Origin of the sequence: Chitinophaga dinghuensis, from assembly GCF_003259435.1 — a bacterium.
Lineage (GTDB): Bacteria > Bacteroidota > Bacteroidia > Chitinophagales > Chitinophagaceae > Chitinophaga > Chitinophaga dinghuensis.
The window spans coordinates 1-115,343 of the sequence record NZ_QLMA01000008.1 but is presented as its reverse complement, the minus strand read 5'-3'; the positions used below and the strand labels follow the sequence as shown (position 1 = coordinate 115,343).

The following is a 115,343-nucleotide window of genomic DNA, read 5'->3' as shown; positions in this document are numbered from 1 at the left end:
GTATGAATATCCTGCCAGTCCCGGCGGACTCGCTATGCAGGGAGAATTACTCTACCAGGGCCTCCTGGAAATGGGTGTGGATGTACATCCGGTACACCTGGAATCTTCTATGGAAAAAGAATGGTACTATCGCTGGTTTCAGCCAGATGTGGCAGTGGGCATCGGCTATTGGGGATATACGCCGAATCTGGTAGTGCACCCACAACAGTATGGAGTCCTGCCTGTTCCTTGGCTGGTAGCCGACGGATACATCGCCAACTATCAGGATGTGCTGAATGATCTGCCCCTCATCCTCGTCACCTCCCAATGGGTAAAGGAAATGTATATACGCGATGGCATCGACGGCGGTAAAATAGAAGTATTACCTGTAGGGTGCAATACTGATAAGTTCAAACCCATTCCCGCCGATCATCCGGAAGTAAAAGCGGTAAGAGAAGCGCTCGGAATTGAACCACATGAATTAATGATTTTAACTGCCGGAGGAGACGCTTGCTCCAAAGGGGCGCAGGAAGTCATGAAAGCATTGGCAGATATCGCTCCGGTATTGCCTCCCTGGAAATATGTGTGCAAAGTATGGCCACAAATGCGCACCTACAAACAAAATGAACTGGACATGCAACTGGCTACTCAGCTAGGCATTGAAGCAAATGTCAAATATGCCACCAGCATCATTTCCAGAAACTATATGCCGTACCTCCTCAATGCCTGCGATATCTATGCAGCCCCCGCCCGTATCGAAGGATTCGGTATGCTCCAGGTGGAAGCCGGCGCCTGCGAAAAACCGGTAATCGGACTCAATGCAATGGGCATGCTGGATACGCTGGTACATGGAAAAACAGCGCTGATGGCTGGCGTGGCGGAAAAAATTACGCTGAGCGAAGTGATGTTGGAAGATGCGGCTTCTCCAGGAGGGCACCGACTGGTGCAATTCGCCTCTCCACGTACAGTCGACTACCGCGCCAGCGTAGAAGATATCCGCGATGCCCTGGAACAACTCGTATTCAGCAAAGACTATCGGCATCAGCTGGGCGTGGCCGCCCGCCAACACGTTATCAAACATTTTAACTATCGCAGAGTGGCGGAAAAATTTGTGCAGATTATGGCAGACAGATTATCCATCCGATAAAAATCACCCGTCATGCAAACGATGAACCCATCTATCATTGCAAAGGCAAAAGCAGCTGCGCTGGAAGTACTCCTCTACAACGTTGATGGCCCATATGACCACCTGCCAAGAACAGCAGCCTGGGGCTATCCGGAACCCTATACCCGAGATCTCCTGATCTCTTTACTGGGCATCGGCGTCAGCGGAAATGAAGTACTGATGAATAGCATGCGGCGGGTACTGGAATCACTGGCAGAAAATCAATCCCCCCACGGACATATGCCCTCTCTCGTACATGAGCCGGCAGACCGCGGCTCCAGCGATTCTACACCACTTTTCCTGCTGGCTATAGGTATCTACCGACAACTAACCGGCCATAAAGATTTCCTGGCCGAAGCAGTTACAAAAGCCCTGACCTGGATGGAATATCAAAGCCCAACAGATGAATACCTGGTAGCCCAGCAACCTACCAGCGACTGGAGAGATGAACAATGGGTACTGGGATACGGACTCTTTGTAAACACCATTACGTATAGCTATCTCCGTATCCTCGGCCTCCACGATGGCGCCAACGGTATGCTGGACAATATGAAACAATTCACCATCACCAGCGATGTACACCACGCACACGTACACGAAGGATTGTCGCTGGAAAACAAACCCTACTACGCCCTCTGGTCCTATAAAGTCATGAGCAGCGAAAGATTCGACCTGCTAGGAAACAGTATCGCCATTCTCTGTGGCATTGCAGAACCCGACAGAGCAAAGGAAATGGTGGCCTGGATTGAAGGAGAATGCCAGGCGCTGAAAGAAAAAAACGACCTGGTATTAAACCTGCCCCCCAACTTCTTTCCATATATCCAGCCCGGTGATCTCGACTGGCATAAAAGATATGTACTGTTCAATATGCCGGGAGAATATCATAACGGCGGATTATGGCCTTTTGTCTGCGGATTCTATGTAGCCGCACTGGTAGCCGCCGAAGAATATGAACTGGCAGAAGCAAAACTCATGGAACTCACCAACCTGATATCGCTAGCTGTTCGCGATGATCTCGAATTTGGCTTCAATGAATGGGTGAAAGCACAGGATGGCAAACCAAAAGGGCAGGACTGGCAAACCTGGAGCGCCGCGATGTACTTGTATGCCGCCGCTTGTGTGGAACAAAGAAGTACGCCTTTTTTCGATGCCATGCGAGATGCAAGATGTAAAGAGATATGATGAAATATTATTGTAGAAAAAATATATTTTTACAACCAAATTAATGCTATGAAAAACAAAATTCTCTTTGTACTGAGTCTGTTATTCGGACTGATGTATATCAATGCAGGCCTCAATAAATTCTTTAACTACATGCCTACGCCAAAAGATCTGCCAGCTGATATGGTGAAAGACATGACCGCCTTCATGGTAATAAGCTGGCTGCTACCACTGGTAGGAGTCATTGAAATAATCGGAGGATTATTATTTATTTTCAGGAAGACACGCGCCCTCGGCGCCATCGTCATCCTTCCAATCATGGTGGGCGTTTTGCTGGTAAACCTAACTGTCTCGCCTTCCGGATTACCTCTTGCAGGTGCAATGTTCCTGATCAACCTCTGGGCCATCTACGACAACATGGAGAAATACCTGCCAATGATTAAATAACCACCAGGTATACACGTTATTTCAGCCTCAGGCAGTTACAACTGCCTGAGGCTGTTTTTTTGGAAAGATATTTGCATAGACAGGCCGTCAAAAAATATTTTTTCATATCATTGCGAAAATTTTAACACGGAACCTTAAGCAACGATAGGAAGTACCCAATTCCTATTAACCCAATTCTCAGCTCTATGATGAAGTTCTCACTAGTAAGCAGATCTCTGGCAGCATCCATGATATGCATGCTGGCATTCCAAAACGCAAATGCACAATTAGGCAATATCCTGAAAAAAGCGCAGGATAAACTGGAACAGAAAGCCAATGACGCTATCGATAAATCTGTATCCGGTACCAATAACACTACCACCGATGCCACCACCGCCACTACCGGCAAAAAACGAATCACTATGGGCACGGCATTCGATTATAAAGCGGGCGACTCTGTGATCTACGCCAGCGGCTTTGAAAAACTAAAAATCGGCGCTATGCCAACTACCTGGAAAACCAATGGTAGCGGGCAACTGGTGAAGTCCGGAGAAATTGAAGGTACCTGGCTGGAAATGCAGAATAATGCTACCTATAAACTGAACCAGAACTATAAACTGCCGGCCCACTTTACCATCGAATTCGATATCCTGACCAGCTGTGATAAAATTAATGATATCAGCCCCGTATTCTTTGGCTTCGCAGAAAACAACAGCGTATCCCAATGGAATGAAGGAGATATTGCACACACAGAACTACAGTTCTATAACAACAATAAAATCACCAGCTTCGCAAATCCGGTTGATAAATACATCACCACCGACTTCGACCTGACACGCTTCGCCAATGATAAACTGCATGTATCCATCTCCGTAGATAACGAGCAGATGCGTGTTTACCTGGACAAAACCAAAGTCCTGGATACCAAAATGTTCAAAGAAGGTGTACGTAAATACTTCTTTATCAGCGCACCGTTAGATACTAAAAACGATGCGAAAGTGTACGTCAGCAATATCGTCATTGCAAAATAATGCATACCCATATACGTCATTAAAAAGGTGGTATCCTAACGGCTACCACCTTTTTAATGCTTGTTATTCCGCTACAGCTTTGGCAATTGCCTCCTTCAACATATCATAACTAAAGGAGTTAAGATGCAGGTTATTAAAAACAATATCTCCTTTTTTATTGATCAGGATATACGTAGGGGCGCCAACTGCCTGTAACGCATTGGCAATGCCATAACTCTTCACAATATGTTGCCAGTTGCCAATATCATATTTTTGCACGGCCCGTTGAAACTTATCCCTATTATTATCCTGGTTAACGCCTATCACCACCAGCTGATCTGGACTGTATCCTGCAGTCATTTCCTTTATTTTGGGTAAGCCGGCAAGGCATCCCCCGCACCAGGTAGCCCAGAAATCAAGTAACACACATTTTCCCCTGAATCGTTCCCGCGTTAGCGTGTCGCCAGCCGTGGTAACCGCTGTAAAGGCGGGCGATGGATAAGGTTTTCCTGCATGCACAAGGCGGTTCAGTTGTGTAATATATTGCTGGGCTTCCGGACTTTCCTGGAAAGAGGCAGGGAAGGTTTGCTTGAAGTACGCCAGGTATTCCGCCGCATTCCCAGGGCCAACGTGGAAGTTGGTTCGAAAATACCAGAATGAAAAGTACTCATCTACATGTGCCCGCAGGAATTCCATTTCTTTAAGTCTCATTTTTCTGGAGGCTGCCTGCACCAGCTGTATTAAACTATCCGCCGGATGTTGCCGGTAAGCTGCGTACAAACGAGTGAATTCCTGGAATTCCTGATGGATATACGCCTCCTTTTCATACCATAATTGATTCCGGATAGAGCTGGCATGCTGTGTTTGAAACTGATAATGCCCCGGCGTACCTGCCAAACGAATCACCGCCGGCGTATCTGTCACCCAATACATATGAAGAGTGTCCTCACCGGGAAGGCTTAGCCAGATAGTACCATATCTGGCCACCAGCGTATCTTTTATCTGGATAACCATACTGTCCGCCCGGTACTTTCTGGCCAACAGATAGCCATTGTCATAACGTAAGTCCAACTGCTCTAAATTCACCCATTCCGGCAATTGGATAGTTACTGCCATATGATGTTGTGCCGTAATAGGGGAGACACGAATCAGGAAAAAGAATACACAGATAAATATACGGGTAATGAAGGGCTGCATATGTAGCATTTTGTAATAAATGGGATTTGCCACAGAAATATAAATAACAGCCGCCATGATTTAGTTCGGCCTCCCAAACGAATGGCGTTTATGCGCCATCGTTCTGTTACATTCCACGCCAACAAACCTAATAAAAGTGATACTGGCTTTACTTTTAGTCTGAAGTAGCAACAGGATACACGACTGTTAAAACTAATATAATAATGAGGGGAGCTACCCGGAAAATAATCAAGTAGGACTAGCCATAAATAAATCGGGCAGGAGAATCATTCTCCTGCCCGACAATATATTTTGTAGTTGCCTATTTAGTTGCTTTGGCGCTCCTTTTACGCTGGAGCCACTTCCTTACTGGTTCATCCACTAATACCAATGAAAGCCATCCCAGTGCAATCATCGCAATCACTCCAAGGGTAATCACTACAATGAGGGTATTCGTATCCGGTTTTTGCGTTTTCAGGTAGTTGACAAATATCCAGATGAACCCGAAATGCACCATGTACAACGGATAGGAGAGCCTTCCTAAGAAACGGCACAACGGAGCTAACCAGGATTTCAGCTGTGCCCCTGCTCCCAGGGATATCAGCAGCGGAAAATATATAATGGCTATACTGGCTTCCACCAGCCAGTTCTTAGGGAAGAATGGGATGAACAAGGCCGCACAGAGTAACAGGCCAATACCTGGAAATCCGAGTCGGTTAGGAATAATCAGTTTGTACCTGTAAATCACCATACCTGCCGAAAAGGAATAAAAAAGACGTGCGCCGCCATCCCAGAAGTTTTGTGCGCCCCAGCCACCACCGATACCACCGGCACGGAAAGCCACCCATCCCAGCAGGCCCGCAGCTACCACAGTAAGCGCCGCCAGTATCCGACGATCTAATCGCCATAAAATAACTCCATAAATAATATTCGCAATGTATTCCCAGAATAAGGACCATGCAGGGGCATTAAAGGAAAAGAGATTACCAAAACGCTCCGTAATGGCCGGATAGGGAATCATCAGCATCGTAGTCACAAATACCAATGCAATTTTGCCCGGACTGTAACCAGGAAGCAGTCCTACAAAAGGATCCCAGAGAAAAGTAACCAATCCCAATATAGCCCCGAATATCACCATCGGTTGCAGCCGGATCAACCTGGACACCAGGAATTCTTTTATGCTAACCCGTTGCATCCGCTCATCATAGGCGTATGCAATCACAAACCCGGAAAGCACAAAGAAGAAATCTACGGCCAGATAACCGTGACCGACAAAGTTCTTACTATAATCTGTTATCCACTCCTCCATAAAGTGAAATATCACCACCACGATGGCAGCAATACCCCGAAGGCCATCCAGAATTTCATAATGTTGTCTTGACTTTAGTTGAGGCGGCACTGTCGCCGCCGACGTTGGCATTGTTCCTGTTTCCATGTATGCTTTAGCTGTATCAGTATTTTGAGTCTGGGCTCAAGATAACAGCCTGCTTTGTAAAATGCAAGATTTTTAAGATGATCGGTAAATGGGGAGGATAACGCCTGATTTTTACCTGCAGCAATGCATAGAGGAGAGGTGCTGGGGCTCGGCATGGTCGGCTATTAGAGCGGGATATGCCTTTGATAAGCGATAAATCGCACAAAAAAGCGGGGCCGTTGAAAACAGCCCCGCTTCAGAAAGTCCTGCAAGATTAGTGATATAACGCCACTGCAGCATTTTTATCATTGGTAGAAAGTACGGTTGCACCGCTACCACATTGTCCGCCATTCATAATAGAGCTGGCATCAGTACCGCCAACGCCTGGAACATCCGTTGCAGTGGATTCACCAATCGCCTTCCAGTTAGTATGTCTGAAAGATACGTTGTGACCCATTTCATGACAGATCGTTCTGGCACGTTGTGCAAAGCTGTTACCGGCAATGTAAGCTTTGTTGATACGGATTAAACCGCCCGCAGCGCCCCCGCTAGGGAAAGTTCCCTGTCCGCATACGCCGCTACCCAGATTATAATCCTGGATCAATACATCATAAGTACCGCTGCTGACAACAGTCCAGTTAATAGTACAGCCCGGAATACTATTCCATTGGCTGATAGCGCTATTGATTTCACTGGTCATGGAAGTCATAGAGGCATCAATGTACAAACGGATGTTGGTCACTTTGCTGGCAGATACCACACTACCAGTGTAGTATTGCTCGGTGCCAACAGCGCCTGGCACCTGCATGTTCTTAGGGAAAATAATGTCTTCTTCCACGATGAACTCATTGGCATGTTCAACGATGGTGTGCGCAGGGAAACCAAGTCCGATAATGTAGTGATACACTTTTTTCGCAGGATCAGTGGTCTCTTCTTTCTGTGCAGATGGGTTGTCTACCGACTTTTTACAAGATGCAATGGCAATGGTCAACAGTACAGCCAGCATGAGGAACAGGTTCTTTTTCATGTGTGATTTTATGTTTAAGTGAAAGGAAAAAGCGCATGACGACAGATCTGTGCTACGGGCAATAACTACCAAACAATACGGGTCCATTATGATACGGGTCATATCATCTAATTGACAGCAATACATCAACACTATGTCTGTTACGACATATTAAATTGAATGGTGCTAATAGTCATTGAATACTACAAGTGCTCAAATAGGTCCTTAGTGCTCGTTCAGATTTTGGTTATTACAATTATACAAATATTTATCGAGTTGAAAAATATTTTTTCCATCCTCCCTGCGATCTTATTTCAGTATTAATTTTCTCTATTTTAAAGTTAGGATAACTGCCTACAACGCACAGATCCATAGACAAATTTAGGACATGGAATCCAGGATATTTATTGTTATCTTTATAGACAGTTTAGAATTGTCAGACACATTAGCGCGGGAGAGCTACCCGAAAGAATTGAAAAACCGGCTGAATACTATCTATGAATGCAGCTAAACAATTTCGGGCCCCAGTATGTTAAATGATGCTCACCAGTAGTTAACCGGTATTTTAATACTCCAAATGAGGTCACATCATGAATGAACACGAGTTATGGGAATCTTACAAATCCGGTGAAGTAAACGGATTGGAAGAACTTTACGGTAAATATTACCGTGCCCTTTCAAACTATGGGTACAAATTTACCCACGATCAATATTGTATCGAAGAAAGTATCCAGGATCTTTTCAGAAAATTGTGGCAGAACAGAAGATGGATGACACAGGCTACCGCTATCAAGGAATACCTGTATTCTTCCTTCAGACGTATCCTCCTTGGTAAGCTGGACTATACGCCCGAAAGATTCGCCAGCGATCAGGCTACCGAACATATTCCTTTTCATCTGCAACTCTCTGATGAACATCCGCTCTTCGAAGGGAAAAAACTAGAACACCGTAAGGAACGTGCACAAGCCATGTTAGGTACTTTAGCAAACAGACAAAGAGAAGCCATCTTCCTCCATTATTATGAAGGCCTTTCAGACGATTCCATCGCGCAAATCATGAATCTTCAGCACACTGGCGCATACAAACTGATTCATCGCACAATGGATCACCTCCGCACAAAATCTGGTAATTTTTCCCTGCTGGTACTGCTATATCTGTTAAAGCATACCTGATATCTTTGAGTAGATAAGGGGGAGACGCGGTTACTTTTCCATGGATCTTTTCACAGGAGGCGTGATAGCCAGATCCACATTATTCAGTGATTCAAATTTATTGGTCAGTACATTGATATTCCGAAGTAGAGAGTCTTCCCCATTTGATTGCCCTTTAGCATAAGCAATTAACTGATGACAGATTTTTACCAAAGCCCCCGTACGTGTAGCCGCCGCCGGAGATACGGTCTGCGCCCGCATAAAACCATATTTCTTCGTATATGCGGTAAAGAAATATTTCACGCCATCTAACCCAGGGTCCGCAGGCGCCCCCGTCTGACGCAAAGCCACATTAAACAACTGCTGTATACGAATCGCCAACTCCCGGTTTATCCGCCTGCTTACCATCATCGGCTGATCTACCACCACCCGCTGCTGCGACGCCGCATCAAAATACGCCACCCGGATATTAGACTTCAGTAAATAACCACTGGCATCCTCTTCCACTGATAAGGCATACTCCGGACTGAATGGAGGCACCACCACCACACGGGCAATTGGCCTGTCCGCAAACCGCCAGAGCAATTTCTGGTAAAGATTATTGTAGTAACTGTCAATCGCATTCTTGCCCGGATCAAAAGGATCCAGCCTGTCGGACGACTGTGCCGCCGCCTGCCTGGGAAGGTAACATACTATACCTGCAATCAACAGCAACAACTTTGCTGCTTGGGTAGTTAGTTTTAGCATGACAATCGTTCTTTCCTGTTTGGTTGAAACTTGCCTTGGGTAAAATTCATATAACTCTTCTTCACATGATATATCGAAACTCGCTTCAAATAAGCATTCCCTTATTTTCTCGAAACCCGATTATTTTTTGCATTCAACTTTCCGATCAGTTTCTCCAGATCTCGCAGTGAAATTGTATCAATCGTTTCACCACCGGAATAAATCCCTATAAGAGGCCTGTAAGTGCCGACTTGCCCGGTATTCATCACGCTGTTAGGTTCCATTCTCGGGGCATCATACACATAACCCAGAATAAATTCAAACCGTCCCAGCTTTTTGATCGTATCAGCCCTGGAAGGAAAGGCGTTTCCTGGCCGCATGACCTGATCAAATTCGTCTTTTAGCAAAGGATGCGTATGTATCGCCAATAATATGGAATCATTCCGCTCCCTTAACTGGTTCCTTACATCCGCTATCAAAGCCGCCGGTATATATTCATGATCGCCAGACAACACTGGAGAAATCCATCCGCCATGACCTACGGCAAAAAAATATTCCCGCTGCCCTTTATCACTTTCCTGATAAGCCTTACGAATACTGTCTATCAAGTCCATCCCCGGATCAACGAGGTAATAACCCTTCTCCAGACAGTGATCGCCATTTCTGCTATGTGTCAGTAATAAAATGTTGGTGTGCTGTTCTCCTGTTGTACGTTTGATCTCCGAGCCGTAAAGGTTGTAATATATCGTTCGGGCGCTGTCTGCTTCCAGACATGACTCACTGGAAAGACAAGCTAAAGATAAGCTTTCTTCATTATACAAATTAAACTCTTTTTTTGTTTGTTCGTTTGGGATCGCTAACGTGTTAATCTGATGCAAATCAATTGTTAATCTAGACACCTGCATCAGTACTATGACGGAAGCCCATAAGATTTTCCTGTTCATTACTTGAGGGTGCTGGCTTGGGGGTTACAAAATTGTATCTCGACAGGCATAGCCTGATTATCAATTTAATAAAAAAATCAGAATTCTGATGAACTAATGTTAGGAATGCAGATAGACCGCAGCGTGCTGCTGCCCGGAATGCAGCGACTATCCAGATATTAGTATGTTCAATCTCACGCCCATGACCCCAGTTAGTCTGCTCCCTATAATTCCTATACTTATCTTGATAGGATTGGTTGTATTGCCAGTAAGTCGACTGTTAGGAATACAGGCTCCCCAGGGTAAATATCGCACGATAGACGGACTAAGAGGCTACCTGGCCTTCTTTGTATTCCTGCATCATTCGGTGGTATGGTATTACTTCTTACACACTGGCAGCTGGAGCTTTCCGCCATCTGCACTATACCATCACCTGGGGCCGGGAAGCGTCTCCTTTTTCTTCATGATCACTGCATTCCTCTTTTTTTCCAAACTCATGGATGCCCGGGAAAAAGGTATAGATTGGAGTAAACTCTATATTTCCCGTTTCCTGCGTATTCTGCCGCTATATTTTTTCCTCCTGATCCTGTTGTTCCTGATTACTGGAATAGTAACAGGCTGGAAGTTAAATGAATCACCCAGCCAGCTGCTACGTCATATCTTTGGCTGGCTGCTGTTTATGGAGCCCAACCTGAATGGCGTTACACTCCGACTAGTAATAGCCGGTGTTATCTGGAGCCTTGCCTTTGAATGGCTGTTTTATTTCTCTTTACCATTCTGGGGCCTCCTGCTGTTCCGGCTGAAACCCTCCGCTATGGTGTTGCTCTTTGCCGCTGCAGGATTGGCATTGTTTGTATGGGTCATCTATAGCTTTTATCCCGTCATGGCATGGCAAAGAATGAGCGCCTTCATAGGAGGAATGCTCGCTGCGTATGTTGTTAAATTACCAGGTTTTAGGGAGACAGCCAGCCATTGGTCCACCACCATCTTCATCATTGGCTTGTTGTATATCGCTATATTTATTATTCCGCCTTTCAATTATCCCTTCTCCCTGCTGTGCTTTGGGGCCTGTTTCCTGGGCATAGCCGGCGGAAACACATTATTCGGATTACTAACGCTGAAAGCCTCCCGCTTACTGGGACAAATTTCCTACTCTATTTACCTGCTCCACGGATTGTTACTGTTCTCTACCTATAACTTCGTGATATCGTTCCGGGTAGTGCAGCAGTTGTCTCCCCAAAATTACTGGCTGATGATAACAGGTATCGCTGTGGTATTAATCATTATCTGTTGCATTACCTATCGCTTTATCGAGAAACCTTGCCTGGAAGCGGCAGATAATGCCACCAAAAGGATTAAACAAATTATTCCAACATGAAAGGATATTGCAGTGAGAATGAAGATATTGAGACTGAGCTTAAATTTCAGCCATGAGTCCTGTCAGTCCGCTTCCTATGCTCCTCATTCTCTTACTGGTATTGCTATGGGTGACGGTGGTGAGTCGTTTACTGCGACTGGAACCACAGGAAGGCCGCTTTAAGTCGATCGATGGCCTCCGCGGATACCTGGCCATTTACGTTTTTCTGTATCATTCTATTCTCTGGTATTTCTTTCTGCAAAAAGGTCAATGGATTTCCCCGCCGCCTTCTGTGATACATGCAAACCTGGGCGCCATCTGCATTTCCCTGTTTTTCATGATCACCGCTTTCCTGTTTTTTTCCAAACTGGTCAACGCCCGCACCAAACAAGTAGACTGGGTCAAATTATACATCTCCCGTATACTGCGTATATACCCTGTTTATACGCTGGTGGTGATCCTGATGCTGTTGGTAGTAGGCATGGTCACGAACTGGCGGCAGCAGGAATCTCCAGGGCAGCTATTGTTGCACAGTGGACAATGGCTGCTGTCGATTGCGGCCGATGTCAATGGCGTGAAAGGAACTAAACTGATTATAGCAGGCGTGGTATGGAGTCTGGCCTTTGAATGGCTGTACTATGCTGCATTACCCTTACTGGGATTAATAATGGGAGTGAAATCGCCCTGGTATATCTGGATGATGGCGCTTTTCTTCTTTGCTTTGTTTGTATGGATTATTTGGATCTGGTATCCTGCCAATGCACTCAATAAAGCCCTGGCATTTACAGGTGGTATGCTGCCTGCCTTCTTCGCCCGCAATCATCAAGTGCGTAAGATCGCCTCGCATTGGATGATTTCTGTGCTAATGACGGCCGTACTTGTACTGGCAGCATTGTATTCTCCCTATATCTATGCTCCGCTGACTTACTTTTGTGCTACTTTTATTTTCGTCTGCATTGCCTGCGGCAATACTTTCTTTGGTCTACTTACCTGGAAACCCTCTTGTTTGCTGGGGCAAATTGCCTTTTCACTTTATATTGTACATGGGCTAATATACTTCGTCGCTTTTATGCTGATCATGGGGATGCCTGCTGCAAAGGCGCAGCAACCGCTGGCGCACTGGCTGACCACCGGCATATGTAGTCTGGTATTGGTGACCATCTGCACGCTGTCTTATAAGTTTGTGGAGCGCCCTTGCGTGGCGGCATCAGAACGTATAACTGCCAGGGCTAAACGTTATCTGGAAGTGGAATAACGAGCCATATCTGCACTGGTTTTCGCTACTGTATCTTTAATCCATAGCAGACATGGATCTATCCATTGAGCAGTGGCTGTTTGGTTGTTGACGCCAAAACCATGTCCGCCAGTGGTGTAAAGAAATAACTTTACAGGAATATGATGTTGTTCCAGTGCGGCGGTGAAATACAGACTGTTGGCCACTTTCACTTCCCGGTCGTCCATGGCATGTACAATGAAAACGGGTGGGGTATTATCGCTGACCTGCAACTCGTTCGAGTATTCATGAATTTTTTCCGGGGTAATATCCGGACCAATCAAATTTTCACGGCTTCTCGTGTGGGTCAGACTGTCAGCGAAACTGATCACCGGATATACGAGCACCATAAAATCGGGACGCAGATTGGTATTCCGGGGATTGTCCACATAAGTTTTGTTGAAATGTGTACCGGCCGTTGAAGCGAGATGACCGCCCGCTGAAAAGCCCATGATTCCTACTTCATTCGGGTGAATCTTATATTCCGCTGCATGTTCCCGCACATATTGAATAGCCCGCTGGGCATCCATTACAGGTACTATTTCTTTATGGGTCATCAGATCGGTTCTGGGAAGCCGGTACCGCAACAGGAAGGCAGTAATACCAGCGGCAGCCAGCTTCTGCGCGGCAGGAATGCCTTCCACCACATCTGCTAGTCCACGATAGGAACCTCCTGAACAAACCACGACGGCAATACCAGTAGCCTTACCAGGAGCAGGTTCAAAAATAGTAAGGGTAGGCGTAATATTCTTAGGCCGGATAATAACCGTATCCTGACCTGTTATCCAACTTTGGCCGCGCAGGGTATCGAACAGAGAAGTGGGTGCAATAGCATTGGGTACTTTCCCCTGCTCATAAAGAGGGACAGACTGCTGCTGTGCTCTTACAACGATACCTGCAAATAATAACAACAGAATGCTGATGGCTTTCATAACAATTGTTTGTTTTCATAGTAAGACATCCAAACTCGCCTGATCGTACTAATTTACGGAGGTTTTTTTTCAGAACAATTGCAGGATGCAGGTCGTTATCCAAGAAAACCCACCCCTGCAATGAAAAAATTCTTCCTGGGAATCCTGTTATTACTGATAGTGCTGGCTGCTTTTATTGTAGTGCGGACAATGATGTATCCTTTCCCCAAGCCACCGGCTACGGGTGAAGAGCCGGAAACATATGCTATCAGCGATACCTCTTTGATGCGATTTGCAGGGGGCATTCGTATTCCTACCGTTTCCCATGCTGACTATGATCAGTTCAACTACGGGCCCATCGAAGCATTTGATACTTACCTCCGTAATCAATACCCTCGTGTTTATGCTGGTACGGAAAATTATACGGTCAACCAGTATGGGCTGGTTTTCCATTGGAAAGGCCGCAATGCGGCATTAAAGCCTGTTATCTTCCTTTCTCACTACGATGTGGTGCCTCCCGGAGAATATACGGGAACCGACAGCGGTCAGGTGACGTTCTCGCCTCATGATCCGGCAGCGCCACCTATTTCCGCTTATCCCGGAGCCTGGGAACGTTACCCTTTCAGTGGGGCAGTGGTAAATGGACGTATCTATGGCAGAGGAACCCTGGATATGAAAAGTATGCTGTTCGCCCTGATGGAGTCTGTCGATCATCTGATGGCGACCGGATTTGTGCCGGAAAGAGATATTTACCTGGCCTTTGGCTTCGATGAGGAAGTAGGAGGTACCCATGGCGCGTTGAAAATTGCCACGCATTTCAAAGAGAAAGGGATCTCCTTTGATGCCGTATATGACGAAGGCGGTATTGTTTCTGCTGCTGGCAGCTTGCCGGGTGTTCATGCGCCCATCGCCCTCATCGGCTGCGCAGAGAAAGGGTTCTGGTCTGCCACTGTACGGGTAAAAGGATTAGGCGGACATTCCTCTATGCCTCCTTTGCAAAGTGCTATCGGGAAGGCGGCCGTGATCATGCAACGATTGGAAAATGACCAGATGAAGCCGATGCTCATTCCGCTGATGCAGCAGTTTTTTGCCAATATCGGGGGAATGATGGACTTCAAAACACGTATGGCAATCGCCAATCCCTGGTTGTTTAAAGGGCTGCTCCTGAAAACCTTACAAGGAAATAATACCACCAATGCCCTGGTGCGTACCACCACCGCGCTGACCATGATGAAAGGCAGTGACGCCAGCAATGTGCTGTCGCCGGTAGTGGAGTTCACCGTGAACTTCCGGATCCTGCCCGGAAATACAGTAGAAGATGTAAAATTACACCTGGAACATGCCTGCAGAGGCTTCGACGTAGAAATAGTGAATGTAGGCGTTCCCAGAGAGGCTTCTCCTGTTTCCGGCACAGATGCGCAGGGATACCGCGTAATGGAACGTACCATCCGTCAGTATTTCCCCGGAGCGGTGATAACGCCTTATCTGACGATTGGAGGAACAGATGCCTACAAGTATACCACAGTAAGTGAGCATGTATACCGTTTCATGCCGGTGCTGATCAATAATTTTGAACAGCAATCCATTCATAACAATAACGAATATATCAGTATCAATAACTTCAGCAGAATGATACAGTATTTCCAATCAATGATGAAAGATTATGACAAGCAGTAACCGTGTCTCCCTTTATTCATCTTCATACTGGAGCGCTGGTTCTTTTTCCTGCTTACCATGTTTACGCATCCAGGTATAATAGAAAAACAGTCGGATGGTATGATTGTAGTCGTATTGATATCCGGAGGCTTTCTGCTGGGAAACAAACATATAGCCAAAATCATAAGACCAGCCACGGCCCATACTTTGACGTATACCGGCAAATGCCCTGAACTGATCAAAGGTATTATTAACGACCTGCTTGCCGAATTGCACGGCTACTTCATTCGCCACGGTTATCTGAGGGATAAAAGGATTCGCGCTCAGCGGAATGCCAATGCTGATCAGATAACGGAAACGGTTGGAGAAGGAGTAGTCTCCCGTAGACATATCATTACGCAATATTTCCCGCCAGCGCTGTTCACTACGAAATCTGTTTAACAGCGATACTTTCCCCACTTTGGAGGAATAGGCAATTTGCTCATACCAACGGTTTTCGTCGGCGAATGTTTTATAACCAGGCGTGCTGGGAGCTAGCCACAGATGCGCGTAACCGGTAATAAATGATAACTGCTCATTCAGCCAGTAGCCAACGCCTCCCCGCAAAAAGTAAAAACTGTTATCCGCTACGAAATTGTTTCTGCGTATATGTAAATCTCCTACAAATCCCCAATGGTCCGATACCCGAAAGGTACTGTTCAAACTTACCCATGTTTGTAACTGCGACTTGACTTCTTTTTGTTGCTGGGCAGCCACAAGAAAAGGAAACAGTAGCAAAAAAAAGAAAAAATACTTCATATACAACCATTGCCCTAAAGAGGCATCTGAAGATTACAATTGGAAGCCGCTTATGTTCAGATTATCGCCAGTCAACAATTAATATCTCCTATGAAGCTGCCAATTGATTATATTGATGGGATTACTAGTTTGCAACTGAATGTATCGTTATGCCCATGAAGTCTACTAAACTCATTATCCTGTTTTTTTGCCTGATAAAGCTGACACTCCACCTGATCGCTGATTGTAATACCGGTTATCAGTGGGACGAATTCCTGCATATTTCCGCTGGCAATCATCCTGCTGTCGGTTATATGGAGTTCCCGCCATTAATAGGTTTAATTGCCTGGATACAGAATCTCTTTCATTCGGATGCAGTTTGGGTACATCATATCATTCCACATATTGCCGGGCTGATTATCATGGTAACCGTTGCACAGACAACAATCGCATTGGGTGGAGGAAATAAAGCAGTCTTTCTCACTTTACTGGCTTTTCTCATTATGCCGGCAACAGCCAGAACAGAACAGCTACTGCAACCAGTGGTGTTGAGTCAGCTCTTTTGGGTGCTGAGCTTCTATCAGCTGCTGCGATACATGCAAACGCAACAGGAAAAATACCTGGTGCAATTACTCATTTTCGTGACATTGGGTTTCCTTTCCAAATATGATATGATGTTCTTTGCTGTCGGGTTGGTAGCATTGTTTACGACAGCCCCTCTACGCAAAGCAATGATGGAGCAGCGCTGGTGGCGATATGCGATCCTGTTCCTGCTGATAATGCTCCCTAATATTATCTGGCAATACCTCCATCACTGGCCGGTTTATCAGATGTTTCACCAGTTATCTATTACCCAGTTGGATGGATTGTCTTATGGTAAAATTATAGTGGGTATTATTCTGGGTTCGAATATCCATAACCTGGTGTTATTGCTCCCGGGTATCGTGTATATGTTTATCCGCAAACCGGAGCGTATATACTTTCCCGTGGGATTGTCTGTCCTGATATCCTTCCTGGTGTTGTTGCTGAATAAAGGAAAGTCCTACTACTTTTTCCCTATGGTGCTCACCATTCTGCCTTTTGGGGCGGTATTCCTGGAGGAGAAGGTGTTTAGTCGGTTAAAATGGATGCTCTGGCCAGTTACTGCGCTGCTAGTATTCGGCGCATGGATGATCCCCTTTGGTATGCCTGTACTTGATATGAACAACTACGTTAAGTACTATTACCCATTCCAGCAAAAAGAGGTACCCGGAACGAAGTATGCAATTCCATACGAAGAATACTATACTAAGGATATGGAGCGGGAAACCCTGCAAGCCTTAAAACAGGTGTATGATAGTCTGCCACAGGCGGAGAAAGCGACGGCAATGATTTGGGGGAAGCATTATAGTCAAACAGGATTGCTGGACCTCATGGGGGCCAAATACGGGCTGCCTGCGGGTTTTGGTTATCATGGCAGCTTTTATCTCTGGGCGCCGGAAAAAGGCCCGATGCCGCCCACTGTTATTGCAGTAGCTTATACAGATACGCCGATAGCATTCTTTACCCCTTTCTTTGAAAAAGTGGAAGTGGTAAAAGTAATACCTAATTACTATTCAGAATATGACGGAAGAATAAATCAGACCATTTATATCTGTCGGCAACCGAGATACGATTTCGCACAGATGAAGGAGAACTTCAAACATCGAATATTTGAATAATCCCTCTTCACCGCAATGGCAAAGAGGGATATAGGAAGAAGGTTAGAATGCGCCCAGTTCAGCCAGTACCGCGTAATAGGTACCCAGGTAATTGGAAGCAGTGACTACTTTGATGTATTGCGCGTTAACAGTACTGCTAAATGTGATGTATTGTTTGGAATTCACATTTGCCAGCGTGTAGCTGCCCATGGAGGTCCAGCTGCTGTTATCGGTGCTCACATAAATGGTGATGTCTTTCAATGAACCGTTGAGGTTGGAACGGTGCAGGAAAGATAATCCGGCAATAGATTTTTGTCCTGCCATATTCACCACCACCGTATGCGGATGCGTAGGCTGCACGCTTTTCCATTGCGTATGCCAAACGGTATTCTGATCGTTGTCCAGCAGGTTTACGGCTTGGCCGTCATTTTCCTGACTGTCTACATATGCAATACTCCAGGTGGATTTGTTCAGTTCATCTTTACTGCTGAAAGTGAGTACCGGCTCATTGTTCACGAAGTTATACGGATAAGAAAATTCTGTCGAAGAACCATTGGTATAAAGGAAACGAATACGCATGGCATACAATCCTGTTTTCTTTTGCAACTCATTTATTGGCATCGCTAATGTGATACTGTCGCCGGAAGGTGTGGCTACCCATGCAACGGCGTCGTAGTCGCTGCCTCCATCCGGGTCATTGTAAACAACTACTCTGTTTACAGATTGGGTGGCGCTGAATTTCACTTTCAGATTAATGTTTCCACCGCTGTAATCCGCTTTAATTACATTGATGGTGGTATTTCCGCCTCCATAGATGCCTGTGGCACTGCTGGTACGAAATACCTGTGAATTGTTAAGAATCGCCGCGCTGGCTGCTGTAAGGAAAGTGGGATTTTTACCATAAGTATAGTTCCCGCTGCCCATCAGTGCCGTACCTTTTGTAGCATCTGCCGCTTCGGATACTTTTTCATGGTTATGGGGGAGATTAAGGCCATGGCCCAGTTCATGCATCAGGCCGCCAATCCATTTGGTAGCGCGATTTCCCAGGGTGGTATTCTGCCCCAGGTAACTGGTGTCCATTTCTGCGTAATCCAGCGCAAAGCACCAGCGTCCGAGGCCATAGAAGGGCACGCCGCCAGGATCGCCGTCTGCTGCATAGGAACTGGCAGGCATGATCACCAAGGTGTGCTCACTGTTTTTGGCAGTAGGATTATTGGCAAAATAGGTATTCAATTCGCCAATTACCACATTGCCGCCGCCATCATAAGGGTAGGCGGATTTCCCTTGTGCGCCGCGAACAACGGTAATTTTCACTTTGCCGGAAGAATCAAAAGGCAGGCCGAACGAACGATCCCCATACCCCCAGTAACTCATCCATTTTCCATAAAACTGCTGGCCTTGCAAGAGAATACCGTTTAGTCGTTCCCGGTAGCGGGTAATAGTGTCGGCATCTGAGGGAACGAAGTAAATGATGTTCAGCTTATAGGCGCTGGGCGTGAGTGTCAGCATAGCGGATTTGCCGGCGGACAGCGGCTGCAATCCCTCGCTGATAGTGCGTTTACAAGCACCAAACAGTACAGAAGAGAGCATCAGAGCTCCTGCAATAAGTACATGGCGATTTCTAGTTTTCATTGTTCATATTTATGTGGTTAAACAAGACGTGGTTCGACAGACTTTGGTTTTCTCGCTACAGGATCGACAGGGCGCTTCAAATAAGATGATCTAATTTAACTAAATGGCGGCATTGTTCAAAATTTCGCGGAGGGATATACGAAAAAAAAGTGTCTCAAAAGTTGGGGCGCTTTTGAGACACTTTTTTGTTATTCATTCATAACAGTCAGTGCATCTGTAGGAGAGGCCAGGCTTAGCTGGTAAAAAGCTTCTGTGTTGGCAACCCTGATTTCGTAAATATCATTTGCCAAAGCAGTCATGAATTCTGAGGCTACCTGTGCTGCAGGGATACCTTTCTGGCCGCCTATTCCGGCAGAGAACTCCGTATTCACTAATGGAGGCATCAGTTCAAATACTTTAATTACAGATGGGGCCAGCGATAACCGAAGCGATTGTGTGTAAGAATGTAGCGCCGCTTTTGTAGCTGCATAAGAGGCCAACTTCTTGCCCGGAGCAAATGCGAAAATGCTGGATACATTGACAATAGCGGCTGCTTCCTGTTTTTCCAGGAGCGGAATCAATAATTCATTGAGCCGGATCACAGAGAGATAGTTCGTCAGCATTTCGTGACTGGCGCGGGAAAAGGTATCCGTGTCTGCCCGCAAATTATTTAACGATGCAGCGCCAGCGTTGTTGATGACCATGTTTAATTCCGGAAATTCTTCCTGTATCCAGGCTACGAGTCGATTCACATCCGCCTCATTAGTGATATCTCCATTGAACGTATGTACCCAGGGTAGTTCGGATAGAGCGTTTTCCAGTCTTGCTGCATTACGTCCGGTAATAATCACTGTATTGCCGGCATCCGCTAATGTTGCAGCCAGTTGAAATCCAATGCCAGCGCTGCCGCCAGTGATAAGTACTGTGTTCTGTGTCGTTTTCATTTGTATGATTTTTAGAGAGATGAATAGTTATCGTTAATGATCTTGTAATTGTTGCATGGCCATGGTGGGAGTGGCTTTGCGGCGTACCATCAGCAGCAGCGGCAAACAAATCAGGAAGAGGAATCCTACCATGGCGTAGGCATCCAGGTAGCTCAGAAGGTTAGACTGTTTGGTAACTCCATATTCCATCAGACCTATTGCCTGCTTGCGGGCATTGCCAATGGTAGCGCCATGTTGCAGGAAATATTGGGTATACTGCTGTAGCCGGTTGGATACCACCGGATTATCCGGATTCAGGTAATTCACCAGGTCGGATCGATGGGCCGCAGCACGACGAGCCGTATAGGTATTCACCATCGCAATGCCGAAAGAGCCGCCTAGTTGTCGCATCATATTATTCAGGGCGGCGCCCTGGGGAATATCTTTCGCTTCCAGCGTGGAAACCGCCAGCATGGTAAGTGGTACGGTGAGTAATGCGATACCCACTGCGCGATAAATCAGGTTATTGCTAATCAATGCGGCAGATACCTCCAAACTCATGCGTGACATGGTCCAGGAAAAATATATGAACAAGGCATAGCCCAGGATAATCATCACGATAGGGGAAAGTCCTCGCTGTAGCAACTTCCCTGATATAACTAAGGATAGCAAGGCAAAGAAGGAGCCCGGCAATAAGAGTAGTCCGGTTTCTACAGGCGTGAAGGAGAGTAGTCGCTGTGCAAATACAGGCGTCAGATACACAGAGGTAAACATGCCTATTCCCGTGATGAAAGTAAGTATCGCCGCTACCGTTAAGGTTCTGCTGCGGAATACTCTTAGATTAACCACGGGATCGGATACACGTAGTTCCCATATAACAAAGGCGATCAAACTAAGTATAGCCGTTACCGTGAATACAGTGATGTAAGTAGTGTCGAACCAGTCTTCCTCCTGACCTCGTTCCAGCACGGTTTGCAGCGTACTGACCCCAATGATCAGCAGTATTATTCCTAACCAGTCTGTTTTCTTTACTTCTGGTTTGATGGTCGCTTCCTGTAATAGTAAGAAACAGGATATGGTAACAATAATGCCTACGGGAATATTGATATAGAATATCCATGGCCAGGAGTAATGTTCTGTGATAAAACCGCCCAGGGTAGGGCCGATGGTAGGTCCGATGAATACGCCCAATCCGAAGAGGGCGCTGGCAATACCCTGCTTTTCCCGGGGGAATAATTCAAACATGATCGCCTGTGAAACGGAGAGAAGTGCGCCGCCTCCAAGTCCCTGCAAAAACCTGAAGAATACCAATACCCAAATATTCGATGCGTTGCCGCACATAAAAGAACAAACAGTAAACAGGATGACCGAACCGATGTAGTAATTCCTTCGTCCCAGGCTCCCGCTCAGAAAGCTGGACATAGGAATCACAATCACGTTGGCAATGGCATAGGAGGTCACTACCCAACTGGTGTCGGCAAGGGTGGCGCCGAGGTTTCCGCTCATGTGGGAGAGGGCCACATTCACAATGGAAATATCTATCAGTTCCATAATGGCGGCGGCTATGACCGTAACGATTAAAATCTGTCGCTTAACAGGATGCATATTTTTATATTTTAGACCGATCGGTCTCTTTTTTGAGAAAAAAATAAGCCGTTTCCGGCTTGGGTTTGGAAGTCATTATAAGGAGAACGACTCTATTTCTTCTTTTAGTAGTTTGGTAATAATTTTCATCTGACTGTTGTTGTCAAACATTTTGGAAATCAGCACGGCGCCTTCAAACATGGCAAACATCTTCACGGCAAAGGTTTGTGGATGCACGGTGTCGGCGAATTCCCCGGCGGCAATACCTGCGCTTACGATACGGGCTATACGGGCTTGTGAAAGTTTAATCGCATTGGCCACTTTCTCTTTCATCAACGGATCGGTATCATCTGCTTCTGTACCAAAATTTAACATAGGACATCCTCCCGCAACAGAAATGGGGCCTATGTCATTGTAATGATCCAGCAAGGCAAACAGCTTTTCCTTATGGGTAGCTTTGTCGGCCAGCCGACTCGTTATATTCGCGGTCAAACGCTCCATCAGGTAATCAAACACAGCGCGACATAAATCTTCCTTACTATCGAAATTGCCATAGATTCCTCCTTTGGCCAGTTTGGTAGCTGCCATCACATCACTGACACTGGTACCGGCCATTCCTTTTTTGTTAAAGAGGACGGCACTCTGCTCAATGATAAACTGTTTGGTTTTTTCTCCTTTCGTTTTCACAAGACAAAAATAAGACCGTTCGGTCTATATTTCCAAATTTATTTTTTCAGGGAGAGGGTATGGTGACTGATAGTAGTGGGAAACCGGGCTTTCACTTTATCCGGTACAACATCCCGGAAAGTGGTTGCCATCCCGGAAATACGGAGCGTTCCGGCAGGGTCCAGGTGAAGGAACGCAAACAGTGGGTCTTTGTAGTAATGGGCGCCTGAATCGGTGTAAACGTAGCTGGCGCTGTTCATGATAAAGTAGTGTACGCCATTGCGTTCTCCATAGCGATCGTCATGATCATGACCCATAAATACTGCTGTGACGGCATTATTGGCGCCGTTTTGTTTGGCCTGGAGGTTATGGGCATCGAATATTTGCAGGATATCAGCGGCATTGCCCAGCTCCGTGAACCAGTCGCTCAGAAATACCGGCTGATGCATAAACACAATACTGGGGGCTTTTGCCTGGGCGAGATCTGCTTTCAGCCATTCGAGCTGCGCTTCATCAGTAAAGCTGCGGAAAGGAGAGCTGAAAGGGGACCAGTTACTGTTGTTATAGTCGGTCAGCTTACCATCTGATTGCTTCAGAAAATTACGGTCCATCACAATAAAATGGTATCCTCCTGTATCAAAGGAATAGTAATTCTTTTCCATACCCCATAGTTTCATGATAGTGGCTTTATCGCATACGTCCATATCATGGTTTCCCAGTACATGGTATTTAGGGCCTTTAAAGCGGTTCCATTGTGCCATTATACCATCTGAACCAACTGGGCGGCAGAAGTCGCCGCACTGAAGAATAAAATCCGGCGATTCCCGCATCACGGCATCCATGAATACTTTCATCCTGGCATCTTCGTGCACGCCAAACTGCAGGTGATGCAGGTCTGTGATAAATCCAATTTTCAGCGGTTTCCGGCTGGCAGCCGGCGCGATGGAGAATACACGGGAACTGGCCAGTAGGCCGGCCCCGGAGAGGCTGATCTGGCGGAGGAAATTTCTGCGTTGCATGTTCACTGTAAGTTATACGGTAAGATAGGGAATTACTTTTTCATTTTTATGTGTATATCTTGCGGGCTGCAATAATTTATTCATGAGATATTGTCATTGGAGAATGTTACTGGGTAGCATTTCCCTATTTATCACCATCAATTGTTCGGTCATGGCGCAGGAGCAAAAAAGACCCTTGGAAGCATTAATCAATACCTCAGAGCCGGCATGGCCACTGCTGCAATCCAGGATAAAAAGTGCCAAGCATACCGTAGAAATACTCCCGGTAACAATGGAGAAGGCCCGAAAAACTTTGCTGGAGGTGCAGGTGACTACACGTTCTCCGATGGGGGCTATCATCTATAATACTGGCGGTTTGCTGGTGGACGGCGGTTGGATTAGAATTTTAGGATCTGGTGCTGCGAAGATGAAAAGAAGTTTACATACCTGGAACTGGAATAAAACCATCGGCGATCAGCAGGCAGGATATCTCATAGTAGCGGATGATGCGGTGGGTGGCTATTTTGCGATTAATGGCGGTGGATTGGGTACGGATATGGGCAAAGCCTATTATTTTGATCCGGCTACTTTGAAATGGGAGGCGCTGGAACTGACATACAGCCAGTTCCTGGAATTCTGCTTCAACGGAGATTTGGCTGGTTTTTACAAGGATCTCCGTTGGAAAAGCTGGGAGAAGGAGGTCGCCACTTTGGATGGGGACCATGTATATAACTTCTATCCGATGCTATGGAGCAAGGAGGGGAAGGATATTAATAAAAACTCCAGGAAAGCGGTACCCGCAGAAGAGCAGTATAGCTTTAATCTTCAGTTGATAAAGCAGTTGGGCTTGCATTAAGCATCTGCTGTAATATCGGTGTAGCCTATACGAAAATTAGTCTTTCGTTTTTGCTTTATTCAATTTCATCAGCAGGGTATAGGATATACTATTGCCTTGCTTGTTGGCCAGCAGGTATTCATATATCCAGGTGGCTCTTTCCTGTAAGGCGATATCCTGTTGAAGACTGGCCTTATATTGCATGGTGTCTGCGATGAGTTCCAGTACGTCTGGATGCACGGGGTGTTGTTGCAGGAGAGACGCGAGGCTATCCAACGGAGTAGTTTCCAATTGCTCCAAGGTGAGGCCGGGTTCCCGCAACAGCTCATTCAGGCGGATTTCCAGGTCTTCCAGGGCAGGAGGGTTGGAGCCTCCTGCCAGGCGGTTAAATGCTGCAAATGCTTCTGCTATCAATCGCTCGAAATAATCTTCTTTTCTATGTTGTATGGCCATGGCTGATGCGTTTAAGCTTGGATCTGTTGAGACAGTAAAGATAACTTATCCGGATCAACTACGCTGTTGATGCTTTGGATGGAATGGTCTGGTCCGAGTTCAAAAACCAGGCAGGAATATAATTTCCCATCCTTCGAAAAGAGCAATGCCGGTTGATGGTTAATCCAGTGAAATGCAGCGTCTGCATATTGCAGGTATTTGTCGAATACCAACGCCAGTACGCGTGCCACTTCGCTTGCGCCATGAGCGATCTTCGTTACTACATTTATTTTACCGCCGCCATCTACCATGAGCGCCACTTCAGCGGATAGCATTTTCTCCAGTCGCGCTACGTCCCCTCTCCGAATGGTATCCATGTAATCCATCAATAAGGATTTTGTATCGGCTTCCTGCGTTTTGGAACGAACGGCCGCTTCCGGCTTAAACAGCCTCGTTTTAGCCCTGCTGAGCAGTTTCCGGGAGTATTCCTCCGAAATAGATAATACCTCCGCAATATCCGAATGCGTGTAGTCAAAACTTTCTTTCAGAATGAATACGGCTCTTTCGATAGCTGGCAGTCTCTCCATCAATACCATCAGGGAATAAGAAAGTATATCCTTCAGGTATACATTCTTATCTGCAGTATCGTCTGTGGCTATAGGCTCCGGCAGCCACTCCGCAGGCTGCCGGCTTATTCTTTTATTCCTGTTTTTATAATTGATCGCCAGGTTAATCACACTTCTGATTAAATAGTTTTTCTCGTCCTGAATACCTGCTCTTTCACTGGTATAATATTTCGATAAAACTTCCTGTACCGTATCCCTGGCATCTTCTGCTGATCCCAAAATGTTATAGGCATATGGAAACAACAATTGATAATATTGCGTCATAACTATAATTACTGCTTTCAAAATTAACCTAAAGTTCCCACAACATAACCACCAGGAACCGTATGGAATGCCCGGTTTATCCTGTTCCATGTATTGATCATGGATATAGCCAGCGTCAGATCCGCGATCTGGGTTTTGGTATAATAATTCGTCAGGTTATCATAAGTGGCATCCTGCATATTCAAAGAGGTCAGTTCTTCTGCAAATGCCAGCGCAGCCCTTTCCGCTTCGCTATAATACGGACACTCTCTCCAGGCAGACAGCGAATATAAACGTTGCGGATTTTCTCCCCTATGCACTGCATCCTTAAAATGCATGTCCAGACAAAACGCACAACCATTCATCGTTGATACCCTGTAATTGAGCAGCTCCAACAGCAATGGATCAAGCCCTGATTGCCTGAGATAGCCACCGGTTTTGAAAAGACCGTCCATAAAACCTTTGTTCACTTCCTGAAAATTAATTCTCGCTTTCATATTAGTAGTATTTAGTAGTGATTTGTTACAGGAATAAGACCGCTTACAAAAAGAAAACGTGACAACTTCCGGAAGAAATTTTAAAGATTATTTTTTATGAAGTTTAAACAGTTTTAAATGAATGTGTTGTGTGAGCATAAATCGTCGATGAGAAATAAATCGGATTATTAATTTCTCACGATGTATATTAGAGAGACACGAGCAACCGAAATCTGAGTGCCCAATTCGCAGTGAACTTTAAGTGAACATTCCTCAAAGCATTCTATAAGCATATCTGTCTCAAAAACTAACATCAAAAATTACCATCCATGAAAATGAACATCCGGTTTATTTTTACCCTCTTGATGGCTGTTGGCCTCCTGTCCTGCAGTAAAAACCAGCAAGCATTACCTGCTGCCAACGGCGCTAAAGCAGAAACAGTACCAGCCGCCTCCAGCTACCTGGTACCCCTCGCTGGCAACGGTTTCGTTACCACCCTGCCTTCCGGCGCGCCAGAGGTAATAACCTCCAACGGCCTGGGCAACTGGACCAACGCCAACAGCGTTACCAGTACCTATTTCCGACTTGGCCTCACCGGTACCCTTACCATCGGCGTAAGAGTGAAAGTACCCTCTGGTACCAGCGTTATTAAAGTAACAGTGAACGGCACCTCTTTTAATCAGACCATAACGGGTACCGCCTATACGGATTATACAGTGGGTACAGTGAATGTTACCAGCACCGGCTATGTGAAAGTAGATCTGCAAGGTGTCAGCAAATCAGGCGGCTACTTCGGCGACGTATCCAATATCATTATCAGCGGCACCGCTACGGCCAATAATGTAGTATATGCCAACGATGCCTCCAATTATTACTGGTCCAGACGCGGTCCTTCCGTTCACCTCAATTACACCATTCCTTCCGGTACTACGGCAGAATGGTTCTACAACGAGGTGACCGTACCTTCCGGCCAGGATCAAATCGGCTCCTATTTTATGAGCAATGGTTTCAACGGCGGATATTTCGGTATTCAGGTAAACAGCGCTACGGAAAGACGCGTGCTCTTCTCCATCTGGGATCCATCCGTTGGAAAAACAACCCTGGTGCGTAAAGGAACCAACGTAGTGGATAATACTTTCGGCGGTGAAGGCACCGGCGGACAAAGCTACCTGGTGTTCAACTGGCAGGCAGGAACCACTTATAAGTTCCTTACCCACGTACTCCCCGATGGCGCCGGAGGAACAGATTTCTCTTCCTGGATTTATACGCCTGAAACCAGCTCCTGGCGCTTTATCGCTACCTGGAAACAACCGAACACCACCACCTATCTCGGCGGACTCTATTCCTTCCTGGAAAACTTCACGGATACAAATGGCTATCTCGGCAGAAGCGGCCAGTATAGCAATTCCTGGATTCGTTCCACTACCGGCGTATGGACAGAGCTGACCAGCGCCAAATTTACCGCCGACGCTACAGCTACCAACGATCAACGCCGCGACTACGCCGGCGGAGTAGATAGCAGTACCGGCAGATTCTTCCTGCAAAACGGAGGCTTCTTCTCTAACTACATTAATTACAATACTACATTTACCCGCACCGCCACTGGCGTTGCGCCAACTGTAGACCTTACCACATTACCCTGATTAACCAACCGACAGATACCTTATAGATAAAAAAAGAGCGCCATAACCGGCGCTCTTTTTTCTGTTATAATAATTTTAAATCCTTGGTAATCCGGTCTATATCTTCATTCCGGTTCGGCCCAATGGCACAACAGGTTTTGGTAGGAATTCCGCCAAACTCCGTTAGCCCGGAATCCGTGATCAGCGTGGCGTTTAGCCCATCTTCCACTGCCTGTTCGTATACGCGTACCAGTTCTTCCTCGGAATCCACACTCAGACATATTTTCGTAAAGCCCAAGGTCATCCACTCCTGTACCTCTTCCGGGTTCCGCAAAGGCGTATGTAATGTATGCCCTTCTACTGTAGCCTGCTTCGTAAGAAAAGCCATAGCGGCATGAGCTCCCTGTGCAATCATTTTACCTTTACGCATATTCAGATCCTTACGCATCACAATGACCTGCTTGATATTCCTGGACGACATATTCAATACTAATTTCCGCAAATTTAAGCAGAATCTCTATTTGGTAGCATGAGTGGAATCTGCCAGCCAGGATAAAGACTTATAAGCGGCATTATGTAATATGGTCAGGTGGTTTTCTGCCTCCAATGGCGTAAACCCAACCGTAATGCGATTATTGCCTGCCGCTTGTATTGTTTGATACAAATTCCGCGCATCCTCTTCCATGACCTTTCCTTCCTTGCCTACGCTAATGCATATACGCAATGGCTGCCCCTTGTAATTGCTGATAGCAGGCGTTACCTTTTTCAGTAATGATTCGTCATCCCACCAGAGACTTGGACTCACAATAACATAATTATTGAACATATCCGGGGTGCGGGTGAGTATCTCTGTAGCCAGGAGTCCGCCGAGCGACTGCCCCACTACGGTCCGTTGCGTACTCACTGCATAATGTTGCTTGATATAAGGAATCAGTTCCTGTTGCAGGAAGCTGATAAATGGCGCAGAACCTCCCGTGGTAGGATACGCCTTTTTATCCTTTGCATTGGTAGTAGGGAAGGTGAAATCATGCTTACGATCTTTATTACAAATCCCTACCACTATGCTGGCAGGCAACTGATTGGTCATAGTGAGGAATTGTACCAGTCCGCTGATATGATGAAAATCTTCCTGCATACCTCCATCCAGCAAATAAATCACTGGATAGCTGATGCTATCCGGCTGATAACCCGCCGGCAACCAGATATTGATGTCCCTGTCTTCCCGCAGAAAGGCGGAATGCAGGGTTACGATATTTCCAATTTGTAAAGGCTTCACAGTTTGTGCCTGGGAAAATATACTGCCACATAGCAAGACCGCCGATAATATAATTTTTCTCATATTTTATTTGTATTCCATTATTTGTGAAAGGTGATGTTCCATGTGTTCTACATAATCATCTACGATGTAAGCAAGGGTAAAAGGCTTGCCCTCGCCGCCAATACCGGTTCTCTCCAGCGCCGATTCGGGAATCTGTCGCAGCAGGGCCAGCAGAAACAAGTTATACTGCTTCCAGGTGGCGGCCAGTAAGGCGCCTTCCTGTTGGGCATGATAACTAAAGGTATTCCAGTCATTCTGCGCATAACGGATTACAGGCACATCCTCAAATTGTATCCTTACAAATCGCTGATGATTATTAGTGGCACTGTCTATCAGATGGCCAATTACCTGTTTTTTAGTCCATTTTCCAGGACCATAAGGGGTTTCCCATTCCGTCTCTGACCATTGTTCAAATGTGGATGGGAGGTGGCGTAAGAGCCATTCCAGTCGGTCTACAGCGGGTCTGTCCATATAATTGTTGGGTTAAATAATTTATCCGATAAATATAAGCCGTTTTTAGAATTGACATATGACAAAAATGTTATTCGTATCTTTACGTACAAACCATCCTGATAAAACCTGTTTATCATGAGAAAGTTAACTATCTTATTGGCGTTAATTCCCCTGTTTTGCCTTTTTTGTTTCAGCTGTCATACGAACACGCCGAACAGACATCCTACTTCTCCGCTGGATGTTGCAAAACTGATCTTTGGGCCCGACTCTGTGCCAGACATGTATCGTTACATGACCGGAGAGTATGACGGTACCCCTAACGGACAAGATCTGAAACATGCACACCTGCGGTTCCGCGTCCTGGACCAACAGGATTCTATGGCTTTGATTAATATGACTGTGATAGATTCCGCCGGAAGAGGAGAGGACTGGTACCTGCAAATGTTGAAAGACACTACCTGGAAATTGCAAACGGTCAGTTCTCTGGCGATGACAGGTATGATGCAGGTACAACTGGAAGAACTGGAACAAATGCCGCAAGGGTACCTCGATACGCTGATCACCGCAGCCCAGCAGGATAGGGAAGGTAATGCGCTGAAAATGCTTACCTCCATGGACGATTATCATTTTCTCATAGGAAACCTTCGCCTGGTACTAGCCTTGGATGATACTATTGTGCAACATTTTAAAGATAACAAGGCCGCTTTCGATACCCTGAAAAATGAAGCGTTGAAAGAAGTAACGGCCATGGGTACACATAGTTTGGAGTCGCCGGTGAAATTGATGAAGCAACAAGCCAATGCCGGGAAGGCTTTACTGATTGAAAATATTTATGCCGGCGAATGGGGCGATCCGCAATGCATCACTTTTGTGATCGGCGGTATGATGGACAACATGGTAGGATACCTGTATGTTCCTGATAAGTCACATCTGCCGGACCTGTACGATTCATCCCTGATAATGCTGCGCGATCTGGGCGATGGATGGTATATGTATAAGACTACATAACGTCTACCTAAACCCATCATTTTTAAAATCGAAACCAACATGGTTTCGATTTTTTTTTGTGCTTCTTTCTCCCATCAATACACTGTTTCCTAAAATTTAACGGGAGATAATTTGTTAATGATGAGGATAATTTGTCTTATTTAGTTAAATTATCGTACAAATTAGCAACGCCTTCTCTGGCTTCGTGGCACCCTCAATGCCCAAACTTTATTCTTTCTTTCCCTCAAACTGCCTGATTCAGGAGTGTGTAACTGTTTTCTCTTATTAATAACTGTTAAATCCTCATCTTATGTCAATCCTAATCCGTGGTTCCCCCATGGCCATGCTGTTCCCCGGTAGCAATAGCTCTATTCTTTTATTATTGATTCACTTAATTAAAAGCGCTAACTCTTATGGAAAATATCCTGAACCTTGAGTTCCCCACCGTATCTTTAATTAGTCCGTTTGCATCTCAGATTCAAGAACACACCACAGAATGGGCGAAACAATTTAGCTTGATCAACGACGACAAAACAAGGTTTTTTAACAAAGCCAAATTTGGATTTTATGCTGCCCGTGAATACCCTGAAGCCGGATATGACGACCTGTGTATCGTAGGCGATCTGATAGCCTGGCTCTTTACTGTAGATGATCAGTGCGACCGTGCATCCTCCAACAGCATGGAGGCGGCTGTACTAAAAGAAATGCTCAATGGATTTATCTCCATTATCCGCAAGGGCGGAATTACCTTTACTTCCTCACTACATCAGGTGTTGAATGAGAGTTTGCAGGATATTATGTTCAGATTTAAATCTGTCAGCACTCCTTATCTGTACCAGCAGTTCGGAGATTATATGGTCATGTATTTTGAAGAATGTTTATGGGAGATAGACATGCAAGTGAATGGATACGAGCCCTCTATTCGTGAATACCTGGAACAACGGCCTAAAACAGGCTTCTATATTATGTTCCCACTAATTAGCATTTTCAAAGGCGTTCAACTACCGGAAGACGTATATAACCATCCGGTGCTGAAAGAAATCGAACTATTACTCAATCTGACCGCAAATCTGGCGAATGATCTCCACTCTCTGGAAAGAGAAAAAGCCCTTAAGACAAAAGGTCTCAATCTTGTATTTATCTATCAGCGTGAATTACAGATCTCCCTCGATGACGCCATTACAGAAATCAGGGAACAGTATCACCGCAACCTGTCTACCATGGACGATTTACGCCTGCAATTTCCACACTGGAGCAGTACGGTAAACAGACAGTTGGAAGAATATATCGACGGATTGTATACGGTTATCAAAGCCTATTTTGACTGGGCTATTGTAGATACGGCCAGATATCAATCCTGATCCTCAGGTACAGGTGATTTTTTCGGGAGATGCAATTTCATGACATTATATAGTTCCCTGAATGATACGGGTTTCTTCAGATAGGCATTCGCTCCGGCCTTGATCATTATTTCAGATTCGTCAGCATTGTAATTATTGAAGGCATCTCCCGAAACTATTATTATCGGAATATCTGCCAGTCCGGGTATCTCCCTGATCTGCTCCAACATTTGCTTCCCATCCATTACCGGCATATGCGCGTCTGAAATGATAATATCTGGCCGCTCTGAAATAGTAGCATCCAGCCCTTCTTTACCATTGGCACAAACCACCGTACTGGCGCCGGTTCTGGATACAAATTTCTGCAGGATGTGTTGGTTCATTTCATTGTCGTCCACAATGACGGCGCGGATACCTGCAAACTCAGTAGGATTAACGCCCATAGATTCCACTTTCGAACGATTGATCTGACAACTTTCAAACGGAAGATGAAAAGTAAACACCGTGTCCTTGCCATCACAGGATACAATGATGCGTCCATTAAGGATTTCAATCAGGTGTTGGGTAAGATGTAGGCCGATGCCCGTTCCTTCCATGAAGTTGTTGCGCTCTGATTCAAAAGGCAGAAACATGGTCTTAATCTTATCCTGACTGACGGTCCCCTGATTTTGAATGCTAAAAGAGCCGCCATTGGCAGTAGGCGTCGCGGTGATTAATACGGCTGATTTGTCGGCCGCAAATTTCACAGCATTGGACAACAGATTATTAAAAATCTTCTTGAATATAATTTCATCACAAACTGCTCCGGCGGCAGGCAACTGGTAATCCAGGCGAATCGTGATGTTGCGCAGATTGGCAACATACTGATTCATGCGGATACACTGTTCCATACACTGCTGTAAATTCATTTTCTCTGCCTTGATCTCATAAAACTTCCCCGCTTCAATTTTTTTGAAGTCCAGCACATTGTCTATAATCTCTTTTGCCAGCAACCCGGAACCCAGCATATTCCGGATCTCCGGCGCTATTTCTTTCACCACGGGATCATTGGTGCGCTCCTGCATTTGAATATCCAACAACTGCGCCGCCCCGAAGATACTGTTCAATGGCGTCCGCAGTTCATGGAAGGTTTCCCGGAGAAAAGCGGCATTGGCCATCAATACGCTGTTAGATTGCCGTAAACTATGCAAGAGGATATCTATCTCCCGTACAAAAGCATAAATAACAAACAATATAAAAATCAACATTCCTCCCGTGGTACATAACCGCATAATAAATGCTGCCTGTGGCTCCAGGGGAATAGGTACCAGCCACCGGAAATAAGTATTGCATTGAATGATGGTAAGTAAAACGCCAATGGCCAGTAAGGAATACACCCTGATCCGCCTGTCTTTATACACCAGGAAAGAGCCGCAGGTGAGAAATATCAATAGGAAAGCGATAACTACTTCAATGGGAATCGCATTGCCTAACAAAGTAGTCCAGTAACCAGCAGCTATATAATGGATGGCGAACATGAGAAAATTAGCGCCATTGTATCGCTTGCGGGCATTACAGGCAATAACGCCCAACATGCCAAATCCTTCCAGTACCAGCGGCATCAAAATGTATAGGCTTTTTACCTGCGCATAAAATACGCCTCCCAGTAAGAATACCAGCGTACTTGTGAGAAAGGCCAGTATGTTAATGTATTGAATAGGGCGTCTTCCAGGTTGTTTTGCATCTACTACGCCAGCATTTCTGATCTTATTCAGAAATCTGAGAGCAGGGGAGAACAATTGCATAAAGATCTTTTTTGAGGGTTCCGTGTCGTTGCTTAAGAATTTTGCTCAATTTAATGACCTCTGAATCAGCAATCCTTTATCAGATGTTAATGATGTGGTAGTATATTGATGTATTCGGTTTGAAAAATGACTTTGGGTGTTAAAATATTGCCTATCGTATGTGCTTATCAAGTGATATACCGAATGTAAGACTTTTCATGCATAGGAATGGCCCTCACTTTTCCCTCCATTAAGCGTTGTGACCGCTTATAACATAAACGCTTGAATTAGCTGTAACAATTTATTACATTCGGCATCTTACAACTTTAAGCACCGCTTATGAAGAAATTTATATTTGGTTGTGCAGCTTTTCTACTGGCTGCCAATTCCTATGCCCAGGAGAATGCCCTATGGCTAAGGAATCCCTCCATATCCCCCGATGGAAATACCATAGCCTTTGGTTACAAGGGTGATATCTATCGCGTGGACGCGAAAGGCGGCGTAGCCGTTCCGCTCACCATCCATGAGGCACATGATATGATGCCTGTATGGAGCCACGATGGTAAATACATTGCTTTCGCCAGCGATCGCTATGGAAATTTCGATGTGTTTGTAATGCCGGCCACCGGCGGCACTCCAGTGCGACTGACCAACAACAGCGCGGCGGATTATCCGTACGATTTCAGCCCGGACAACAAACAAGTGCTGTTTGGTAGCGTAAGAAATGCGCCTGCGTCCAGTGCCCGTTTCCCTTACCGCGTATTCCGTAACCTGTACACCGTCCCTGTGACTGGCGGAAGATCAATCCTGCTGAGCGCAGCAGGTATGGATCAGGCAGTCTATAATAAAGATGGTAGCAAAATTATCTTCCAGGACCGTAAAGGTTACGAAGATCCTTTCCGTAAACACCATACCTCTTCTGTTACCCGCGATATCTGGGTAATGGACGTGGCAAAAGGTAGCTACGACAAAGTCTCCACCTACGAAGGGGAAGACCGCGAACCTGTTTTCGGTAACAACAATGATGTATACTACCTGAGCGAAAAAGGCGGTATCTCTCAGAACCTCTTCAAAAGCTCCCTGGCAGATAAATCCAAAATGGAGCAACTGACCAGCTTTACCAACCACCCGGTACGCAATCTCACTAAAGCTTCCGATAATACTTTCTGCTTCACCTATAACGGGGAAGTATACACGATGAAAGAAGGAGATAAACCACGTAAAGTGGCTGTCCAGATCTTCAACGACGGTAGGGAAGGTGTAGTGAAAAATGTTCCTGTTGCAGGAAACATCACCGAATTCGCTATGAGCCCTGATGGTAAAGAAATGGCTTTTGTAGCAAGAGGCGAAGTATATGTTACCAGCGTGGAAGGCAATATGACCAAACGCATTACCAATACGCCTCAACAGGAAAGAATGATAGAATGGTCTCCTGATGGCAAACGCCTGATTTACGCCGCTGAAAGAAACGGTAACTGGGATATCTACCAGACTACCCGCGTGCGTAAGGAAGAGTCCTTCTTCTTCAATGCTACCCTGCTGAAAGAAGAGCCGCTGATCGCTACTGCAGCCGAAGAATTTCAACCTAAATTCTCCCCTGATGGCAAAGAAGTAGCTTACGTAGAAAACCGTAACATTCTCAAAATATTCAACCTGGCCAGCGGTAAAAGCAGAACCATTATGCCAGAAGGCCATAACCATTCTTATTCAGATGGCGACTGGTCCTTCAACTGGAGCCCGGACAGCAAATGGATACTCATCGACGATGAAAGAAATGGCTTCTTCGGTAGCAATATGGCTGTAATGCCTGTTACCGGCAACGGTACGCCTTTCTATCCTGTTAACAGCGGATTCGGCGAAGGCAACGGTAAATGGGCTGCTGAAGGCAAACTCATGACCTGGACCAACGACCGCGAAGGACGCAAATCACTCGCTAAACAAGGTAGCCGCGAATCTGATGTCTACGGCGTTTTCCTGGATCAGGAAGCATATGATAAATTCAAATTGTCCAAAGATGAATTTGCATTGCTGAAAGAAGCCGGCGATACCAAATCAAAAGATACCAGCAAAACAAAAGGCGCTGACAGCGCTGCTGCTAAAAAAGCATTCCAGCCTGATTTCAACAACCTGGAAACACGCCGGGTACGCCTCACTATCAACTCCGCATCAATCGCTGACTACGTAGTAAATAAAGACGCCAGCAAAGTATTCTACATGGCTTCTTTTGAAAAAGGTTACGATCTGTGGGTAACAGAACCAAGAACCGGGGAAACCAAAATCCTCGCGAAAATGGGCGGTTCTCCAGGCAGCATTGAACTGAGCAAAGATGGTAATACCCTTTTTGTAAGTAACCGCGGTAGCGTGGTAAAAGTAGATGTAAACTCAGGTAAAGTAACACCTGTAGGCATCAGCACAGAAATGGCGCTCAACCAGGCGAAAGAAAGAGAATACATCTACTGGCACACATGGAAACAGGTAAAAGAGAAATTCTATGATCCTAAACTCCATGGCGTTGACTGGAAAATGTATGGCGATAACTACGCTCGTTTCCTCCCTTATATCAGCAATAACTACGACTTCCAGGAGTTGCTGAGCGAACTGCTGGGTGAACTGAATGCTTCCCATACTGGTGGCCGTTATAGCGCCTTCATTCCAAATGGCGACGTAACTGCTTCCCTTGGCCTGCTTTACGATGAAACTTCTAAAGCAGATGGTCTGAAAGTAGATGAGGTGATCAAAGGCGGTCCATTGGATAAAGCCGCTTCCAAACTGAGAAAAGGCGATATCATCGAAAAAATCGACGGCGTAGCTATTACCAGCGATATTGATTGGGCAGTATTGCTGAATCGTAAAACTGGTACCAATGTGCTGCTGAGCATCTACAATCCAGATAGCAAACAACGTTGGGACGAAACCGTTAAGCCTATCTCTGTAGGCGAAGAATCCGGCCTGATGTACAAACGCTGGGTTAGCAGAATGTCCGACATGGTGGATAAACTGTCTGGCGGAAAAGTAGGTTACGTACACGTAGAAGGTATGAATGATGGCGCTTTCCGCTCTGTATACGACGTGGTAATGGGTAAAAACAGAGGCAAAAAAGCCCTCATCGTGGATACCCGTTTTAACGGCGGCGGATGGTTGCACGATGATCTGATGCAGTTCCTGAGTGGTAAAAGGTACCTGGACTTCGCTCCACAGGGTAATCGCCTGGATGGTGGCGAGCCAATGGGTATCTGGCAGGGTCCTAGCTGCGTAGTAATGAGTGAAGGTAACTACAGCGATGCATTTATCTTCCCATATGTTTACAAACAAGGTAAAGTAGGTAAACTGATCGGTATGCCTGTTCCAGGTACTGGTACAGCGGTATGGTGGGAAACACAAATCGACCCAACTATCGTATTCGGTATTCCGATGATCGCTACCATCGGTAAGGAAAACCGCCCTACGGAAAACCTGCAGGTAGAACCAGATATCCGCGTGCCTTTAGCTTACGAGGAATTCCTCGCTGGTAAAGATGCACAGATGGAAGCTGCCGTGAAGGAAATGCTGAAAGAAGTGAAGTAATTTTTTTATATTACTATAGGGAGATGACCGCCTGTCTGGGCGGTCATCTTTTTTTTATATACCAGGTAAGAGAAGTGCAAACAAGGTCTGACTGAATAGTGAAAATAAAGCTTGAATTAGCTACGACAATTGATTAAATTCGATGTCTTAAAAATTTGAGCCCCGCTTATGAAGAAGCTATTGTTGGGTTGTGCAGCCTTTCTTCTGGCTGCCAATTCCTATGCCCAGGATCATGCCCTATGGCTGAGAAACCCTGCTATATCCCCTGATGGAAACACAATTGCATTTGGTTACAAAGGTGATATCTACCGCGTAGATGCAAAAGGCGGCATTGCCGTTCCACTCACCATCCATGAAGCACATGATATGATGCCGGTATGGAGCCATGATGGTAAACATATCGCATTCGCCAGCAATCGTTATGGCAACTTCGATGTGTTCGTAATGCCCGCCACTGGCGGGAACCCGCTGCGTCTCACTTACAACAGCACTGCGGATTATCCCTATGACTTCAGCCCGGATAACCAACAAGTACTGTTTGGTAGTGCGAGAAATGCGCCTGCTGCCAGTATCCGCTTTCCTTACTTTGAATTTCGTAACGCATATACTGTTCCTGTAACTGGCGGCAGACCTTTCCTTGTTAGCGCTGCCGGCATTGAGAATGCCGCTTATAATAAAGATGGCAGCAAAATTATTTTCCAGGATTATAAAGGACATGAAGATCCTTTCCGGAAACATCATACTTCTTCTATTACCCGCGACATCTGGATAATGGACATCGCAAAAGGGACCTATGAACAAATCTCTGCCTACGAAGGAGAAGACCGGGAACCAGTTTTCGGCAACAATAACGATGTATACTACCTGAGCGAAAAAGGCGGTATCTCTCAGAACCTCTTCAAAAGCTCGTTGTCAGATAAATCCAAAATGGAGCAACTGACCAGCTTTACCGGCCACCCGGTACGTTATCTCTCTAAATCATCCGGTAATACTTTTTGCTTCACCTATAACGGTGAAGTATACACGATGAAAGAAGGAGAGCAACCGCGGAAAGTGCCTGTTCAGATTTTGAATGATGGCCGCGAGAGTGTGGTGAAAAATATGCCGGTAACTGGTAACATCACTGAATTCGCCATGAGTCCGGATGGCAAGGAAATGGCCTTCATCGCCAGAGGGGAGGTATATGTTTCCAGTGTAAACGGTAATATGACCAAACGCATTACCAATACACCTCAACAGGAAAGAATGGTGGCATGGTCCCCGGACGGTAAACGCCTGATTTACGCGGCAGAAAGAAATGGTAACTGGGATATCTACCAGACTACCCGCCAGCGCAAAGAAGAGCCTTACTTCTTCAATGCTACCCTCCTGAAAGAAGAACCGCTGATCGCTACCGCAGCAGACGAATTCCAACCCAAATATTCCCCTGATGGTAAAGAAGTGGCCTACGTTGAAAACCGGAATATCCTTAAAGTATTCAACCTGGCCAGCGGCCAAAGCAGAACGCTGCTACCGGAAGGCCATAACCATTCATATTCGGATGGCGACTGGTTCTTCAACTGGAGCCCGGACAGCAAATGGATACTCGTGGATGATCAAAGGAATGCGAGCTTCGTTACCGTAGGATGGAGCAATATTGCTGTTTTACCGGCAGCAGGAAATGGATCTCCTTTCTATCCGGTTAACAGCGGTTTCGGTGAAACCAATGGTAAATGGTCCGCAGACGGCAAACTTATGACCTGGACCAACGACCGCGAAGGACGCAGATCCCTCGCCCAGGAAGGTAGCCGCGAAACCGATATCTATGGCGTTTTCCTGGACCAGGAAGCATACGATAAGTTCAAATTATCCAACAATGAATTCTCCCTGTTAAAAGGGGCCGTCAGCGCTGCTTCGAAAGATACCAGCATCACAAAAGATAGCGCCGGCCCTAAAAAAATATTCCAACCGGATTTCAACAACCTGGATACACGTCAAGTACGACTGACGATCCATTCCGCATCCATATCCGATTATGTGGTAAATAAAGACGCCAGTAAAGTATTCTACATGGCCGAGTTTGAAAATGGATATGACCTGTGGGCGACAACGACAAGAACCGGGGAAACCAGTATCCTGGCTAAATTAGGCGGTTCTCCAGGCAGTATGGAACTCAGCAATGATGGTAACAGCCTCTTTCTGTTTAACGATGGTAGCGTAGTAAAAGTGGATGTAAATTCCGGTAAAGTGACACCTGTCAACATCAACTCGGAAATGACGCTCAACCTCGCCAAAGAAAGAGAATACATCTATTGGCACACCTGGAAACTGATGAAAGAGACATTCTATGATCCCAACCTTCATGGGGTGGACTGGAAAATGTATGGCGATAACTACGCCCGTTTCCTGCCTTATATCAGCAATAACTATGACTTCCAGGAATTACTGAGCGAGCTTTTGGGAGAACTGAATGCTTCTCACACAGGTAGCCATTACACGCCCGTCATTCCAAACGCAGACGTAACTGCTTGCCTCGGCCTGCTCTACAATGAAACCTACCAGTCAGACGGACTAAAAGTAGACGAGGTGATCAAAGGAGGTCCACTGGATAAAGCCGCTTCCAAATTAAAAAAAGGCGATATCATTGAGAAAATCGATGGCGTAGCTGTTACAGGCAATATTGACTGGGCCATGTTGCTGAATCGTAAAACAGGCGCCAATGTGCTGTTGAGTATCTACAATCCTGCTACCAAACAACGTTGGGACGAAACCGTTAAGCCTGTCTCTGCAAGGGAGGAATCCCGCTTGCTGTTCAAACGTTGGGTGAATAACATGTCTGATATGGTAGATAAACTATCCGGCGGAAAAGTTGGCTACGTATATGTGAAAAGCATGGATGATGCTTCTTTCCGCTCCGTATATGATGCGGCAATGGGTAAACAAAGAGATAAAAAAGCCCTCATTGTAGATACCCGTTTCAATGGTGGCGGCATCCTACACGAAGAGCTGATGTTGTTCCTGACTGGCAAAAAGTACCTGACCTATGCGCCCCAGGGACATCGCCTGGAAGGAGGGGAGCCAGTAGGTATCTGGAAAGCCCCCAGCTGCGTATTAGTGAACGAGGCTAACTACAGTGATGCATTTATCTTTCCGTACGTCTATAAACAGGAGAAGGTAGGTAAATTGATTGGTATGCCGGTAGCAGGTACGGGCACTTGTGTATGGTGGGAACAGCAAATTGATCCTACTATTAAATTCGGTATCCCGTCCATCGCTACTATCGGTAAGGAAAACCGCCCTACAGAGAACTTGCCGCTGGAACCAGATATCCGGGTGCCATTGCGATATGAGGAATTCCTGGCAGGCAAAGATGCGCAAATAGAAGCTGCTGTGAAGGAAATGCTGAAAGAAGTGAAGTGATTTTTTTTATATTACTATAGGGAGATGACCGCCTGCCTGGGCGGTCATCTTTTTTTATATAATTTGGAGAGAGGCCCAGGCTATCAGTGCTGCAAAGGCCGTATTTAAAAAGTTAACCATGTCGTTGCCTAGCTGGTGCTTGCGCTCAAATGCCGCCCCCAGCAAAGAATCTGTCAGGTTTCCCAGCACGCCAGCCAGCCAGATCACCACTACTGCTCCGGAGAAACCTTGCAGTAACGCATATACGAAAGCAATCATTGCTGCGCCTGCCGCTCCAATCAATGTGCCTTCCAGGCTAATAACGCCATCCAGTCCCTTTTGATCTTCCTTAAAACTGAGCACATTATAAAAGCGCTTGCCATACACGGTCCCCAGTTCTGACGAAAGCGTATCCGCTGTGGCAGAGGAAAAACTGGCAGCTATCAGTACCAGGTAATGAATTGGAGCTGCTGGATATAATATTGCAGCTAATCCTAACAGTCCTGCTACTCCGCCATTGGCCAGTACCTGGGTGGCCTTTCTTCGCTCAGTATGTGGTTCCGTGCCACTAATGGCTGCCTTCACCTGCTTTTTATGACGGGTAGCCCAGGTGGCCAACCCAAAGAACATAGCGAGATAAAGTAATCCCTGCCAGCCTACGCCCAGCAAAATGCAAACAGACAGCAGTACGCCTGTTACTCCGGCAGCAGGGGTGAGCTTGGATTTCAGCACCGCTGCCACGGCGGCAGCTATGATAATCAGTGTTAGTGGCAGGATCAGGCCAGCGCCAGTGATTGAAAGGTCCATAATGGCGGCAAAAATAATGGCTTCCGGCAGTACAACAAAATTCCCGACAGTCAACTATAATGAGGTTCTGTTGTTATCTTTTTGTAACAACCGGGAGCATTGTTATTTAATGTTAAAAGCAGATTCCCGGCCTGATGTTTGGCGTTGATTGACTAACCCTGATGTATATCCTAATAAAGATAGGTTATGATACTGTCTAACTGGAACGAATATATTCGACATCCGCTGTTAAAGGCGGCAATTGTTTACCTCATAGTGCAACTCCCTGTTGCTGTTGTTGCCCAGAATGCCGTCCTGCCACAGGACTCCATTACTCCCGTTGTCTGGGATTTGCAGCAATGCCTGGATTATGCCATGAAGTATAATATTCAGCTGAATACGCTTCGCCTCACCAAACTCAGCTCAGAACAAAATTTAAGCTTGTCGAAGGCTGCTAAACTTCCCAATCTGACGGCTTCGCTCTCACAGAATGTCACCGGGGAGAAAGATATCACTAACGCCTATACGACGCCGGCCGCCGGAAGCTATTCCGTCAATTCTTCTGTCACCTTATATAATGGTGGCTACCTGAATAAAGATATCCAGCAAAAGAAACTCCTCGTCAATGTTGCCGGATTAAATGTGGATCAGCAGGCCAATAATATAGTCCTTACCATTACACAAGCCTACCTGAATATTCTCCTGGCAAAGGAAAATATTGTCTATATGAAAGATCTGGTATCCACAGGCCAGGCACAGGTAATACAGGCACAACAACAGTATGATGTAGGCTCGCTCGCATTAGTAGGACTAATAGAATTACAGGCGCAACTGGCGAATGATAGATACCTTCTGGTAACGGCACAGAATACACAACGTCAGAATATACTAAACCTGAAGCAAATCCTGCTACTACCTACCGGCAAGCCATTTGATATCGTGTCTCCCGATACGCTACTGGCAGCAGGACTCCTTACACCCGTAGAAGTTGCGCAGAAAGAAGCCCTGGACACCAGACCGGAAGTGAAAAGCAGCGATATGAGTGTCGATGTTTCAAAACTGGATCTGGCAAAAGCACGCACTGGTTATCTGCCGGTACTCACCGCAGGAGGAACCCTCGCCAGCAGTTATTTAACAGGTACAGGTATCGGGTATTTCAAACAGTTGGATAATAATTTCTACCAACAACTGGGCGTTACCCTGTCCATCCCCATCTTTACAAGAAGAGTAAATAAAACAAATGTAGAGCTGGCGAAACTGGAGGTACAGCAATCAGAACTTAATCTGCTGAATACAAAAACTACGCTGTCGCAGGAAGTAGAACAAGCCTACATCGGCGTATTGAATGCCCAAAGTCAGTATGACGCCGCCGCAGAACAATTTAAATATACCCAGGAAGCATATCGTATTTCTTCTGAAGAGCTAAAAATCGGATCGACCAACATCGTGGCCTTCCTTCAACAAAAGAACCTTTATATACAGGCATTACAGTCTTATATACAGGCGAAATACACCGCTGCCCTGAATATAAGAATATATGACTTCTACAGGGGAGTCCCTGTGAAATTATAAACGCATGAAGCTATGGGAAAATATAAACGACCGATAATTACAGTTGCTATCATCCTGGCATTGCTACTGCTGATCTGGTATTTCTTTTTCAGAAGTACGACCCCTCCGGTCACTTTTGTCACGGATCATCCGCAAATTGGACATATCGCCACCACTGTAACGGCAACAGGTACTATTGAGCCGGTAGATACGGTGGCTGTAGGTACGCAGGTTTCAGGCACGCTGAAGTATTTGTATGTGGACTTTAACTCCCAGGTTAAGAAAGGACAGATGCTCGCACAGCTGGATCAGGTACTGTTCATCGCTGCAGTGGATCAGAATAAAGGACAACTGGACATGGCAAAGAGCCAGCAGGTATATAATCAGGCCAACTTCGACCGACAGGCACAGTTATTCAGAGTAGGCGCAATTAGCCGGGCTGATTATGATAATGCGTTATATATGCTTAATTCGGCAAAAGCGAATGTAGCAGCCAATGTTGCGCAGCTGGCGTCTTCCCAGAAAAATCTCGCACTCACCAATATTATTTCTCCTATCGATGGTGTGGTACTCAACAGAAATGTAAGTATAGGACAGACAGTGGCGGCCAGTTTCAGTACGCCCACACTGTTTGTAATCGCGAAGGATATTACCAAAATGCAGGTCCAGACCAGCGTAGATGAAGCGGATATCGGAAATGTACGGGATAGTCAGCGCGTTACCTTCACAGTAGATGCCTATCTCAATGATGTGTTTTCAGGAAAAGTACAGGAGATAAGGTTACAGCCCACCGTATCATCCAATGTGGTTACCTACAATACCATCATCAATGCGGCCAATGAAAATATGAAGCTGAAACCCGGCATGACCGCTAATGTTACCATTTACACCGCTGAAAAAGACAGTGCATTACTGATACCAGTAAGGGCATTGAAATTCCGCCCTGATTCCGCTGCATTGGCCAAAAACTACAAAGTGATTCCTGCGGTAAAAAAATATAAGGCCGCTCCGAAAGATACCAACGTAATCCATTCCGATCATAAGATGAAAGAAGGGGACGTCAGTTATGTATGGGTGCTGCGGGGTACTACATTGCAACAGTTGCGCATACGGACAGGCCTAAACGACAATACGCACGTGGAGGTTCTACAGGGACTTTCCATGGATGATAATGTGATAACGGGTATGGATGGTACAGGCGGCGTGACCTCAACGGCACAAGGCGGCGCAAACAGTCCTTTCCTCCCTAAATTCGGACGAAGACGATGAGTAAAAAAATTCTTGAAATAGATAACATTCGCCGGGAGTTTCATATGGGAACAGAAACGGTGCGGGCGCTGAAAGGAGTTTCCTTTACAGTCAACGCCGGCGAATTTGTAACCATCATGGGCAGCAGCGGTAGTGGGAAAACAACCCTGCTGAATTTGCTGGGATGCCTGGACAGGCCCACCGCCGGCGATTATCTGCTGGATGGCACCAACGTAGGAAAACTCACCCGCAATGAGTTGGCAAAAGTACGCAACCTTAAAATTGGTTTTGTTTTCCAGGCATACAACCTGCTGCCACGCACATCGGCATTGGAAAATGTGGAACTGCCCTTGTTTTATAATAAGAACATCACCACACATCAACGCCGGGAAAAAGCGATACGCGCTCTGGAGGCAGTGCGACTGAGCGATAGGCTGGATCATACGCCCAGCCAGCTTTCCGGAGGTCAACAACAAAGAGTGGCGATCGCTCGTGCATTGGTGAATGAACCGGTGATGATTTTGGCAGACGAGGCTACGGGTAACCTCGATACCCGCACATCCTATGAAATCATGGCTTTGATGCAGGAGCTGAATCAACAAGGAAAAACCATCGTCTTCGTGACACATGAACCTGATATCGCGGCTTTCAGTAATCGCACTATCATGCTCCGCGATGGAAAAGTACAACGGGATGCCATCAACGAAAACGTCCGTTCTGCTAAAGATGCCCTTGCTTCTTTACCAGCGGCGGATGACTATTAATGCATGAAACATGAGTATATTCAACCTGATACGACTGGCGCTGCTGGCGCTTCAACGCAATAAACTGCGCGCCTTCCTGACCATGCTCGGGATTATCATCGGCGTGGCCGCCGTGATAGCCATGGTGGCCATAGGGCAGGGCTCCAAGGAAAGTATTCAGACACAACTCGGTAATATGGGTTCCAATATGGTGACCATTCTACCCAGTAGTAATGTGGCAGGTGGCGCAAGAATGGACGCTTCCACCATTCAAACCCTCACCTTACCGGATGTTATTGCTTTACAAAAACAGGCGACACTACTCACCGCGGTATCGCCTGTGTCTTCCATAAAAGGACAGGCCATTTTTGGCCCGTTCAACTGGCCGACCACGTTGCAGGGCGGAAATACAGACTACTTCGATATACGAAAACTGAGTGTGGCAGATGGTATCGCCTATTCTGAATCAGATGTGGCCTCTGCCGCGAAAGTTTGCCTGCTGGGAAAAACAGTGGTAGATAATTTGTTCCCCAGTGGAGAAAGTCCTATCGGAAAAGTTATTCGTTTTAATACCATTCCGCTACAGGTGATTGGTACCCTTGTTCCCAAAGGAGTGAGCTCCTTCGGTCAGGATCAGGATGATATTATTGTGGCGCCGTATACTACTATTCAGAAACGTATGTTGGCCACGATTTATCTCCAGAATATCATTGCTTCCGCTGTTAGCGAAGAACAATCTGATGCTGCCGTAGATCAGGTGACAAGTATCTTACGGGAAACGCATCGCCTACGCCAGGGAGATGATAATAACTTCACTGTGAGAACGATGGCAGAACTGATTAAAACACTCAGTTCCACCACCAGTTTACTCACTATATTACTGACAGCCATAGCCGGGATCTCCCTCATCATCGGAGGTATCGGTATTATGAATATCATGTACGTTTCTGTTACAGAACGTACGAGGGAAATAGGTTTGCGCATGTCCATCGGTGCAAGAGGCATCGATATCCTGCTGCAATTCCTCGTAGAAGCCATTATTATCAGCATTACAGGCGGCGTAATTGGCGTCATCCTGGGTGTTTCAGCGTCTACTATCATCACTTTGACGTTAGGATGGCCGACTTTAGTATCCCGCAGTTCTATAATTCTATCCTTTATGGTTTGTGCGCTTACCGGCGTTTTCTTTGGATACTATCCGGCATTAAAGGCCAGCAGACTTGATCCTATAGAGGCGTTGCGCTATGAATAGCGGTTATTTTCTTGCCGTAAAATTCCATCTGAGACCAGTACTGAGATAGTAATTGGTAGCCAGTCGGTGATTAGGTTTTTCACTGAAGATATCTGATAATTTTTTATCAGAGAACGTAACGCCTGCCGCCAATGTACTACCACCGGCGATTACAAAATCAGCATGCTTTCCCAGATGCCAGGTGTTTTCCAGTCCTGCTGTGATTTCAGAATAACCCATCAGGCGTTTGTCGTTCGGTGAGTTGGTAACATCATAAGCAGATCCCCGCATACGAATAGCGAGTGCTAAATCCGTGTATTTATTGAGGTTGGTAGACACGGATATTTTTTCCGGGAAGTTAACATCTATGCTAAACTTGCCGTCAGTTTTCCATTGGCAGAAGAAAGCAGGCATGATCATCGGAGTACCGAAAGCGTTGGTGAGCACACCTCCGAGGCCATAAGCAAAATGACGGTTATGTTGTTTGATGAAGATTACGCCACCTTGTAAGAAGATGTCTTTGCTGGTAATTTCTTCCATATCTGTACCCAGCGAAGCGGCTGCTATGGCCATCATACTCCATCTGTTACGCATGCTACGCATATATTTCAATGCGATAGTCGTTTCCAGTAATTCTTTTGGAAATATAGTTTTAGTATAGTCTTTATTGTCGAGCGTGGTATAGCTGCCGGTTACGCCCATGCTCCAGGAGCGCATTTTGCCGGTAGCCGTATCAATTCGGCTGGCCAGCATAAAGGCGGCGCCGAAGTTATAACGGCGCTGACTGGTAGTAGATGACGTTTTTACACTGTCTTCTGGTCGGATATAATGTGAAGCTGGCAAATAATCTGCACTGATACCAATGCCTGGTCCGTTGAGAGAAGTGGCGCCCAGCTGAGCTACAGCCTGATTGGCAGCGCCTAATAAAAGCAACAAAGGGAGTTTCTTAATCATGTCTAACGTTGTAGATTTAGAGATTGACACGAACCCATCCCTGGTACCCCTACGCCGCTGTAAATTATTTTTTGAAAAGCGTGATTTAAACAATTGTAAAGAATGCGTGTTAAATTCCTACAAAATCTGACCCTGCAAAATCCTTGATATGAGATATATTTTACCCCTGTTGCTGATATGCCTGGTACATACGGTATATGCGCAGGTTAGTGATGATGATCTGAAAACGATTCACCGTATTTTCGGTAAAGAGAAGAGAGCGATTGTGGCGGAATACATGGATTTTAGAAACAATACGAATGATCCTTTCTGGTCGTTGTATGATCAGTATGAAGATAACCGGAAGTCGCTGAGCAGAGAGCGGTTGGATATTCTACAGGATTACACCCGCCTGTATGCCACAATGGATGATGAATCAGCTACTTCTCTGGCAAAGAGAACGCTGGCAAATGATGTGGAGTATGATAGGTTCTATCAGCGGTACTTTAAGAAATTCTCGAAGATATTAGGCGGGAAGAGTGCTGCTAAATTCATACAGCTTGAATTATATTTCCAGAATGCGATAAAAACTTCTATCCTAAATTCGATACCCTTTATTGGCGAGTTGGAGAAAAATCGCGATACGTTTCAGCCCAAACATGGGGGCTAATCGCTGACCGCATGAAATAAAAAAGTCTGCACTTCATCGATAGTGCAGACTTTTTTATTACCAATACTATTAGTAGTTATTGTTTCATCGGTAAATTCACCATCCAGCTGACACCGAATTTATCGACCAGCATACCGAATGCTTCTGCCCAGAAAGTAGGCCCGAGTGGCATAGTTACATTGCCACCTTCTGCGAGTCCATTGAAGATTTGGGTAGCTTCCTCTTTCGTTTCCGGCGCTACTGTTACTGCGAAGTTATTGCCGAAAGTAGTGTTATCAAATTTCTTTGGAATGTCGCTACCCATCAGGATGGTATTGCCGATTGGCAGAGATACGTGCATAATTTTATCTTTCTCATCTGGATCGCAGGGATGGTCAGGAGGCATTTCACTGAAGCGGGAGAGGAAGGCAAATTCGCCGCCGAATACTTTTTTATAGTGGTTGAATGCCTCTTCACAATTGCCCTTGTAGTTCAGATAAGGATTTACGCTTGCCATATGATTTTGTTTTTATGGTGGATAATTACAACACAAAGATAACTGCAATTTTATTGCAGTAAGGAGGTGAAATCAGACAAAAAGAGGGGCAAATAAGACATTATAAATCCTCGCGGGTGAGGGCATGGAAAAAGTTCTGTAGCTGATGTACATGGACCAGTGGACGGCCATATGGAATCATTCCTGAAGGGCTTTCTGCCATCGGCTGAAAGCACTCATTTCTGACGCATATATGGATACTGTTTAGTCTGTTATACTTCAAAGAATAGATAGCAGGATCTTCATTATGGGCAGGATCGCCGGCTATGAAACCGAAACTCTCCAGCCAGTTAATATCCAGTGTAATTGGGTTCGCTTTCTGACAGGGAATTTTGCTGAGCGGAAGACCTGTATTATAGATATAGCCCTGCCATACGCCTTCCACAGTGAAGATCGTTTCTTGCATATTACGGTCGTAATATGCCACCAGGTTGCCTGTTCGTATATCTGTTTCTTCAATCACGGGGTTATACCTTTGCTGCAAATATAAATAACAAGCCATTAAATTTATATTGCAGTGGAATATGATTATAACTTTACAATTAGACGCGGCTGCACAACAATATTTCAACGCATTGCGCGCTGCTCATTTTCCGGCGCATGCCAATTACCTGGATGCGCATCTCACATTATTCTATAAACTCCCCGATACGATTCCTGTTATTGATATTGATTTGCAAAACTTTGCGATGCGCACCCCTATGGAGCTACAGGTAACCGGCCTGTTTCACTTCGGGCAGGGAGTAGCGTATACCCTGCAATCCACGGAACTGACAGCCATGCATACTGATATGCAGCAACGCTGGGAACCCTGGCTGATCAGGCAGGATAAGCAGCCATTACATCCACATATTACCATTCAGAATAAAGTTACTGCACATAAGGCTGCCTTGTTATATGAGTCCCTGATGGAATCATTTACCCCATTTACCGTACAGGCGTTGGGGTTACATACCTGGCGTTACCTGAAGGGGCCCTGGAAACCGCTGACTTACTACCCCTTTGGGGTGGTTTAAATAGATGTTGTCCCGTCTTTCGCAATTGGCCTTAAAATATTGCTTATCTTAGGTTATTGTCATGATCGGCCCCCTTTATGGATAAATTTATTGATTACATTCGCAACTACACTGAACATCCCGTCTCTTCACAGGAAAAAGACCTGCTGCAACAGGCATTTCGTCCAAAGAAATTGCGCAAACGCCAATATCTTCTTCAGGAAGGAGACGTCTGCAGGCATCTTTCCCTCATTACGAAAGGCGCGATGCGCCAGTATTCTGTGGATGATAAAGGAGGGGAGCATACGGTGCAGTTTGGTATTGAAAACTGGTGGATGTCCGACAGAGAAAGTTTTGAACTGGGATCGCCTTCCAGGTATAATATAGATGCCTGGGAAGATACAGAACTAATTCAGATCGGATATGAAGATTGGTGGCGCCTGCGCAGCGAAATTCCTGCTATGCGCATCCTCACTGCCGAAATGGATAAACGACATGCGGTGGCCTCACAGAAACGCATACACGCCGCTATTACCCTCACTGCAGAAGAAAGGTACCTGGAAATGATGAAATCTCAACCCGCATTCATCCAGCGCTTTCCACAAAATATGATCGCCTCCTATCTGGGTATATCCCCTGAAACCCTTAGCCGTATTAGAAAACAGGCTTTCCTACGTGGCGACTGACATCTCCCCCTTGATAAAAATCAACGCATAGCTTGATAAATGTCAACCTGCTTTTTTGCCTATTATCATTTTTAGGTTGCTGGTAGTAATTGAACTTTGAAGCATACAATACCAATCTAAAATTGATTGTATGCGAGAAGTGAATACCCGCACCATCCTGATGATACACGGCGCTTTCGTTTGTGCTGCCATGTGGGATAACTGGAAACAGTATTTCGAAAACCACGGTTACAAAGTGGTAGCGCCGCCATGGCCTCATAAAACTGCGCCCGCAGTGGATCTGAGGAGGCGTCATCCGGATCATCTGATCGCTTCGCTCCAACTCCAGGATCTGGTACAGTATTACAGCGATATCGCCAGCGTATTGCCTGAGATACCAGTAATCATGGGACATTCCATAGGAGGGCTTGTAACACAACTATTATTGCAGAAAAATGTGGGCGCCGCTGGCATCGCCATTCACCCCACACCGCCTCCCGGTGTGTATACGCTGAAATCAATGCTACTGAATGCGAGATACAGGCCACTGGAGTACTACATGTCTCCCCAGAATCCTTATCTCATGACCTTCCCCGAATGGCAACGTACTATTACTAACGGGATGGAAGAAAGTGAACAGTTATGGACCTACGAAAAATATGCAGTACCAGAATCATTGCGGATTTTAAGAGATGGGTCCGGTAGTATGGCCAGGATTGATTTCTCCCGGCCACATGTGCCACTACTGCTGATGGCAGGCAGTGAAGATCGTGTCACACCAGCTTCTTTGGTATTTTCTAACTACAAAAAATATAGACAAAACGGGTATGTGACGCAATTCAGGGAGGCTCCCGGCCGCAATCATTTTGTATTGGGACAGCCTACCTGGGAAGAAGATGCGGCCTATGTACTCCAATGGATCAGAACTTACTAACTATGGAAACTACAGCATTCCTCGATCTAACCCTGTTCAATTGGGAAAGCCAGGTAAAACGGATGACCATGACTTTCGACAGCTTCACAGATGAAGAATTGTATTTGCAGGTAGCGCCTCAGCGGAACCGCGTTATTTACATCCTCGGACATATAACGGCAGTACATGATATGCTGTTGCCATTACTGGGGCTGGGAGAACGCATGTATCCGGAACTGGATGCCTATTTCATCACCCATCCGGATGATCCGGAGAAAGAACTGCCTGCTCCCGCCAAACTGAGAGCTTGTTGGAAGGATGTAAATGCTACGGTATTACAGCATTTCCGCACGTTGCCGCCTGCTGCATGGCTGCAAAAACATACCATGGTTACACAGGAAGAATTCGAAAAAGAGCCGCACCGTAACCGGTATAATGTCTTGCTGTCGAGATTGACGCATATATCTTACCACCTGGGACAGCTGGTATTGGTCAATCGCTGATTAGCTGGCAATAGCAGGCATTTCACGGCTCACATAGCCGATAAATTTCCAGATTTCCAACACTTCGTTCGCATTCACCCGGAAAGGCTTAAACGCCGGATTAAGGGAGTGCAGACGCAGTGTACCGTCGTGTTTCATAGTGTTGTCCACCATCTTGAAGAGAATATCATCTTCCTCTTTCAAAATCACAACACATGGCATATCCTGTTTAATCAGACTCCAGTCGTCCACATATTGCGCAATAACGTGACTGCCATCGGGAATAGGTAACATACTGTCACCGCTCACCGGAAACATACGAATGGTTTTTTCGCGTGGAAGTCCTGGTAACGTGAATTTAGGCAGATTAGCAATAAATTCAGGATCATTGAAACCGCGGCGATAGCCGGCCTGGGCTTTCACCGGAACAAACTCCATATTCTCCTCATTGTCCGTATTCACAGTAATAGGAAGCACACGTATATGCCTGCCCGTTATATCCAGGGAAGACGTGGTTTCCATTTCGTACAGTTGCTCGGCAGTAAGATCGGAGAGAGATGTTTTAATCAGATGATCGATGGTAATATTGAAATAGGTAGAAATCCGTACCTGATCTTCCATGCGAGGATTCTTTGTTTTCCCGCTTTCCTGTGCTGCCAGTCGTCCTTTCTTGATACCGGTGGCATCTGATAACTGTTGCTGCGTTAAGTTTTTCCTTTTCCTTAAGAACCTGAGATTTCCTGCCCAGTGAAATAAAGACTGATCCATTTCGTTTTAGTAAGCTGTTGAGTTAGTAAGTTGGGTATGGGCAAATGTAATGACAATTATCCTATAATCTCTACCACGCGCCCTATCTGGCCATCTTCCAGGCGCACTTTAATACCACGGGAGTGATAGGCAGCAGAAGTCAGCAGATCCTTTACGATGCCGTAGGTCTTTTTTCCGCTGCGTTGATCTTTCTTCAGGATGATGGCCACTTCCAGGCCAGGGAAAACATCTTTTCTGTATTGTCCGTCCATATTATTGATTCTCTGCGACAAAGGTAGGCTTTTCAGCGCCCAATTCTTTACATTTGCGCCTATTATGAACAACAGTGGTCATCGGTACTTCATTATACACAAGCCTTATAACATGGTTTCCCAGTTTATCAGTCCTCATAACGTGCGCCTGCTTGGGGATCTGGACTTCGATTTTCCGGAAGGAACGCATGCCATTGGTCGACTGGACAATGAATCAGAAGGGTTGTTAATCCTCACCACGAACAAGAAAGTCACCAAACTGCTGTTTGAAAGCGCCATTCCGCATAAACGGACCTATGTAGTGAAAGCCAAGTATTATGTCACAGAAGAAGAGGTACAGCGGCTCCGCGATGGCGTTGATTTACCGGTAGGCGTACATGAAGTGTATACTACCAGACCCTGTGAAGTAAGGATCGTGCCGCAGCCGGAAGGACTGGAACAACGACCGGGCGATTATAACAACAATCCGCATACCTGGCTGGAACTCACGCTAACAGAAGGGAAATACCACCAGGTGCGTAAAATGCTGGGAGCTATCCATCACCGCTGCCAGCGCCTGATCCGTACCTCTATTGAATCGCTGGAACTGGGAGACCTGAAATCCGGTGCAGTAAAGGAAATCCCGGAAGAGGAATTCTTCGCCCAACTGGGTATTACAGATTACCAGTAAGCGCTATCTTCGTATTATGAGTATTCACCAAGCCATCCGTCTTTCTGACCTGACTACCAGTATCAGGAAAACCCTGCAACAAGCATTCGCAGGGCAAACCTACTGGGTAAAGGCAGATGTGACCAGCTATGCCTGGTATGGGCAAAAGGGAGTACATTATTTCGACCTGGTAGAAAAAGAGGAGCAGGGCGCAGGCATTATTGCACGCGTATCCGCAGTGGCCTGGGGGAGTGGAGCCCAGCAAATACGGGCTTTTGAGCTGATAACCGGCCAACAGTTCCGTAATAATATCCATGTGTTGGTATTGGTGTCCGTTTCCTATCATCAGGTACATGGACTGCAGGTGAATGTGCTGGATGTAGATATCAATTACACTATCGGGCAGCTGGAACAGCAGAAGCAGCAAGTATTACAGCGTTTACTCCAGGAAAACCCGGATGCCATCCGGATGGAAGGAGAACGATATATCACCCGCAATCAGGAACTGCCTTTATCGGCGGTTATTCAGCAGATCGCAGTGGTCACCTCCGGTAACAGCGCGGGGTACCAGGACTTCCATCATACGCTTGTCAATAATAGTTTCGGATATACATTTACGTTAGACACGTACTTCACTGTGGTGCAGGGAGAAGCCAATGCAGAGTTGGTACAACAGCGAATGGTGGAGGTTTTCAGCGCCGCTAAAACCTATGATGCCGTAGTGATTATCCGGGGCGGCGGCGCGCAAACGGACTTTCTGTTATTTGATAGTTATCAGCTAGGTAGAGTAGTAGCGCGGTTTCCCATCCCTGTGATAACAGGCATAGGACATCAGAAAAATGAGACCGTCGCCGATATGATGGCACATACCGCTACAAAAACGCCAACAAAAGCAGCCGAGTTTATCATTGCCCATAACCGGCAATATGAAGATCAGATCCTGCAAATGCAGCAACAGATCCTAATTCGCAGCCAACAGCTGATTGCAGCAGATAATAAAGCTCTCAATATATTACAGAATAGTATTGCGCATAATGTAAGATCCATTCTGGAAAGGAATAAAGAAGAGCTGTTGCATGCGCGACATAGCATAGCTGCCGGCGCCCAGCAGGTGATACAGGATCAGAAACAACAAATGCAGTATTTTGCAGGGGGACTAGCATCCAGGCCCAGAGCGATTCTACAACATGAAGAAAGTAAATTGCAACAGCAACAATTACTGTTCCGTATGTTGGACCCTGAAAGTATTATTCGAAGAGGCTTTGCACTGATATATAACGGAGATGGGCTGTTAAAGCGGGCAGCAGATGCTACTCCCGGCGAGGATATCACCATCCGCATGCAGGATGCAGACCTTCGGGCTATTGTACAATCTAAAATCAATAAAGATGAGTGAAGCACTGACATATGAAAATGCTTATCGGGAGCTACAGGAAATAGCAGAGGAAATAGAGATGGAAACCGTTTCCGTAGATCTGTTGGCGGAGAAAGTAAAACGGGCAGCCCTCCTCATTAGTTTCTGCCAGCAAAAGCTGCGTGCTACTGAAACAGAAGTAAATAATATCATCCGGCAGATGGATACTGGAAAATAGATCCTTTCAAATCATGGTAGCAAGTACTATTTTTGCGCCACGATTATTATGAAACACAGGATTAAACGAGGTATTCGTGTAGCCCGGTATGTCATGTACCGCGAAACCTTAATAGACAAACAAAATATTATCTGGTCATTTATTGGCGCATTTACCGGTATTGCTGTAGTAGGATTGCTTAGTCATTTTTATCTGCCCGTAAAAGATAATCTCTTTCTCATTGGATCTTTCGGCGCTTCTGCCGTTCTAATTTATGGTCATACGCAAAGTCCGCTGGCACAGCCCCGCAACCTGGTAGGAGGACATATCCTTAGCGCCATAGTGGGCGTTACGATAAGGTTTCTCATTCCCTGGCCGGAATGGGAATGGCTGGCCTGTGCGCTGGCTGTCGCCCTGGCACTTATTGTCATGCAAATGACGAAAACAGTGCATCCTCCCGGTGGCGCTACAGCATTGCTGGCCATTGCCGGATCGCCGGCTATACGAAAACTGGGTTACTGGTATATACTGAGCCCGGTAGGCAGCGGAGTGGCTATCATGCTGCTGATCGCAGTGATAGTCAACAACATGACCTCCATCCGTGAGTATCCCGCCAATAAACGTTGGTGGTAGTACCGCAAAATTATACAGGAAATTAGCCTGATTATACCATTTTGAAGCGAAGCAGGGGATTCATCTTTGTGTCATCAAAAACAACTGACATGAATACCACTGTTTATTTGCTTTTACGATTTGCCATCGCCGCCAGTATGCTCGGGCATGGACTCGTACGCCTTCCCAAGCTGAACGGATTTAGTGCCTGGATGGTGCAATCATTTGAGAAATCCATGCTTCCGCATGCGCTGGTACTGCCTTTCAGCTATGTGCTTCCTATTGCGGAATTTATCATCGGTCTGCTTTTATTGGTAGGATTAGGCACCAGGATCGCTCTCATTGCAGGGGGAATCGTAATGGCTACGCTGATTTTTGGAAGTGCCCTTATCGAAAGCTGGGACTATATCACCGGCCAACTGGTACATGCCGCTTTCTTCGCTATACTGCTGCAATATATTAACAGCAACTCCTACTCCCTGGATAAAGTATTCAATAAGTAAATCTTCGTTTCAGTATCCTGAAACCAGCCCCCGGATAATTTCTTCCGGGGGCTTTTTTGTTCCACAATCATTTACCAGCCTTCTTGATATCTTTCGTGTGATTTGTAGTTACTAAACTTTCAGAATGTTTTGAAAATTCGGAAATGTTGTATAGCTTTGTTTCATCAAACAGCAACACCATGAATCTCCTGGCCTACATCATATATCTGCTGATCACCTGGGTGATTACTGTACAGGTAGGATGGTTGTTCTACCGCAACGGAAGAGTGTTTATCCTACATGCCATGCATGGAGATGTGGCGAGTACAGATGCGATCAACAGGATCTTACTGATTGGATATTACTTGTTGAATATAGGATATGCCACCATGATGATTAGTACCTGGGCGCCCTTGCACAGCTGGAAGGAAGTGATAGACAGCGTATCGCGGATGACGGGTTTTATCATGCTGACACTGGGCATTATACACTGTTTCAACATGCTGGTGATTTATTTCTTAGGAAAGAAAAACTTTCATCTCCACCTATAAAATTACAACTATATGCACACCACCTTCAACTACATTGCCTACCTGATTTACCTGCCAGTGGTGATATTAGTCACCTGGAGAGTAGCCTACACCCTGTTCAAAAACAGTAAAGTGTTTATGATGGATATCTTCCATGGCAAAAGCGACATTGCGCTATCTACCAATAAATTATTTGAAACGGGCTTTTACTTGCTGAACCTGGGTTTTGCCTTCTGGATCATGCAGATCGCGACGATTGGAAGTCAGCAGGAATTGCTGGAAAAACTCAGCGCTAAGATCGGCGGATTCTTTATTTACCTGGGTGTAATGGTCTTTTTTAACCTGTATTTATTTTTCAGGGGAAGGCGGGTTTCTAATAACAAAGGACGGTTGGCCCCTGTTCCGGACCCGCTTTTTCCTAAAGCCTAAAGCCTGGCCTCATTCTAAAGCTTGAATATTGAAGTGTAAGGTGGTAAGTCCCGCTGGCATAATAGCTGGCGGGCTTACCTTTTTAAGAAACTTTACATGTAGAAGTGTATTTTCTACGCTCATCACATTTTTTGACATCTTTCATAAATAAATCTTTTCTTAGCACCCGTGCTGAAGGAACCGAAGCTGTAGCAACAGACGCTGTAAATTTTATCTGGAACAATGAAAGGAAAATTAATGATGGCCACCTGCATGGCGCTCGCTATGGCAGGTAAGGCACAACAACTGCCTTCCGAATTACAAACGCCGGAAGTCGTGTCCGTAAACAGGATGCCGATGCGCGCATCTTCGTTTGCTTTTGAGAGCCAACCCCTGGCACAACAGGGTGCAAAGGAAAAATCAGCCTGGTTTATTTCCCTGAATGGTCCCTGGAAATTCAACTGGGTACAAGATCCGCGCAAACGCCCTACAGACTTCTATCTACCTGATTATAACGACAGTGGATGGGATACGTTTAAGGTGCCTGCCAACTGGGAAGTGAATGGCTATGGCCTTCCTATTTATGTCAATCATCCATATGAATTCACCGGACACGCCAAGAAGGGCGCTGCCTTGAATCCTCCGTTTGATATTCCGGAAGATAATAACCCGGTGGGTTCTTATCGCCGTAAATTTCTCCTGCCAGAGAATTGGAAAGGTCGGCAGGTATTTATTCACCTGGGCGCTGTGAAATCCGCTTTCTATATCTGGATTAACGGTAAGAAAGTGGGATATAGTGAAGACAGCAAGCTGTCGGCCGAATTTGATATCACAAAATATTTACAACCGGGAGAGAATCTGGTGGCGCTGCAGGTATATCGTTGGAGCGATGGCTCTTACCTCGAATGTCAGGATATGTGGCGTATTTCCGGAATAGAAAGAGAAGTATATCTCTATTCTACGCCTAAACTGGATGTAAGAGATTTCAAAGTTTCTTCTTCGCTGGACCCAAGCTATACCAATGGTTTATTCAAACTGGATCTGGAAGTCAGCAATTACCGTATTGATCAGCGTACCAATCACAGTAAGCCAGATACATTTGCCGTGAGTATTGATCTGGTGGATGCTGCCGGAAAATCCGTTTACAAAGATGAAACTACCGGCATACAGCGTGTGCTGGGTAATTATAAATCGAATGTAGCTTTCAGTAAAGAGATTCCGCAGGTGAAAACCTGGTCGGCAGAGACACCATATCTCTACACCCTCTACATTACGCTGAAAGATAAGACAGGAAACATCATCGAAGTAATCCCTCAGCGGGTAGGCTTCCGTTCTATTGAGCTGAAAGACCGCAACTTCCTCGTAAACGGCAAACGTGTTTTCCTGAAGGGTGTCAACAGGCATGAACACAATGCCACACAAGGACATACCCTTACCCATGATGACATGCGCAAGGATATGGAGATGATGAAAAAACTGAACGTAAACGCAGTACGTCATTCACACTATCCTCCGGACCCATACTGGATGCAGCTTTGCGATGAGTATGGCCTATATGTAATTGATGAGGCTAATATTGAATCGCATGGTCGTTACTACGATCTTGGCTATACGCTGGCGAATGATAAGCAATGGCGTATGCCTCACCTGGAGCGTGTTTACAGGATGTATGAACGGGATAAAAACCATCCTGCCGTTATTACCTGGTCATTGGGAAATGAGGCTGGTAACGGATGTAACTTCTATGAAGCATATGATTACCTGAAAGCCCATGATACTCGTCCGGTGCAATATGAGCGTGCCGAACACGATTATAACACCGATATCATTGTACCGCAATATCCTAGTCCAAATGGACTGATCCGCTACTCGCAGCATAATCCCGACCGTCCGATGATTATGAGCGAATATGCGCATATCATGGGTAACAGCTTAGGTAACTTCCAGGAATATTGGTCGGCCATAGAGAATAATCCTTACCTCCAGGGCGGATTCATTTGGGAATGGATTGATCAGGGAATTGACACCGTGAAAAATGGTAAGCGTATACTGGCGTATGGCGGCGACTTCCCGCTGAGCGGCCCTGTAAACGAAACCTTCAGTGATAATAACTTCTGTGTGAAAGGCGTGGTGACTGCGCATCGCGGTCTGACGCCAATGGCGATTGAAGTGAAGAAAGTATATCAACACATTAAAACTACGGTAAAGGATAAACGAATTATTGTACGTAACGGTTACTTCTTCCGTGATCTCTCCAATTATCAGTTGAACTGGGAATTAGCGGAAGATGGTAAAATAGTAGAACGCGGCACTATCCGTGATCTGAAGATCGCACCGCAGGATTCGTTGACATTTGATATTACCTCTAAAACAAAAATCGCTGACAGTAAAGAATACTTCCTGAATGTGCGTTATACGCTGAAACAGGAGGAGCCTTTCCTGCCTGCCGGTTATGAAATGGCGGCAGAGCAATTCGCCTGGAATCAGCCTGTACGCAATGCTGTGCCAGAAACGACTGCAGGTAAATTGGGCATGCAGAAAACCGGAGATAACCTTCAGGTGAAAGGCGGTAATTTTGAGCTGAATTTTGATATGAAGAAAGGGATACTGGTATCCTACATCTTAAACGGAGACGCAGTTATTCAAAATGGTCCTCAGCCGGCTTTCTGGCGCGCTCCAACAGATAATGATATCGGCGCTAATTATAACCATTCCCTCCGCAACTGGAGAGATGCTTATGAAAAGGCCATTATCACTGCCACCAATGAGGTAGAGAATGGATCAGTTGTAGTAGTAACCTTTAAAGCTTCTTTACTGAACGGGGATGCCGTATCTGAGCAGACCTTCAAAATCTACCCAGATGGAACAGTGAATGTAAACAACAGCTTTGATGGCTTGAAAGGCGATCATAAAATGTTGCTGCGTTATGGTACGGATCTGCAACTCGCTAAGCAATATGATCAGATCAGCTGGTATGGCCGCGGCCCATGGGAAAACTACTGGGACAGGAAAACGGCTTCCCTCATAGGCTTGTACAATGGCGATGTAGCGGGACAATATTTCCCATATGCGCGTCCGCAGGAATCCGGTAACAAATCAGATGTCCGCTGGGTTACAATGACCAACAAAAAAGGAAAAGGTATCCGCATAGAATCGAATACAGTATTCTGTTTCTCGGCATTGCCTTATAGTCTGGATGACCTGGACCCAGAAGCAGATAAAAAGCAGTATCACAGTGGCGAACTGGTAGCAAAGGACCGCATCTATATGCATGTGGATCTGTTGCAATCGGGCGTACAGGGTATTGATAGCTGGGGCTCGCAGCCGCTGGAGCAATATCGTATTCCGTTTGCAAAGCAGCGTTACAGCTTTACAATCAGACCAATAAAATAATTTTGTGGCAAGCAAATAGGAAAGGGGCTGTCTCGTGAGAGACGGCCTTTTTTTTCGCGCGGATTTTTTTCACGCAGAGCAGCAAAGGGGCAAAGCAGCAAAGTAGCAAAAGATTGTGTTTGCTGGTTGTTTCTCGCAAAGGGCGCAAAGAGGCAAAGCAGCAAAAGATTATGTTTTGTTGTATGTTAAGCCCGCAAAGGCCCTTTTGGGTACTTGCTCTTTATTGGAGAAATTATATAAATAAGGTGAGTTAGTAGTTTAGTCCTTTGCGGGCTTTTTTTAAGCAACAAAACATAATCCTTTGCCCCTTTGCGCCCTTTGCGAGAAAAAACGACAAAACGTAATCATTGCTGCTTTGCTGCCTTGCTGCTCTGCGAGAAAAAACCAGCGCCGCAGGCGCCCGCCCGCATGAATTCTGCGTATCTTTGTAGCCTTGTATTCATGGAGAATAGTAATCCAATCGTTCGCAGAAAGATCATTCATATTGATATGGATGCTTTTTATGCCTCTGTAGAGCAGCGGGACAACCCGTTGTACAGAGGGAAGGCGATTGCTGTGGGCGGAAGTCCTGAAGGGAGAGGAGGCGTAGTGGCTACGGCGAGCTATGAAGCGAGGAAGTTTGGGGTTCGCTCTGCTATGCCCAGCAAACGTGCCCTGCAAATGTGTCCGCATTTGATTTTTGTGCGTCCTCGTTTTGATGTGTATAAAGATGTGAGCCGAAAGATTCGTGAAATTTTCTCCCGTTATACCGATCTGATTGAGCCTTTATCATTGGATGAAGCCTACCTGGATGTTACGGAAGACAAGCTGGGAATTGGTTCTGCCATTGAGATAGCGCAGCAGATCAAGCAGGCAATACGGGATGAACTTCATCTGACTGCATCTGCCGGAGTATCTACGAGTAAGTTTGTGGCCAAAGTGGCGTCCGATCTGCAGAAACCGGATGGACTGACCTTCATAGGACCATCCGCCATAGAAGGGTTTATGGAGCAGTTGCCAGTAGAGAAATTCCATGGCGTAGGCAGAGTGACAGCAGAGAAGATGAAGAAAATGGGACTGTTTACAGGCGCTGATTTGAAGAAGCTCACGGAACAACAGCTGATACAATATTTCGGGAAGGTAGGTTCTTTTTATTATCGTATTGTTCGCGGGATAGATGACAGGGCTGTACAGCCGCATCGCGAAACCAAATCTGCCGGCGCGGAAGATACGTTCCCGCATGATTTGACAGACATTGCGGAGATGCATGCAGAGTTGGCAAAGATTGCAGAAACAGTAACGAAACGTTTGGAGAGACACCAGCTAAAAGGGCGGACAGTGACCTTAAAAATAAAGTACAGCGATTTCCGTCAGATTACAAGGAACCAGTCCTTTCCTTATCCCATCAATGATTATCAAACGATATTAGATACTGCCAAACACTTGCTGGCAGGAACATCTCCTGGGGAACAGCCTATCCGGTTGTTAGGAATAACTTTATCGAATTTTGGGGAGACGACAGTGCCACTGGGCAAAGAAGGGCCATCGCCACAACTATCACTATTCAATTTTGAGGAGGAATAAAACAACAGCGCCCATCCGTGGAGGAGCGCTGCAGTATTAATTATTTTGCATACCTCGGCAGCACTAATTTGCGAACAACTGTGTGCGCAATCAGCGACAATACAAACGCCAGTACTACCAGCAGTATTGATTTCATCGGCGTATCAAATAAATCCACTACAGGGGATACCTGTTTGCCGGCAAACAGAATGGTAAGCAGGCAGGCAAAGCCTCCGGCAATCCACAAAGTAATGTGAGACCAGAGATACTGTGTCTTTTTCATACCATTTTTACCAAATGCAGTAAATAAAAGTAATACATGTGCGACGAAAAACAGCAGGCACAGTGTAGTCAGGGTCATTAACATATTCGGTTCTTTTAAGGTTAGGATGCTTGGTTGTACTCTCAAAATACTAATTCCCCGCGATTTTCCAAATAGATTCTTTTATAATCCCGATCCGCTTTTTTCCCATATTTGCGCAATATGCTCCGCTACCATATGTAGCCGGTAATAGTATTTTTCGAAGATTTCTTCTAACATCAGATGGCGGTTGTGTAAGAATGCATTCAGCGATATATAAATGAATTCTTCAAAGGTGGTGTCGGCCTCTACTTTGATAATGCAGTTAGGCACAGGTTCCATGGTAGTGGCATATTGCGTGGTAAGCAATACATCCTCCACAGTGCTCACCAGGTATTTGTACAGATGAGGCGCTTTTGCAAAAGGAGAATAATGAATGGCGGTAAAACCATCTTCATCATATACATGTTTATCTACTTTTTCAGATAGCAGGAAATGCACAATATCCGGGTTGGGATTATACCTTACCGCAAGGAGTAACGGTGTCTCCTTACTTTCCAACTCAAAATTAAAATGGATATTATGTTGAATGAGAATCATTAGTACATCAGCAATGGTATTCAACCGGTGTTGCCGGAAGAGATACGCTACCGCAAACAGATAATCCGGATTGTCGACCTGTAGACTGGCGCCTTTCGCCAGCGCGTATTCCACGGCAATAGGTTTGTTGGCGCCCACTGCACAAAATACAATGGGAATCATGTCTTCCTTTTTGTAATGGATATCTGCGCCACCATTGGCAATCAGTAATTCGGCAGCTTCTATGAATATATCCTGGTATTCCAGCAACTCGCATAGTAGCATGGAGTTTTCAGTAGGCGTATAGGAAGTAATGTTATAGCTGATATAGGTAATGATCTCATCAGGATCTTGGCTGGTTCTTATTTTACGTTTTAACTCCTGAAGAGGTATTTTCTGCATAGACCGTGTTAAGGTGAATCTTTTTACGGGATTGCGGATGAAATATATGCGCAATTTAACTAATTTGTTTTAAGTCTTGCAGTATTTAGGCAGAAATCATTTTTTTAGCAGGATTTTTGCGAAATTTAGTAGAGACATCGTGATGATGTTCCCCATAAAAATTCCTAACATGAAACGATTGATTCTGCATGTAATGTTGTCTGGCGTTCTGCTGACCGCAGCAACAATGCAATTGTCTGCACAGAAGAAGGAAGCCAGAGCGGAAAAAGAAGCCGCCAAACAGGCCCAGGTAGCAGGCTGGGTAGAAAGTCAGCAATACATTTATATACCACAGACAGCTATTCCCATGGGGGGGCGAGTAGTACAGTTGACGCCGGATTTTTCCCTGGATGTAACAAAAGATTCGATCCTCAGTTATCTTCCGTACTACGGTCGTGCCTATACGGCGCCAATAGATCCTACTAAAAACTCCATGAATTTCAAGTCGAAAGACTTCACTTATGAGAAAACAGAAAGGAAGAAAGGCGGTTGGGATATCACCATCAAACCGAAAGATAACAGCGATATCCAATCCATTAATTTATCGATCGGTCCGGATGGTTATGGCTCATTGCAGGTAACCAGTTATAATCGCCAGCCAATTAATTTTAATGGGTTTATCCAGGATAACAAGGATAAGAAATCGAAGAAGAAAAAGTAATATACAAGGTCTATTTCGCAAAAGTAAATACTGGAAAAGCGTATCACTAAAGCAGCTAAAGTATATGGCATCTTCACACAAAATCACCACATTATTCCTGGATATTGGCGGCGTATTGCTGACCAACGGGTGGGACAGAAAATCCCGCAAACTGGCCATGGAAAAGTTTCAGCTGGATCCCGTTGAAACGGAAGAGCGGCATCACCTGACGTTTGATACTTATGAAGAGGGGAAGTTAACGTTGGATGAATACCTGGGGAGAGTTGTTTTTTATACCGACAGAACCTTCACCAAGGCGGCGTTTCGGGAGTTTATGTTTGCGCAGTCTTCTGCCTATCCGGAGATGTTGGAATTGATACGGGTGCTGAAAAGTAAGTATCATTTGAAGGTGGCCATTGTAAATAATGAAGGCCGGGAGTTGAATACGCATCGTATTCATCAGTTTGGAATAGGTAATATTGCGGATTTTTTTATATCCAGTTGTTTTGTTCATTTTAGAAAACCGGATGCAGATATTTACAGGATTGCTTTGGATATAGCACAGGTGAAGCCGGAAGAAGTGATTTATATAGAAGACCGCAGCATGTTTGTAGATGTAGCGCGAGGATTAGGGTTGAATAGTATTTGCCATGTTAGTTATGGAGATACGGTTCAGCAGCTGGCAGCATATGGACTTACGATATAATGCTTTCGTCTGTCGTTCCGGCCGATAGGGCAGGGGCGATGAATAAGATTAAAAAAGGCAATGACGTTTGGTACGTCATTGCCTTTTTTATATGGCTACTTTTTATGGAATTATTTATTGGCTGGAGCACTTACGCTGTTTGCCACTACCGATAAGGGTAGTCCTATCATAATGATGAGGATAAGGGTACCTACGCTGATGCCGAAGGCGGTATAGGGTACCATTTTAACATGGGAGATAGGTAATACCAGGAGGTTCATGACGATCCATATAAATATACCATAGATAATGGCAATCAGGAAGGTATTGCGGATACCTTTCCGAATGAGTGGATAGAGCATGAAGAAGAGGGTAGTGAATATAAATGCAATGGCATAATGGAAGATGACACCCCACCAGGGCATCATGGGTTGTCCGTTATAGGCGGCAGGGCCGAAGATGGCACTGGCGATATATAGGAGGACATCTGTAAATGGCCGGCCACTGCGTTTTACGAAAATGGCGCAGGAGGTAAACAGATCCAGGGAGCCTACCAGTAAAGCGGAAAGGGCGATTACGCCGGAGCTGAATTTGTTGTATTGACGAGTCGTGTTCATTGTGGGATTAGATTTTGTGACAAGGGAGACATTGGGAAAAATTGGTATACAATCTACCGAATTTCTGTTAAAGAAAATAGTCCAGATTCGAGATGACGGGTAGGCCACTGAAATATGGAGTGCATTGAATGGGGTAGAGGTGGGGGATCATTAAATATGAAAAAAAATGCTGTTGGGATAAAATATATCGCTCTTAACTCCGTCTTCTTGTTAAGAAATAGTGAAGTGAGAAATCGTGTCTGTATAAAAATATTAAATAATAGTTCTTTATATATTGTAAAAATAAAAATTTAAACAAACGATTAATTAAGTGATTGTTTAAATCAAACGTTTGTTTAATTTTGCCTTGTCAAATCAAACAAATAAGTAAGGAACATGGAAGGATACAGTGAGAAACAGCTCGGGATCATATTAGTTGCTGAGCGGCTGTTTGCCGATAAGGGCTTTCATGGCACATCGGTAAGGGACATTGCCCAGGAGGCAGATGTAAACATTGCCATGATCTCCTATTATTTTGGTTCTAAAGAGAAATTATTGGAGGCCGTATTCAGATACAGAATGACTGCGTCCCGTGTTTTTATACAGGAGCTGGTAGATAATGACACCATGGGGCCGTTGGAGAAAATTTATTCCCTGGTAGATCGGTTCACCAACAAAATGTTGAATGAACAGCACTTTCAGTGCCTCATGAACAGGGAACAAATGAATAGTGAACCTAGTCCGGTAAAAGACCTGATTTGGGAGCTCAAAACGGAAATGATGGGATTAATGGTGCCTATTGTAACCCGGGCTCAGGAGCAGGGCATTTTTTATAAGGATGTGGACATTGTGTTATTGATGTCAACGCTCTTTGGTACCCTTCACCAGGTAGTTCCGGCAAAATCTTATATCAGATCAGATCCAGAATTCGCAAATCTTCCTGATGATGAGTTCGTAGAATATCTTAAAATCAGGGTGAGTGCTCATTTAAAAAAATTGTTTAAAGCAATCCTTACACATGAATTCTAAAAGCATATACGCACGATTATATGCGCTTTCAACGGGAATCCTGCTGTCGCTCGTATTCCAGGCAGCATCAGCTCAGCAGAGTAACACAACGAAGCAGCTGTCTTTAAGTGAAGCCATATCGCTGAGTATTCAAAACAGCAAACAGCTCAAGGTTAGCCAGGCGAAGATAGATGAGGCGAATGCGAAGATGAAGGAAGCAAATGAGCGCCAATTGCCAGACCTCAGTGTCAGCGGCGCTTACATGCGTCTGACACAGCCTAACATTGACCTCAAATTTGGTAGCAGCGGCTCCGGATCAGGAGGAGGCGAAGCGCCTAAGGTAAACAGCGCGGCCTATGGTATGGCGAATCTATCTATCCCGGTATTTGCCGGTATGATGATCCAGAATGGTAAACAGGCGGCCAAATACCTGGCAACAGCTTCCAAACTGGATGCAGAAAAGGATAAGGAAGATGTGATGCAAAACACCATCGCAGCCTATTCCAACCTGTACAAGGCACAACAGAGTGTGTTCCTGATGCAGGAAAATCTGAAACAGTCTGCACAACGCGTGAAAGACTTCACCAATCTGGAAAAAAATGGTCTGCTCGCCCGAAACGACCTTTTAAAAGCAGAACTCCAGCAATCCAATTATGAACTCCTGCTGATGGATGCGCAAAACAGCCTGAAAGTAGCGAATCTGAATATGAACATCATGCTTGGGCTGCCTGACAATACTCAACTGGAAGTGGATTCTACCATTTTCAAGGATGTAAAAGCTACAGACGCCCGCGGTTATGGCGAGTTTGAACAACTGGCATATCAGAACAGAAAGGATGCACAATCGCTCCAGGCCCATGAAGGCGCCGCCAATGCGAATGTGAAAATGGTAAAAGGAGAGATGTACCCGCAACTGGCACTCACCGGTGGTTATGTAGCTGCTTACATCCCGAATTTCATCACCATTACAAATGCAGTAACTGCTGGTGTGGGACTGAAATACAATGTTCATTCTCTCTGGAAAAACAAAACCAAAGTAGCGGAAGCTAATGCCCAACTGGCACAGGTTCGCGCAAGTGAATCCAAAGTAAATGACGCTATTCACATGGATGTTTTCCAGTCATACGAAAATTATCTGCTGAGCTATAAAAAGATGGATACTTACATCAAGGCCATTGAACAATCAGAAGAAAATTATCGCATCACTAAGAACAAGCATGCAAATGCGCTGGCAACTACAACAGATCTGCTGGATGCGGACGTTGCCAATCTCCAGGCTCACCTCAATTACGCCTTTGCAAAAGCGGATGCACTGGTAGCCTACAACAAACTGCTCCAGGCAGCTGGTATCCTGGACCAAACCGTAACTAAATAATCACACACAAACTTATAAGCTGTGGAAACGCAAACTAAAGCTTCTAATAATACTAATAATACAACCATGCAGGAAACATCCGCGCCCAAAAAGCGCAGTAAAGGCTTCGTAATCGTTCTGGCAGCGCTGGTAATCGGTGGTGGGGCATTCGGTATCACCAAATATGTTCATGGTCTGCACCACGAAGAAACAGACAACGCTCAGATCGATGCCAACGTGAGCCCGGTGATCCCTAGAGTTTCCGGTTATGTGAAAGAGGTTCGCGTGAAAGATAACCAGATGGTGAAGAAAGGCGATACCCTGGTTATCCTGGACGACCGCGATCTGGCCCTGAAAGTACAATCCGCGCAGGCTGCACTGCTCACCGCAGAAGCGAATAAAAATGCGGCACAAGCCAGCACACAGGCTGCTGCTGCAGGTATCTCTACCGCTGAAGCACAGATTGGTACTATCGACGCTCAAATCGAAGCTGCGAAAGTAAACGTTTGGAGAGCTAATCAGGACTACGATCGTTACGCAAACCTGATCAAAGATCATTCTATTACGCAACAACAATACGAACAAGCACTGGCTGCCAAACAATCCGCTGAGCGTCAGCTGGATGTACTGCAACGCCAGAAAACGGCTGCTGCCCGTCAGACGAACGTAGTTTCTTCTCAGAGCACTGCTACTTCCAAACAAATCAGCCTGGCCGATGCCGCTATCAAACAACGCGAAACAGATGTGGCAGATGCACAGCTGATCCAGAGCTACTCCGTTATCCTGGCTCCTGAAGATGGCGTACTGTCAAAAATCTACGTACAGCCAGGTCAGTATGTAAATGCTGGTCAGTCTCTCTTCAGCGTAGTATTAAGTACTACTCCTTGGGTAGTGGCTAACTTCAAAGAAACGCAGCTGAACAAAATGAAACTGGGTCAGAAAGTAAGCGTGAAAGTGGATGCATTCCCTGGTAAAGAACTGGAAGCGAAAATCACTTCTTTCGCACCTGCTACCGGCGCTAAATTCGCCCTGCTGCCTCCAGATAACGCTTCTGGTAACTTCGTTAAAGTAGTACAACGTCTGCCGGTGAAAATCGAATTCACTAACCCAAACGACGAAGCTGTACAAAAACTCCGCCCAGGTATGAACGTACTGGTGGATGTACATCTGGACTAATATTTCTGATGAAAGTGCAATGACCCGGAATTAATAATTAATGGGAACCATGAACCATGCAACAGGCGGAAACCATTAGCAAATTTTAAGATTCATCAAACGGCCATGCTCCAGCATTAGTTATTAGTTCCTGGTCATGCTGCTTTCATTACCCTCTATATAATAAAGTACTACATGCTGCAACAAGAATCATTGATTGAATACGGCTCGCGCAGGGTGATCATCACGATCACCGCTATTTTCTGTGCGTTGCTGGAAATCGTCGATACCACGATCGTGAATGTGGCATTGAATGATATGCGTGGTAATATGGGGGCAACCATGAGTGAAATCGGATGGGTGATTACGGCTTACGCTATCGGTAACGTAATCATCGTTCCAATGACCAGCTGGTTGTCTCAGCAATTTGGCCGCCGTAACTATTTCGCGGCTTCCATCATCATATTCACTGTCTCTTCCTTCCTTTGTGGTAACGCAACGGCCATGTGGGAACTCGTTTTGTTCCGTTTCATCCAGGGGCTTGGCGGTGGTGCACTGCTGGTTACGTCCCAAACCATTATTACTGAAAGCTACCCGCCAGAAAAACGCGGTACTGCACAGGCGATCTATGGTTTAGGTGTTATCATCGGTCCTACACTCGGTCCTCCATTAGGTGGTTTTATTACGGACAACTATTCCTGGCCATATATCTTCTATATTAACATACCCATTGGCGTTATAGCTACCTTACTGACCCTTCAGTTTGTACGCAGCCCGAAATATGCAGAGAAAAAATCCATCAACGAAATCGACTTCCTCGGTATCGGTTTGCTGGCTGTCTGCGTAGGTTCCCTGCAGTATGTGCTGGAACGTGGTCAGGAAGACGACTGGTTCAATGACCCGGCTATTACCGCTCTGGCAACGTCCAGTGTACTCGCACTGTTCTTCTTCATCTGGCGTGAGCTGACCTATAAGAACCCGATTGTGGAACTGAGGGTATTGAAGAACGGAAACCTGAGAGTAGGTACTATTCTCTCGTTTATCCTCGGCTTTGGTTTGTATGGATCTACTTTCATCATTCCATTGTATACGCAGGGACTCCTGGGTTGGACAGCCACACAATCCGGTATGCTCATGGTGCCGGCGGCATTAACCACCGCATTCATGATGCCTATCATCGGTAAGATGCTGGAAAAAGGCATACCGCAGCAATATCTTGTGGCGGCTGGTATGTTCCTCTTCTTTGTGTACAGCTTCTGGGGATATAAAATTATTACCCCTGCAGATACAGGCTCAGACTCCTTCTTCTGGATGCTGATTGTACGTGGGGTAGGTATGGGTCTGCTCTTCATTCCGATTACCACACTGGCACTTTCTTCTCTGAAAGGACAGCAGATCGGACAGGGCGCCGCCTTCACCGGTATGATGCGGCAGTTGGGCGGTTCCTTTGGGGTGGCATTGATCACTACTTTCATGACCCGTCGTACGCAAATGCACCGCAACGACCTGGTACCATACCTGGATACCAATAACCCGGATGTGGTAAATCGTATCAATGGGATGACTGCCAACTTCATGTCTAAAGGATATGACCCGAAAGCGGCAAAAGCAATGGCTTATCAGCTGATGGACTTCAGCGTTACCAAACAGGCCTCCGTTCAGTCTTACATGGACGTATTCCTGTACCTGGGTCTGATGTTCCTGCTCTGTATTCCATTTGTACTAATGGTAAAAGCCAAAAAACAGCAAGGAAAACTGGATGCAAGTGCCATGCACTAAGCAGACAGTTCACTATAAAAATATTGTTGCAATAACAGTGTAACAGTTGTAGGTTTAGGTAAATAAGCCCCGATCTTCATCGGGGCTTTATTATTTTCAGATGGGAATACCTGCTTTCTTGTAGAGGAAACTTAATAACCAGGCGGGGCCTATCAGCAGGAACTGTAAATCCTTGAAGAAAGAAGGCTTGGCCCCTTCAATATTATGCCCAATGAATTGCCCTATCCAGGCAAGCACAAAAATGATGACGGATAGTATCCAGGGCGTAACGCCAAAATTCTCCAGGATACGCCAGATCCACAGACATAAGACGCAGAAAATAAGCATACCTGCACTCAGACTGGGAGATAATCTCACATAATATAACAAGACCAGCGCCAACGCTATATGGGCTACGGTCAGATGTAATCCGCCTACATCATAAGGCAACCGTATGTTGTAAAGCAAACCGACGATACTGAAAAAGATAGCTGGCACGCATATCCAGTGAATGGTCTTATTGACCGGGTTACGGTGGCTGGCGCCATATTCATCCAGCCAGGATTGTACTGTTCTCATGAATGTCTGGTTATTTGTTCCTATTAATTTACAAAAAAATGCCCGGCTCTGAAAAGGAGAGCCGGGCATTTTACTATTTAATTTGGATCGTTTTCATGCCTTCATGTCCATAAAAGACGGGGAAGTACATCAGCTCGGCCCTGGCGGGATTCAACTGGAAGTTGCCACTGTATCTGGGCATCAGTTCTATGTTGAAGATATGCTCGCCTTTACGTAGCTGCTGGCAGAAAATACTCACCTTATGATAGAAGTATTCCCTGTGTACTTCCGGCCCCCAGTAGGATTGTGTTTTGCGGTTGTATGAACATCCTGCCGGAATAGGTACTTCTATCATCACATATTCTGCATCGGCAGTCACGTTTACATTTACGCGTAGTGTAACCGGTTCGCCGCCCTTGAGGAAACGAACGGTATCTCCTTTTTGCTCAAACCAGGAGCGTAGTTGAAATGCTCCATCCTTCACAACTGGTTGTGGATTATGATGTTGCTGCCACGCATTAAAGTAGATGGTTCTGCCTCCAGACCTATTTACAGCAAGGGCGGTATTGCCAGGGAATTCCCCTTTATAAGGGAAGCTAGTGATATCATTGTTATTGATGCGCAGTTTGGGCGCAGCCGTTTCGTTTTCACGGGCTACATCATCCCAGATTGTTTCCAGGATGGAGGCCGACTCATACGTATTACGCCAGCAGCGCACGCCACGTTGTTCGAGAATCCATGCACGGGTACTCCGCAGCAAAGCTTCATGGCCGCCTTCTGCCTTCAGAATGCGATATGCCCGCAACGTTACCTCCATGCGACTACCGAGTAGCAACTGACCCTCGTCTCCCCAGAACGTATTCCCTAACATCGTATGTTGTACATGCGTAGTCAGGAAACTGGTGTTTACTTTCATTCCCGCACGCTGCTTGAGTTCCATCAGTTGCAGCAACTGATAATGCTTCAATTTTGGAAGGGAAATTGTATCCAGGTAAGGAACCAGGTTAAAGGAGGAGTCGATGTCTTTATACATCTCCAATACATATAACTTCCGGTCGAAATCATTGTTATACTTATCGGTACGTGGCACTACCAGGCGCATGATATCTTTGCTATAGGAAGTACTGTAGAAGTTTGCTGCCGTGGCCATCTTAAGTGCTTTCAGTACATGGGCGGTAATCCATTCCACACTTGGTGAACCAGGCCACCAACCCCATAATCCATCGTCGTTTCTGTTCTTATCCAGCAATGCTACCAGCCTGGTGATATCCTCATCATAGTTGAATGCGGAATCCAGTCGTGCTGCCCATTTTTTCTGCAACAACATACCAATCAGTTTGGAGGCAGTTTGTTCGTTACAGAGGTATTCATATTTTCTCAGATGCTGTACCTCTTCTAGTAATACCGGCATGGCAGAAGAGCTGGCAAAGACATGTAACTTGCTCGTATCGTCGGATGCAGGGATGGTAAAGGTAGTATCGCCTCTCAGCAGGAAGAATTGTCCGGTCGTTTCCATTGTACCAGCGGGCATTACAGGAATGGCTTTGTATTCTCCGTCATCCATGGTAAGGCGGTTCGTTATCTGGAAAGTGGCACGTAAACTATCGGTGACCGGAACTAATACCGGCGTAACTTCTATATGGGAGTTACTCAGCTGGATATCGCCATCTTTGATTAGTTGTTTATTGATGAGCAGACTGCGGTTCAGGGCAATGCTGTCTCCCTTATAATTCATCACTTTGGTCAATACGCCGAGCGTATCTCCGGCGATCGCGAACTGAGGAAGGGCCAGACTACCACTCAGGGTGCGGAAAGCTTTGGTAACGGTAGTGGCGCTGCCTGACATTTTGTTGTCGGTCATTGCGAGCGCATATGTCTTCCAACTGGTCAAATCATCCGGGTATACCACTTCAAAGCTGGCTTCTCCTTTTTCGTTGGTGCGTAGACGTGGTTGCCAGAAAGCGTCGTCACGGAAGTTCTGACGCAGTGTGATTTTCCTTATGTCTTCCGTACCATCGGCGGCGAATTTCTTTTTACCGATTACTTTCTTACCGTTGGATGAAATGACCACAGCGCCATCAGCAGCGCGGGCGCCATAAATAGCGGAAGCTTTGTCTTGCTCCAATACCACAATGTTGGCGATGGCGTCAGGGTCCAGGTCTTCCAGTTTGCCGGTATATGGGACGCCATCAATGATGATGAGTGGATGATTGTCGGCCCCCAGAGAACTTGCGCCGCGAATAACAATACCTGGAGCCGTACCTGATAAGCTGAATGTTTTCACTTCTATGGTTGATACGCTATAACTCAGGTTAGCCTTCTTCTGTACGCCATAGCCTACCACCACTACTTCCGATAAACCCTGGTTCATTTCGTCCATGATAACCGTATAGGTGTTAGCGTTAGTGATGGCTACTTGTTGCGTTTGATACCCAATAAAGCTAAATACCAGTCTGCCCGTAGGGGTAGCAGCCATCTTAAACCATCCGTTGGCATCTGTCACGGCGCCATTCTGAGCCCCCAGTATATGGACTGTCACGCCCGGTAATGGCGTTCCTTTTGGGTCTGTGACTTTGCCCTGAAGCGTTCGCGTTAATTTATTTTTTGATAACAAGACATCGGACGGGGATGTATAATTGTTATGAACTGCTACAGGTTTAAAGACAGGTATATGCAGGAAAGGCGCGCCGTTACTCTTTTCTATGATGGAGTAGTCCAGTAAGACGCGCATTTTCCGAATGCTGTCCGTTTCCGGATTGATGGGTAAAGAGTTGAAGTTATACACGCTTTTACAACCTGGTCGTACTTCCAGATTTTCCAGTCTTGCAAAGCCACTGTCGCGCATCAGGATCAGTACATGATATAGACCGGGGTTAGTACCAAAAATGGTTTCCAGCTTGCTGTCGCCGAGTGTAATCCAAAGCGAATCGCCGGCTTTGTAAACAAATATCTGGCGGATACTATCACGGAAGGATTGATTCAAATGCAGCATCAAATTGCTTATGCCTCCTTCAGCACGATTGATAGATGTTTTCTCCAGTTGAATATTATATAGGCTGTCGATATCCTTGGGCTGTCGTACCATATCGGTCAACGGAGGGTACATTAGTTCTGATTGCAGTTTTTCCCGGAAGTATCGGTTGCTGATATGTGCTTCTTTTTGTTTGATGAGTCCATCCGCAATAATGAACAGATTATTCGGTTCCGGCTGGAACCATTGATTAACGGAACCTTTGGCATAGTAATGGGAATAGGAGTTGGAAATAGGCCCGATAATTTCGGTATTACGTAAGCCCTTATCTCCAGTAATCCACCATGCCTTGTTATTGTTATACAGATATTGTGGGTTAGTCCTTCCTCTGGATTCCAGTAATATTAGTTTATTATCTAGCAGGGATTTCTCGCTGACAGAAAAGGTATCTTCTTTGGGCGTGATTTGCACGCCTGCAGAAGGTTGATCTATATTGATACTGATAAAAGTCTTTTTGCCTAAAGGTGTAAAAACGGAATCTACGAATACTTCTTCGTTTGCGGTACGTATCCGTACGGTGTGTCGGCGGGGCGTTACCTGGAAGCTGTAATCTTCTTTGGTGGTCGTCCCATTGATATACACGAGGTTCTCGTCTATCCATACCAGGTGTGGAATTTGAGGAACGCCGTTTTTCACTGCAAAAGGGGCCAGTTGTGTAACATTGTTTAACGATGGCTCAAAGTTATACAGCACTTTATCTGGGTGAAAGAAGCGGAAGAAGGGCATTGTGTCTATTCCCAGCATACTTTTCCATCTGCTCCAGTTTAAGGAATTTTTTTCCTGATATTCTAAATTCTCCGGAGAAATGTATCCACGCTTTATTTTACGGTATTTGGCTTTGCTGCTACCAAGGTATGGAACGTTGGGGTCCGCACTATTGAACTTGGAAGTATAGGCGTATGCTGTTACATCTGCGTCTTTTACCGGTCTGTCTTTAGCGTCTTTTACCTGCACAGTGAGGGTTGCTTTTCCGCCTGGTTGAACAATCTCAGGGGCATTGATGGCTACCGACAGGTTATTAGGCGTGTAAAAGGCATAATTGGTTGATTTAAATGTTTTACCACCGTATATATATTGGGACTGAATTGTGTAATGGCAATTCCTTAACGCATTGGCGGCCCAACGAAGGCTGGTTCCATAACCTTTATACACTTGTTTGTTGCCTGCATAAATCTGGTACCATACCGGAATCCGCGCTGGATTGAACATACTTACAAACACGGAATCTTTTACCAGTTGCGCATTGAAACTGAGACCTGATTCTTTGGTATCTATTTCAAAGTATTCCAGATCGTCTTCCGTTTCGGCTTCATAGCTAGCCACATAGGGATTTATCAGAACTTTGGCAGGTAATTGAATCTGCATAGCCCCAATGCTATCTTCGTCCGCATCGTAGAGCGTTACCTTTGCTGGCATGGGAACAGATTTACCATTACTTTCAAAAGTAATCTGGAGCGAATCTGCCATTTTTTCTATGCGAATAAAACGATTGTTTTTGCTGTGATTCAATGAAAGAGAGGCTGTCTTACTATCATTACTGGAAGATCTTAAATAGCATTGTACCGTGAAAGCAATATCTGCTGAAGGAAAGATGCTGTCGGGTAGCGTCAGCACAGTTTCGCCAACGGGCTCCAGGGGGACTTCAGTAAAATAGAGTTGGGAAGGAATGAAATTGGCGCCAATTTGATAGTTAGAGGAGGAATTCGTAGTAACCTCAACGGATACACGTCCATCCAGGATTGGCAAATCATTTTCATCCGTTGCTTTCATGAATATTTTTACAGGGGTACCCGTATAATATTTTTCATCATCACTGCGGATTTTGAAAGTCAGTTGCCCCAATTCATAAGCCTCATATCGGAATGATTTATTGATATCTGCTTTATAATCTTTGTTTTGTGGTGAAGCAAGTGAAAGGGTGTAATTATAGTCCAGCTTCATATTCAGGCTATCATTCTGACGAAATGCGAATTCGTAAGCGCCCGGGCGATACGGGGATAGCTGTTTTAGTACAGTATCCACGTGGTTTCCTTGCAGGCGCAAGTCCAGCGTTTGATTCAGCGGATTATTGTCGTTGTCCAGTACAAAAGCCTTCATACGGATCGTATCTCCCGGTTTAAATTTCGGTTTATTAAACACCATATATCCTCTGTAATACTGCTGGGGCTTCGCGGAATGTTTGAACCTGAAAAAACGTTTCAGTTGTTTATATTTTCTACTGAAGTAAGAAGATGTAGTATTTGGGCGATACCGGTCATGTTTAAGTTTAGCATAGAAGTAATTGGTTACTCCCTTGTATTGCACGGTGATAATGCCACCTTTATGAGTGCCTTTCAGGATATATAGATGCGCTCCGGCGTTGTAAGGTATTATTTTGTTGTTAAAGGAGACACGTGCCTCGCTTACCAGTTGCAGGTCCTTGTCAGTAAAGGAGAGGAGCAGATCATGCTGGTTCTCCAGCAGATGCATGTCCACATTATGAACTGGTCTGAAGCGATAGACCATTTTAGCACTTTCGCCATGAACAGTGAGGTAGTTGCCAGGAGGGGTATTGGAAGGCATATCGCCTGGAGTACTCCAGGAGGTAACGAAGGTATGCAGCAGTTCATCACTAAGTGTATAATCAAGCGCCATCGGCGGATCATCATCGTCATTATAGCCTTCTCTGAAATCGGCGTTCATCAGGGAGGCGCGGAATATTTTCAGCGCCTCTGCATCAGTAATGCGGAACAGCGCGACGGTTTGCCCGGTTCTCTTGCTGTTAGACAGTTGCAATTGTGCATAGGTATTGCCAGACAGGAACAAGAATAATAGGATAAAAGTCAGCCTTAGGTTCATAGACAAGGGAGTTGGATGCAAACATAAAATACTTTTTTTTAGCCAGAAATAATTAATGAGCGGGTTAAATCGTATATGGGTGGCAGTTAGATGGGGCGTTGAAAAGTTAATGAACTTTCCAAGTAGGAGGAGAATACGCCCAGACGGAGGCTGGTAATAGTTTTTTGGGGAAGAAATGGGCTCCCTGGAATCCGGGGAGCCCATTCACTTTTTCCTATTGGATGCGGATAGATTTCATTCCTTCATGTCCGTAAAACACCGGGAAGTACATCAGCTCTGCTCTTGCAGGATTTAGCTGGTAAGTACCGGTATATCGTGGCATTAGTTCCACCTGGAAATTAACCATGCCCTTGTTAAGATGTTGACAGAAAATAGTTACCTTCTCATAGTTATATTCCCTGTAGTCTTCATAATAGCCCTGGCGCTTGCTGTGGTAGGAGCAGCCGGCAGGAATAGGTACTTCTATCATTACAAAATCGGCCTCTCCTTTCACCTCTACACTTACCTGTAATGTAGCTGGTTCGCCGGCTTTAAGATAACCGCTGTGGTTTTCCTGGGAGAAGAAGGTACGGATTCTAAATGCATCGTCTTTGCGGACAGGTTCTGCATTGAAATGTTGCTGCCAGGAATTGAAGTAAACAGTTCTGTTGCCTGATTTGCGGACAGATACCGCGGTATTGCCTGGCAGAGCGGCAGCATAAGGAAAATCGGTGATCTCCCTGTTATTAATCGTCAGCACAGGCGCCGCAGTTTCATTTTCGCGGGTGACGTCGTCCCAGATGGTTTCCAATATGGAGGCCGACTCATACGTATTTCTCCAGGAGTGGGTGCCTCTTTGCTCCAATATCCATGTTCGGGTACTACGCAGCAAATCGTCATGACCGCCTTCTGCTTTCAGTATCCGGTATACTTGTAAGGTAGTCTGGAGTCGGTTCCCTATCAGGAAAATGCCATCATCGCCCCAGTAGGTATTACCCAGCATGGTTTTCTGAACGGCTTTGGTAATGAAACCGGTATTCACCGGCATACCGCTACGTTGTTGTAATCGGATTACCTGCAGCCATTGGTAACTGGTTAATTTGGCATTATTAAAAGTATCCATATAGGGACGGATGTTCATAGCCGGATTAATGTCCAGGAGTGTTTCCAGCATAGACAATCTGTTAGGGAGATCTTCTGGTATATGGGGCACAATCAGTCGCAGTACTTCAGGAGAGTATGATTTCGTTTTAAAGCCTTGCTGCGATGCCATATTCAATGCTTTTACGACATGCGCAGTAATCCAGTAGGTCGTTTGGTTTCCAGGCCACCAACCCCAGAGGCCAGCATCATTCTTCCCTTTTTCCAGGTGATCCATCAATTTTCGAATCATATCGTCATGCTTGAATGGAGTGTTCATTGCACGTGCCCATTTCCGCTTCAGCAACAGTGCCACGAGTTTGGATGCTGTTTGCTCATTACAGAGATATTTGTAGTTAATGAGATATTCTACTTCTTCCAGCAAGATGGGCATTGCAGTGGTACTGGCATATAGATGCAGTGCGCTGGTATCGCCGGAAGCGGGAATGTCTATACTCGTATCTCCTCTGAGCAAGAGGAACTTTCCGCTGGTCTCCATGGTACCTACCGGTAATACCGGAATGGCTTTGTATTCCCCATCATTCATATTCATATGGTTGGAGATCAGGAACGTAGCGCGTAAACTATCCGTATTTGTTACCAGCACAGGTGTGGTGGCAATGTTGGTAGTGGTCAGACTCACTTCTCCATCCAGCAATGACTGATCATTTACTTTGAGTTGACGGAGCAGATGAATGCTATCCGCGGCATAGTTGGTAATTTTCGTTAAAACACCCAATGTATCTCCAGCCAGTACAAATTTTGGTAGGGCGAGTTTTGCAGAAAGAGAGCGGAAGGCTTTGGTGGTAGCGGTGGTTCTGCCCGACAGTTTATTATCAGTCATGACCAGTGCATTGGTTTTCCAGCTGGTGATGTCGTCCGGGTAGGTAACGTCAAAGCTGGCCTCGCCATTTTCGTTGGTGCGTAGGCGTGGTTGCCAGAATGCGTCGTCCCGGAAATTTTGTCGCAGTCTGATTTTTTGCCCGGGTACCTCCTCTTCTGATTTACCATCGGATGATTTTTTGCCGGTGGTAGTAATCAGAATAACACCGTCCACACCATTAACGCCGTACAAAGCAGTAGCGCGATCTCCAGTAATGACATTAATATCTGCAATAGTGTTGGGGTCCAGGTCGGAGATGGAGCCATTATAGGGAGCTCCATCCACAAAGAGGAGAGGGGCATTCCCCAGGCCATTTAAATTTTGTGTTGACTTTAATCCACCTATGGCCACCTTGTCATTTGGTGCAGCCAGATTTCCGCCTCTTCTTGATGAGGAGGAAGATGCAGAACCAGTTGTCCTTGCTTCTCTCCTGGTTGCATATCCTGTTACTAACACTTCCGATAAAGTGGCCGTATATGGTTTTAAGGTAACATCTAATGTCTGCAAACCTGGAACAGGCAATGCTTTAGGCTGATAACCTAGCATGGTGAAAATGATAGTACAGGAGTCTGGAACCGGAAGCTTGTATTCACCATTCCCATCGGTAATGGCGCCACGGCTGGTACCCAGGAGATAAACTGTTACGCCTGCTAGGCCTGCTTTCTTTTCATCTGTTACTTTTCCAGTTAAAGTGTGGGTGTTGGAACGAGAAGCCTTAGGGAAAAAGTCGGTATAAGCCGTTCTATCAAGATATGATCTGCTGTAAGTAGTGGGAGTACTAGGCTCGTAGGGAGGATACTCAATAAAGGCACTCGCCTTTGTTCCATCCATAATGGCTTCATTCAGTCTGGTTCGCAGGTGGCTAATGGTATCTGTTTCCGCTAATACTTTCGGAGAAATATAATGATAGATACTCTGATAGCCATCTATTACTTTGAGACTGTCAAAGGCCACATAGCCTGTATTTTTCATAAGTACCACCACTTTATACAGCCCTTCATAGGAGTTGGGAACCGCTTCCATTATAGGGTCGCATAGGGTAATCCAATAAGGGTCCTTATGTTTGTAAATAAATATTTGCCGGATACTATCCCGGAAAGAGTTGTTAAACAAGAGCGTAAGATGGGAGGTATAGCCATACATTTTATGGGAGACCGACATATTCTCCAAATTGTTGAGGAGGGCTTTTTCCAGTTGATCGTAAGTCATCACTGTATCCTTTAAGGGAGGTGATGACAGGTCTTTAGCCAGCCGTTTGCTGAAGTAATCCCTACTGATATGCGCTTCCGTTTCTCTTACGAGGCCATTTTTGATCTCATGAAAGTAATTCGCCGCAGGTACAAATGACTGATGGATTTGTTTGCCAGAATGATAATAATACTCTTGGTAGTAATGTACATTTTTATAACCCGAATAATCGCTGAGATATTGACCGGAAAAAGGACCGATGAGGTCATTGCCATTGATAGCTGCTTTAAAAGGCAATGCATAACTGGTAGAAGCCCCGTAGATGTATCGCAGATAGTTATTATCGCTGGATAATAAAATCAGGTTGCTGTCTATTTGTTTCTTTTCCTTAGTGGTAAAAGTTCCTGGCTTGGAGAGGATACGGACGCCCGGAGAAGGTTTGTCTGCCGGCAGGCAAATAAACGTTTTCTTGCCCTCCGGAATATATACAGAGTCCACTATTACTTCTTCTGAGGCCGTGCGGATACGTATAGTATGATGGCCCGGATGTATCGGGAAGGAATAGTCATCTGTAGTGGTGGTACCGTAAACATATCGCAGGTCTTCATCTATCCACATCATGTGGGGTATCTGCGGCGTTCCTTTTTTAACAACGAAAGGCGCCACCTGTGTGATATCCAGGTCAACGGGCTCGAAATTATAAATCAGCCCTTCCGGATGGAAAAAACGGAAGTAAGGCAAGGTATCTAGTCCCAATATACTTTTCCATCTGGCCCAGTTCAGATTGCCTTCTACGGAAAATGCGCCGGGATTATTGGCTATGTAGCTGGAACCGACTCTTCTGATACGAGCCGTTGCCGCGCCATAATAGGGTATCTTGGGGTCCTCGGTTTTAAACTTAGAGGTATATGCAAATGCAGTGACATCCGCATCCTTTACGGGTTTGTTTTGGTAGTCGCGTACATTGACTGTCAGATGGGCTTTCCCTCCTGGCTGAATGATGCCCGGCGCCTGGATACTTACCTGTAGCAGTCGAGGAATGTCGTACGCATAGGAGACATTCTTACGTGCCACGCCGCCATAAATATATTGTGTTCTTACCGTGTAATGTTTATGGCGAAATGCCTTTGCCGTCCAGTAAATCTCCTGGCCATATCCTCTGTGGACGAGTTTATTGCCTGCATATACCTGGAACCATACTGGTATTTTAGATGGATTAGAGATGCTTACAAATACTGAATCCTGGCTGCGTTCGGCGGAAACATTGATAGCGGCATCGCTTGACTTCAGCTCATAGCTACCGGTTGTTTCTCCGGCTTTCACTTCATAGCCGGCTACATACGGACTGACAGGAATCTTTCCGGGCAGGCGCAATGTCATTTGACTTATGCTGTCGTGACGGGAATTACGAGCAGTAACTGTGGCTGACAGGAACTGGTTTCCCGTTTTCTTCATAATTAATTTCCAGGAAGTCGCCCTTTTTTTCGAACCGGATAGCAGCAGCTTCCCATTTATAATTAAGATGAAGGGTCTCATTCCGGTTGTCGTTACTGGAAGACTTTAGTACGCAATTTACACGGAGGGAGAGATCTGCTTTAGGGAAAATACTGTCGGGTAACGTCAGTATGGTTTCTCCTGTCGGCTCCAGCTGCAGGGTTGTTTCCCAAAGTTTAGAAGGTATAAAGGTGGCGCCGGGAGCATAGTTCTCGGAACGATCAATGATAACGTCAACGGATACACGACCGTCTAACACGGGAAGATCATTTTCATCGGTCGCCTTCAGAAATATTTTAATAGGTGTTCCTCGTTGATAGGTTGTTTTTTCGCTACGGATTTTAAAGATCAGTTCACTTAGTTCATACGCCTCGTAGTGGAAGTCTTTCGAGATCACTGGAAGTGGGCTCCTGTTTTTGCTCCGTGGCTTTTTAAGGCATAGGCTGTAGTCTTTATCCAGCTTCATTTTTAAGCCTTCGTTCTGTAGAAAACTGAACTCATAGGCGCCAGGTCGGTAGGGCGTAAGTTTGACCAGCATAGTATCAAATTGATCATTGTTGAACCATGCATATTTGGTGAGATGTAACTCAAGCGGGATGTTGATCGGATTTCCTTTAAGGTCAGTGATAAAAGCCTTCATTCGGATGGAGTCGCCAGGCTTGAATTTAGGTTTGTTGAATACCATGAATCCTGTCACTTTGCTCTCCATCTCCTCATCGTCATCATCATGCGGACGTCTGTAACGATGGTGTTGGAACCGTAAGAAGGAGCGGAGTTTCAGATAGCGGTATTTCAGTTGGCTCATCCGCTTTATTTTACGTTCTTTCGCATAGAAGTAATTGGCTACGCCATTACTTTTAATAGTAATAATATCGTCTTTGTGTCCGCCTTTCAGGATATAATAGTGGTTGTCGGGATCGAAGCGTAGTTTTTTATTGCCTAACCAAATACTGGCATTGGTCACCATTTGATCTTTATTATCCAGAACGGAAATAATCAGGTCATTTTGGTTATCCAGGATATGCATGCGTACGTTCTGTACGGGAGCATAAGTATATACCAGATGGTTATTCCTGGCGTAGACAGTAACGTAATTCCCTGCGGGAACATCCGCAGGCATTTCTTCATTTTGCTTCCAGGACCTGATAAAAGTGTGGAGGAGGCCATCGTTTACCTGAAATTCAGGAGCAGCAGTATTCTCCCGCTGGTAATAGTTTTGCTGTGAATAGGCAGTTTGGATAAGTGCGTCACGAAACAATTTACGCGCTTCCTGGTCGGTGATGCGAAAGAGGCCGACAGTTTCGCTGGTATTGGAACTGGTGGACAGCGATAGTTGGGCCTGGGTATGGCATGCCCATAGTAACAGGATAAAGGATAAAAGTTTTTTCATAGGCTGGTAACTGGGTTGGCGTTAATGTAGTGTATTTGCGGGAATCTACCATATCAAAAATAGAAGATTTCGTATATGGGTAGCCGTTATCTGTTATTTCAATAGTTTTTGCTAACTTTCCAAGTGTGTTTGTAAAACCTGATAGACTTTCACTTAAAGTAGATTATTATGCAAAAAATCGGATTTATTGGACTGGGAAACCTGGGGTTTCCTATAGCGGCTAATTTATTGAAGGCAGGGCATCAGTTGAAGGTGTATAATCGTACCCGTGAGAAGGCGAAGCCATTGGAGAAGCTGGGCGCAATTTTGGTAGACAGTCCTGCAGATGCTGCTGAAAAAGGCGGCATTGTGTGCACGCTTGTATCGGATGATGCTGCTGTCAGAGAGATTGCGAATGAGCAGTTCCTGCAGGCGCTTGGTCAGGGAGGTATTCATGTATCTATGAGTACGATATCTCCAGATACTGCGAATGAACTGGCATCCGGGCATAAGCAGTACGGAGTGCACTACGTGGCTGCTCCTGTATTTGCGAGGCCAGAGGCTGCGGAGGCAAAGGTGGGAAATGCAGTGATCAGTGGAGACGCAGCTCCAAAAGAACGCATCAGGTTCTTATTGGAAGATGGGTTTGCAAAGAATATTTTTGATGTAGGTCCAAAGGCAGGCAGTGCCAATGTACTCAAACTAATAGGCAACTTTATGATTGCCAGTTCTATGGAGTTGATGGCTGAATCCTTTGTGCTGGCGGAGAAAAACGGACTGGATGTAAAAGCGGCCTATGAAATGCTGACCACTACCTTGTTTACGGGTCCTGTTTTTCGCAATTATGGGGCTATGATTTTAAACAGGGAATTCGTAGGTAACCCAGCCTTCAAAGCGTCCCTGGGATTAAAGGATATAGACCTGGTCCTGGAAACTGCCCGCAGATCTTATACGCCCATGCCTATGGCAAATTTGGTGCATCAGCGATTGCTGACCGTACTCAGTAAAGGGAGAAGAGATGCCGATTGGGTAGCGCTGGCCACCGGCGCCATCAATGATGCAGGATTGAAATAATCATCCTGCTACCTTAATCGGAACTTCCTGCTCCTGCGGCATATGATCTAATCCCCAGGCAGACATGACCTCCAGAATGGGTTCCATAGAAAGTCCTAATGGAGTCAATTCATATTCTACACGTGGCGGCACTTCCGGGTAAATGAGGCGTTGTATCAGTCCGTCGTTTTCCATTTCGCGCAATTGCAATACCAGTACGCGTTCGGAAATTCCGTTGATGGACTTCTTTAATTCCGTATAACGCATCTTCCCGTCGAGGAGCCGCCATATGATCACAGGCTTCCACCTGTTACCGATAAGAGATAGCGTGAATACGGTACCACAGTCGCCTTTCAGCTGGCGCGCATTTATCGAATTGGTGGAGTTTTCTTTTTTCATACCTAAAACGCTGGTCCATGTAAAAGTAGGATTTTTTTAAGTACAGATAATAGGCGAAGGCCCCGCAATCCCGGTTGTAGAAAAATCTAACAGAAGAAAAAAAATATATTATATTTGTCCTCATCGCTAAAACGATTTAGCGATTAACCTGCATTTTTTAACATATGAAAAATTCCATGGCTGTAGGAGTGGATATAGGAGGGTCGCATATAACAGCGGCATTGGTAGATCTGGAAGACAGATCAATTATAGAAGGCACATGGCATCGGGAACGTATCAATGGAAAAGGAACTGTTGAAGAAATTATCGATGCATGGACAGCTGTTATCAAAGAAGTGGCAGCAGGATTAGAAGGAGAGAATATTGTAATCGGTATAGGGATGCCCGGCCCATTCAACTATGAAGATGGCATCAGCCTGATGCAAAACCAGGAAAAATTCGATGCGCTATATGGCCTGAATGTGAAAGAACTGCTGGCAGCTCGTTTGCATACATCACCCAAAAATATCCAGTTTATCAACGATGCCGGATGCTTCCTGCAAGGAGAAGGCTTCAGTGGCGCCGCCCGCGACTTTAAAAGCGCGATAGGCCTCACCCTGGGAACAGGACTGGGCTCTGCTACCTTCGATGGTCACCTGGCCAAAGATGCAGACCGCTGGTGCACCCCATTTAAAGCCAGCATCGCAGAAGATTATATTTCTACCCGTTGGTTTATTAAACGCTATGCGGAAATCACCGGCAGAACAGTGAAAGATGTGAAAGCATTAACGGAACTGATGGGGGAAGATACCCGCATCGCCGGAATATTTGAGGAGTTCGGAACCAACCTGGGCGAATTCCTTGTACCATTTATTCAGCAGGAAAGACCAGAAGTAGTAGTGTTGGGCGGTAATATCGCCAATGCAGCCGCACTGTTTACCCCTGCAGTCAACAACGTCCTTGATTCAAATAATATACACGTCCCATTGCGCGTAGCCATGCTGGGTGAATCAGCTGCCGTTATCGGCGCTGCCAGCGTATGGTATGGCGAAATCGTCAATGCGTAAACAGCATTAACGTCTCAACAACTATGTTTCAATAACGCCCGGCATCTGCCGGGCGTTAATTTTTTAGCGCCACCATTCATCACAATTATACAGCAATTACGCTGCTCTCCTTATATATTACAACTACAAATAGTGACCATGCGCGCTTTGATCTATTATCCAGTGAACACCTGATTGGCGAGCTATCACTTTATTGTACTGTATGCCCAATAATCCATCTGCTCAATTAAATTCCTTATGACTAAACAGAACAGTAATTCCAGGCGCTCCTTTATCCGGAATTCCCTTGGCGCACTGGCTGCTTTCACCATTGTTCCCCGCCATGTGCTTGGCCGCGGATTCATCGCGCCCAGCGATCAACTGACCAAAGCCGTGATTGGCGTTGGCGGCATGGGCCGCGGACATTTTGGCTACGCCGGTACCCGCGTAGTGGCCATCTGCGATGTGGATAGAGGCCACCTCCAAATGGCCATGGATCAGCTGAAAGATAAATCCGTAAAAACGTTTACGGATTACCGTGAGGTCATCACCCTGCCGGAAGTAGATATCGTACATATCGCGACGCCACCCCATTGGCACGGTATCATCGCGGCAGATGCCGCCCGCGCAGGCAAAGATATCTGGTGCGAAAAACCGATGACAGCCACTATCGGCGAAGGTAAACGCCTGGTGGAAGCCGTTCAGCAACATGGCCGCATCTTCCGCCTCAATACCTGGTTCCGTTTTGAAGATAACTTCTACGGCATGGGCACTACCGTTAAACCCATCAAAAAACTGGTGGAAAGCGGAATGCTGGGATGGCCGCTGAAAGTAACAGTGAGCAAACACACGGGGTTCGACTGGAAATTCTATTGGGTAGGTAAAACCAATCTGACGGAACTCCCCGTACCTGCAACATTAGACTACGACATGTGGCTGGGACCTGCGCCCTATAAGCCTTATAACCCACATCGGGTACACCAGACCTTCCGCGGTTACTGGGATTATGATGGAGGCGGACTCGGAGATATGGGACAACATTACCTGGACCCTATCCAGTACTTCCTCGGAAAAGATAATACCAGTCCGGTGAAAGTAGAAGTGGATGCGCCACAGCAACACCCCGACGCAGTTGGCACCTGGCGTAGAATTATCTATACCTACGCAGATGGTTGCCAAATCATACTGGACGGAGAAGGAAAGGATTCGCAAGCGGCTTACATCGAAGGACCTAACGGAAAATTATATCCTGGCTTCAGATCCACCATCCCTGACCTGGAAAAGAAACTGGCAGCATTCCCCGATCCGGTGCCACAACAAACCGATTTCGTAGAGGCAGTGAAACTGCGCCGCAAATTCGCGCTGAACGAAGAGAACGGGCACCGTTCCTGTACGCTGGTGAATATGGGAAAGATTGCGTTGCAACTCAACCGCAGTCTGGAATTCGATCCGGTGAAACAGGAGTTTATCAATGATGCGGGCGCCAATAGCCTGATTTTTCACCCCATGCGTGGGCCATGGACTATTTAATCAGACCAACGATGAAAAAAGTTACTTCCATAATAACGGCGTTGCTGGTCAGCAGTTGCCTGTATGCACAATCAGGCCCCGATCAGCGAACAGCTACTACCAAAATTGCGGATATCCTTGCCCGTTTCCCTGCAAATGGCCAGGCAGAACTGCAAAAGTATTGCAGTGAGATAGAAGCCTTAGGAGCAGATGGCATCTCCCAAATGACAGATATGCTGGTAGGCCCCAGAAAAGGAGATAATACAAAAACAGAGTATGCCCTGGCAGGCTATGCTTTTTATGTTACAGGGAAAGGATTAGAAACACAGCGGCAGACGGCTGCCCGTGCATTTACAACTGCATTAACGCATGCTGATGCTACTGAAACCAAAGCTTTCATTATCCGTCAACTGCAAACCTTAGCAGACCCTGTTGCCATTCCTGTATTACAACCATTGTTAGCCGATCAGCAACTGGCAGATCCTGCTGCCCGTGCACTGGTGAAAATCAATACAACGGAAAGTAAACAGGCACTCCTCCAGGCGCTGGCTACTTCAAAAGAATTAATACAACAGACGCTGGTGCAGGCTTTGGGAGACGCGAACTACTCGCCTGCAAATGCTGCCATCATGAAACTGGCTGCTACGGGAAGTCCCGATTTGCAAAAAGTAGCCCACTATGCATTGTCAAGAATAGCAGATCCGGCAGCAGGTACTGTGCTGAAAGCAGCTGCTGTCCGTGCCGGCTGGAACTACGACCATACCAATGCTACTGCGTCTTACCTGACCTGGCTTTCACAGCTCTCCGATAAAAAACAAGCGGCTACGCTGGCAACAGCCATACTGAATGATACCAAAACGCCAGCGCGCGAAAATGCCTATATCGCTGCACTGCAATTATTGGCAGATAATAAAGGGGAGACAGCCTTCCCTCAATTCCTCGCTGCTACCGCAGATCCCCGCGCTCGTGTAAAAGATGCCGGATGGAAATTGATCGGCAGGTATGCAAACGATCTGCAAGCGCCACAACAAGCCCTGGTGCTGAAACAGCTGAAGGCTGCAGATAACAATACAAAAGCCGCCGCCCTGCGTATTTTGGCAGATAAGAAAGTGCAATTCGCATTACCTGCGGCTACCGAAATGCTACAGGATAAGAACCCCGCTGTGAAAGCGGCCGCCGCAGATGCTGCTGGTCGTATAGGCGGCGCTGTTAGTCTCCCTGGCCTTATGGGCGCCCTGAATACCACAGATGCTACCACTGTATCGACTATACGTAATACGCTGCTGTTGCTACCCGGCGCAGCAACTACAAATGCCCTGGCATCCGTTTATCCTGGATTGACGAATGCTGGTAAAACGGCTGCTATAACAGTAATGGCAGAACGTCGGGATGTGAAATACAGTCCCTTCGCCCTGGATGCTGTCAACAGTTCAGACGTAGAGCTTCACAAAGCTGGACTAGATGCGCTGCGCTTCATGGCTACCGCAAAAGATATTCCCACACTGATGCAGTTGTTGAATAACGTTGCCGGTGAGGATGAAATCAAGGCGGTACAACAAGGCATTATCAGTGCTGGTATCGGCGCGGGCGACTTACAGCAATATATGCAACAGGCAGGACCTGATAAACAATCCCGTTACCTGGGAATATTGGCAGGTATTGGCAGTAAAGACGCGGTTCAGCAAACGGTAAATGCGTTTAATAACGGTAATGAGCAAACGAAATCAGCGGCTGTTACGGCCTTGACAGAATGGTCCAACGCCAATGCTGCACCTGCTTTGCTGGAAATTGCCCGCAACAAATCCCTGCCTGCCTACCAGGAACAGGCTCAACTGGGCTACCTCGTCATCGCCACTAAAAGTCAGCAACCCGCTGATCAGAAAGTACTGATGGTACGTAATATACTGGACCTGTCTCCTGGCGCGACAGTAAAACTGAAAGCCTTACAGGTACTGGATAAATCAAAATCCTACAATGGCTTACTGCTGGCCTCTCGCTATCTGGACGATCCCGCTACCGCTGCGGATGCAGCATTAGTGAGCATGAATATTGCACTGGCAGATAAATCCCTCGCCGGCCCGGAAGTGAAAGCTATCCTTGAGAAAGCAGCCGCTGGATTGAAAGGTGGAGATGCCGATTATCAACGTCAGTCTATTCGCAAATATCTGGCAGAAATGCCTGTTGGAGAGGGTTTTGTGCCGATGTTCAATGGAAAGGATCTCAGTGGCTGGAAAGGCCTCGTGGAAAATCCGTTGAAGCGTTCCAAGATGAATGATAAAACCCTCAAAGCTGCACAGAACAAAGCAGATGAAATCATGCGTAAAGGCTGGTCTGTGAAAGATGGCATGCTGGTGTTTAATGGAGAAGGAGATAACCTCTGCACAGAAAAGAAATTCGGAGATTTCGAAATGTTGGTAGACTGGAAGATCACCAGCAAGGGGGATGCAGGCATCTATTTGCGCGGTTCCCCACAGGTACAGATCTGGGATACCTCCCGTGTAGATGTAGGCGCACAGGTAGGTTCCGGCGGTTTATACAACAACCAGACCCATGAAAGTAAGCCGCTGAAACTGGCAGACAACGCCATCGGCGAATGGAACCATTTCCGTATCATCATGAAAGGCGACAGAGTGACCGTCTATCTGAACGGACAACTGGTGACCAATAATACTATCCTGGAAAACTACTGGGATCGCGGACTACCTATCTTCCCCGAAGAACAGTTAGAATTACAGGCACACGGCACCAATGTAACTTACCGCGAATTATACATCCGCGAAATTCCGCGTCCACAGCCCTCTGTACTGAGCGAAGAGGAACAAAAAGCGGGATATAAACTACTGTTCGACGGTACCAATATGCATGCATGGACAGGTAATACCACCGATTATGTAATGGAAGATGGCAACATGGTCATTTATCCTAAAATGGGTGGTCACGGCAACCTATATACGAAAGACGAATACAAAAACTTTTCTTTCCGCTTTGAATTTCAACTGACACCCGGCGCCAACAATGGCGTAGGTATCCGCGCGCCACTGGAAGGAGATGCCGCGTATAATGGCATGGAAATTCAAATTCTGGACAATGATGCAGACATCTATAAAAAGCTGCACGAATACCAGTATCATGGTTCCGTATATGGCGTAATCCCTGCCAAACGCGGCTTCCTGAAGCCAGTAGGAGAGTGGAACCAGGAAGAGATCATTGCCAACGGAACCCGCATCAAGGTCATCCTGAATGGAGAAGTGATTTTGGATGGCGATATCGCCGATGCCAGAGATCATGGAACTTTAGATCATAAAGAACATCCAGGGTTAAAGAATGAAACCGGACATATCGGATTCCTGGGACATGGAGATGTGGTGCGGTTCCGGAATATAAGAGTGAAGACGTTATAATTTTTATGCTCGCAAAGCAGCAAAGCAGCAATGGATATTATTATCTTGGTGCTATTTTGTTGATAGCACTGATTATGTAATGATGTTATTTAAGCACCCAAAAAAGTGGACTCAAATAAACAACAAAATTTCATCCTTTGCTGCTTTGCCTCTTTGCTGCTTTGCGTGAAATACATCCGCTGAAAGGCGCCGAAGGCGCCACATTCCTTATGAAGCAGTTTCCGGATGCTGATGATTAGCGGCAGGGTCCTGTTGGAATATGCGTGACAGCATCTTGTATAACTCCGGATGTTTCTCTTGCAGCAAATCCGGACGTTCGAAGAAATATTCTGATATCACGGCAAAGAATTCGCCTTCATTGGTAGCGCCGTAAGGATTGATATCTGTATGGCCGGCGTCCATCTGCTGAATGGTTTGATGTACTAGCTTTAACCATGGAATACTGTAGCTGTGTTCAATCAGTGCCCGTGGTACGCCATCCACAAAGCCATCCGTTTTATCCAGCAGATGTACAAATTCATGAATCGCCGTATTACTCTTATCAGTAGTATTGGAGAAGCCTTCGTGCAATGCAGTTCGGGAAAGCATCATCTGGCCGTTTAAAGGACCGCTGCCTACCATCCCCATAATATTTCTCCGATTTCCTTCATACTGGTAGCTTTCATTGAATGTATCCGGATAGACAATCACATTGCTCAGATTAAAATACTCCCAGTCTTTAAACCCGAAAATGGGGATAATAGCGCTGGCAGCCACAAGTACGCGATCGAGTGGTTCTAAGGTAATACCTACCCCTTCGATGGTAGTACGCTTAAGGAAACGTGTTACTTTTTCACGGAATCGCTGTTTGTCCACCTCATCCAGTTGCTGATAGTATCTTACATGCTGTTGCAGTAATGCATCATAGCTATCCGGCACATTGCCGTGTAATACGCGGCGTCGGATGAAAACATTCCTGATATAGAGAAATAATATCAGTCCCATCATAATCAGTCCAAACAATACCATCTTACAGTCTCCTTATTTATTCTTTTTATTTTCTGAGTGATTTAAATTCTGACCCGGGCTTCCATTTAGGGAACGTGGTCTCATTGCTCAATGTATAACCAATATCAAACAACAGCCGTGTGTCTTCCACCATACCATCTAATATCCAGGTGTTGGGATCAAACTCATCTTTGGGTGAGTGATAACGTTCACGGTTATACGTTGCTATCTGCTCTGCAGCCCAACCTGGTTCATGGCCGATGGCATCTGTACCCGGACCTATATACAGGCCTGGAATGCCCTTCTTTGCAAAGTTAAAGTGATCTGAACGAAAGAACCAGCCACCTTCCGGATGATTATCCGGAGCCGTTACCCTGCCTTGTTTGGCAGCGGCGCGGGCTGCATATTCGTCCAGCTCTGATTGTCCTAATCCATAAATGGTGATATCGCGGGTACGTCCGAAATAGTTCATCACATCCAGGTTGATATCTGCTACTGTTTTAGCAGGAGCAAATACCGGGTGAGACGCGTAGTATTCTGACCCAAGCAGTCCTTGTTCTTCGCCGGTTACTGCCAGGAATAACACAGAACGTTCCGGCTTCTGTTTCAACTTTGAAAAGGCAGTAGCCAGTTCAATAACTCCTGCCGTACCACTGGCGTCATCTACCGCGCCATTGTAAATGGAATCTCCCTTTATCGCTTCTCCTATACCAAAATGATCCCAGTGAGCGGAATATACCACCGCTTCCTGCGGCCGTTTTGTACCCGGCAGAATTCCCAATACGTTATGAGAAGTTGATTTTTTGATGGTATTATTAATCACCATGGATGTTTGGAGATGCAGGTCTACCGGCTTGAAACCTTTCTTTTTAGCCTGGTTCATGATATCCGGGGAGATACCGGCCAGCGCAAACATTTTGCGGGCGGATTCCTGAGATATCCAGCCTTCCAGGATGGTGCGCGACATATTATTATCCGGCGTCTGTAAATATAGTTTGGAATTGGACCAACTGCTGCGCACTACTTTCCAGGGATAGCTGGCAGCGGCAGTTTCATGAATAATGATACAGCCGGCGGCTCCCTGACGGGCAGCTTCTTCAAACTTATATGTCCACCGACCGTAGTAGGTCATGGTTTTCCCTTTGAAGAGCGTGCTGTCTGCAAAGCCCGGGTCATTCACCAATACTACTACCGTTTTGCCTTTCACATTCAATCCCGCATAGTCGTTCCAGTTATATTCCGGCGCTACAATGCCATAACCGGCAAATACCAGTTCGGAATTTTTTAGCTGTACCTGGTTTTGTACACGCCTGGTTGCAGCTACAAAATCTTCCAGGTATTGGAGGGAAATACTATCATTTTTCCCTTTGATCACCAGCTGGTCGGCCGGTCTGGAAGCGATATTGACCATAGGCACTTCCTGGAAATAGCTGTTGCCGTTACCGGGTTTCAGTCCCAGTTCCTTGAATTGTGCCGCAATATATTGTATGGCGCTGTCTTCCCCGCGGGTGAATGGTCTGCGGCCTTCGAAGGCATCTGAAGCCAGTTTACTGATATGTTTGGTAAAACCGGCAGCATTAATGGCCTGGGCAGCCTGGTTTTCTTGCGCTGAGGCAGAAAGTTGGCCAATGGTAGCTGCCAGCAGTAGCAGTGGTAGTGTTCTCAAAGCAAAATATTTGGTCAAAAATTAGTTGAGTTCGGCAAGATTTCCAAATCGGGTGTGTGACTTATATTTGTTGTCATGCAGATAAATATCGCAAAAAAAGCTGCGGCCGACAAAGCCGCCACTTTTATAGAACCCGGAATGACGGTGGGACTGGGAACAGGCAGCACCGCGTATTATGTCATTATGCGGATAGGAGAGATGGTGAAAGAAGGTCTGGAGATACGGGCCGTCGCCACTTCCGTGGAATCGGAGCAACTGGCGAAGGCGCAGGGTATTACTATAGTGCCTTTTGCAGCAATCTCCGGTATAGACATCGATATTGATGGCGCCGATGAAACAGATATACAGTTGCGGCTCATCAAAGGAGGAGGCGGGGCCTTACTTCGCGAGAAGATCATAGCGGCGGCTGCTGGTCGTATGATCGTGATTGCGGATGAAAGTAAACTGGTGTCGCAATTAGGGAAATTTCCTTTACCGGTAGAAATTATTCCTTTTGCCCATGAGCTAACCATGCATCAGTTGGAGAAGCTGAAAGTGGCGCCGGTCTTGAGAACCCGCGAGGGACAATTATTTATCACGGACAATGGCAATTACATTGCAGATTGTCATATCGGGGAGATTGCTGCTCCGGAAAAGCTGCATGCACAGTTGAACGATATTCCGGGAGTGGTGGAGAATGGGCTGTTTATAGGCCTCGCCAGCACCCTGATAATAGGAACGGATGCCGGCGAAGTACGTATTTATGGGCGTCAGGACTGAGTATCCTTATCCAGCCAGGATGTTTTTCGGGTATCTTTTGAAAACACGTATACCATTAAGGAAATGAAAATGCATGCGGTTACATACCAATAGTAACCGGATTCAATTCCTTGTTTTTTGAAGTATAGTGCCAATGGCTCTGCGGTTCCGCCGAAAATCGCCACGGTGATCGCGTAGGGGAAACCCACTCCGAGCGCACGTATCTCCGCAGGAAACAATTCTGCTTTCACCACTGCATTAATAGAGGTATAACCAGTTACAATCAGCAGCGCTGCTAGTATCAGCCAGAAGGCTTCCCAGGCGGAGGTCGCGTGACTGAGTGCCGTCAGAATAGGGACGGTGAAAAGCGTACCTGCAATCCCAAAGGCAGTAAGGATAGGCTTTCTGCCAATTTTGTCAGATAAGAGTCCCGCTAAAGGCTGTATACAGGCGTAGATCAGCATGAGGCAGAAAGTGAGGGTGGTAGCGCTTTCAATACTCATCTTAACGGTGTTGACGAGGAATTTCTGCATGTAGGTGGTATAGGTATAGAACGCAACTGTACCTCCAAGAGTAAGTCCAGCTACCGTAAGCACCGCTTTGGGATGTTTGGTAAACAGCGCGCGTACAGAGCCCTGTTCTTTAGATTTTTGTTCTTTATCAAAGGAGGTCGACTCCTGCATGCCTCTGCGTAGATACAATACTGTAACTGCCAGCAATGCCCCTATGAAGAAAGGAATACGCCATCCCCATGTGTGGAGGTCTTCGGGGCTTAGAAATACTTTTTGTAATAATATCTGTACGCCAAGGGCCAGTAACTGGCCGCCAATCAGCGTTACATATTGAAAGCTGGAATAGAAGCCTCTGCGATTGGAGGTGGCTACTTCACTCAGATAGGTGGCGGAAGTGCCATATTCTCCGCCTACACTGAGTCCCTGGAGCAATCGGGCTAATGTTAGGCAAACTGGCGCCAGCACACCTATCTGGGCAAATGAAGGCGTACAGCAGATCAGGAGAGAGCCGAAAGACATGAGCAATACGGAGAGTGTCATGGCGGTTTTACGCCCTTGCCTGTCGGCAATACGGCCAAATAACCAGCCGCCGATGGGACGCATAAGGAAGCCTACTGCAAAGATGGCTGCCGTATTAAGGAGCTGAGCCGTGTAGCTACCTTTAGGAAAGAAGACAGGCGCAAAGTACAGGGAAAAGGTAGAGTAGATGTACCAATCGTACCATTCTACCATGTTTCCGGCAGAGCCGGTGAGTATGGCTTTAATGCGCCAGGAATCAGGATGCTTCATATATTCTGCTAAAATATATTTAAAAGCGCATAAAAAATTGGGTTAAATACGGTATGTTAAAAAAGAAAAAAATTAGGATAGTATTTAGATATGACCTATCTTCGTCAGGCTTCTTAAGAATATTGTATTTCAATTCTGTTCGTAATCTTCACTTTTTACATACAGCTTTCTTACTTTTTTCTTGTAGGTGCACAGCGAGCCGGCTGTAACATGGCGAGAATATATTAACTTTTAAAAATTTATTAAATGCAAACAGGTGTTGTAAAATTTTTTAATGAAACTAAAGGTTTTGGCTTCATTAAAATCGAAGGTACGAATCAAGAAATCTTTGTTCACGTATCTGGTATTAAAGAAAGCATCGGCGAGAATGACCGCGTAGTATTCGACGTGGAAGAAGGCAGAAAAGGTCCGAACGCTGTTAACGTAAGATTAGCATAACATTATTTCAGATAATAGTTTTGTCACTTAAGAAAAAGACCTGCTGAAAAGCGGGTCTTTTTTTATGCCCATAAATGTAGGCGGGTAGTATGTTTGAGCCGTTATTCGAAAATGCGGGCGAAATGATTTTCCAGGTGATTACGCATGGCATTGCGGAGCATTTCTGCAGATCCGTTTTCAATGATTTCCACGAGTCCTCTGTGGGAAACGAACTTTTTGGTTTTAGGCATTTTCTTTAGGAGGCCGCTGCGGTGTACATAATCAAATACAGGCAAGAGCATTTGCTGGAAGCGTTTGAGTACCTGGTTGCCGCTGATTTCATATAATTTGCCATGGAATTTAATTTCCTGTTCAATCTGGAACAGGTGCTGATCTGCAATGGCCGGTTCATGGGCCACGATGGCTTTCAGATCTTCAATATCCTTGGGAGTAACCCTTTCCATGATAAAGTCTGCCATACCTATTTCGAGGGCAAGACGCATCTCAAAAATCTCTCTGAGCGTGTTTTTATCCATGATTTCAGGATAAAGACTTTTCTCCAAAAGTCCTGTCAGATCAGGATTGGTGAGCACAGCCCCTCTCTTCTTCTTTGTTTCTATCAGTCCCAATGTCTTCAGCCTGGTGAGGGCTTCTCTGACTACTGTTCTGCTCACACCCAGTAAATCCGCCAGTTCCAGCTCTTTCGGGATAGAATCTCCCACTTTGAAATCCTTGCTGATAAGAAGGTCTATCAGCTTACGTTCCACTTTGTCTACCAACGAGCTGGTATCAATCGTTTGCAGACTTTTCGATACTTCCAGGGCACTCATATAATGTCGTACTTAATTATTTTGATAAAACGGCGATGATGGCTTGTTTTTACACAGCTTCATCAAATTTATAAAGGTTTTCGGAATATAAAAAAGTAAAAAATACTTGGTTAATTAAAATTGTTTCCTACTTTTATTGTGCATTATGTAATACATAATACAATTTCTGAAGCCTAAATGTCCGTTATGAAACGTTTTTTAATCAACCAGAAAAAAGGGCTGTTTTTACTGATCGGCCTATGCTATGCCACCGTTTCCCTGGCTCAGTCACGCAAAATCACGGGCCACATCATCGCCCGCGAAGATCAGTCGCCACTCATTGGCGCCACCGTTAGCGTGAAAGGTACCAGCAGAGGTACACAGGTACAACCAGACGGTTCTTACTCTCTACTCGTCAATCCCGGCGAGATCATCGTAATCCGGTATACTGGCTATCTCCCGCAGGAAATTACCGTAGGGGAAAAAGCAGAGATCAACGCCAGACTGGAACAAGATGTACAGAAAATGAATGAAGTAGTGGTAGTGGGTTACGGTACACAATCCCGCCGCAGCGTTACCACTTCTATTGCCAAACTAGACAAGGAAGTACTGGCCAACGCTCCCAGAGCCAACGTGGGAAGCGCCCTCCAGGGAACAGTGTCCGGCCTCCAGGTGGTAAATGCCACCGGCCAGCCAGGCGCCACGCCAGTGATCATCCTCCGCGGCGGCGCTTCTATTAATAGTCCCGGTAGTCCGCTCGTACTGGTAGATGGCGTTATCCGTTCCTATGCCGACGTACCCGCGGAAGATATCGCCAGCGTGGAACTGCTCAAAGATGCCGCCGCTACTGCGATCTATGGAGCGCGCGCCAACAACGGTGTGATCATCATCACTACCAAACAAGGTAAATCCGGCGTGGCACAAGTATCCTATAAGTTTACCGGCGGCTACAACAAAGCCCGCGAAGGATACAAATACATGGGGGCGAAAGATTATATCTACTATACCCGCCTCGGCTATCTCAACGCCGGCCGTACGCTCAGCCAGGTGAATACTTCCCGCGGTATGGGCCTGTCTACCAATCCTGCCGACCTGGCATCGTTTGATATCCGCCAGTATAACGCCTCTACGGCGAATCTCCTTACCAAAGGCTGGGATACTGTAGGCGATCCTTATGGCGGTACCATCATCTTTAAAGATCATGGTGGCGAAATCGAAAACCTCGTTTTCCGTAACACCTATACGCAAGACCATTACATCAATGTTACTGGTGGAAACGATAAAGGAAAATACTTCGCGAGCTTCGACTACTACAAAGAAGATGGGGTAATCGTTGGTTCGGGATACAAACGTTTTTCCGGAGATGTGAACGGCTCCTATAAAGTGAAACCCAACCTGGAAGTGGGTACAGGCGTAACAATGTCTACTGCTTCTCAATTGGGCGTACTGGCAGGCGAAGTCAATTCGCTCTACCGCAGTCTCGCTATCTGGCCAACTTTCAATCCATGGCTGGATTCCGCTAAAACAATGCCTAATCCAGGCAACAGCGCTTCCGACGGAAATCCGCTCTACTGGCTGCAGAAAACGAAACGCAGTGCGGAAGTGAATCGCATCTCCGCCAATGCTTTTGTTAAATGGGATCTGTTACCAGGACTTTATTTCCGCGGTACCGCAAATATGTATCTCTTCGAAAATCTGAATCAATCTTTCCAACAGGCTACGCAAACGTATGCGAATATTTTTGCAAATCCGCCCTCATTCAGCAATACGAAAAGAGAGTCCATCACCGGCTTCAGTCGCGATTTCCAGCAACAATATAATGGTATCCTGAACTATACGAAAACCTTTGCAGACAAACATGATCTGTCTGTTATGCTGGGTACGGAATATTTCGGCGTTAAATCACTGGGATTGCAGGTAGACGGCCTCAACGCGCCAACGGATGATATTCCTACCGCCAACGCCTCTACGACGTTTAATCCAACTACGTCTTCCACTAATCTGAATAATAATTATACGACGCAGTCCCAATACCGTATTATCTCTACATTTGGCCGACTCGCATACAACTACGATCAGCGCTACTTATTGACAATGGTGTTCCGTCAGGATGCAGTGTCGAGTCTGGCGAAAGCTAACCGCTCCGGCTTTTTCCCTGGCATGTCTTTGGGCTGGAATCTCCACAACGAAGCATTCTATAAAAATGCCAACATCAGTCATATCATCAGTACTGTTAAACCGCGCGTAAGCTATGGCGTAAACGGGAATGTGGCAGGTTTAGGTAGATACGATGTACAAGGGGTTTACAGTCTCCAAACAAATTACAACGGGCTCGCAGGATTCCTGAATACCGCTATGCCTACGCCTAATCTGCACTGGGAGAAAAGTAAAACAACAGACATTGGCGTAGATCTCGGTTTCCTTGACAACCGCATTACGCTGTTGTTTGATTATTATAACAGGAAGACAAGCGACCTCCTGACCAATCTGGCCCTTCCCAGCTACGTTGGCTATGATTTCGTAAAAACAAACCTCGGCACCTTTCAGAACAAAGGATACGAGTTCGAAGTAAATGCGACCGTACTGCAATCAAAAAGTGGGGTGCGACTCACAGTAGGCGCCAATGCGTCTTTCGTGAAGAATAAAATCCTCCAGTTACCATACAATGGAAATGCCAACAACCGTCAGGGCGGCTTCCAGGTTTATGATGATAAAACAGGTAACCTCATATGGGTAGGCGGTTTGCAGGAAGGTCAAACCTTAGGTGATATCTACGGCTACAAACAAGTATCTATCTTCAGAGATGATAAAGACATCAGTGACCACGCTGCCAATCGTTATGATGCCGTTGCCAAAATAACGGGATCGGGTCTGCCCGCAGGGCCAAACGGTCATATCACTCCCGGTGATGTGAACTGGCTGGATAAAGACCGCAATGATACCATCGACTCTAGAGACCAGGTGTATTTAGGAAATATTTATCCTAAATGGACAGGCGGTTTCAATGCACACCTTTCCTATAAAGGCATCTCTTTATATACCCGTTTCGAATTCGCTACCGGCCATACTATCTACAACGACCTTGTAGCGCGCACTTTGGGCAACTACCAGGGAACCTTTAACTATATTGACTTACAGAAGCAAGCATGGTCGCCAACCAACACGGTAACGGATATACCAAAAGTATACTTTGCAGATCAGGTAGCAGGTTCCAAACAGAACTATACCCGCGCCAACAACGCGAATGCGGTACTGAATGGCAATAATTCAAACTTCTACGAGAAAGGCGATTACCTGGCTTGCAGGGAAATAACCCTGAGCTATGAACTGCCGAAAGCCTTACTCCAACGCACACACGTTTTCTCTGCCAGCAGAATTTATATGAGCGCCAACAACCTGTTTTATCTGACGAAATTCAGCGGTCCTTCTCCGGAAGCGCCTATCGACGGCAGTGGTAGTATCAGCGGGGTGTATATGGGTACTTATCCTACCCCTAGAACCTATGTGCTGGGAGTACAGGTTTCATTTTAATCATCTTTCAATTCTACTGTAATGAAAAAGTATATCTTCTTAATACTGGGTCTGGCAACTCTATCGCAAGCCTGCTCTAATAAACTGGACCTGACGCCGGTTAGCTCGCTCAGTAATGACAGCTACTGGAAAACTGCTGACCAGTTTGATGCCTTTGTTACCGGCGTACACAGCGCCTTCAGAAATAATAACAGCGCCTTTCAGTCGCTCGGTGAAATGCGCGCAGATATCTTCGGCACAGAAACAGTGCTGGGCCCATCTTTCACAGGAGAAGCTACGCAAGGCGCTGAGCGTATGTGGTTACAAACGATGGACCTGGATCAGCCAGGAGTAAGCAATTTCGGAGGGTTCTATTTTAATATTAATCAGCTGAACTTGTTGATCAGCAAAACCGCTACCACCAATCTGCTGACAACCGCGAACCGCAACTACTACCTTGGTATTGGCTATGGCATGCGTGCTTTCTATTATTTTCAATTACTCCGCTCCTGGGGAAATGTAATTTTACAGACTACGCCGAGTACTTCCGTAGATATTTCCAATCTCGCCAAAGCCGCCAGCAGTGCAGATGATGTGATGAAGCTGATTAAAGCGGATATCGATAGTTCATTGAACAACTTTGGAACAGATTATTCTTTCCGTAACCAGAAAGGATTTTGGTCTAAAGCCGCTTCCCAAATGCTGAAGGGCGAAGTCTACCTCTGGACCAGCTACCGTGGCGGCGGGGCAGGAGATGCAACTATTGCTAAAAATGCATTGACAGATATTCAAACCAATGTGCCCGCTCTCGGATTGGTAGATAATTTCACGGATGTGTTCTCCAGCGCCAACAAAGGGAATAAAGAAATCATTTTCGCTATCCGCTATAAGCTGAATGAAGCGACGATGTCCTTTGTACCAGGACAGTTTGTGCCACAGTCGGGCCTGATCGCCAATTTCTACGATTCCCTGGGCAACCGTCAGTTTGATGTGACCACCGATAACTGGGGCGGCTTATTACGTGCGCCTGTGCGGGTAGCCACTTTCCGTCAGTACGACGACAAGGATTCCCGCAAGTGGGCGACTATCCAACCCGCCTATACGAAATCTGCTGGCGTATACTCCATTGTGGGGGCTTTTGCCAAAAAGTATCCTGGAGAACAGAATGCAGGCGCAAGAGCATTTACCAATGATTTTCCTGTTTATCGTTATGCAGACCTGCTGTTATTATTGGCAGAAGCAAAAGTTATCCTGGGACAAAGTCCGGCTACAGAAATCAATTTGGTGCGTACCCGCGCTTTGGGTGCAAATTATTCTAACGCATACGCCTATCCGAACCAGGCAATAGACACCGATGCCAAAGAGGCTATTCTGAAAGAACGCTTACTGGAATTCATTTTCGAAGGTAAGCGCTGGTACGATCTGCGCCGGATGGGCGATAATTACGTGTATAAATACACCACAGTGAAACCTACCGAGGCCTATAAACTATTGTGGCCGATCGACAGAAACTCGCTGACCAACAATCGTAGTCTCGTTCAGACACCCGGCTATGCGCAGTTTTAAGGGAATTTTTATTAAATTATATATATGACGATACCGCATCTGAGCAAATTAATTGCAGCGCCGTTTACACCCATGCACAAAGATGGTTCTCTGAACCTGGCCATGATTCCTGAATACTATGCATTCCTCAAAAGGAATGGCGTTACTGGCGCCTTTATCAACGGTTCCACCGGGGAAGGAGTATCCACTACTTCCCGGGAAAAAATGCAGGTGACTACTGCCTGGGGCCTGGCTACCCGCCATGATCCTGAGTTTAAGGTCATGACGCTGGTAGGCGGTACCTCGCTGCAGGACTGCAGGGAACAGGTATTACATGCCAAAGATGCTGGCCTGTACGCCGTTTCCCTCACAGCGCCGTTTTACTTCAAACCGGCGAATGTGCAGGTATTGGCGGAATGCTGTGCATCAGTGGCAGCTGCTGTACCGGATATGCCGTTTTATTATTACCATATTCCGGTACTGACTGGCGTGAACTTTCAAATGATCGATCTGTTGAAAGCGGTAGATGGCAGGATTCCTAATTTTTATGGTATCAAGTATACGCATGAAGATTTTATGGATTATCAATCCTGCCTCAATTTCAAAGATCAATATTATGATATGTTGTGGGGGAGAGATGAAAACCTGCTTTCGGCCCTGGCGGTAGGCGCCAAAGCAGGTGTAGGCAGCACTTTCAATTATGCTGCGCCTCTTTACTATTGGCTGATCAATGCATTCAATACCGGCGATCTTCCGAAAGCAGCCATGCTCCAACAACAATCCATCGACATGATTCGGTTGTTAGGAAAATACGGCGGTATTGCCACTGGAAAAGCCTATATGAAATTGGCGGGAATGGATTGTGGCGAATTTAGGCTTCCGGTGAAAAACATGGATGCTGCACAATTTGAGGCCTTTAAGTCGGACGTATTTGCGCTGGGATTCCGGGAATATTGCTCCCGATAAAAACTAATCACGAGTGAGAGTATTATTGATATTGCTTATGTTATGGGGTGTAACGGCCAATGGCCAACAACCGCAGGCCAATCAGATCAGCTGGTCGGAAGTGGGCGTATTGCCTGTTGCGAGTGGTAAACAGGTACAGCCGGGAGTAGCAGGCGCATTTACCGGAACAACAGGAGAGGTGCTGTTGGTCGCAGGTGGAGCTAACTTCCCAGGTGCAATGCCATGGGAAGGTGGTCAGAAAACCTATCACAATGAAATATATGTGTTGCGTCGTAATAACAATGCCTTTCAATGGCTGCCGGATACAGGACATCTTCCTGTAGCGGCAGCCTACGGGGCCAGCGTGACACTGCCTTCCGGCGTTTTATGTATGGGCGGAGAAACGCCTGCCGGCCGTAGTAAACAAGTGTTATTGCTGCAATGGAATGCTGCTGCCAGTCGCCTGAACGTAAAGCCTTATCCGGATTTGCCGATGGCCCTGGCCAATGCCGGTGCTACTGTGATGGGTACGCAGGTTTGGATAGCAGGTGGCGAATCTGATACCGGCGTTACTAATAAAGTATGGATGCTGGATATGGCCGCAGCTACTCCCTCTTGGAAAGCCATGCCGCCTTTACCACAGCCCCGTTCGCATTTGCAACTGATCACGCAGTCGAATGGCGATTATCCATGCCTATACGCCATTGGCGGCAGAAAGGCCACGGATACGGGTATTAGTGAGCTGAGTGGAACTGTGTACAGATTTTCTCAGAAAACCAACAGCTGGCAGCAATGTGCTACTGTTAGTGATGGTAAGCAGTCATTAAACTGGTCCGCCGGTACAGCCCTTCCTTTCGGGGCAACATTTATCTTACTGACTGGCGGAGATGATGGGAAACTGTTTCATCAGATCGAAACATATAATGCCGCCATCGCTCGTGCAAACGATAGCACCAAGGAACGACTCACTAAAGAAAAAATAACATTCCTGAGCAATCATCCCGGATTCAACAGGAGCATACTACTGTATAATACTGCAACGGATGTATGGACAAAACTGTCGGAGCTACCATACCCTGCGCAGGTGACCACTACCGCCGTGAAATGGAATGATGATATCATCATTCCCTCCGGTGAAGTAAAGCCCGGCACGCGTACCACGAGTATCGTCCGTGGCGTTATCAGCAAACCATCTTATTTCTCGGGTCTTGATTATACCTTGCTGGCCCTGTATTTTCTCCTCATGCTGGGCATTGGATTATGGACCAGCATGAAACAACACAGCACCACAGATTATTTCAAAGGTGGGCAGAAGATTCCAGGCTGGGCTACGGGACTCAGTATTTTTGGAGCTAAGCTCAGCGCCATCACCTTTATCGGTATTCCTGCTAAAACGTATGCTACCGACTGGACCTACTTTTTCCTACTAATGACTATCATCATGGTAATGCCAGTAGTAGTGCGGTATTTTATTCCTTTTTACAGAAGATTAGGGGTTACCTCTTCTTACGAATTCCTGGAACAACGCTTTAGTTACCAGGTGCGCGGCATTGCAGCGGGAATGTATATCCTGTTACAACTGGGCCGAATGGGCATCGTAATTCTGCTGCCCAGTATAGCCCTTAGCGTGGTAACGGGCATAGATGTACGAACCAGTATTGTGGTGATGGGAGTGGTTAGTCTGTTCTACACCGTATTGGGTGGAATTGAGGCCGTGATATGGACGGAGGTTGTACAGGTGATCATTTTGCTGACTGGGGCCTTATTGGCGCTGATATTAATTCCTATGCACCTGGATCATTCCTGGTCGCAGAGTATTTCCACTTTGCAGCAGTACGATAAACTGAAAATGTTTGACCTGCGACTGGATTTCACCAGCAGCACTTTCTGGGTAGTATTGTTGGGCGGATTTGCGCTGAACCTTATCCAGTATGGCTGTGATCAGACGGTAGTGCAACGTTATCTGACGACCACTGATGAAAAATCCGCAATAAAGAGCCTGCGTCTCGGCGCATGGCTGACACTTCCTTCTACCATCATCTTTTTCGCCATTGGTACGCTTTTATTCCTTTTCTACAGAGATCATCCTGCGGAGGTAAATATTGCCCTGAATAACCAGGATACCATATTCCCATGGTACATCGTCACGCAGTTACCTAAAGGAATTGCGGGACTGGTGATCACCGCCATCTTTGCGGCGGCAATGGGAAGTTTGAATGGATCGGTGAATGGCGTGGCTACTGTGGTGGTGAATGATTTCTTCCGTCGCAGATTGCCAGGCAGACCGGATAAATATTATCTGCGTACTGCCAGGATGGTAACGCTGGCGGTAGGACTTTTCGGTACCGCCATTGCGTGGATGATGGCCTCCTGGGGAGCCACATCGCTATGGGATGAGTTCAACCTCATCATGGGATTGTTTACCGGTTCTGTAGGCGGAGTTTTTATACTGGGCATCTTTACCCGTCGTGCCACGAATACCGGCGCCATTGCCGGTTTTATATGCAGCGCGATAGTGCAGGTACTGCTGCTGCAATTTTCACATATGCATCTGTTGATGTACGCCCTGACAGGACTGTTGTCCTGCGTATTGGTGGGCTTACTCGTTAGTCAGATGACCAATCAAAAAACAACATGGGATATACAAAAGAGCAACTGATAACACTGGAGTCGTTTTATAAAGATCAATTATTGGGAGACACGATACCCTTCTGGTTCCCACGGTCCATTGATCAGGAATATGGCGGTTATCTGTTAATGCGTGATGAAAACGGAGAGTTGCTCGATGATGACAAAGCGGTGTGGATTCAGGGCCGTGCGGCCTGGTTGTTGTCTACTTTATACAATACCGTGGAACAACGTCCGGAATGGCTGGAAGGCGCGAAAACGGGCATCGATTTTCTCCTGCAGCACTGCTTCGACACAGACGGCAGAATGTTTTTTCATGTAACCAGAGATGGGAAACCTATTCGCAAACGTCGGTACTTTTTTTCGGAAACGTTTGCAGTGATCGCCCTCGCTGCTTATGCGAAAGCCAGCGGCGATATGACCATGGCAGAAAAAGCCAGGGAACTCTTTGGGAAATGTATTGAATACGCCACTATCCCGGGATTACTCACACCGAAATTCACCAACACGAGGCCGGCAAAAGGTATTGGCGTACCAATGATCATGCTCAACACCGCGCAGCAGTTAAGAGAAACCATCGGTGATCCACGCTGCGATGAGTGGATTGATAAATGGATTAAACAGATAGCAAACGATTTCGTAAAAGATGATATCCGCTGCGTCATGGAACAGGTAGCCCCCGATGGTAGTCTGATCAATCACTTTGATGGCCGTACCCTCAATCCGGGACATGCCATTGAAGGCGCCTGGTTCATTCTGCATGAAGCAAAATATCGGAATAATGATCCGGCTTTGATTAACTTAGGGTGTCGTATGCTGGACTATATGTGGGAGAGAGGCTGGGACAAAGAATACGGCGGAATCCTTTACTTCCGCGATGTAGAGGGCAAGCCTGTACAGGAATACTGGCAGGATATGAAATTCTGGTGGCCGCAAAATGAAGCAATCATCGCTACCTTACTGGCTTACGCCATGACTGGAGAAGATAAATATGCACAATGGCATCAGCAGATTCACGAATACGCCTATACGCATTTTCATGATAAGACGCACGGAGAATGGTATGGCTATCTCCACAGAGATGGTCGGAAATCAGTTCCACTAAAAGGAAATCTTTATAAAGGGCCATTCCATCTGCCCAGACAGGAATGGTATTGTTGGCAATTGCTTAAAAATAAGGCTCAATCATAACCGGATATGAACAGGAACAATATATTTACATTATTACTGCTATGTTGCAGTCTGCTAACGTTTGCGCAGCAACAGCCAGCCATCGTCTATAAGAGCGGAATGGAAGGGTATAAGAGTTTTCGTATACCCGCTATGGTGAGTATGCCCAATGGTACGTTGTTGGCATTTGCAGAAGGAAGGGTACAACATGCCGGCGATTTCGGCGATATCAAAATTGTGCTGAAAACCAGCCAGGATAACGGCGTTACCTGGTCGCCATTAAAAGTAGTGGCGGAAAATGATTCCTTGCAGGCGGGGAATCCTGCACCCGTAGTGGATCTCACAGATCCCGAATATCCTAAAGGGCGCATATTCCTCTTTTATAATACCGGTAATAACCACGAAGGAGAAATCCGTAAAGGACATGGCCTCCGCGAGGTGTGGTATGTGACCAGTGCCGATGGCGGCGCTACCTGGTCAGCACCGGTGAATATCACCACCCAAGTACACCGGCCTAAACAGCCACAGGTGAATCCTGCCTATAACTTTTCGGACGATTGGCGCAGTTATGCGAATACCCCCGGTCATGCCCTGCAGTTTAGCAAAGGTAAATACTGTGGACGCATATACGTTGCTGCCAACCATTCTGCCGGCAATCCGCAACCACATTTTACGGATTATGCTGCCCATGGCTTCTACACAGATGATCATGGTAAAACATTCCATCTGGGTGCTACCGTACCTGTGCCTGGTTCCAATGAATGTACGGCTGCTGAGCTCAGCGGAGGACAACTCATGCTGAATGCCCGCAACCAACAGGGTGATAAACGCATGCGCATTGTGGCAATCAGCAACGATGGCGGCGCTACCTGGAAAAGTACCCAATTTGACGATCGTTTGCCTGATCCGGTATGCCAGGGAAGTATCCTCAACATCGGTTGGAAGAAAGGAAAAGCCATCCTGGCCTTTTCCAACGCAGCAGATACCATACAAAGAAATCATCTGACTGTTCGCATCAGTAATCCTGACGCGAAAGCCTGGCCAGTAACTATTCCTGTAGCTGCCACCCCTGATAAAAAAGGGGATTATACCGCCTATTCCGATCTTGCCTTGACGGCAGATAATCGTATAGGCATACTGTATGAAAGAAACGGATATAGTGAAATTGTATTCGAAGCTATAAATATACCACGATGAAATGGCGCTTACTCCTCTGTTGGTTGCTGTCCGCTAAATGCTTACTGGCCCAGCATCCGGCATTGATACCCAGCCCGGAAAAAGTATCCTGGACGTCGCAAGGCTATGCGATGAGTAGTGGCACAGACATCCTTACAGATCCACGTTTTGAGAAAGAAGCCGCACAACTGCGCGATTGGCTCCTGCAAAAAGGGAAGGCCAGTCAGGTAAAAACGGGCGCCACAGCAACACGCCATATTTGCCTGGTATATAAAGCCGGACTGAAAGAAGAGGAAGCATATGAATTGCGTGTAGCCAATGACGTTATAGCAATAGCTGCGTCGTCCAGTCATGGTATCTTCAACGGAATACAGACCCTGTACCAGTTGCTGCAGGGAGATTCTTTTGCTGGTTGCATCATCGCGGATAAACCTGCCTTTTCCTGGAGAGGATATCTGGTGGATGTAGGTCGCAATTATCAAAGCATGGCCCTGCTGAAGCAACAGATAGATAAAATGGCCGCTTACAAACTGAATGTATTTCAGTTTCACTTTACAGAGAATATCGCCTGGAGATGGCCGGTACCAGGATATCCTGGGCTGACTAGCGACAGCAATATGCTCCGTAATTCTGGCAAAGTTTACACGGATGCAGATATCCATGAGCTCATGCGTTATTGTGCCGACAGACATATCCTCTTCTTACCGGAAATAGATATGCCCGGCCATAGCGATGCCTTCAAACGGGCCATGGGTGTTGATATGCAATGTGATAGCGGGATGCATATCCTGCAAAATATTGTACGGCATTTTATTACAACTTTCCGTCCTGCTTATCTGCACATCGGCGGCGATGAGGTACATATTACCAACAAAGCATTTCTGCCGGCCATGGTCAACATGGTGGAGGCGGCCGGCGTACGCACTTTAGGCTGGGACCCTGGTGGGAATATTCCAGATAAAACCATACATCAGCTCTGGATGCGGGATGCGGGCGTCAAACCATGTGTAAAGTACCTGGATTCCCGTCATCTCTACCTGAATCATATGGACCCGCTGGAAAGTGTAACCACTATTTTCCAACGTCGTATAGGCGATAAGGTGAGGGGAGACAGCAACATGCTGGGTGGAGTGATTTGTCTGTGGAACGATCGAAAGGTAACGGATGAAAAAGATTTGATTCGTATGAATCCGGTATATCCCGCCATGCTGGCCTTTGCAGAAAGAAGCTGGGTAGGCGGTGGAACAATCGGTTGGAGCAGTAATATTGATCCTGCGGATACAACAATGCTCCGGCAATTCCGAAACTTCGAAGGGCGCTTATGGCAGCATCGGCAGTTATATTTTGCGGGACTACCTTTTCAGTATACGCCGCAAAGCCAACTGCAGTGGACCCTTACAGGCCGCAATCAAACTGGCCGTATTGTAAAAACGATCCCTGCCATCGGCGGTACCATCGTTATGCGACATTTCTGGCACCCACTGGTGAAAGGCGTTATCGGAGATAATAAGGATTCGCTGCGTTGGTCGGCCACCGCTATTTTCCAATCAGATAAGGATACCGTTTTACCGGTGTGGATAGGTTTTTATAATCTGTCCCGTTCTACGAATAGTAATACGCCCGCTGCCGGTACCTGGGACAATCGCGGTAGCAGTATTCAAATAAATGGGCAAACGATTGCACCGCCGAAATGGACTTTTCCTGGCCGCAAACCTGGTTCCGAAGATCCTTTAGTGGATGAAGGTTATGAATACAGAGCGCCAGCCATGGTGCATTTTAAGAAGGGAAAGAATATTGTCACCGCAGATCTGCCAGTGAACGGTTTTCAGTCGGGCGACTGGCAGAACCCAGTAAAATGGATGTTTACGTTTGCGCCAGTACAAACGGCAAGTGTAGCACTATCGCCGTTCTTTACAGATCATATGGTGTTGCAGCGGGACCAACCCATTTCGGTTTTTGGAAAAGCCCCTGCTGGCAAAGGCCTTCGTGTCTCCCTGGGAAATAATACCGTACATACAACCGCTGGTGCAGATGGCAAATGGAAAGCCATTCTGCCACCCATGAAAGCAGATACTATTCCGCAAATACTGACAGTACGTACAAAGGAAGACATGATTAGTTGTTATGACGTGTTGATGGGAGATGTATGGGTTTGTGCCGGTCAGTCGAATATGGAATTTTCTTTGTGGGGAGATATGCACGCCGCAGAAGCCTTTGCTACAGCGCGACGGCCTTATTTACGCCTCTTGCAGGAGAATAAACAAACCACTACTTATAGCCCTGCTTATTCAGCTGCTGATACGATTTATCTGCATCCTGAAAATTATTTCCGCGGTAGCTGGCAGCGATCTGACAGTAACAGTGCCCGCATGTTTTCGGCGGTAGGTTATTATTTCGGCGCAAGGGTACAACAGGAAACTGGCGTGCCTGTTGGTCTAATAAATGTAGCAGTGGGCGGGAGTCCTACAGAAGCATGGATTCGCCCGGATGCTGGTCGGAATGTACCGGCAGTGGCGGCACTTTTTCAGGGCGACTGGCTTCAAAATGCGGCTATGGAACCCTGGTGTATTGAGCGGGGCCATGATAACCTCGATCCTTTGCTGAAGCAGGGAATACAGCCTCCTTCTAATGAACTGGGCTACCGGCATCCTTTTCAGCCGGGATTTCTATATGATGCGGCTATAGCAACGCTTTCCCAGCTGGCTGTGAAAGGCATTATCTGGTACCAGGGAGAAAGCAATGCACTCAGTAAGAGAAGGATGGAACAACATGAGCAGCTGTTTCCTTTACTGGTAGCCGACTGGCGCAAGCAATGGCATTCCGGTGAACTGCCATTTTATTTTTGTCAAATATCTTCCATCAGTACAGAGAAAGGCTACAAATCAGAGTACTGGCCTGCTTTCCGGGATGGACAACGCCGAATGGCGGATAGTATTCCTTTTTCAGGAATGGCGGTTAGCGCTGATGTTGGGCATCCCACAGATGTGCATCCCCGGGATAAACGCACAGTAGGAGAGCGTTTGGCAAAAGTGGCATTGCATAAAACCTATCAGTTGCCAATAGTTTATAAAGGGCCTGTACCAATCAAAGCATTGCTGAAAGGAGATACCGCCCTTCTGCAATACGACAGGAATGAACGAATTACGACTGCCGGAAATAAGCCACTGCATGGATTCTCATTGGAGGATGGGAAGGAAATTCCTGCTGTGATAGAAGGAGATGTTATTAAAGTATGGGTTCCTGCCGGTACAAGGTTTGTTTACTACGGATGGCAGCCTTATTCTTTAGGGAATTTGTTGAATGGGGAAGGATTGCCGGCTTCAACGATGCGTATCGCATTATAGGATTATCTTATCTAAATAATAGAGGCGGTGTCTGAAATAGGGATGCCGCCTCTTTTACTTTGGTAAAGAAACAGTAATATGTATCCATTTAGCGGGAAGTTGTATCCGTAAAATCACGTTTGTTAGGCTAATTTTGCATATTATGGTAAAGCGCATATTTAACATACGAGAATTTAGCAATTACCTGAATATCCGCAGTGTGAAAGAGGAAGAGATACATGTCGTCAATTTTGCAACGGAACAGGAGGTGTTGCTAAAGTCCGACCCCATTACGATTGACTTTTACCTATTGGCTATCAAACCGCCCATTGATAAGCGTCTGGTGACTACTCATTACATGGAGGATCAGTCGGACGCCTCTTTTATGTACATAGATGGGCCGCATAATTCCCTGGATTGGGATATCTCGCCACCAACCGCCGGATATACGATCCTGGTAAGCGCAAAATACCTGAATAAACTGGCAAAGGATTATAGTTTCATGCACTATAATAACCATGAAGCCCTGTTCCTGAGCAAGGAAGAAGAGGTTATTCTCTGGGATATTTTCAAGAAAACATATGATGAATTTCAGAAGGAATTTTTTTCGAGAGATGTCATGCTCTCCTATATCTCACTGATATTTTCTTATACACAAATTTTTTACGACAGACAGTTTGATACAAGGAGTAAAATTTATCACAAGGTGATCAATGATTTTTATAAAAATCTGGAAGACTTCTTCTCTCAGACTGATGTGGCAGGATTGCCTTCTGTGGCCTTTTTTGCGCAGAAATCTAATCTCTCGCCCAATTATTTTGGAGATCTGGTAAAACATTTTACAGGGAAGTCTCCTATTGATCATATTCAGGATTATGTGGTACAACTGGCTAAGGATAAGCTGAAAAACACCAGTTTGTCTGTCAGTGAAATATCTTATAGTCTTGGTTTCGATTACCCCAATTATTTCGCGCGGTTTTTTCGGAAAAAGACAGGCATTGCCCCGAGGGTATATCGTAATCAGTAAATACACTATATACGCAAAGCAGCCATCAGGCTGCTTTTTTGTTTTGGGGAGACACGGATACGAGAAAATACAACCATTCCTCTGATCATCAGGAAAAACAGTAAAATGTATCCGTTTTAACGTAATGTGTCTACATTATTTGGATTTGACTGCTGTTAACTTTGTATTGTCAATAGTAACAAACAAATCAAAAAAATATAGTTATGTCACAGAAAGTGAATTTCCAGAATAGTAACAACAGCAGCATCACAATGTCGGCAGTACTCTTTTTTCCTGAGGAGTTCGATCAGCAGAAAAAATATCCAGTAGTGGTAGTGAGTCATCCTGGTGGTGGCGTAAAAGAACAAACTGCTGGATTATATGCTAAAAAACTGGCAGAGCAGGGCTTTGTAACGATTGCATATGATGCCTCTTATCAAGGCGAAAGTACTGGAGATCCTCGTCAGTTGGAAAATCCTTATATCAGAACAGAGGATGTGAGCGCTGTGATCGATTACCTGACAACACTCCCTTATATCGATACCCAGAAGATAGGCGCCATGGGTATTTGCGCCGGCGGCGGTTACACTGCCAATGCAGCCATCAACGACCATCGTATTAAAGCAGTAGGCGCCGTGAGTGCGGTAAATATTGGTTCCATGTTCCGTAATGGATGGGAAAACAATGTGAAAGATGCAGATTCGTTACCGTACCTGGAAGCTGGCGCCAATGCCAGAACCCAGGATGCCGGAAATACCGCTGTGGCAACAATACCGCTGGCGCCCCTGAAAGAAGAAGATGCGCCTAATGCAGAGCTCAGAGAAGCCTGGGAATACTATCATACTGATCGTTGCCAGTATCCAACTGCTCCTGGCTTTGCGACAGCCAGAAGTCTCACCCAAATTATTACTTACGATGCTTATAACAAAGCGGAAGCATTTTTTGTACAGCCGTTACAAATTGTTGCAGGTAGTGAAGCCGGTAGTAAATGGATGAGCGATGACCTGTATAATCGTGTGGCCAGTAAAGAGAAAAACTTCCATATCCTGGACGGCGCTAATCATATGTCATTATACGATGTGCCACAGTATGTAAATGAAGCAGTTGATGTACTGGCGCTGTTTTTTAAGAAGCATCTCTAAACAGGCACATAACAACAAACAAATGACAGCGGAAGGATAACTGTGTGTTCCATACAATTGACGCGGGCAATAAATCCTTGTTATATGAAATGGGGTTAAAGTATTAATTTAAAAATATGTAATATTTTAGTTGGTAGTTTGGGATAGCATACGTTGGATGCTATCCCTTTGTACCTTTAAACTTTAATCAACTATACAGGCATTTATGCTCGACCATTTCCCCTTTTATCTGGCCATCATTGTTTTGATTGTCTTGTTAATTATGCTGAGTAACCGAATCAGGGTGGCTTATCCCGTATTGCTCGTACTTGCAGGATTAGCTGTTAGTTTTATTCCTGGTATCCCGGCACTCAAAATAGACCCTGAACTTATTTTTATCATATTCCTGCCACCCTTGCTATACGAAGCTGCCTGGGCTACTTCCTGGAAAGAACTGTGGCATTGGAGAAGGATTGTAGGCAGCTTTGCATTTATTGTTGTTTTCCTGACAGCTATTTCCGTGGCCTTTGTGGCGAACACCTTTATCCCTGGCTTCTCGCTGGCCCTGGGCTTTTTGCTGGGAGGCATCGTTTCTCCGCCAGATGCGGTGAGTGCCAGCGCTATCCTGAAGTTTGTAAAGGTGCCTAAAAGAATGTCTTCTATTCTGGAAGGGGAAAGTCTGCTCAACGACGCCTCTTCCCTGATCATTATGCGTTTTGCCATGATAGCGGTAGCTACCGGGCAATTCATCTGGTATCAGGCAGCAGCCAGCTTTGTATGGATGGTAGTGGGAGGAGTAGTCATAGGTTTGCTCATAGGCCTGGTCTTCAAAAAAGTACATAAATGGTTGCCAACAGATGTAAATATGGATATCATTCTTACACTGGTGACACCTTATGCTATGTATATGGGCGCAGAGGCGGTACATGCATCCGGCGTGCTGGCAGTAGTGAGCGGTGGCCTGTATCTTTCTTATCACCGGCATGAATTCCTCAGCGGATCTTCCCGGTTGAGAGGAGAAAATGTATGGCAAAGTCTTGTATTCCTGTTAAACGGACTGGTATTTATCCTCATTGGCCTGGATCTTCCGGAAATTACCGCTGGGTTGAAGAATGAAGGTATCGGCTTTTATCAGGCTACCGGCTATGGCTTGTTGATCACTGCCACGTTGATTTTTGGCAGAATGCTGGCAGCTTATGGCTCGCTGATTGTTACCAGGATCGCCAGTTATTTTATTACGGTGGCCGACAGAAATCCGGGCGCAAAAGCGCCAGTACTCATGGGATGGACTGGCATGCGCGGGGTAGTATCGCTGGCAGCCGCACTATCGATTCCCGTCGCTTTTGACAACGGAGTACAGTTCCCGCAAAGAAATCTGATCCTGTATATTACCTTCATCGTTATCCTCGTTACACTGGTACTCCAGGGATTAACACTGCCCATCCTGATCAGGAAAGTTACACTGCCTGTATGGAATGATCACCTTCCGGAAGACGAAACAGAAACGCTCCTGCGTGAAGAGCTGGCCAATGTATCACTGGATTACCTGCAGGAAAATCATGCTTCTGATCTGGAACATAGCTTCCACCTGAAGAAATTAGCCAGTCAGTGGAGGAATCAGTTACAATCTGATGAAGAAAGCGCCGTTCCGGATTATGTGAAATTCGCCTACAGGAATATACTGGAAGAACAGCGGCAACTGCTCATAAAGAAAAATAAAAATGAAGAACGAATCGATGAAGAAATCATCAGAAAATTCCTTCATCGCATAGATCTGGACGAAGAAAAATTAAACCTGGAATAATGAAGAAGAAATACGGACAGGCGCCTGATGCAGCCAGGAAAGCTTATTTCAATACGCTTTCCAACTATAGGAACGGACAATTCCAGAATCAGATTCCCACGCCTGCATTGGCAGAGGGGAAAAATATGCTCAAAGTGTTGTGGGAATTCCTTGGTAAGCACCCGGATACTGCACCTGCATCACCGATTCCTGTGATAGATACAGATTTGAAACAACTAAAGCCGGAAGAGAATGTACTTGTTTGGTTCGGACATAGTTCCTATTTCATTCAGGTGGACGGAAGGAAATTGCTCATCGATCCGGTTTTCAGTGGCAATGCATCGCCTATCAGAGGCTCTGTGAAAGCCTTTCCCGGTTCCAATCGCTATCAGGTAGAAGATTTACCGGCAATTGATCTGTTATTGATCACGCATGATCACTGGGATCACCTGGATTACAAAACCATAGAACTACTGAAAGGCAAAGTAGATAATGTTGTTTGCGGTTTAGGCGTAGCCCAGCATTTTGAATACTGGGGTTGGGATAAAAGTAAACTAATAGAGAAAAACTGGTATGATAGTATTGCGCCCATGGAAGGTTTCCAGGTGACCTTAATGCCAGCCAGACATTTCTCCGGCAGATTACTGAGCAGGAATATTTCCCTCTGGACATCTTACGTATTGCAAACGCCGACGAAAACATTATTCCTGGGTGGCGACAGTGGCTATGGGCCCCATTTTAAAGAGATTGGCGATCGTTTCGGCCCAATTGACCTGGCTATTTTGGAATGTGGGCAATACAATGAAAACTGGCCATATATCCACTCTATGCCACATGAAATCATCAAAGAAGTACAGGACCTGAAAGCGAAAAATTTCATACCAGTACATAGTTCTAAATTCAAACTGGCACAACATCCCTGGTACGAGCCCTTGAAACAGGTGACATTGCTGGCAGAAGCCGCACACCTACCAATTACTACCCCGAGGATAGGAGAAAAAGTAGACCTGGATCATTTGGGGAAAGTATGGGGCAAATGGTGGGAACAGTTATAAAATCTTACAAAATGAAAAGAGGATGCTTCTACTGAAGTGCCCCCAAAAGTTTAGACACTTTTGGGGGCATTTTTATGAGTGCAAGAAAGAAACACAGTTTTGCCTTTAAGGTAAAAGCAATCAGACTAGTGGAAAAGGGTCAGAGCATTATGTCCACATCGGATGACCTGGACATAAGCCCTTCATTACTATTAAAATGGTGGGATTACTAT

The 115,343-nt window shown here is 46.0% G+C and carries 94 protein-coding genes (1 of these 94 running past the window's edge); 57 read left to right on the top strand and 37 right to left on the bottom strand.

Annotation, left to right across the window (positions count from 1 at the left end; translation table 11 throughout):
• The 4 genes from CLV59_RS22310 to CLV59_RS22295 form a co-directional block, all read left to right on the top strand.
• On the top strand, positions 1–1,126 hold the 3' portion of the coding sequence (locus CLV59_RS22310; protein WP_111594301.1) for a glycosyltransferase family 4 protein. 17 nt of this gene lie to the left of the window's left edge; the window shows 1,126 of its 1,143 coding nt (coding positions 18–1,143); its start codon lies beyond the left edge, outside the window; its stop codon occupies positions 1,124–1,126.
• A 12-nt stretch (positions 1,127–1,138) separates the two neighbouring features.
• Positions 1,139–2,326 carry a glycoside hydrolase 100 family protein gene (locus tag CLV59_RS22305; protein WP_111594300.1) on the top strand — a complete coding sequence of 396 codons (1,188 nt, stop codon included), beginning with the start codon at positions 1,139–1,141 and terminating at the stop codon, positions 2,324–2,326.
• Positions 2,327–2,374: 48 nt separating this feature from the next.
• Positions 2,375–2,752: a DoxX family protein gene (locus CLV59_RS22300; protein ID WP_111594299.1), complete on the top strand. Its 378-nt coding sequence runs from the start codon at positions 2,375–2,377 to the stop codon at positions 2,750–2,752.
• Between the two features lie 185 nt (positions 2,753–2,937).
• Positions 2,938–3,762: a hypothetical protein gene (locus CLV59_RS22295; RefSeq protein WP_111594298.1), complete on the top strand. Its 825-nt coding sequence runs from the start codon at positions 2,938–2,940 to the stop codon at positions 3,760–3,762.
• A 63-nt stretch (positions 3,763–3,825) separates the two neighbouring features.
• On the opposite strand, the gene CLV59_RS22290 is transcribed toward CLV59_RS22295, so the two are convergent.
• The 3 genes from CLV59_RS22290 to CLV59_RS22280 all read right to left on the bottom strand — a co-directional run bounded on the left by CLV59_RS22290 (position 3,826) and on the right by CLV59_RS22280 (position 7,358).
• Complete coding sequence (locus CLV59_RS22290) at positions 3,826–4,938, bottom strand: TlpA family protein disulfide reductase (protein ID WP_170137875.1); 1,113 nt, start codon at positions 4,936–4,938, stop codon at positions 3,826–3,828.
• Positions 4,939–5,239: 301 nt separating this feature from the next.
• Positions 5,240–6,352 (bottom strand): acyltransferase family protein, encoded by a 1,113-nt coding sequence (locus CLV59_RS22285; RefSeq protein WP_245950928.1) that lies wholly within the window; start codon positions 6,350–6,352, stop codon positions 5,240–5,242.
• 253 nt (positions 6,353–6,605) lie between these two features.
• Positions 6,606–7,358 carry a M57 family metalloprotease gene (locus CLV59_RS22280; protein WP_170137874.1) on the bottom strand — a complete coding sequence of 251 codons (753 nt, stop codon included), beginning with the start codon at positions 7,356–7,358 and terminating at the stop codon, positions 6,606–6,608.
• 569 nt (positions 7,359–7,927) lie between these two features.
• On the opposite strand from CLV59_RS22280, the gene CLV59_RS22275 reads away from it, so the two are divergent.
• Positions 7,928–8,509, top strand: coding sequence for an RNA polymerase sigma factor (locus CLV59_RS22275; RefSeq protein ID WP_111594295.1), 582 nt, complete (start codon positions 7,928–7,930; stop codon positions 8,507–8,509).
• Positions 8,510–8,539: 30 nt separating this feature from the next.
• Here the strand turns inward: CLV59_RS22275 and CLV59_RS22270 are convergent, their stop codons facing one another.
• Positions 8,540–9,235, bottom strand: coding sequence for a hypothetical protein (locus CLV59_RS22270; protein ID WP_111594294.1), 696 nt, complete (start codon positions 9,233–9,235; stop codon positions 8,540–8,542).
• Between the two features lie 101 nt (positions 9,236–9,336).
• Complete coding sequence (locus tag CLV59_RS22265) at positions 9,337–10,158, bottom strand: hypothetical protein (protein WP_146616277.1); 822 nt, start codon at positions 10,156–10,158, stop codon at positions 9,337–9,339.
• Between the two features lie 163 nt (positions 10,159–10,321).
• On the opposite strand from CLV59_RS22265, the gene CLV59_RS22260 reads away from it, so the two are divergent.
• Together CLV59_RS22260 and CLV59_RS22255 are read left to right on the top strand one after the other, a co-directional pair.
• Positions 10,322–11,515 carry an acyltransferase family protein gene (locus tag CLV59_RS22260; RefSeq protein ID WP_111594292.1) on the top strand — a complete coding sequence of 398 codons (1,194 nt, stop codon included), beginning with the start codon at positions 10,322–10,324 and terminating at the stop codon, positions 11,513–11,515.
• Between the two features lie 52 nt (positions 11,516–11,567).
• Positions 11,568–12,749: an acyltransferase family protein gene (locus tag CLV59_RS22255; protein WP_111594291.1), complete on the top strand. Its 1,182-nt coding sequence runs from the start codon at positions 11,568–11,570 to the stop codon at positions 12,747–12,749.
• Here the strand turns inward: CLV59_RS22255 and CLV59_RS22250 are convergent.
• Positions 12,731–13,699, bottom strand: a complete 969-nt coding sequence (locus CLV59_RS22250; protein ID WP_111594290.1) for an alpha/beta hydrolase — start codon at positions 13,697–13,699, stop codon at positions 12,731–12,733. The genes CLV59_RS22255 and CLV59_RS22250 overlap by 19 nt on opposite strands.
• 120 nt (positions 13,700–13,819) lie before the next feature.
• On the opposite strand from CLV59_RS22250, the gene CLV59_RS22245 reads away from it, so the two are divergent.
• The gene (locus CLV59_RS22245) at positions 13,820–15,355 is read left to right on the top strand and encodes a M20/M25/M40 family metallo-hydrolase (RefSeq protein WP_111594289.1); all 1,536 of its coding nucleotides are present in this window, start codon (positions 13,820–13,822) and stop codon (positions 15,353–15,355) included.
• A gap of 12 nt (positions 15,356–15,367) precedes the next feature.
• Here CLV59_RS22245 and CLV59_RS22240 read toward each other — a convergent pair whose 3' ends face one another.
• Complete coding sequence (locus tag CLV59_RS22240) at positions 15,368–16,132, bottom strand: DUF2490 domain-containing protein (RefSeq protein ID WP_111594288.1); 765 nt, start codon at positions 16,130–16,132, stop codon at positions 15,368–15,370.
• A 155-nt stretch (positions 16,133–16,287) separates the two neighbouring features.
• Between CLV59_RS22240 and CLV59_RS22235 the strand changes: the two genes are divergently transcribed.
• Positions 16,288–17,811, top strand: coding sequence for an ArnT family glycosyltransferase (locus CLV59_RS22235; protein ID WP_170137873.1), 1,524 nt, complete (start codon positions 16,288–16,290; stop codon positions 17,809–17,811).
• A 42-nt stretch (positions 17,812–17,853) separates the two neighbouring features.
• Here CLV59_RS22235 and CLV59_RS22230 read toward each other — a convergent pair whose 3' ends face one another.
• From CLV59_RS22230 to CLV59_RS22210, 5 genes are all read right to left on the bottom strand, one after another.
• Positions 17,854–19,422, bottom strand: coding sequence for a discoidin domain-containing protein (locus CLV59_RS22230; RefSeq protein WP_111594286.1), 1,569 nt, complete (start codon positions 19,420–19,422; stop codon positions 17,854–17,856).
• 188 nt (positions 19,423–19,610) lie between these two features.
• The gene (locus CLV59_RS22225) at positions 19,611–20,345 is read right to left on the bottom strand and encodes an SDR family oxidoreductase (RefSeq protein WP_111594285.1); all 735 of its coding nucleotides are present in this window, start codon (positions 20,343–20,345) and stop codon (positions 19,611–19,613) included.
• A gap of 33 nt (positions 20,346–20,378) precedes the next feature.
• On the bottom strand, positions 20,379–21,929 hold the full coding sequence (locus CLV59_RS22220; RefSeq protein WP_111594284.1) for a DHA2 family efflux MFS transporter permease subunit: 1,551 nt from the start codon (positions 21,927–21,929) through the stop codon (positions 20,379–20,381).
• A gap of 75 nt (positions 21,930–22,004) precedes the next feature.
• The gene (locus CLV59_RS22215; RefSeq protein ID WP_211324010.1) at positions 22,005–22,595 is read right to left on the bottom strand and encodes a TetR/AcrR family transcriptional regulator; all 591 of its coding nucleotides are present in this window, start codon (positions 22,593–22,595) and stop codon (positions 22,005–22,007) included.
• A gap of 38 nt (positions 22,596–22,633) precedes the next feature.
• Entirely contained in the window at positions 22,634–23,593 is a 960-nt protein-coding gene (locus CLV59_RS22210; protein ID WP_111594283.1) for a metallophosphoesterase family protein, read from the bottom strand.
• Between the two features lie 82 nt (positions 23,594–23,675).
• On the opposite strand from CLV59_RS22210, the gene CLV59_RS22205 reads away from it, so the two are divergent.
• Entirely contained in the window at positions 23,676–24,428 is a 753-nt protein-coding gene (locus tag CLV59_RS22205; protein WP_211324009.1) for a DUF2625 domain-containing protein, read from the top strand.
• A gap of 36 nt (positions 24,429–24,464) precedes the next feature.
• Here CLV59_RS22205 and CLV59_RS22200 read toward each other — a convergent pair whose 3' ends face one another.
• The 3 genes from CLV59_RS22200 to CLV59_RS22190 are packed head-to-tail and all read right to left on the bottom strand — an operon-like array spanning position 24,465 to position 26,205.
• The gene (locus CLV59_RS22200; protein ID WP_111594281.1) at positions 24,465–24,860 is read right to left on the bottom strand and encodes a hypothetical protein; all 396 of its coding nucleotides are present in this window, start codon (positions 24,858–24,860) and stop codon (positions 24,465–24,467) included.
• A gap of 11 nt (positions 24,861–24,871) precedes the next feature.
• Positions 24,872–25,729 carry a sigma-70 family RNA polymerase sigma factor gene (locus CLV59_RS22195; protein WP_111594280.1) on the bottom strand — a complete coding sequence of 286 codons (858 nt, stop codon included), beginning with the start codon at positions 25,727–25,729 and terminating at the stop codon, positions 24,872–24,874.
• Positions 25,730–25,752: 23 nt separating this feature from the next.
• A complete protein-coding gene (locus CLV59_RS22190) occupies positions 25,753–26,205 on the bottom strand; it encodes a carboxymuconolactone decarboxylase family protein (RefSeq protein WP_111594279.1) in 453 nt (150 codons plus the stop codon).
• Between the two features lie 308 nt (positions 26,206–26,513).
• Here CLV59_RS22190 and CLV59_RS22185 point away from each other — a divergent pair, with 308 nt between their 5' ends.
• Entirely contained in the window at positions 26,514–27,827 is a 1,314-nt protein-coding gene (locus CLV59_RS22185) for a DUF3472 domain-containing protein (protein ID WP_211324008.1), read from the top strand.
• Positions 27,828–27,891: 64 nt separating this feature from the next.
• On the opposite strand, the gene pth2 is transcribed toward CLV59_RS22185, so the two are convergent.
• Genes pth2 through CLV59_RS22170 form a run of 3 tightly spaced genes read right to left on the bottom strand, consistent with a single transcriptional unit; the run spans position 27,892 to position 29,595 of the window.
• Positions 27,892–28,287 carry an aminoacyl-tRNA hydrolase gene (gene pth2 / locus CLV59_RS22180; protein ID WP_211324007.1) on the bottom strand — a complete coding sequence of 132 codons (396 nt, stop codon included), beginning with the start codon at positions 28,285–28,287 and terminating at the stop codon, positions 27,892–27,894.
• 36 nt (positions 28,288–28,323) lie between these two features.
• Positions 28,324–29,145 (bottom strand): alpha/beta hydrolase, encoded by an 822-nt coding sequence (locus tag CLV59_RS22175; protein WP_111594278.1) that lies wholly within the window; start codon positions 29,143–29,145, stop codon positions 28,324–28,326.
• A 3-nt stretch (positions 29,146–29,148) separates the two neighbouring features.
• A complete protein-coding gene (locus CLV59_RS22170; protein ID WP_111594277.1) occupies positions 29,149–29,595 on the bottom strand; it encodes a DinB family protein in 447 nt (148 codons plus the stop codon).
• 117 nt (positions 29,596–29,712) lie between these two features.
• Here CLV59_RS22170 and CLV59_RS22165 point away from each other — a divergent pair, with 117 nt between their 5' ends.
• Positions 29,713–30,585, top strand: a complete 873-nt coding sequence (locus CLV59_RS22165; protein WP_146616276.1) for a hypothetical protein — start codon at positions 29,713–29,715, stop codon at positions 30,583–30,585.
• Positions 30,586–30,977: 392 nt separating this feature from the next.
• On the top strand, positions 30,978–31,925 hold the full coding sequence (locus tag CLV59_RS22160; protein ID WP_111594275.1) for a terpene synthase family protein: 948 nt from the start codon (positions 30,978–30,980) through the stop codon (positions 31,923–31,925).
• On the opposite strand, the gene CLV59_RS22155 is transcribed toward CLV59_RS22160, so the two are convergent.
• Positions 31,916–33,688 (bottom strand): ATP-binding response regulator, encoded by a 1,773-nt coding sequence (locus CLV59_RS22155; RefSeq protein WP_111594274.1) that lies wholly within the window; start codon positions 33,686–33,688, stop codon positions 31,916–31,918. The genes CLV59_RS22160 and CLV59_RS22155 overlap by 10 nt on opposite strands.
• A 318-nt stretch (positions 33,689–34,006) precedes the next feature.
• Between CLV59_RS22155 and CLV59_RS22150 the strand changes: the two genes are divergently transcribed.
• Together CLV59_RS22150 and CLV59_RS22145 are read left to right on the top strand one after the other, a co-directional pair.
• Positions 34,007–37,231 carry a S41 family peptidase gene (locus CLV59_RS22150; RefSeq protein ID WP_111594273.1) on the top strand — a complete coding sequence of 1,075 codons (3,225 nt, stop codon included), beginning with the start codon at positions 34,007–34,009 and terminating at the stop codon, positions 37,229–37,231.
• Positions 37,232–37,399: 168 nt separating this feature from the next.
• A complete protein-coding gene (locus CLV59_RS22145) occupies positions 37,400–40,630 on the top strand; it encodes a S41 family peptidase (RefSeq protein ID WP_111594272.1) in 3,231 nt (1,076 codons plus the stop codon).
• Positions 40,631–40,684: 54 nt separating this feature from the next.
• Here the strand turns inward: CLV59_RS22145 and CLV59_RS22140 are convergent, their stop codons facing one another.
• Positions 40,685–41,416 carry a DUF92 domain-containing protein gene (locus CLV59_RS22140; protein WP_245950927.1) on the bottom strand — a complete coding sequence of 244 codons (732 nt, stop codon included), beginning with the start codon at positions 41,414–41,416 and terminating at the stop codon, positions 40,685–40,687.
• A 186-nt stretch (positions 41,417–41,602) separates the two neighbouring features.
• On the opposite strand from CLV59_RS22140, the gene CLV59_RS22135 reads away from it, so the two are divergent.
• From CLV59_RS22135 to CLV59_RS22120, 4 genes are read left to right on the top strand one after another with little or no spacing between them, the layout of a single operon-like run.
• Entirely contained in the window at positions 41,603–42,967 is a 1,365-nt protein-coding gene (locus tag CLV59_RS22135) for a TolC family protein (RefSeq protein ID WP_111594271.1), read from the top strand.
• Between the two features lie 12 nt (positions 42,968–42,979).
• On the top strand, positions 42,980–44,215 hold the full coding sequence (locus CLV59_RS22130; protein WP_111594270.1) for an efflux RND transporter periplasmic adaptor subunit: 1,236 nt from the start codon (positions 42,980–42,982) through the stop codon (positions 44,213–44,215).
• Positions 44,212–44,958: an ABC transporter ATP-binding protein gene (locus CLV59_RS22125; protein ID WP_111594269.1), complete on the top strand. Its 747-nt coding sequence runs from the start codon at positions 44,212–44,214 to the stop codon at positions 44,956–44,958. The genes CLV59_RS22130 and CLV59_RS22125 overlap by 4 nt, the downstream gene beginning before the upstream one ends.
• A gap of 10 nt (positions 44,959–44,968) precedes the next feature.
• Positions 44,969–46,189: an ABC transporter permease gene (locus tag CLV59_RS22120; protein ID WP_111594268.1), complete on the top strand. Its 1,221-nt coding sequence runs from the start codon at positions 44,969–44,971 to the stop codon at positions 46,187–46,189.
• A gap of 3 nt (positions 46,190–46,192) precedes the next feature.
• Here CLV59_RS22120 and CLV59_RS22115 read toward each other — a convergent pair whose 3' ends face one another.
• Complete coding sequence (locus tag CLV59_RS22115) at positions 46,193–47,122, bottom strand: DUF6268 family outer membrane beta-barrel protein (protein WP_111594267.1); 930 nt, start codon at positions 47,120–47,122, stop codon at positions 46,193–46,195.
• A 148-nt stretch (positions 47,123–47,270) separates the two neighbouring features.
• Here CLV59_RS22115 and CLV59_RS22110 point away from each other — a divergent pair, with 148 nt between their 5' ends.
• On the top strand, positions 47,271–47,771 hold the full coding sequence (locus CLV59_RS22110) for a hypothetical protein (protein ID WP_111594266.1): 501 nt from the start codon (positions 47,271–47,273) through the stop codon (positions 47,769–47,771).
• A gap of 76 nt (positions 47,772–47,847) precedes the next feature.
• Here the strand turns inward: CLV59_RS22110 and CLV59_RS22105 are convergent, their stop codons facing one another.
• Both CLV59_RS22105 and CLV59_RS22100 read right to left on the bottom strand, forming a co-directional pair.
• Positions 47,848–48,267 carry a VOC family protein gene (locus tag CLV59_RS22105; protein WP_111594265.1) on the bottom strand — a complete coding sequence of 140 codons (420 nt, stop codon included), beginning with the start codon at positions 48,265–48,267 and terminating at the stop codon, positions 47,848–47,850.
• Between the two features lie 100 nt (positions 48,268–48,367).
• On the bottom strand, positions 48,368–48,808 hold the full coding sequence (locus CLV59_RS22100; RefSeq protein ID WP_111594264.1) for a hypothetical protein: 441 nt from the start codon (positions 48,806–48,808) through the stop codon (positions 48,368–48,370).
• 22 nt (positions 48,809–48,830) lie between these two features.
• Between CLV59_RS22100 and CLV59_RS22095 the strand changes: the two genes are divergently transcribed.
• The 4 genes from CLV59_RS22095 to CLV59_RS22080 all read left to right on the top strand — a co-directional run bounded on the left by CLV59_RS22095 (position 48,831) and on the right by CLV59_RS22080 (position 51,382).
• Entirely contained in the window at positions 48,831–49,322 is a 492-nt protein-coding gene (locus CLV59_RS22095) for a 2'-5' RNA ligase family protein (RefSeq protein WP_111594263.1), read from the top strand.
• A gap of 77 nt (positions 49,323–49,399) precedes the next feature.
• On the top strand, positions 49,400–49,987 hold the full coding sequence (locus tag CLV59_RS22090; RefSeq protein WP_111594262.1) for a Crp/Fnr family transcriptional regulator: 588 nt from the start codon (positions 49,400–49,402) through the stop codon (positions 49,985–49,987).
• Between the two features lie 130 nt (positions 49,988–50,117).
• Complete coding sequence (locus tag CLV59_RS22085) at positions 50,118–50,900, top strand: alpha/beta hydrolase (RefSeq protein WP_111594261.1); 783 nt, start codon at positions 50,118–50,120, stop codon at positions 50,898–50,900.
• Positions 50,901–50,902: 2 nt separating this feature from the next.
• The gene (locus CLV59_RS22080) at positions 50,903–51,382 is read left to right on the top strand and encodes a DinB family protein (RefSeq protein WP_170137872.1); all 480 of its coding nucleotides are present in this window, start codon (positions 50,903–50,905) and stop codon (positions 51,380–51,382) included.
• Here the strand turns inward: CLV59_RS22080 and CLV59_RS22075 are convergent, their stop codons facing one another.
• Both CLV59_RS22075 and CLV59_RS22070 read right to left on the bottom strand, forming a co-directional pair.
• A complete protein-coding gene (locus CLV59_RS22075) occupies positions 51,383–52,129 on the bottom strand; it encodes an XRE family transcriptional regulator (RefSeq protein WP_111594259.1) in 747 nt (248 codons plus the stop codon).
• A 56-nt stretch (positions 52,130–52,185) separates the two neighbouring features.
• Positions 52,186–52,401 carry a YwbE family protein gene (locus CLV59_RS22070; protein WP_317048650.1) on the bottom strand — a complete coding sequence of 72 codons (216 nt, stop codon included), beginning with the start codon at positions 52,399–52,401 and terminating at the stop codon, positions 52,186–52,188.
• Between the two features lie 43 nt (positions 52,402–52,444).
• Between CLV59_RS22070 and CLV59_RS22065 the strand changes: the two genes are divergently transcribed.
• The 9 genes from CLV59_RS22065 (at position 52,445) to dinB (ending at position 61,588) form a co-directional block, all read left to right on the top strand.
• On the top strand, positions 52,445–53,050 hold the full coding sequence (locus CLV59_RS22065) for a pseudouridine synthase (protein ID WP_111594527.1): 606 nt from the start codon (positions 52,445–52,447) through the stop codon (positions 53,048–53,050).
• 16 nt (positions 53,051–53,066) lie between these two features.
• Positions 53,067–54,425 (top strand): exodeoxyribonuclease VII large subunit, encoded by a 1,359-nt coding sequence (gene xseA / locus CLV59_RS22060; protein WP_111594257.1) that lies wholly within the window; start codon positions 53,067–53,069, stop codon positions 54,423–54,425.
• Entirely contained in the window at positions 54,418–54,621 is a 204-nt protein-coding gene (xseB, locus tag CLV59_RS22055) for an exodeoxyribonuclease VII small subunit (protein ID WP_111594256.1), read from the top strand. The genes xseA and xseB overlap by 8 nt, the downstream gene beginning before the upstream one ends.
• Positions 54,622–54,669: 48 nt before the next feature.
• Positions 54,670–55,233 carry an HPP family protein gene (locus tag CLV59_RS22050; RefSeq protein WP_111594255.1) on the top strand — a complete coding sequence of 188 codons (564 nt, stop codon included), beginning with the start codon at positions 54,670–54,672 and terminating at the stop codon, positions 55,231–55,233.
• Positions 55,234–55,322: 89 nt separating this feature from the next.
• Positions 55,323–55,715, top strand: a complete 393-nt coding sequence (locus CLV59_RS22045) for a DoxX family membrane protein (protein WP_111594254.1) — start codon at positions 55,323–55,325, stop codon at positions 55,713–55,715.
• Positions 55,716–55,894: 179 nt separating this feature from the next.
• The gene (locus tag CLV59_RS22040) at positions 55,895–56,245 is read left to right on the top strand and encodes a hypothetical protein (RefSeq protein ID WP_111594253.1); all 351 of its coding nucleotides are present in this window, start codon (positions 55,895–55,897) and stop codon (positions 56,243–56,245) included.
• A 12-nt stretch (positions 56,246–56,257) separates the two neighbouring features.
• Complete coding sequence (locus CLV59_RS22035) at positions 56,258–56,653, top strand: hypothetical protein (protein ID WP_111594252.1); 396 nt, start codon at positions 56,258–56,260, stop codon at positions 56,651–56,653.
• A 222-nt stretch (positions 56,654–56,875) separates the two neighbouring features.
• Positions 56,876–60,025 carry a glycoside hydrolase family 2 TIM barrel-domain containing protein gene (locus CLV59_RS22030; RefSeq protein WP_245950926.1) on the top strand — a complete coding sequence of 1,050 codons (3,150 nt, stop codon included), beginning with the start codon at positions 56,876–56,878 and terminating at the stop codon, positions 60,023–60,025.
• A 309-nt stretch (positions 60,026–60,334) separates the two neighbouring features.
• Positions 60,335–61,588 carry a DNA polymerase IV gene (gene dinB, locus CLV59_RS22025; protein WP_245950925.1) on the top strand — a complete coding sequence of 418 codons (1,254 nt, stop codon included), beginning with the start codon at positions 60,335–60,337 and terminating at the stop codon, positions 61,586–61,588.
• Positions 61,589–61,628: 40 nt separating this feature from the next.
• Here dinB and CLV59_RS22020 read toward each other — a convergent pair whose 3' ends face one another.
• Together CLV59_RS22020 and CLV59_RS22015 are read right to left on the bottom strand one after the other, a co-directional pair.
• Positions 61,629–61,850, bottom strand: a complete 222-nt coding sequence (locus CLV59_RS22020; RefSeq protein WP_146616275.1) for a hypothetical protein — start codon at positions 61,848–61,850, stop codon at positions 61,629–61,631.
• Between the two features lie 162 nt (positions 61,851–62,012).
• Complete coding sequence (locus CLV59_RS22015; protein WP_111594250.1) at positions 62,013–62,849, bottom strand: ankyrin repeat domain-containing protein; 837 nt, start codon at positions 62,847–62,849, stop codon at positions 62,013–62,015.
• 169 nt (positions 62,850–63,018) lie between these two features.
• Here CLV59_RS22015 and CLV59_RS22010 point away from each other — a divergent pair, with 169 nt between their 5' ends.
• The gene (locus tag CLV59_RS22010) at positions 63,019–63,549 is read left to right on the top strand and encodes a DUF4251 domain-containing protein (protein WP_170137871.1); all 531 of its coding nucleotides are present in this window, start codon (positions 63,019–63,021) and stop codon (positions 63,547–63,549) included.
• Positions 63,550–63,613: 64 nt separating this feature from the next.
• On the top strand, positions 63,614–64,234 hold the full coding sequence (locus tag CLV59_RS22005) for an HAD family hydrolase (RefSeq protein WP_111594248.1): 621 nt from the start codon (positions 63,614–63,616) through the stop codon (positions 64,232–64,234).
• A 110-nt stretch (positions 64,235–64,344) separates the two neighbouring features.
• Here the strand turns inward: CLV59_RS22005 and CLV59_RS22000 are convergent, their stop codons facing one another.
• Positions 64,345–64,830: a hypothetical protein gene (locus tag CLV59_RS22000; protein WP_111594247.1), complete on the bottom strand. Its 486-nt coding sequence runs from the start codon at positions 64,828–64,830 to the stop codon at positions 64,345–64,347.
• Between the two features lie 375 nt (positions 64,831–65,205).
• Between CLV59_RS22000 and CLV59_RS21995 the strand changes: the two genes are divergently transcribed.
• The 4 genes from CLV59_RS21995 to CLV59_RS21980 all read left to right on the top strand — a co-directional run bounded on the left by CLV59_RS21995 (position 65,206) and on the right by CLV59_RS21980 (position 70,105).
• On the top strand, positions 65,206–65,838 hold the full coding sequence (locus tag CLV59_RS21995; protein WP_111594246.1) for a TetR/AcrR family transcriptional regulator: 633 nt from the start codon (positions 65,206–65,208) through the stop codon (positions 65,836–65,838).
• Positions 65,828–67,192, top strand: a complete 1,365-nt coding sequence (locus tag CLV59_RS21990) for a TolC family protein (RefSeq protein ID WP_111594245.1) — start codon at positions 65,828–65,830, stop codon at positions 67,190–67,192. The genes CLV59_RS21995 and CLV59_RS21990 overlap by 11 nt, the downstream gene beginning before the upstream one ends.
• 21 nt (positions 67,193–67,213) lie before the next feature.
• Positions 67,214–68,347, top strand: coding sequence for an HlyD family secretion protein (locus tag CLV59_RS21985; protein WP_245950924.1), 1,134 nt, complete (start codon positions 67,214–67,216; stop codon positions 68,345–68,347).
• Positions 68,348–68,521: 174 nt separating this feature from the next.
• On the top strand, positions 68,522–70,105 hold the full coding sequence (locus CLV59_RS21980) for a DHA2 family efflux MFS transporter permease subunit (RefSeq protein WP_111594244.1): 1,584 nt from the start codon (positions 68,522–68,524) through the stop codon (positions 70,103–70,105).
• A gap of 96 nt (positions 70,106–70,201) precedes the next feature.
• Here CLV59_RS21980 and CLV59_RS21975 read toward each other — a convergent pair whose 3' ends face one another.
• From CLV59_RS21975 to CLV59_RS28995, 4 genes are all read right to left on the bottom strand, one after another.
• A complete protein-coding gene (locus CLV59_RS21975; RefSeq protein ID WP_111594243.1) occupies positions 70,202–70,663 on the bottom strand; it encodes an Mpo1 family 2-hydroxy fatty acid dioxygenase in 462 nt (153 codons plus the stop codon).
• Positions 70,664–70,736: 73 nt separating this feature from the next.
• Positions 70,737–76,511 carry a carboxypeptidase-like regulatory domain-containing protein gene (locus CLV59_RS21970; protein WP_170137870.1) on the bottom strand — a complete coding sequence of 1,925 codons (5,775 nt, stop codon included), beginning with the start codon at positions 76,509–76,511 and terminating at the stop codon, positions 70,737–70,739.
• A gap of 214 nt (positions 76,512–76,725) precedes the next feature.
• Positions 76,726–81,156, bottom strand: coding sequence for an alpha-2-macroglobulin family protein (locus CLV59_RS21965; protein WP_170137869.1), 4,431 nt, complete (start codon positions 81,154–81,156; stop codon positions 76,726–76,728).
• Positions 81,107–82,585: a hypothetical protein gene (locus CLV59_RS28995; RefSeq protein WP_170137868.1), complete on the bottom strand. Its 1,479-nt coding sequence runs from the start codon at positions 82,583–82,585 to the stop codon at positions 81,107–81,109. The genes CLV59_RS21965 and CLV59_RS28995 overlap by 50 nt, the downstream gene beginning before the upstream one ends.
• Positions 82,586–82,753: 168 nt before the next feature.
• Between CLV59_RS28995 and CLV59_RS21960 the strand changes: the two genes are divergently transcribed.
• On the top strand, positions 82,754–83,638 hold the full coding sequence (locus CLV59_RS21960) for an NAD(P)-dependent oxidoreductase (protein WP_211324006.1): 885 nt from the start codon (positions 82,754–82,756) through the stop codon (positions 83,636–83,638).
• Here the strand turns inward: CLV59_RS21960 and CLV59_RS21955 are convergent, their stop codons facing one another.
• Positions 83,639–84,016: a winged helix-turn-helix transcriptional regulator gene (locus tag CLV59_RS21955; protein ID WP_111594239.1), complete on the bottom strand. Its 378-nt coding sequence runs from the start codon at positions 84,014–84,016 to the stop codon at positions 83,639–83,641. It abuts the gene before it with no gap.
• 164 nt (positions 84,017–84,180) lie between these two features.
• Here CLV59_RS21955 and CLV59_RS21950 point away from each other — a divergent pair, with 164 nt between their 5' ends.
• The 3 genes from CLV59_RS21950 to CLV59_RS21940 all read left to right on the top strand — a co-directional run bounded on the left by CLV59_RS21950 (position 84,181) and on the right by CLV59_RS21940 (position 89,951).
• Complete coding sequence (locus CLV59_RS21950) at positions 84,181–85,062, top strand: ROK family protein (protein ID WP_211324005.1); 882 nt, start codon at positions 84,181–84,183, stop codon at positions 85,060–85,062.
• Between the two features lie 237 nt (positions 85,063–85,299).
• A complete protein-coding gene (locus CLV59_RS21945; protein ID WP_111594238.1) occupies positions 85,300–86,571 on the top strand; it encodes a Gfo/Idh/MocA family oxidoreductase in 1,272 nt (423 codons plus the stop codon).
• Between the two features lie 11 nt (positions 86,572–86,582).
• Entirely contained in the window at positions 86,583–89,951 is a 3,369-nt protein-coding gene (locus tag CLV59_RS21940; RefSeq protein WP_170137867.1) for a family 16 glycoside hydrolase, read from the top strand.
• A gap of 207 nt (positions 89,952–90,158) precedes the next feature.
• Here the strand turns inward: CLV59_RS21940 and CLV59_RS21935 are convergent, their stop codons facing one another.
• Both CLV59_RS21935 and CLV59_RS21930 read right to left on the bottom strand, forming a co-directional pair.
• On the bottom strand, positions 90,159–90,959 hold the full coding sequence (locus CLV59_RS21935; protein WP_111594236.1) for a M90 family metallopeptidase: 801 nt from the start codon (positions 90,957–90,959) through the stop codon (positions 90,159–90,161).
• A gap of 25 nt (positions 90,960–90,984) precedes the next feature.
• The gene (locus CLV59_RS21930; RefSeq protein ID WP_245950923.1) at positions 90,985–92,604 is read right to left on the bottom strand and encodes a M28 family metallopeptidase; all 1,620 of its coding nucleotides are present in this window, start codon (positions 92,602–92,604) and stop codon (positions 90,985–90,987) included.
• Positions 92,605–92,679: 75 nt separating this feature from the next.
• Between CLV59_RS21930 and rpiA the strand changes: the two genes are divergently transcribed.
• A complete protein-coding gene (gene rpiA / locus CLV59_RS21925; protein ID WP_111594234.1) occupies positions 92,680–93,363 on the top strand; it encodes a ribose-5-phosphate isomerase RpiA in 684 nt (227 codons plus the stop codon).
• Here rpiA and CLV59_RS21920 read toward each other — a convergent pair.
• Positions 93,354–94,643, bottom strand: a complete 1,290-nt coding sequence (locus tag CLV59_RS21920) for an MFS transporter (RefSeq protein ID WP_111594233.1) — start codon at positions 94,641–94,643, stop codon at positions 93,354–93,356. The two genes, rpiA and CLV59_RS21920, sit on opposite strands and share 10 nt — an antisense overlap.
• 246 nt (positions 94,644–94,889) lie before the next feature.
• Here CLV59_RS21920 and CLV59_RS21915 point away from each other — a divergent pair, with 246 nt between their 5' ends.
• The gene (locus CLV59_RS21915) at positions 94,890–95,081 is read left to right on the top strand and encodes a cold-shock protein (protein ID WP_073086969.1); all 192 of its coding nucleotides are present in this window, start codon (positions 94,890–94,892) and stop codon (positions 95,079–95,081) included.
• A 101-nt stretch (positions 95,082–95,182) separates the two neighbouring features.
• Here CLV59_RS21915 and CLV59_RS21910 read toward each other — a convergent pair whose 3' ends face one another.
• Positions 95,183–95,890 carry a FadR/GntR family transcriptional regulator gene (locus CLV59_RS21910; RefSeq protein WP_111594232.1) on the bottom strand — a complete coding sequence of 236 codons (708 nt, stop codon included), beginning with the start codon at positions 95,888–95,890 and terminating at the stop codon, positions 95,183–95,185.
• A gap of 186 nt (positions 95,891–96,076) precedes the next feature.
• Between CLV59_RS21910 and CLV59_RS21905 the strand changes: the two genes are divergently transcribed.
• The 12 genes from CLV59_RS21905 to CLV59_RS29510 form a co-directional block, all read left to right on the top strand.
• Positions 96,077–99,400, top strand: a complete 3,324-nt coding sequence (locus tag CLV59_RS21905) for a SusC/RagA family TonB-linked outer membrane protein (RefSeq protein WP_111594231.1) — start codon at positions 96,077–96,079, stop codon at positions 99,398–99,400.
• Between the two features lie 21 nt (positions 99,401–99,421).
• Positions 99,422–100,945, top strand: coding sequence for a SusD family outer membrane lipoprotein NanU (gene nanU / locus CLV59_RS21900; protein ID WP_111594230.1), 1,524 nt, complete (start codon positions 99,422–99,424; stop codon positions 100,943–100,945).
• Between the two features lie 24 nt (positions 100,946–100,969).
• Positions 100,970–101,890: a dihydrodipicolinate synthase family protein gene (locus CLV59_RS21895; protein ID WP_111594229.1), complete on the top strand. Its 921-nt coding sequence runs from the start codon at positions 100,970–100,972 to the stop codon at positions 101,888–101,890.
• Between the two features lie 13 nt (positions 101,891–101,903).
• Positions 101,904–104,528 (top strand): sodium:solute symporter family transporter, encoded by a 2,625-nt coding sequence (locus CLV59_RS21890; protein WP_211324004.1) that lies wholly within the window; start codon positions 101,904–101,906, stop codon positions 104,526–104,528.
• Entirely contained in the window at positions 104,504–105,688 is a 1,185-nt protein-coding gene (locus CLV59_RS21885) for an AGE family epimerase/isomerase (protein WP_111594227.1), read from the top strand. The genes CLV59_RS21890 and CLV59_RS21885 overlap by 25 nt, the downstream gene beginning before the upstream one ends.
• 6 nt (positions 105,689–105,694) lie before the next feature.
• On the top strand, positions 105,695–106,864 hold the full coding sequence (locus CLV59_RS21880; RefSeq protein ID WP_111594226.1) for a sialidase family protein: 1,170 nt from the start codon (positions 105,695–105,697) through the stop codon (positions 106,862–106,864).
• The gene (locus CLV59_RS21875) at positions 106,861–110,187 is read left to right on the top strand and encodes a family 20 glycosylhydrolase (RefSeq protein WP_111594225.1); all 3,327 of its coding nucleotides are present in this window, start codon (positions 106,861–106,863) and stop codon (positions 110,185–110,187) included. The genes CLV59_RS21880 and CLV59_RS21875 overlap by 4 nt, the downstream gene beginning before the upstream one ends.
• Before the next feature lie 142 nt (positions 110,188–110,329).
• Positions 110,330–111,193, top strand: coding sequence for a helix-turn-helix domain-containing protein (locus CLV59_RS21870; RefSeq protein WP_111594224.1), 864 nt, complete (start codon positions 110,330–110,332; stop codon positions 111,191–111,193).
• Positions 111,194–111,396: 203 nt separating this feature from the next.
• Positions 111,397–112,314, top strand: coding sequence for an alpha/beta hydrolase (locus CLV59_RS21865; protein ID WP_111594223.1), 918 nt, complete (start codon positions 111,397–111,399; stop codon positions 112,312–112,314).
• Between the two features lie 205 nt (positions 112,315–112,519).
• Positions 112,520–114,097 carry a Na+/H+ antiporter gene (locus CLV59_RS21860; RefSeq protein ID WP_111594222.1) on the top strand — a complete coding sequence of 526 codons (1,578 nt, stop codon included), beginning with the start codon at positions 112,520–112,522 and terminating at the stop codon, positions 114,095–114,097.
• Positions 114,097–115,131 carry an MBL fold metallo-hydrolase gene (locus CLV59_RS21855; RefSeq protein WP_111594221.1) on the top strand — a complete coding sequence of 345 codons (1,035 nt, stop codon included), beginning with the start codon at positions 114,097–114,099 and terminating at the stop codon, positions 115,129–115,131. Before CLV59_RS21860 ends, CLV59_RS21855 begins: the two co-directional genes overlap by 1 nt.
• A 74-nt stretch (positions 115,132–115,205) precedes the next feature.
• A partial coding sequence (locus tag CLV59_RS29510; RefSeq protein WP_146616177.1) for a transposase occupies positions 115,206–115,343 on the top strand: 138 nt, incomplete at its 3' end.

Coding starts and splice junctions, on each gene's coding strand:
- CLV59_RS22305 (WP_111594300.1), top strand. CDS start 1,139: ATGCAAACGATGAACCCATCTATCATTGCAAAGGCAAAAGCAGCTGCG.
- CLV59_RS22300 (WP_111594299.1), top strand. CDS start 2,375: ATGAAAAACAAAATTCTCTTTGTACTGAGTCTGTTATTCGGACTGATG.
- CLV59_RS22295 (WP_111594298.1), top strand. CDS start 2,938: ATGATGAAGTTCTCACTAGTAAGCAGATCTCTGGCAGCATCCATGATA.
- CLV59_RS22290 (WP_170137875.1), bottom strand. CDS start 4,938: ATGCAGCCCTTCATTACCCGTATATTTATCTGTGTATTCTTTTTCCTG.
- CLV59_RS22285 (WP_245950928.1), bottom strand. CDS start 6,352: ATGGAAACAGGAACAATGCCAACGTCGGCGGCGACAGTGCCGCCTCAA.
- CLV59_RS22280 (WP_170137874.1), bottom strand. CDS start 7,358: ATGAAAAAGAACCTGTTCCTCATGCTGGCTGTACTGTTGACCATTGCC.
- CLV59_RS22275 (WP_111594295.1), top strand. CDS start 7,928: ATGAATGAACACGAGTTATGGGAATCTTACAAATCCGGTGAAGTAAAC.
- CLV59_RS22270 (WP_111594294.1), bottom strand. CDS start 9,235: ATGCTAAAACTAACTACCCAAGCAGCAAAGTTGTTGCTGTTGATTGCA.
- CLV59_RS22265 (WP_146616277.1), bottom strand. CDS start 10,158: ATGAACAGGAAAATCTTATGGGCTTCCGTCATAGTACTGATGCAGGTG.
- CLV59_RS22260 (WP_111594292.1), top strand. CDS start 10,322: ATGTTCAATCTCACGCCCATGACCCCAGTTAGTCTGCTCCCTATAATT.
- CLV59_RS22255 (WP_111594291.1), top strand. CDS start 11,568: ATGAGTCCTGTCAGTCCGCTTCCTATGCTCCTCATTCTCTTACTGGTA.
- CLV59_RS22250 (WP_111594290.1), bottom strand. CDS start 13,699: ATGAAAGCCATCAGCATTCTGTTGTTATTATTTGCAGGTATCGTTGTA.
- CLV59_RS22245 (WP_111594289.1), top strand. CDS start 13,820: ATGAAAAAATTCTTCCTGGGAATCCTGTTATTACTGATAGTGCTGGCT.
- CLV59_RS22240 (WP_111594288.1), bottom strand. CDS start 16,132: ATGAAGTATTTTTTCTTTTTTTTGCTACTGTTTCCTTTTCTTGTGGCT.
- CLV59_RS22235 (WP_170137873.1), top strand. CDS start 16,288: ATGAAGTCTACTAAACTCATTATCCTGTTTTTTTGCCTGATAAAGCTG.
- CLV59_RS22230 (WP_111594286.1), bottom strand. CDS start 19,422: ATGAAAACTAGAAATCGCCATGTACTTATTGCAGGAGCTCTGATGCTC.
- CLV59_RS22225 (WP_111594285.1), bottom strand. CDS start 20,345: ATGAAAACGACACAGAACACAGTACTTATCACTGGCGGCAGCGCTGGC.
- CLV59_RS22220 (WP_111594284.1), bottom strand. CDS start 21,929: ATGCATCCTGTTAAGCGACAGATTTTAATCGTTACGGTCATAGCCGCC.
- CLV59_RS22210 (WP_111594283.1), bottom strand. CDS start 23,593: ATGCAACGCAGAAATTTCCTCCGCCAGATCAGCCTCTCCGGGGCCGGC.
- CLV59_RS22205 (WP_211324009.1), top strand. CDS start 23,676: ATGAGATATTGTCATTGGAGAATGTTACTGGGTAGCATTTCCCTATTT.
- CLV59_RS22200 (WP_111594281.1), bottom strand. CDS start 24,860: ATGGCCATACAACATAGAAAAGAAGATTATTTCGAGCGATTGATAGCA.
- CLV59_RS22195 (WP_111594280.1), bottom strand. CDS start 25,729: ATGACGCAATATTATCAATTGTTGTTTCCATATGCCTATAACATTTTG.
- CLV59_RS22190 (WP_111594279.1), bottom strand. CDS start 26,205: ATGAAAGCGAGAATTAATTTTCAGGAAGTGAACAAAGGTTTTATGGAC.
- CLV59_RS22185 (WP_211324008.1), top strand. CDS start 26,514: ATGAAAATGAACATCCGGTTTATTTTTACCCTCTTGATGGCTGTTGGC.
- pth2 (WP_211324007.1), bottom strand. CDS start 28,287: ATGTCGTCCAGGAATATCAAGCAGGTCATTGTGATGCGTAAGGATCTG.
- CLV59_RS22175 (WP_111594278.1), bottom strand. CDS start 29,145: ATGAGAAAAATTATATTATCGGCGGTCTTGCTATGTGGCAGTATATTT.
- CLV59_RS22170 (WP_111594277.1), bottom strand. CDS start 29,595: ATGGACAGACCCGCTGTAGACCGACTGGAATGGCTCTTACGCCACCTC.
- CLV59_RS22165 (WP_146616276.1), top strand. CDS start 29,713: ATGAGAAAGTTAACTATCTTATTGGCGTTAATTCCCCTGTTTTGCCTT.
- CLV59_RS22160 (WP_111594275.1), top strand. CDS start 30,978: ATGGAAAATATCCTGAACCTTGAGTTCCCCACCGTATCTTTAATTAGT.
- CLV59_RS22155 (WP_111594274.1), bottom strand. CDS start 33,688: ATGCAATTGTTCTCCCCTGCTCTCAGATTTCTGAATAAGATCAGAAAT.
- CLV59_RS22150 (WP_111594273.1), top strand. CDS start 34,007: ATGAAGAAATTTATATTTGGTTGTGCAGCTTTTCTACTGGCTGCCAAT.
- CLV59_RS22145 (WP_111594272.1), top strand. CDS start 37,400: ATGAAGAAGCTATTGTTGGGTTGTGCAGCCTTTCTTCTGGCTGCCAAT.
- CLV59_RS22140 (WP_245950927.1), bottom strand. CDS start 41,416: ATGGACCTTTCAATCACTGGCGCTGGCCTGATCCTGCCACTAACACTG.
- CLV59_RS22135 (WP_111594271.1), top strand. CDS start 41,603: ATGATACTGTCTAACTGGAACGAATATATTCGACATCCGCTGTTAAAG.
- CLV59_RS22130 (WP_111594270.1), top strand. CDS start 42,980: ATGGGAAAATATAAACGACCGATAATTACAGTTGCTATCATCCTGGCA.
- CLV59_RS22125 (WP_111594269.1), top strand. CDS start 44,212: ATGAGTAAAAAAATTCTTGAAATAGATAACATTCGCCGGGAGTTTCAT.
- CLV59_RS22120 (WP_111594268.1), top strand. CDS start 44,969: ATGAGTATATTCAACCTGATACGACTGGCGCTGCTGGCGCTTCAACGC.
- CLV59_RS22115 (WP_111594267.1), bottom strand. CDS start 47,122: ATGATTAAGAAACTCCCTTTGTTGCTTTTATTAGGCGCTGCCAATCAG.
- CLV59_RS22110 (WP_111594266.1), top strand. CDS start 47,271: ATGAGATATATTTTACCCCTGTTGCTGATATGCCTGGTACATACGGTA.
- CLV59_RS22105 (WP_111594265.1), bottom strand. CDS start 48,267: ATGGCAAGCGTAAATCCTTATCTGAACTACAAGGGCAATTGTGAAGAG.
- CLV59_RS22100 (WP_111594264.1), bottom strand. CDS start 48,808: ATGGCTTGTTATTTATATTTGCAGCAAAGGTATAACCCCGTGATTGAA.
- CLV59_RS22095 (WP_111594263.1), top strand. CDS start 48,831: ATGATTATAACTTTACAATTAGACGCGGCTGCACAACAATATTTCAAC.
- CLV59_RS22090 (WP_111594262.1), top strand. CDS start 49,400: ATGGATAAATTTATTGATTACATTCGCAACTACACTGAACATCCCGTC.
- CLV59_RS22085 (WP_111594261.1), top strand. CDS start 50,118: ATGCGAGAAGTGAATACCCGCACCATCCTGATGATACACGGCGCTTTC.
- CLV59_RS22080 (WP_170137872.1), top strand. CDS start 50,903: ATGGAAACTACAGCATTCCTCGATCTAACCCTGTTCAATTGGGAAAGC.
- CLV59_RS22075 (WP_111594259.1), bottom strand. CDS start 52,129: ATGGATCAGTCTTTATTTCACTGGGCAGGAAATCTCAGGTTCTTAAGG.
- CLV59_RS22065 (WP_111594527.1), top strand. CDS start 52,445: ATGAACAACAGTGGTCATCGGTACTTCATTATACACAAGCCTTATAAC.
- xseA (WP_111594257.1), top strand. CDS start 53,067: ATGAGTATTCACCAAGCCATCCGTCTTTCTGACCTGACTACCAGTATC.
- xseB (WP_111594256.1), top strand. CDS start 54,418: ATGAGTGAAGCACTGACATATGAAAATGCTTATCGGGAGCTACAGGAA.
- CLV59_RS22050 (WP_111594255.1), top strand. CDS start 54,670: ATGAAACACAGGATTAAACGAGGTATTCGTGTAGCCCGGTATGTCATG.
- CLV59_RS22045 (WP_111594254.1), top strand. CDS start 55,323: ATGAATACCACTGTTTATTTGCTTTTACGATTTGCCATCGCCGCCAGT.
- CLV59_RS22040 (WP_111594253.1), top strand. CDS start 55,895: ATGAATCTCCTGGCCTACATCATATATCTGCTGATCACCTGGGTGATT.
- CLV59_RS22035 (WP_111594252.1), top strand. CDS start 56,258: ATGCACACCACCTTCAACTACATTGCCTACCTGATTTACCTGCCAGTG.
- CLV59_RS22030 (WP_245950926.1), top strand. CDS start 56,876: ATGAAAGGAAAATTAATGATGGCCACCTGCATGGCGCTCGCTATGGCA.
- CLV59_RS22020 (WP_146616275.1), bottom strand. CDS start 61,850: ATGAAAAAGACACAGTATCTCTGGTCTCACATTACTTTGTGGATTGCC.
- CLV59_RS22015 (WP_111594250.1), bottom strand. CDS start 62,849: ATGCAGAAAATACCTCTTCAGGAGTTAAAACGTAAAATAAGAACCAGC.
- CLV59_RS22010 (WP_170137871.1), top strand. CDS start 63,019: ATGAAACGATTGATTCTGCATGTAATGTTGTCTGGCGTTCTGCTGACC.
- CLV59_RS22005 (WP_111594248.1), top strand. CDS start 63,614: ATGGCATCTTCACACAAAATCACCACATTATTCCTGGATATTGGCGGC.
- CLV59_RS22000 (WP_111594247.1), bottom strand. CDS start 64,830: ATGAACACGACTCGTCAATACAACAAATTCAGCTCCGGCGTAATCGCC.
- CLV59_RS21995 (WP_111594246.1), top strand. CDS start 65,206: ATGGAAGGATACAGTGAGAAACAGCTCGGGATCATATTAGTTGCTGAG.
- CLV59_RS21990 (WP_111594245.1), top strand. CDS start 65,828: ATGAATTCTAAAAGCATATACGCACGATTATATGCGCTTTCAACGGGA.
- CLV59_RS21980 (WP_111594244.1), top strand. CDS start 68,522: ATGCTGCAACAAGAATCATTGATTGAATACGGCTCGCGCAGGGTGATC.
- CLV59_RS21975 (WP_111594243.1), bottom strand. CDS start 70,663: ATGAGAACAGTACAATCCTGGCTGGATGAATATGGCGCCAGCCACCGT.
- CLV59_RS21970 (WP_170137870.1), bottom strand. CDS start 76,511: ATGAACCTAAGGCTGACTTTTATCCTATTATTCTTGTTCCTGTCTGGC.
- CLV59_RS21965 (WP_170137869.1), bottom strand. CDS start 81,156: ATGAAGAAAACGGGAAACCAGTTCCTGTCAGCCACAGTTACTGCTCGT.
- CLV59_RS28995 (WP_170137868.1), bottom strand. CDS start 82,585: ATGAAAAAACTTTTATCCTTTATCCTGTTACTATGGGCATGCCATACC.
- CLV59_RS21960 (WP_211324006.1), top strand. CDS start 82,754: ATGCAAAAAATCGGATTTATTGGACTGGGAAACCTGGGGTTTCCTATA.
- CLV59_RS21955 (WP_111594239.1), bottom strand. CDS start 84,016: ATGAAAAAAGAAAACTCCACCAATTCGATAAATGCGCGCCAGCTGAAA.
- CLV59_RS21950 (WP_211324005.1), top strand. CDS start 84,181: ATGAAAAATTCCATGGCTGTAGGAGTGGATATAGGAGGGTCGCATATA.
- CLV59_RS21945 (WP_111594238.1), top strand. CDS start 85,300: ATGACTAAACAGAACAGTAATTCCAGGCGCTCCTTTATCCGGAATTCC.
- CLV59_RS21940 (WP_170137867.1), top strand. CDS start 86,583: ATGAAAAAAGTTACTTCCATAATAACGGCGTTGCTGGTCAGCAGTTGC.
- CLV59_RS21935 (WP_111594236.1), bottom strand. CDS start 90,959: ATGGTATTGTTTGGACTGATTATGATGGGACTGATATTATTTCTCTAT.
- rpiA (WP_111594234.1), top strand. CDS start 92,680: ATGCAGATAAATATCGCAAAAAAAGCTGCGGCCGACAAAGCCGCCACT.
- CLV59_RS21920 (WP_111594233.1), bottom strand. CDS start 94,643: ATGAAGCATCCTGATTCCTGGCGCATTAAAGCCATACTCACCGGCTCT.
- CLV59_RS21915 (WP_073086969.1), top strand. CDS start 94,890: ATGCAAACAGGTGTTGTAAAATTTTTTAATGAAACTAAAGGTTTTGGC.
- CLV59_RS21910 (WP_111594232.1), bottom strand. CDS start 95,890: ATGAGTGCCCTGGAAGTATCGAAAAGTCTGCAAACGATTGATACCAGC.
- CLV59_RS21905 (WP_111594231.1), top strand. CDS start 96,077: ATGAAACGTTTTTTAATCAACCAGAAAAAAGGGCTGTTTTTACTGATC.
- nanU (WP_111594230.1), top strand. CDS start 99,422: ATGAAAAAGTATATCTTCTTAATACTGGGTCTGGCAACTCTATCGCAA.
- CLV59_RS21895 (WP_111594229.1), top strand. CDS start 100,970: ATGACGATACCGCATCTGAGCAAATTAATTGCAGCGCCGTTTACACCC.
- CLV59_RS21885 (WP_111594227.1), top strand. CDS start 104,504: ATGGGATATACAAAAGAGCAACTGATAACACTGGAGTCGTTTTATAAA.
- CLV59_RS21880 (WP_111594226.1), top strand. CDS start 105,695: ATGAACAGGAACAATATATTTACATTATTACTGCTATGTTGCAGTCTG.
- CLV59_RS21875 (WP_111594225.1), top strand. CDS start 106,861: ATGAAATGGCGCTTACTCCTCTGTTGGTTGCTGTCCGCTAAATGCTTA.
- CLV59_RS21870 (WP_111594224.1), top strand. CDS start 110,330: ATGGTAAAGCGCATATTTAACATACGAGAATTTAGCAATTACCTGAAT.
- CLV59_RS21865 (WP_111594223.1), top strand. CDS start 111,397: ATGTCACAGAAAGTGAATTTCCAGAATAGTAACAACAGCAGCATCACA.
- CLV59_RS21860 (WP_111594222.1), top strand. CDS start 112,520: ATGCTCGACCATTTCCCCTTTTATCTGGCCATCATTGTTTTGATTGTC.
- CLV59_RS21855 (WP_111594221.1), top strand. CDS start 114,097: ATGAAGAAGAAATACGGACAGGCGCCTGATGCAGCCAGGAAAGCTTAT.